We start from the raw sequence: 83,572 nt of genomic DNA, 5'->3' as shown, positions 1-83,572 counted from the left end.
CTGGCGGACGCGCCCTTGCCGGATCACGGCCTGTGACGCCTGGGACCCAACGAGCTGCGCCCGCCAGCCATCAGGCGACCGCCCGACCTACATCGCAATACACAGGGACCCAGGGGACTGGGCTAGGCGAATGACAGCGCACCATCGCGGTCGCCAACGCAGTGCGGTCGCCCCTGGGTCCCGGGTCTGCGGCGCTTTGCGCCTTCGCCCGGGATGACGATTTGAAGGCTGCTTCGGGAGTGGCGCCGTTTCGGCACGGCTCGTCCCGAAGTTGTCCCCAAAGGTGCGACATCCGGGGCACAGTCGGGTTTAATTGACGCAACGGCGCGCAACGCTCTGGCGGCGAAGCGGCTTGATCTCCATGTGGGGGCTCGAAGGACCCCCATGGACAACTTGCTTCAATCCGTCGCCGCTTTCGTCACCGAGCACCAGAGCTGGGCGGGCTTGATCCTTGGGGCCCTTACCTTCGCCGAATCCCTGGTGCTGATCGGCGCCTTCGTGCCCGCGACGGCGCTGATGCTGCTGGCCGGCACCCTGATCGGCGGCGGCGTGCTCGATCCCTTCGAGGTCCTGGCCTGGTGCACCATCGGCGCGGTGCTGGGCGATGCGGTGTCCTACGCCCTGGGGCGTCGCCTGGGTCCGCGCGTGCTGCGCATCCCGGCCTTCCGCGATCATCGCCGCACCATCGCCCGCACCCGTCTGTTCAACCGCCGCTTCGGCGTCGCCTCGATCTTCATCGGCCGCTTCTTCGGGCCGCTGCGGGCCTTCGTGCCGATCATGGCCGGCATCCTGCAGATGAAGTGGTGGACCTTCCAGACCGCCAACGTGCTGTCGGCCGTGGTCTGGATCGCCAGCCTGCTGGCTCCTGGCTATCTGGCCGCCCGCAGCCTGTCCGGAGTCAGCCTGGAGCTGGGCCTGGCCATCGCCGCCGGCGTCGCCCTGACCGTGCTCGGCGCCTTCCTTGGTCTGCGCTTCGCCGCCTCGCGCCGCAGCATCGCCGCCGCCAAGGCCAAGGCCGCTTCGGCCGCGGCCGAGAGCATCGCGCCGATCGTCGAGCTGAAGCCCAAGCGCGCCTGAGGCGTCCTCAGGCCGCAGCCCCCTGGGCCACCCAGCGGCCGACCAGGCGTCCCCCGCGATCGTGAATCCGCACTTCCATGGGCTCGGCCGCATCCGCGGCCAGCTTGCGCGCGCGCCGTTCGGCCTCGCCGCCGCCGGCGAAATGCAGCACCTCGCCTGTGGCGTGAACCCGCACGCACCAGCCCCCTTCACACGGGACGACATCGACGACCCCTGGCATGTCGTACCCCTTCGTACGCTGAACTCGGGCTGCCAAACGCCGCCCTCGGCAAAGGGTTCACCACGCCGTTCACCGTCTTTGAGACGAAGTGTTGCGAGGGGCTGGCGTTTTGTCTGAGTTTTCATAAAATGACACAAAATATCAAAATGTGGGATTAGCGTTTCGGCGCGTCCCAGGGAGAAAACGATGGCTCATTCCCTGACGCGCGGCGTCTCGCGCCTGGCCCTGGCGGCCGTTCTTGGCCTCTGCGCCCTGCCGGCCGTCGCCGCCGATCGGGTGACGACGCCGCTTGCCGAAGGCTGGACCTTCTTCCAGGGCGATCCCGAGGGCGCCGAGACGGCCGCCTTCGACGACAGCGGCTGGGCCAAGGTGTCGGTGCCGCACGACTGGGCCATCAGTGGTCCGTTCGACATCAAGGCCCGCGCCGGCGGGGCGGGCGGCTTCCTGCCCACCGGCATCGGCTGGTACCGCAAGGCCCTCGACGTCAAGCCGCCCGCGCCGGGGCGCCGGGTCTATGTCGAGCTCGACGGTGTGATGGAGCGCAGCGGCGTCTGGATCAACGGCCACCACCTGGGCCATCGCCCCAGCGGCTACGTGGCCCTGCGCTACGACATCACCGACTTCATCAAGGCCGATGGGCGCAACGTCCTGGCCGTACGGGCCGACACCGAACACGCCCCGTCCTCGCGCTGGTATGCCGGCTCGGGCGTCTACGGCAAGGTCCGCCTGATCGAGAGCGCGGCCCAGCACGTGGAGCAGGGCGGGGCCTTCGTCAGCGTCACGAAGATCGCCGAGGGCAAGGCCACGGCCGACATCGCCGTCGACGTGGTCAATGACGCCAACACGGCCGCCAAGGCTGGCCTGGAGGTCGTGCTGCGCGACCCGTCCGGCAAGGAGGTCGCCCGTGGCGCCGCGCCCGCCGTCGCCATCGATCCGGGCCGCACCGAGACGCTCAAGCTCTCGCTCGACATCGCCTCGCCCAAGCGCTGGGATCTCGAGACGCCCGACCTCTACCGCGCCGAGATCCGCGTGGTCGGAGAGGGCGGGGCGGGTCTCGACGTCGAGACCGTGCCCTTCGGCGTGCGCGAGGCCGCCTTCAAGGCCGACAGCGGCTTCTGGCTGAACGGCAAGAACATCAAGCTCAAGGGCGTGGCCCTGCACATGGACGGCGGCGCGGTCGGCGCGGCCGTGCCCATGGACGTCTGGCGCCAGCGCCTGGCGGCGCTGAAGGCCCAGGGCGTCAACGCCATCCGCACCGCCCACAACCCGCCGTCGCCCGACTTCCTGGATCTCTGCGACCAGATGGGCTTCGTGGTCATGGACGAGCTGTTCGACCAGTGGAACGTCTCCAAGACGCCCGGTGACTACCACCTGTTCTTCAGCGACTGGCACAAGCGCGACGCCCGCGACATGGTCCGCCGCGACCGCAACCACCCCAGTATCGTGATCTGGAGCGCCGGCAACGAGATCCACGACACCGCCTATCCGGTCCAGGCCAAGGCGGCGCTGACCAGCCTGCTGAACGTCATGCACGCCACCGACCCGACCCGGCCGGTGACCATGGGCCTGTTCCGTCCCAACGTGACCGGCGACTACCAGAATGGCTTCGCCGACATGCTCGACGTGGTCGGCCAGAACTATCGCGAGAACGAGCTGATCGCGGCCCACAAGCAAAACCCTGCCCGGATCATCGTCGGGACCGAGAACAGCAAGACCCGCACCTCGTGGGTCGCCGTGCGCGACTACCCGGCCTATGCCGGCATGTTCCTGTGGACCGGCGTCGACTACCTGGGCGAGGCCGACCGCAGCGGCTGGCCCAATATCGACAACCCCGCCGGCATCGTCGACCGCACCGGCGCGCTGAAGATCATCGGCATGCAGCGGGCCTCGTGGTGGGCCGAACAGCCGGTGCTGCACGTCGTGCGCAACGCCCTGCCGGCCGCGCCGCCGCCGTCCTCGGACGGGGCCGGTCCCGCGCCGGCCCTGCCGACCATGGTCGCCGTCGCCACCCCGCCGCCCAAGATCGCCATCTTCGACGACTGGACCCCGCAGGACCTGTCGCCCCACGAAGAGACCATCGAGGTCTATTCCAACTGCGCCAGCGTCGACGTCGCTCTCAATGGCCGCTGGCTGGGCGCCAAGCCGCTGCCGGCCGACGCCTCGCCGCGCCAGTGGACCGTCACCTTCGCTCCCGGCGAGGTGAAGGCCGCCTGCCGCGATCCGGGCGTCAAGCTCGAAGACACGCTGCGCACCGCCGGCAAGTCGGCCCGCATCGAGCTGACCGCCGAGACCGACAAGGTCGGCAAGGGCTTCGACGACCTGGCCTTCGTCCGCGCCCGGGTGGTCGACGCCAAGGGCGTGGTCGTGCCTTCGGCGAGCGACGCCATCACCTTCCAGGTCTCCGGCGCGGGGGCCTTCGTGGCCGCCGACAACGCCGCCCCCACCGACCACACCGCCTTCGCCTCGCCGACCCGCAAGGCCTGGCAGGGCAAGGCCGTGGCCCTTGTGCGCGGGGCGGGCGAGGGGGCCTCGCTGACCGTCACGGCCTCCGCGCCGGGTCTCGCGGCCGGCAAGGTCTCGCTAAAGGCGGTTCAATGAACATGTTCTGCGACAAAGCGTCACTTTTCGCAGGAAGGGGCTTGAAAACCCAGCTGGTAGCGCTAACTACAACCCCGTGAGGCGCGAGCGCCTCTGCCCTTCCTGGGCGTTTCCTCCCTAATGAACTAAGCCCGGCGGGTAACCGCCGGGCTTCTTTTTTGCTCATTTCTCGCCGGGTCTATTTCTCGATGGTGAGGCGGAAGACCATCTTGTTCTGGTAGGTCTGGCCGGGATCCAGCCGCACCGGCGCGAACTGCGGCTTGTTGGGCGCATCGGGGAAGTGCTGCGGCTCCAGCGCGATGCCGTCGCCCTGGCGATAGATCTTGCCGCTCTTGCCGATCGTGGTGCCGTCGATGAAGTTGCCGGCGTAGAACTGGATGCCCGGCTGCTCGGTCAGGATCTCCAGCACCCGGCCGCTCTTGGGATCGGCCAGCCGCGCACCCAGGCGCAGAGCGCCGCCCGACTTGCCCGTCAGCACGTAGTTGTGGTCGTAGCCGCGCCCGGCGACGATCTGCGGATCACTGGCGTCGCGGATCTGGTCGCCTACGGCCTTGGGCTTGCGGAAGTCGAACACGGTGCCGGCCACCGGCGTCGTCTCGCCGGTCGGGATCAGCTCGCCGTCGACGGGGCTGTAGCCGTCGGCCGGGATGGTCAGCACATTGCCCATGGCGCCGTCGGCCGAGCCCTCGCCGGCGACGTTGAACAGGGCGTGGTTGGTGATGTTGACGATGGTCGGCTTGTCGGTCGTCGCGCCGTAGGTCACCGTCAGCTGGTTCTGCTCGTCCAGCGCATAGGTCGCCGTGGCCGTCAGCGTGCCGGGATAGCCTTCCTCACCGTCCGGGCTGACGTGCTTGAAGGTCACCGAGGCCACCGGGCCGGCCTTGGCCTCGACCACCGTCCAGACCACCTTGTCGAAGCCTTTGACGCCGCCGTGCAGCGCGGCCACGCCGTTGTTGTTCAGCGCCAGCTGGTAGGTCTTGCCGTCCAGGGTGAAGCGGCCCTTGCCGATGCGGTTGGCGAAGCGGCCGACCGAGCCGCCGAAATAGTTGGCCGCCTTCACGTATTCGGCCGCGTCCTTGTAGCCGAGCACGATGTCGGCCTTCCTGCCGGCGCGGTCGGGAGCGACCAGGGCCTGCAAGGTCGCGCCATAGGTGATGACGGTGGCGCTGACGCCCTTGGCATTCGTCAGGGTTATGGCTTCGACGGCCTGGCCGTCCGGCGTCTGGCCGAACGATTTGCGGCTGATTTCGGCGCTATGGGCGACCATGGGAGCGGCCGCGGCGGCGGCGAACAGGGCAAGGCTCGGCAGGGCGTGGCGCCAGGTCTTCATCGGGTTTCCTCTCAGGCGGGCCGTTCGCGCTCTCTGTCGGCGTTGACGGCCAATAGGCCGCCATATACTCAGACAAAAAATCGCCGCGCAACGTCAAGACGTCGGCGGCTCCACACGGGAGACCCGGGAATGCCCGCACCGATCACCAGCTCCGCCGGGGAAGGCGGCAGCATCCTCGCGGATCCGCGCGCCCAACGCTCGGCCCTGACGCTGCTGGCCAGCCTCTTCTTCATGTGGGGCTTCATCACGGTCATCAACAACACCCTGCTGCCGCACCTGCGCTCGGTGTTCGACCTCAGCTACACCCAGACGACCCTGATCGAGTCGGTGTGGTTCCTCGCCTACTTCTTCGCCTCGATCCCGTCGGCCAAGCTGATCGAGGCCATCGGCTACAAGAAGTCGATGGTCACCGGCCTCCTGATCATGGCCGCCGGCGCGCTGCTGATGATCCCGGCCGCGCGGATCCCGTCGTACGGCGTGGTGCTCACGGCGCTGTTCATCATCGCCTCGGGCATCACCCTGCTTCAGGTCGCCGCCAACCCCTATGTGGCCGTGGTCGGCCCGCCGGAGACGGCTTCCTCGCGCCTCAACCTGGTGCAGGCCTTCAACTCGATGGGCACCACCCTGGCGCCGCTGTTCGGCGGCTATCTGATCCTCAGCCGCAGCGCCTCGGGCAACGCCGAAGCCGGCCAGGTCATGACTCAGGCCGAACGCCTGGCCGACGCCCAGTCGGTGCAACTGCCCTACTTCATCGTCGCCGTCGTGCTGGTGATCCTGGCCGTGGTCATCGGCCGCTACAAACTGCCGGACCTGGGCGGTTCGAGCCGTCGCGCCGCCGCCGAGGACCGCAAGAAGCACTCGCTGCTCAAGCACCGCAATCTGGTGCTCGGCATCCCGGCCATCTTCATTTATCTGATCGCCGAGATCGGCGTCTCCAACCTGTTCATCAACTTCGTCTCCGATCCCAAGATCGGCAACCTGACCCACGCCCAGGCGTCCAACTACCTGTTCCTGCTGTGGGGCGGCATGATGGTCGGCCGCTTCATCGGCAGCTTCTGGATGCGCAAGGTCGATCCGGGCAAGGTGCTGGCCATCTTCTCCAGCCTGGCCTTCGTGGTGATGGTCATCACCGTCTTCGCCAGCGGCCCGGTGGCCATGTGGAGCCTGATCGCCGTGGGCCTGTTCCACTCGATCATGTTCCCGACCATCTTCACCCTGGGCATCAAGGGCCTGGGCGCCCTGACCGAGGAAGGTTCGGGCCTGCTGGTCATGGCCATCGCCGGCGGCGCGCTGGTGGTGGTGCAGGGCATCCTGGCCGACCACTTCGGCCTGCAGATCTCGTTCCTGCTCACCGCCGTCTGCGAACTCTACGTGCTGTTCTACGCCCTGTGGGGCAGCCGGACGAGCGTCGAGGAAGAGCCCGTGGCCCTCGAGAGCCAGTCGGCCCCGGCCGAGTGATCAGGGAGGGGAGCGGTCCGCCGCTCCCCGCCTATTCCGCAAAAGAGAAGGCCTCGCACCGCAGGGTGCGAGGCCTTCTTGCTTTGCGTGGTCCTCGTCCCCCCCGGGTCGCGCCGCTGGCGCGGCCCGCCCGAGGGCAGGCGTCGACAGGCTCAGGATGAGGACCATTGTCGGCGCAGTAGAAAACCTCACCCTGAGCTTGTCGAAGGGCGAGGTTTTCGCATCCCGGAAATCAGAGCGCCTTCACCGCCACGGTGACCTGCGCCGGAGCCGCGTCCTGGGCCAGCGGATTGCGCACCGGCAGGGTGAACGGCGCGGCCTCGATCTCGAACACGTCGCCGACCTGCGTCTGGAAGCCTTCCGAGAACGACAGGGTGGCCGTGCCGAAGAAGTGCACGTGCACGTCGCCCGGGCGGCGGAACAGCGCGTACTTGAAGTGGTGGTGCTCCAGGTTGGCGATGGTGTGGGACATGTTGGCCTCGCCCGACAGGAAGGGCTTTTCCCACACGGTCTCGCCCCCGCGCACGATGCGGCTGGCGCCGCGCACGTCGGCCGGCAGCTCGCCGCTCAGCAGCTCCGGGCCGAGCGCCGCCTGGCGCAGCTTCGAGTGCGCCAGCCACAGATAGTTGCCGCGCTCGATCACGTGGTCGGAGAACTCGTTGGCCAGGCAGAAGCCCAGGCGGTGGGGCGTGCCGTCCGGGCCGATCAGGTAGACGCCGGCGATCTCGGGCTCCTCGCCGCCGTCCTTGGCGAACGAGGGCGAGGTCAGGGGCTGGCCGGGGCCGACCAGCTGCCCGCCGTCGCCCTTGTAGAACCACTCGGGCTGCACGCCCTCCTGGCCGGCGGCGGGCTTGCCGCCCTCGACGCCCATCAGGAACATCCGCATGGAGTCGGTGAGCTGTTCGCCTGACTGGGCCGCCTTGTGCATCTTGTCGCGACCTTCGGCCGAGCCCAGGTGCGTCAGGCCGGTGCCGGTCATGATCAGGTGGGCCGGGTCGACATGGTCGATCGGCGCCAGCACCCGGCCTTCGGTCAGGGCGGCGGCGACGTCGATGGCCTCGCCCAGCGGCTGGGCGGCGTCGGCCAGGCTGACGCCCTTGTCGATGGCCAGCTGGCCCAGCGCGTACAGGGTGTCGGCGGATCCGACCTTGCGGGCCGCGCCGGTCTCGTCCACCGCCGCCAGGGCGCGGGCGCCGTCGGGCGTCTTCAGTTGAACGAACCGCAGGGGCATGGGTGGATCCTCTCGTCTATAATTAGTCAGACAAATAGCGATCGGCGCGGGCCTGTCAAACCCGGATCGCGAGGAGAGACGGCGTCTTCGGCGGGCAGGGCGGGGCGGTCTCCAGAACCTTGTGATCCCTTCTATCGCCTGATTTATCATACTTTTAAGCGCGGCCTGGACGACGTCTTGCGGCTCGCCGGACGGTGAATTTCCTTGTCGTCAGACAATTAGTCTCGCTAGAGTCGGCGCGTGAACCGGCGGCGAGGCCGCGCGGCGATTTGTGGAGGCGGCGTGGTCAAGGGCAAGGGTAGCGGCGCGGACGGCGAGTTCGAGCGCGAGGAAGGCTTTTCCGGCCGCATCCACGGGTCGATCGCGCGTACGCTCGGCATCGCCATCGTCTCGGGCCAGTACGCGCCTGGCGACGTGCTCAACAACGAGATCGACGCCAGCGAGAAGCTGCATGTGTCGCGCAGCGCCTACCGCGAGGCCATCCGCATCCTGGCCGCCAAGGGGCTGGTCGAAAGCCGTCCAAAGGCAGGCACCCGCGTCAGCCCGCGCTCGCGCTGGAGCCTGCTCGACCCCGAGGTCCTGGCCTGGTTCTTCGAGGCCGAGCCCAGCGAGGCGTTCCTGACCAGCCTGCACGAACTGCGAATGATCGTCGAACCCTCGGCCGCCGCCCTGGCCGCCGAGCGCCGCAACGACGAGCAGCTCGAGCGGATGCGCGCGGCGCTGATCCAGATGCAGCAGCACACCCTGGCCACCGAGGCTGGCCGGGCGGCCGACCGCGATTTCCACGACACCGTGCTGGAAGCCACCGACAACGAACCGCTGCGCACCCTGTCCAGCAGCATCGGGGCGGCCGTGCGCTGGACCACGATCTTCAAGCAGCGCGACCGCGAACTGGCCCGCGATCCGATCCCCGACCATTGGAAGGTCTTCGACGCCATCGCCGCCAGCCGCCCCGACCAGGCCCGCCAGGCCATGGAACGCCTCGTTGGCCTCGCCCAGGACGACACCCGCGCGGCGATCGCGCGCCGCAGCGGCGGAGCGACCTGAAAAGATCCTCCCCCTCCGGGCGAGGTGTCGCCATAGGCGACGGGGGCGCGGCCTTCCAAGTCTTCTCCCTCTAGGGAGAAGGATCAGGAGGGGCTTACGGGGATAGAGCCCCGTCCATCCCCGGCGTCCGCCGAAAACTCCTGAACCAATCCAACAGCTTATAACTTTCTCACGCGCCTGCATCAGACGCGTTCAAACCCGCCGTACAGTCTACCCGTCTCGCCGCACCGAAGGGGCGCACGGCCAGCGACCATGCGGCGGCGGGATGCAGTCGAGCGGGAAAGAGTCCGGTCGGGAAAACCGGACGCTCGGGGACCTGGCGCTGGCCAGGCCCGCCCGCCGTCGGCTTCGTCGGGGACAAACGGGCGAGACGCTCCTACCCAGGACATCCCCGCCCCGCGGCGCGCCTTCCGGGAAACCGGCGGGCGCGTTCCGGCAAGGCGTCAACAGCGCCGCCGGCCGGAGGCTGATGGAAAACGGCGGCGCGGAGCGCCCGGCTTCGTCGAAACGGTAACTTGCTCAAAACAGCTTCCGGGCGTCGCCCGGGCGCCCCGCATCCCTTCGATCAACTCGCAGCCAAGGCGCGAGGCCGCAAACCCGCGCCCCAAGATCCTCCCCCTCCGGGGGAGGTGTCCGCGAAGCGGACGGAGGGGGGCCGTTCTCAGCTGCCGCTGCGCCGGAAACTCATCCCCCCACCAATCGCTACGCGATCGCCTCCCCCACAGGGGGAGGTTCCTTGAACCTCGGTTGCCGCTCTCAATCATCCGACAAACGGGCCGCCCACCATCGCTCTCCATGTCTTTATATTGCTCGACCCTGCCGCTCGGGCAGCTCGATTGACGCTCCTTGCCCGCAAGTATACTCAGACAAATAACAAGGGGCCTCCGTCGCGTCGTTTGCGCCGGAATGCGCGCCTGTCCGAGCCGGCGTCGCGCGCACGGCGAGCCAAGGGAGAAACGACGTGAATTCCAAGATGCTGAAGCACGCCCTGATGGGCGGCGTCGCCGCGGCCCTGCTGATGGCTGGCGGCGCGGTCGCCCAGACCAAGGTCAGCGGGACCCTGCGCGCCGACCAGCCCGGCGCCGTCATCCAGCCGGAAGTCTACGGCCAGTTCGCCGAGCACCTGGGCAGGGGCATCTACGAAGGCGTCTGGGTCGGCGAGGACAGCAAGATCCCCAACATCAAGGGCTACCGCAAGGACGTGGTCGACGCCCTGAAGGCCCTGAAGGTGCCGGTCGTGCGCTGGCCGGGCGGCTGCTTCGCCGACGACTATCACTGGCGCGAGGGGATCGGCCCGCGCGACAAGCGTCCCGTCAAGGTCAACGTCATGTGGGGCGGCGTCGAGGAGCCCAACACCTTCGGCACCCACGAGTTCATGGACTTCGCCGAGCTGATCGGCGCCAAGACCTATGTCGCCGGCAATGTCGGCACCGGCACCCCGCAGGAGATGTCGGAGTGGGTCGAGTACCTGACCTCGCCGACCAATTCCTCGATCGCCAACATGCGCCGCGCCAACGGCCGCGATAAGCCTTGGAAGGTCGACTATTTCGGCGTCGGCAACGAGAACTGGGGCTGCGGCGGCCAGATGACGGCCGAGCACTACACCAACCTCTATCGCAACTTCGCCGAGTTCGTCCGCGCCCCGCGCGGCAACCGCCCGGTGAAGGTGGCCGCCGGTCCCAACGCCGAGGACTACAACTGGACCGAGGTCCTGATGAAGGGCGCGGCCAAGAACATGAACGCGCTCAGCCTGCACTACTACGTCATCCCGACCGGCAACTGGACCAAGAAGGGTTCGGCCACCGTGTTCGACGAGCAGGGCTGGGGCGACACCATGGTCCAGGCCCTGAAGATGGAAGAGCTGGTCATCAAGCACAGCGCGGTGATGGACAAGTACGACCCCGAGAAGAAGGTCGGCCTTTATGTCGACGAATGGGGCGTCTGGTACGATGTCGAGCCGGGCACCGAGCCGGGCTTCCTCTACCAGCAGAACACCATGCGCGACGCCGTGGTGGCCGCAGCGACCCTGAACATCTTCCACAAGCACGCCGACCGGGTGCGCCTGGCCGCCATCGCCCAGATGGTCAACGTGCTGCAGGCGATGATCCTGACCGACAAGGACAAGATGGTCCTGACGCCCACCTACTGGGTGTTCGACCTCTATAAGCCCTTCCAGGGCGCGACCCTGCTGCCGGTCGAGATCGACACCCCGCAGTACGTGGTCGGCAAGTCGTCGGTTCCGGCCGTGACCGCCTCGGCGGGCAAGGGGACCGACGGCGCCGTGCACGTGGCGCTGGTCAATCTCGACCCCAACAAGTCGGCGACGGTCACCGTCAAGCTCTCGGGCTCGACCGCCAAGACCGCCAAGGGCCGGGTGCTGACGGGTCCTGAAATGGCCTCGCGCAACACCTTCGAGAAGCCCGACGCGGTCAGGCCGGCCGAGTTCAAGGGCGCGACCATCAAGGGCGACACCCTGACGGCCACCCTGCCGGCCAAGTCGGTGGTGGTGCTGGACCTGAACTAAACCCCCTCTCCCAAAGCGAGAGGGAGGGGCCCAGGCGAAGCCTGGGAGGGTGAGGGGTTAGGAACGGTCGCCGTTCCTGGCCCCTTCGCCTTTTTAAGGCAGGTTCGTCGGACCGCGCGGCTCGGCCGGCTGGGCCGGAGCGGCCGGGACCACCTGAGCCGGAACCACCGGCGCCGGCGCTGTCGGATCGGCCGGCGCCTCGCCCTCGACCGGCGCGGCTTCGGGCGGCAGCGGCAGGCCGTCCGGACCCAGGATCGGTTCGGCCAGAGTGGCGTCCTCGGCGGCGCTCAGCGCGTCGTCCTCGGGTGGCTTGGGCGCGCCGCCGGTGGCCGACAGGGCGAAGGCCTTCCAGATCTTGGCCGGCAGGCCGCCGCCGACCACGCCGTTCATGGCGCTGTTGTCGTCGTTGCCGACCCAGACGCCGATGACGAGGTCGCCGACATAGCCGACGAAGATCGCGTCGCGATAACCCTGCGTCGTGCCGGTCTTGCCGAAGGCGCCGGGAATGGCGGCCTCGACGCCGGTGCCGCGATGCACGGCCGAGCGCAGCAGGTCGCGCATGCCGGCCAGTTCGCTCTTCGACAGGGCGCGGGCCTTCTTCGGGGCCTTCCAGTCGGCCAGGCCATGCGGCGTCACCGGGGTCTCGCCGGCGGCGATGGCGGCGTAGGCGCCGGTCAGCTGCACCAGGCTCATCGGGCCGGTGCCGAGCGCCAGGGTCAGGTCGTCGGGGATGGGCTCGGTGACGCCCAGGTCGCGGGCGGTGTCGACGATGGCCTTGCGGCCGACCTGCTGGGCCAGGCGCACGGCCGCCACGTTGGACGAGCCGGCGAAGGCGGTGATCAGCGGCACTTCGCGGCCGGCGTACTTGCCCTCGTGGTTCTTCGGGCTCCATCCGCGGACGTCCACGGGCGCGTCGAGGATCGGCGAGGTCGGGGTCATGCCCTGGCGGATGGCGGCCAGATAGACGAACAGCTTGAAGGCGCTGCCCGGCTGGCGGCCGGCGTCGGCGCGATTGAACTGGCTCGTCTTGTAGTCGCGGCCGCCGACCATGGCCACGACGCTGCCGTCGGTGCGCATTGCCACCAGCGCGCCCTGAGTGACGTTCAGCACCTTGCCGTCGCGGGCGATGGCGTCGTTGAGGATCTTCTCGGCCTTGGCCTGCAACTTGGCGTCCAGCGTCGTCTTGACGATGGTCTCGCCGTAGCGGGCGTCATAGGCGGCGCGGGCCTGGGGGAACACCCAGTCGGCGAAATACGAGCCGGTCGGCAGCTTTTCGCGCTCGGGGATCGGATGCATGTCGCGCTTGGCGCGGTCGGCCTGGGCCTGCGTGATCACTTCGGTCTCGACCATGGCGCCCAGCACCACGTCCATGCGCTCGCGGGCGCCTTCGAAGTTCTCGGTGGGGGCCAGGCGCGAGGGGGCCTTGACCATGCCGGCCAGCATGGCGGCCTGGCCGACGGACAGCTTCTCGGGCGTGGTGTCGAAATAGTGCCGGGCGGCGGCGCGCAGGCCGAAGGCGCCTTCGCCGAAATAGACCGCCGACAGATACCGCGACAGGATCTCTTCCTTCGAGAGCCGGGCTTCCAGCCACAGGGCGATCAGGGCTTCCTGGGCCTTGCGGCGAAGATTGCGGTCGCTGCTCAGGAAGGCGTTCTTGGCCAGTTGCTGGGTGATGGTCGACCCGCCCTCGGAGACGCCGCCGGCCTTGGCGTTGGCGCCCAGCGCCCGGGCGATGGCCTTGGGGTCGATGCCCATGTGCGAATAGAAGCGGCGGTCCTCGATGGCGATGAAGGCGCCGGGCACATAGGCCGGCAGCTTGGCGACCTCGATCGGGGCCTCCTTGTACGAGCCGCGGCGGGCGATCGGCGAGCCGTCCGAGGCCAGCAGCACCATGGTCGGATTGTTGGCCGGCTCCAGCGCCCGGCCCAGCGGCAGAGACCACAGGAGCCAGGTGATGACCGCCACGATGGCCAGCACCACGACGCCGGCGCCGATCTGCCAGGGACGCTGCTTCCAGATCGGAACCCGCCTGGGCTTCACCGGCTCGTCGGCCGTGCTCGCCGGCGTCTCGGGCGCGGCCTCGACCACGGCGTCCGGGGCCTTGTCTTCGGCGTCGTCGGGACCGGTTTGCGGAGCGGCGGGATCGGACATGCGCGATGGGACTCGAAAAGGACGCCGAGGGAGGCGAGGCGCGTCAATACCACAGGCGAAGCGACCGCCCAGCCCACAAGCTCTATTTGGGGAAACGCCGGTTCAGGCCGGAGCGCTCCGCCGCTTTTCCAGCAGGAGCAGGGTCAGGGCCGCCAGGAAGCCGAACGCCAGCAGCAGGGCCGACAGCTGGTGGGCCTTGTCCCATTCCAGGCTTTCGACCAGACGATAGATCTCGATCGACAGCACCTGGGTCTCGCCAGGAATGCCGCCGCCCAGCATCATCACCACGCCGAACTCGCCGATGGTGTGGGCGAAGGCCAGCAGGGCGGCGACCGCGTAGCCGGGCAGGGCCAGCGGCAGGGCGACACGGGCGAAGATGTCGGCCTTGCCCGCGCCCAGGGTCGCGGCGACCTCCAGCGGCTCGTCGCCGATGGCCAGGAAGGCGTTGCGCAGCGGCTGCACGGCGAAGGGCAGGGAATAGACCAGAGAGCCGATCACCAGGCCCTCGAAGGTGAAGGCCAGGGTGCGGATCCCCAGCGGCCTGAAGAGCGCCATCAGCGGGCTTTCCGGACCAAGCGCGATCAGCAGGTAGAAGCCCAGCACCGTCGGCGGCAGCACGATCGGCAGGGCGACCAGCGCGCCGACGACCGGCTTGATGGGCGAGCGCCCCCGCGCCAGCCACCAGGCCAGCGGCGTGGCCAGCAGCAGCAGCAGGACGGTGGTCACCGTCGCCAGCTTCAGGGTCAGCCAGACGGCCTCGACCATGGCGGTCAGCGCACCTCGTAGCCGTAGCGGCGGATGATCGCCTTGGCTTCGCGGCCCTTCAGGAAGGCCAGGAACGCCTTGGCCGCGTCGCTGTTCGAGCCCGTCTTCAGCAGCACGGCCTGCTGGTCGATGGGCGTGTGATAGGTCTTGGGCACGACCCAGCGCGAGCCGCCCTTGTCGTCGACGACCTGCGACAGGGCCACGAATCCCAGCTCGGCGGCGCCGGTCTGGACGTACTGGTAGGTCTGGGTGATCGACGAGCCGGTGACGATCCGGGGCTTGAGGCCGTCATAGAGCTTCAGTTTGGTCAGGGTCTCGACCGCCGCCAGGCCGTAGGGGGCCGCCTTGGGATCGGCGATCGACAGCTTCTCGAATTTGCCCTTGGCCAGCACCGCGCCCTGGCCGTCGACCAGGCCCGGCGTCTTGCTCCAGAGGACGAGCCGCCCGGTGGCGTAGGTGAAGCGCGTGCCGGGCGCGGCCAGGCCGTCGGCCTCGGCCTTCTGCGGTCGCTCGACGTCGGCCGACAGGAAGACCTCGTAGGGCGCGCCATTGGCGATCTGGGCGTAGAACTGGCCCGACGAGCCGAAGCTCAAAGTCGCCTTGTGTCCCGTGGCTTTCTCGAACTGGGCGGCGATGGCCTTGGCCGGCTCGGTGAAGTTGGCGGCCACGGCCACCTTGGTCTCGCCCGCGAGGGCGGCGCCGGCGACCATCGACAGCGCCGCGGCGAAGGCGGCGGTGATCAGGGGGCGGTGGGCGAAGGACATCGGCGGCTCGTATCAGACGGATATGTATGGCGAGTACATAACGAGCTTTGGGGTGCTGTCAGGCTGTTTTTTCGAGCGCCCGCGGGCGACAAGCGATCGAACGGAGTCGGAAGGAACATCGATGAGCGGAGCGGGCGATCTCAGCGCCAGCCTGATCCTGCGGCGCGGCGCCTTGGCCCGCGTGAGCCTTGAACGCATCGCCCTGGTCGAGGCCGTGGCCGAGCTCGGCTCGATCAGCGCCGCCGCCAAGCGCCTGGACCTGTCCTACAAAGGCGCCTGGGACGCCGTGCAGGCGCTGAACAATCTGTTCGATGCGCCGCTGATCGCCGCCGGGGCCGGTGGGCGCTCGGGAGGCGGCGCGCAGGTCACGCCGCGCGGCCATGCGGTCGTGCGGGCCTTCCGCGACATGGAGCGCGAGGTTGGCGCAGCGCTGGCGCGGCTGGAGGCCGGCCTGGCGTCCGAGGTCGGCGAGGACCTGTTCTGGAGCCTTGGCCTGCGCACCAGCGCCCGCAACGCCTTGCGCGGGACGGTCGTCGCCCTGACGCCCTCGGGCGTGACGGTCGAGGCGCGACTGGCCATCGGCGGCGGGGTGGAGATCACCTCGGTCATCACCCGCCGCAGCGCCGACGAGTTGGGCTTGGTCGTCGGCGGGCCAGTCGTGGCGCTGATAAAGTCCAGCTTCGTGCGGCTGGCCGTGCAGGCGCCGACGGGCGGCGGCGGCAACCTGCTGATGGGGCAGGTTCTCGACCGGGAAGACGGTGAGACCGCCAGCGAGGTCGTGGTTGGCCTGGCCGAGGGCAAGACCCTGGTCGCGACGGTCGCGAGCGCGGTCGCCGCGGGCTTGGCGCCCGGCGTGTCGGTGCATGCCGTGATCGCTCCGTCCGACGTTATCCTGGCGGTCGACTAGCGGGCGCCGCGCTAGGTCGCAGGGCCTTGGGCGCGTACGTGCTCTAGCAATATGCAGCGGCGCCCGCGGATTGAGCGGAACCGTGTTCGAGCGTGACCATGGCCGCAAAAACGCTCCCCCGGGGCGTCCATGGTCCTTAGGGCGTTGGGCATGCGCGTTCTCGTCATTGATCCGGATCCGGCCCGGGCCGCCCTGGTGGCGGAAGGGCTCGAGGGTGTGCATCCGCTGGAGGTGCGCCGGTCGGCCCGCTTCAACGAGCGCGAGGCGGTGGAGTTCGCCCCCGACGTCGTGGTCATCGCCGCCGAGAGCCCCGATCGCGACACGCTGGAAAGCCTGCGCGAGGCCAGCCAGTCCAATCCGCGCCCCGTCGTGATGTTCGTCGACCGCTCCGAGCCGGGCCTGGCCGAGCAGGCCGTCCGCGCCGGCGTCGCGGCCTATGTGGTCGACGGCCTGGCGCCGGCCCGCGTCCGTCCGATCCTCGACGTGGCCATGAGCCGCTTCGCCTTGACCCAGCAGCTTCGCGGGGACCTCGCCAAGGTGAAGGCCGACCTGGAAGCCCGCAAGACGGTCGAGCGGGCCAAGGGGCTTCTGATGAAGGAGCGCGGCCTCGACGAGGACGGCGCCTATCGCCTGCTGCGCAAGCTGGCCATGGATCGGGGCAAGCCGATCGGGGCGGTGGCCGCCGACCTGCTGGCCTTTGCGGGGGTATTGAAGGGAGACGCCTCGTGAGCGGCCTGGCCGATCTGAAGCTGGGCTTCATTCCGCTGACCGATTGCGCGCCTCTGGTCGTCGCCAAGTCTCTCGGCTTCTTTGCCGAAGAGGGTCTCGACGTGTCGCTGAGCCGCGAGGCCTCGTGGGCGACGATCCGCGACAAGGTCGCCGTGGGAGCGCTCGACGGCGCCCACATGCTGGCGCCGATGGCCCTGGCGGCCGCGGCTGGGGCTTCAGGGGGGCTGACGCTGGACGTCGGCCCGTCGCTGATCGCGCCCATGGCCCTGAATCGTAACGGCAGCGCCATCACGGTTTCCAAGTCGCTGGCCGACGCGATGCGCGCGGCCGATCCGCAGGCCATGGCCGAGCAGCCCGTCTCGGCGCGGGCCCTGGCCAAGGTGATCGCCGAAAGGGCGGGGCAGGGGGCGGCGCCGCTGACCTTCGCCGTCGTCTTCTCATATTCGATGCACAATTACGAACTGCGCTACTGGCTGGCGCAGGCGGGTGTCGATCCCGACAAGGACGTGCGCCTGGTGGTCACGCCGCCGCCGCGCATGGTCGAGCAGATGCGCGCGGGCGAGATCGACGGCTTCTGCGTCGGCGCGCCGTGGAACGCCGTGGCCGAGCGCGAGGGGCTGGGCGAGATCGTCATCACCGCCTCGACCTTCTGGCCGGGCGGTCCCGACAAGGTGTTCGGCGTCACCGAGGCCTGGGCTCACCATTATCCCGACGAGTTGCGCGCGGCGCTGCGGGCGCTGATCCGCGCCTCGGCCTGGGCCGACGATGCGGGGAACCGTGAAGACCTGATCGCCTTGCTGGCGCGGCCCGAGCATGTGGGCGTCGCGCCCGAGGCCCTGGCCCGCGCCCTGACCGACGAAATCGTCTTCCATCGCAACGCAGCCGGCGTGCCCCGCCGCGAGCACGCCCTGTGGTTCCTGTCGCAGATGGTGCGCTGGGGCCAGGTTTCAGCCGGCGCGGACCTAGAGGCGGCCGCCGACGCCGTCTATCGCCCGGACATGTTCCGCGCCGCCGCCCTGTCGGCCGGGCCTATGCTCGATCCGGCCCAGGTCTTCCCCGACGCCCCGGGCGAATTGGCGCCGCTGTTTGCGGGTCCTGCCTTTGATTCCGAGCGGGCCGGGCCCTACGCCGCTGCGTTTTCGATCGGTCGTGCGCGCGCCTGACCGGCTTTCGAGCCGCGTCACGGCTTCGCATCTGCACAATTGAAGGGCGCCGATGACGCCTTTTTGCTGAGCAGCCATGCGCAGGAGGCGTTGCTGGGCGCCTAGCCCCTTACAGCCCGTGACATCCGTCCCCGGACCGATGTTCAGTGGGCTCAAGCCTTCGGACAACGGCGTCCGTGGCTGCCAGAGACGACCGCTCGGATGCGGTCACCCGACGAGGCGACGACGCCTCGCTCTCGCAGACACGCAACACTCCGAGGCGCATCATGATCTCTCGTGACTTCCTCAAGGCCGGCCATACGCCGACCCTGTTCGCCGCGTTCCTCTATTTCGACCTGTCATTCATGGTCTGGGTGATCCTGGGCCCGCTGGGCGTGGCCATCGCCAAGGACTTCGGTCTCGACCCCGCCCAGAAGGGCCTGATGGTCGCCATCCCGGTCCTCGCCGGCGCGCTGCTGCGGCTGGTCAACGGCATCCTGGTCGATCGCATCGGCCCCAAGAAGACCGGCATGATCGGCCAGTTGATCGTATTGACGGGCCTGGCCGTGGCCTGGACCCTGGGGGTCCACAACTACCATCAGGTCCTGGCGCTGGGCGTGGTCCTGGGCGTGGCCGGCGCCTCGTTCGCCGTCGCCCTGCCGCTGGCCTCGCGCTGGTATCCGCAGGAGCACCAGGGCTTGGCTCTGGGCATCGCCGGGGCCGGCAACTCTGGCACGGCCCTGGCCGCCCTGTTCGCGCCGATGCTGGCCAAGGCCTTCGGCTGGCAGAACGTCATCGGCCTGGCCGCCATCCCTCTCGCAGTGGCGTTCGCCGTCTACATGCTGCTGGCCAAGGACGCCCCCGAGCAGCCCGCGCCCAAGAAGCTGGCCGAGTATCTCGACGTGCTGAAGGTTCCAGACGCCTGGTGGCTGATGCTGCTCTACGGCGTCACTTTCGGCGGCTTCGTCGGCCTGGCCTCGTCGCTGACCATCTACTTCAACGCCGAATACGGGCTGGATCCGGTGATCGCCGGCTTCTTCACCGCCGCCTGCGTCTTTGCCGGTTCGTTCATCCGCCCGGTCGGCGGCGCCCTGGCGGACCGCCACGGCGGCGTGCGCACCCTCAGCGTCGTCTACGCGCTGGCGGCGCTGGGCCTGGGCGTCGCCAGCTTCAAGCTGCCGACGGCCTGGTTCGCCCTGGGGGCCCTGATGTTCTCGATGCTGGCCCTGGGCGCTGGCAACGGCGCGGTGTTCCAGCTGGCGCCCCAGCGGTTCCGCAAGGAGATCGGCGTCATGACCGGCCTGATCGGCATGACCGGCGGCATCGGCGGCTTCTACCTGGCCTCGACCCTCGGCCTCGCCAAGAAGCTGACCGGTGACTACCAGATCGGCTTCCTGGGTTTCGCGGCCCTGGCGCTGTTCGCCCTGCTGGCCCTCCACGGACTGAAGGCCCGCTGGCGCGCCGTCTGGCCGACCCTGCACGGCGACGCCGCCCCCGTCCGCGTCTGACCTCCCATCCTCCGCAACGAGCTAGAACCATGACCAAGGAAAAGCTGGTCGTCATCGGCAACGGCATGGCCGGTTGCCGGGCGGTCGAGGAAATCCTCAAGCGCGATCCCGAGCGCTACGAGATCGCCATCTTCGGCGCCGAGCCGCGGGTGAACTACAACCGCATCATGCTTTCGCCGGTCCTGGCGGGCGAGAAGACCTTCGACGACATCGTCATCAACGACGAGGCCTGGTACCGCGACAACGGCATCACCCTGCACGCCGGCCGCTGGGTCACCGGGGTCGACCTGGAGGGCCGCAAGGTGATCGCCGAGGGCGGCCTCGAGGTCGCCTACGACAAGCTGATCCTGGCCACCGGCTCGGATCCGTTCCGCCTGCCGCTGCCGGGCGCCGACCTGTCCGGCGTGGTCACCTTCCGCGACCTCGACGACGTCGACGCGATGATCGCCGCCTCGGCCAAGCCTGGCGCCCGCGCCGTGGTGATCGGCGGCGGCTTGCTGGGCCTTGAGGCCGCCTACGGCCTGGCCCGCCGCGGCATGGGCGCAACCGTCGTCCATCTGATGGACGTGCTGATGGAGCGCCAGCTGGACGAGAGCGCTGGCTACCTGCTGCGCGAGGCCCTGCTGGAGCGCGGCGTCGAGACCGTGCTCGGCGCCCACTCCGAAGCCATCGTCGGCGAGGACGGCAAGGTCACCGGTCTGAAGCTGAAGGACGGCCGCATCCTGCCTTGCGACATCCTGGTGATGGCTGTCGGTATCCGCCCGAACGCCACCTTGGCCAAGGCCTCTGGCCTACAGGTCAACCGCGGCATCATCGTCGACGACGCCATGCGCACCTCCGATCCGGCGGTGTTCTCGGTCGGCGAATGCGTCGAGCACCGCGGCAACTGCTACGGCCTGGTCGCTCCCATCTGGGACATGTGCCGGGCTCTTGCCGAGGAACTGACCGACGGCGAGGGCGCCTATCAGGGCTCGGTGCTGTCGACCCGCCTGAAGGTCTCCGGCGTCGACGTCTTCTCGGCCGGCAAGTTCGCCGGCGGCGAGGGCTGCGAGGACATCGTGTTCCGTGACGCCGCTCGCGGCGTCTACAAGCGCGTGGTCATCGAGGACGGCCGGGTCGCCGGCGCGGTCCTGTTCGGCGATGCGGCCGACGGCGGCTGGTACTTCGACCTGATGAAGGCCGGGACCGATGTCGCCGAGATCCGCGACACCATCATCTTCGGCCAGGCGATCACGGAGGGGCTGTCCGGCCTGGACCCTAGCGCGGCCGTTGCGGCCATGCCCGACACGCAGGAGATCTGCGGCTGCAACGGCGTCTGCAAGGGTGCGATCACCTCGGCCATCACCGCCCAGGGCCTGACCACGCTGGACGACGTGCGGGCCGTCACCAAGGCCTCGGCCTCGTGCGGCTCGTGCACGCCGCTGGTCGAACAGGTCATCAAGGCCACGCTCGGCGACGGCTTCAAGGTCCAGACCGGGCCCAAGCCGATGTGCAAGTGCACCTCGCACCCGCACGGCGCGGTCCGCGAGACGATCCTGGCCCAGGACCTGAAGTCCATGCCGGCGGTCATGCAGGCCATGGAATGGACCACGCCCGACGGCTGCGCCTCGTGCCGTCCGGCCCTGAACTACTACCTGCTGTGCGCCTGGCCGGGCGTGTATGTCGACGACAGCCAGTCGCGCTTCATCAACGAGCGCGTCCACGCCAACATCCAGAAGGACGGCACCTATTCGGTCGTTCCGCGCATGTGGGGCGGCATGACCACGCCCGACGAGCTGCGCGCCATCGCCGACGTGGCCGACAAGTACGCCATCCCAGCAGTGAAGGTGACCGGCGGCCAACGCATCGACCTGCTGGGCGTGCAGAAGGATGACCTGCCGGCCGTGTGGGCCGACCTCAACGCTGCGGGCATGGTCAGCGGCCATGCCTACGCCAAGGGCCTGCGCACGGTGAAGACCTGCGTGGGTTCGGAATGGTGCCGGTTCGGCACCCAGGACTCCACGGGCCTGGGCATCAAGCTCGAGAAGTTCATGTGGGGCTCGTGGGCGCCGGCCAAGGTCAAGCTGGCCGTGTCGGGTTGCCCCCGCAACTGCGCGGAATCGACCTGCAAGGACATCGGCGTGATCTGCGTCGACAGCGGCTACGAGATCCATGTCGGCGGCGCCGCCGGCCTGCACATCCAGGGCACGCAGCTGCTGGCCAAGGTCGCCACCGAAGAGGAGGCGATCCAGCTTATCTCGGCGGTCATGCAGATGTACCGCGAGGGCGGCTGGTACCTGGAGCGGATCTACAAGTGGATGGCCCGCATCGGCTTGGAGACGATCCACGCGGCCACCGTCGAGGACCTCGACAACCGCGCGGCGCTCTTCGCCCGCTTCGTGAAATCGCAGGAAACCGCCCAGATCGACCCGTGGGCCGAACGCGCCAGCAAGGGCGTCGAGGCCGGCGAATTCAAGCCGATGGCGACGCTTCCGATGGGGATGGCTGCGGAATGACGATCCAGACTTTCGACATCGATCCGGCCTGGCACGACGTCGGCGCCGTCACCGACATTCCCGAGCGCGGATCGCGGCGGGTGGCGACGGCGCAGGGCGACGTGGCGGTGTTCCGCACCGGCGACGGCCAGGTCTTCGCCCTGGTCGACCGCTGCCCGCACAAGCACGGTCCGCTCAGCCAGGGCATCGTCCACGGCCACGGCGTGACCTGCCCGTTGCACAGCTGGGTCATCGACCTGAAGACCGGCCAGCCCACCGGCGCCGACGCCGGCAAGGGCTGCACGCCAGTGGTGCCGGTGCGGGTGCAGGACGGCCGCGTCCTGATGGCCCAGCCGGTGATGGCGGGCTGACGTCATGGCCGACGGTTCCGGCGCCATCGCGACGACGGTCAGGACCACCTGCCCCTATTGCGGCGTCGGTTGCGGCGTCTCGGGCGCGGCGGGCGGGAGCCAAATGGGCGGGGAAAGGACGCTGGCGGTGTCCGGCGACCCGGCCCACCCGGCCAACAAGGGCCGGCTGTGCTCCAAGGGCTCGGCCCTTGGAGCCACGGTCGGCCTGCAAGGTCGTCTGTTGGAACCCTCGATCAACGGCCGCGTCGCGAGCTGGGGCGAGGCGACCGCACTGGTGGCCAAGCGTTTTCGCGACACCATCGCCCGTCACGGTCGCGACAGCGTCGCCTTCTACGTCTCGGGCCAACTGCTGACCGAGGACTACTACGTCGCCAACAAGCTGATGAAGGGCTTCATCGGCTCGGGCAACATCGACACCAACAGTCGTCTTTGCATGGCCTCGGCCGTCGCCGCCCACAAGCAGGCCTTCGGCGCCGACCTGGTGCCGGGCTGCTACGAGGATCTCGACGAGGCCGACCTCGTGGTCTTCGCCGGCCACAACGCCGCCTGGACCCATCCGATCCTGTTCCGTCGCCTGGAGGCCGCCAAGGCCCGCGGCCAGAAGCACGTGGTCATCGACCCCCGCCGCACCGACACGGCCGAAGGCGCTGACCTGCACCTGGCCGTCGCGCCGCAATCCGACGTTCGGCTATGGAACGGCCTGCTGGCCGAGATGGACCGCAGGGGTCTGCTCGATCTCGACTATGTCGCCGAGCATGTGAACGGGATCGACGCCGTGCGCGAAGCGCTGGCGCAGGACGACCAGTCACTCGCCGCCGTCGCCGCCGACTGCGGGATCGCGGTCGAAGACCTGCTGGCCTTCTACGACCTGTTCGCCGCTAACCCGAAGACCGTCAGCCTGTTCTCGATGGGCTCCAACCAGTCGGCCCAGGGCGTCGCCAAGGGGCTGGCGATCCTTAACGTCCACCTGGCCACGGGCCGGATCGGCAAGCCGGGAAGCTGCCCGTTCTCGATCACCGGCCAGCCCAACGCCATGGGCGGCCGCGAGACCGGCGGCATGGCCAACACCCTGGCCGGTCACATGGACTTCGCGCCCGAGGACCGCGACCGCGTCGCCCGCTTCTGGGGCGCGCCGCACACCGCCCGCGCGCCGGGCCTCAAGGCCGTCGAGATGTTCGAGGCGGTGCGTGCGGGCAAGATCAAGGCGATCTGGGTGATGGCCACCAACCCGGCCGTCAGCCTGCCCGACGCCGGCGCGGTGCGCGAGGCGCTGGAGGCTTGCCCCTTCGTCGTCGTTTCCGACTGCGTCGAGACCGACACCACGGCCTACGCCCATGTGAAGCTGCCGGCCCTGGCCTGGGCCGAGAAGGACGGTACGGTCACCAACTCCGAGCGTCGCATCTCGCGCCAGCGGGCGCTGTTTCCGGCCCCTGGCCAGGCCCGCGCCGACTGGCGGATCATGGCCGACGTAGCCCAGGGCATGGGCTTCGACGGTTTCGGCTGGGCCTCGCAGGCCTCGATCTTCCGCGAATGGGCGCGCCTGACGGCATACGAGAACCAAGGTTCGCGCCTGCTCGACCTTTCGGGGCTCTCGAGCATGACGCCCCACGATTACGCCGCCATGACGCCGATCCAGTGGCCGGTCCGCGCCGACGGCCAGGGCACGCCGCGACTGTTCGTCGACGGCCGCTTCCAGACGCCGGACGGCCGCGGTCGCATGGTTCCGGTCCGCCCCAAGGGCCCGGCCGACGCCGTCAGCGACGCCTTCCCGATGTCGCTGAACACCGGCCGCATCCGCGACCAGTGGCACACCATGACCCGCACGGGCTTGGCCCCTGACCTCTGCCGGCACGCGCCCGAGCCCTTCGTCGAGATCCATCCGCGCGACGCCAAGGCCGTCGGGATCAAGGACGGCGCCCTGACCCGCGTCTCGACCGCGCGCGGCGAGGCCGTCGCCCTGGCCCGGGTCACCGACCGCCAGCGCGTAGGCGGCCTTTTCATGCCCATGCACTGGACCGACGCGTTTGCGCCATCTGGCAAGTCGAACCATCTGATCGCGCCGAACCTCGATCCCGTTTCCGGCCAGCCGGAGTTCAAGCACACCCCGGCCCGGGCGCGGCCCTATCGCGAGACCTGGAAGGGCTTCTTCCTGAGCCGCGAGACCATCGCCGCGCCGGCTAATCTGGACTTGGTCTGGCGGCGCATCCCGCAGGACGCCGCCCAGCTGCACGAGTTCGCCGGTCGTGGCGACGCTTCCGAGCGCGAGGCCCTGCGCAAGCGCCTGACCAAGGGGCTGACCGGCGAGACCACGGTCTTCGAGGACGCCGGCGCCGGCTCGCGCCGCGAGGCCTGGATCGAGAACGGCAAGCTGGTCGCGGTGCTGTTCCAGACCGCCGCCGGCCGCCTGCCGCCGCGCGACTGGCTGGCCGACCTGTTCGCGCTCGACCAACTGACCGCCGAGGCCCGCTCGGCCCTGCTGATCGGCCGCCCGCCCGGCGCGCCGGTCGACAGGGGGCCGATGGTCTGCGCCTGCCTGAAGGTGGGCGCCAAGGCCGTCGACGCCGCCATCGCCGCCGGCGCGGTCACTGCCGACGCGGTCGGCGCGGTCACCGGCGCCGGAACCAACTGCGGCTCGTGCCGTCCGGAGATCGCCCGGATGATCGCCGCCGCCGCTTCCCTCAAGGCCAAGGAGACCGCCGATGCGTGACGCTGCTCTCGGAGACGTGCTGCTGGTCGGCGCCGGTCCTGGCCCGGTCGACCTGATGACCCTGCGCGCCGCCCGGGCGGTGGAGAGCGCGCAGGCGTTGCTCTATGACGCCCTGGTCTCGGACGAGGCGATCGCCCTGGCCCCCGCCGGCTGCGTGCGCATCCTGACCGGCAAGCGCTCGGGCCGACCCAGCATGAAGCAGGAGGCGATCAACCGCCTGATGCTGCGCCTGGCCCGTCGCGGCCTGCGCGTCGTGCGGCTGAAGGGCGGCGATCCGTCGGTGTTCGGCCGGGTAGGCGAGGAGGCCGAGTTCCTGCGCGCCCATGGCGGGTCGGTCGAGGTCGTGCCCGGCGTCACCGCCGCCAGCGCGGCGGCCGCCCAGTTCAATTTCCCGCTGACCCATCGCGGCGAGGCCCGGCGGGTGATCTTCACCACGGCCCGAGTCGGCAGCGGCGACGTCATAGAGGACTGGGCCGCCGCGTCGGATCCCGAGGCCACGGTCGCCGTCTATATGGGCGGCGAGGCCGCCGCCGAGCTTGGTCGCCGCCTGATCGCCGCCGGTCGCGCGCCGAGCACGCCGGCCCTGGTCGTCGAGCGGGCGGGAGACCCGGCCGCGTCGCTGCGGACCGGTCGCCTAGACGCGCTGCCGCGCCTGCTGGCGGACGGAACCGGCGGTCCGGTCCTCATCGTCATCGGCGCCGTGGCCCGCCGGGCCCAGGACCTGCGCTGGACGCCGGAGCTGGCGCAGATCGAGGACGCGGCCCGGAGAGCTTGAGCCGTCAGGCCGTGGCCATCGCCGCCGCGCTGTCCTCTTCTTCTCGCAGCCGAAGCTGTGGGCCGGCCGGCCGGCCGTAGGCCTCCCGCAGCAGACGCGAGGGTGACAGCTCGCACGGCGCCACCAGCAGGCCGCGCTTGCGCAGCGCCAGGCCCCAGCGCGCGCTGCCGGTCAGCACCGAGGCCGCCGGGGCGATCAGCAGGCCGATGGCCGCCGGCAGGATCCAGATCCCCAGCGAGGGGCCGGCCAGGGCCGCGCAGGTCAGCAGCAGGAGGCCGGCGACGATCTCGGGCGTGTGGCGCTTGAGGGCCTCGCGCCAAAGCGTGCCCTCGGCCTCGCGTCGCTGGGCGGCCCAGCCGGAGTCTCGGCCGGCCAGGATGTCGACCAGGCAGCGCGCGTGGCCGAACAGGATGGCCGGCGCGGTCAGGGTCGAATGCAGCGTCTCCACGGCCACCGAGACCAGCAGCGGGCCGACCCCGCCGAAGCCGCCGGCCTTGCCCTCCTTGCAGGTCAGGATCACCGCCAGCAGCTTGGGTGCGAACAGGAAGCCCAGCGACACGGCGAAGGCGGCCGCCGCCCCCTCGACCAAGAAGAGTTCGGCCCGCGCGCCGCCCAGGACAGGGAAGGCGGCCAGCATGGCGCTGAGCACCACCAGCAGCAGCCACACCGGCGCCAGCGCATAGGCCAGGGCGCCGCGCAGCAGGTGCAGGCGGCTGACAGGGTGCAGGCCCTTCACGCCCAGTATGCCCAGGTGTTGAAGGTTGCCCTGGCTCCAGCGGCGGTCGCGAACCAGCATGTCCGACATGGTGGGCGGGGCCTCCTCATGCACGTCGTCCAGCGAGGGGGCCATGCGCACGGCCCAGCCGCCGCGCCGCATCAGGGCGGCCTCGACGAAGTCGTGGCTGAGGATGGCGCCGCCGAACGGGGCCTTGCCCGGCAGGTGGGGCAGGCCGCAGCACTCGGCGAAGGCGCGCGTGCGGATCATGGCGTTGTGGCCGAAATAGTTGGCCTCGGCGCCGCTCCACCAGGCCAGGGCCCAGGTGGCGAGCGGGCCGTAGACCCAGCTGGCGAACTGCTCGGCGCGGCCGAACAGGGTGGTGCGGCCGACGATCGTGGTGCCGGCCTGCAGGACGCCCAGGACCGGATCGGTCTCCATCGCACCGGCCATGCGGCGCAGCGAGCGGGCGCTGATCAGGCTGTCGGCGTCGAGCACCGCCATGCATTCGTAGGCGCCGCCGAACCGGCGCACCCATTCGGCCAGGTTGCCGGTCTTGCGGTCGGTGTTGTGCACGCGGCGGCGATAATAGAGGCGGGTGGGCGAGGGGCCCGAACGGGCGGCGATCACCGCCAGGCGCTCGGCCTCGGCGATGTCGGGATCGCGCGTGTCGCTCAGCACGAAGATGTCGAAGGTCGACGACAGCCGCTCGCGATCGAGATCGGCGCGCATGGCCTCGATGCGGGCGAAGACGGCGGCGACGTCCTCGTTGTAGATCGGCGCCAGCAGGGCGACCTTCTTGCGCAGGTGCGGCGGCGGATCGTCTAACCGCCGTTCCCAGGTGTCGGGGTTGAGGGCCAGCTGGAAACCGCCTAGGGCGGCGGCGCAGGAAAAGCCGGTCCAGGCCAGCAGCACGGCCACCAGCAGGGCGTCGATCCATTCCAGCAGCGTCACGCCGCCGGCCGTGAAGGCGTCCAGCATGGTCGTCAGGCCGAAGGCGAAGGCCAGGATCGTGAAGGCGCCTAGGCCAAGACGCCGTCGCTGCCGCGAGCGGGCCAGCCGGCGCCAGCCCACATCGGGGGCGGACAGTTCGCGGACGGGCATGTCCATCGCGGACTCGGCGGGGAGCCAGGCGGCCGGCGGCGCCTTATCGGGAACGTTGCAAGGCGGAAGCCGGTCGGCGAGGCGTATGTCCATCAAGGGTCCTTTCGCGCGAAGAACCCTCACGACGACAATCAGTTGCGATGCGAAGGAAATATAACCACGGTCAAGTTTCAGGGACGCGTGGTCGCGCTACGTACTGCTGAATAACTTCGCATATTTAGGCCTTTAGGCATAATCTGGCCTTGCTCGCGGCCAGGATGTGGCGTTCTGTTGCGGTGCGGAAACGATCCGTGTTCCGCACCGCAATGCGCGGCTCGCGCGTCAGGCCGCCGCCAGGGCCCGGAAGCCGCGTTCCAGGTCGGCGGTCAGGTCGATCGGATCCTCCAGCCCGATATGCAGGCGCAGCAGCGGACCTTCGAAGTTCACCGGCGTCGAGCGGCTTTTCAGCTGCGGGTCGCAGTTGATCGCCAGGCTTTCGAAGCCGCCCCAGGAGAAGCCGAGGCCAAACAGCGTCAGGGCGTCGAGGAACGCGTGCACCGAGCGCTGGGTGGTCGGCTTCAACACCACGCCGAACAGGCCGCAGGCGCCGGAGAAGTCGCGCTTCCAGATCGCGTGGCCAGGATCGTCGGGCAGGGCGGGGTGCAGCACGCGAGCCACCTCGGGCCGCTGTTCCAGCCAGCGGGCCACGGCCAGGCCGTTCTGCTCGTGGCGGGGCATGCGCGTGGCCAGGGTCCTCAGGCCGCGCAGCATGGTGTAGGCGTCGTCGGGCGAGACCGACCAGCCCACGTCCCACATGGCGTTGCCCAGGTCGTCGCCGATCACTGGATCCATGGTCGTGGCGCTGCCCATGAAGCAGTCCGAATGGCCGCCGACATATTTGGTCAGGGCCTGCACGCTGATGGTCACGCCGTGGGCCAGCGGCTTGAAGAGCAGGCCCGCCCCCCAGGTGTTGTCGATCAGGGTGAGGATGCCCCGCGCCTTGGCGGCCGCGGCGATGGCCGGCACGTCCTGCATCTCGAAGGTCAGCGAGCCGGGCGCCTCCAGCAGGATCAGCCGGGTGTTGGGCTGGGCCAGGGCGATCAGGGCGTCGGCGTCGAGGGCCGGATCGTAATAGCGGGTGGTGACGCCGAAGCGGGTGAGAAAGCGGTCGCAGAACCGGCGGGTGGGCTTGTAGGCGCTGTCGACCACCAGCACGTCGTCGCCGGCCTTCAGCACGGCCATCATCGCCCCGGTGATCGCCGCGAGGCCGGAAGGGTAGAGGGTCACGTCCGGCGAGCCTTCCAGCTCGGCCAGGGCCGCCTGCAGGGCGGCGGGCGAGGACAGGCCCGTGATGCCGTAGGTCAGCTGGCTGTCGTCGTACAGCGAGGCGGCGTTGGGCATCAGCACGGTCGAGCCGCGCTGGATCGGCGGATTGACGGTGCGCGCCAGCGACGGGGCCTGCAGGCCCGAGCGGATCAGGCGGGTCTTTTCGTCCATGGCGGCGGGACTCGTAAGCACGGGAAGGAACCCGTCGTTTAAGGGCGCGGGCGGCCGGGGTTCAAGCGTTCGATCAACGTCCTGGCGAGCGACGCGGGGAATCGGCGATCTAGAGGCGGACGCCTGGCTGGGGCCGGCGTCGTATCGGGGGCCGAGATGAGAGTTGTGGTTTCGCTTCTGGCGCTGTCGGCGTCGATGCTTTGCGCCGCCGCCGCGCGGGCCGAGGATCCGCCGCCCACGCCGCCGCCGGCGCAAGTCGCAGCCCTGGCCGGCTGCTGGAAGGGCGAGGGGATGGTCATGGGCAAGCCCGTGACCGTCGCCCTGTCGGCCAGGCCGATCGTGGGCGGTGCGATGATGCTGGTCGAGGCCGACAGCGCGGCCAAGGCCGATCCCGCCGACACCTATGCCGCCCATCTCCTGTTTGGCGGCCGCACGACCAAGGCCGGCGAGCCGGCCGCGATCGTGGGCCTGTGGGCCGACAGCTTCGGCGGCGACGGCGCCTCGCACGGCGCGGGCAAGGTCGCGCCGAACGGCTTCGAGGTCAGCTACCCCTATGGCGACGCCGCCTTCGTCAATCGCTGGGCGCGGGCAGGGGAGCATCTGAGCTGGTCCATCGTCATGCGCGGGGCGGGCGGCAAGGAGCAGGAGTTTGCGAGTTACGAGCTGGTGCGGGCGGGGTGTCCGTAAGGTCCCGCAAAGGGCGGTCCTCAAGATGCTCCCCCTGAAGGGGGAGCTGTCGCGTAGCGACTGAGGGGGAGGTGACTTCTCACGTCGGCGCTCGGCTCAGACTCATCAGGGACTTCCCCCTCCGGCCCTCCGGGCCACCTCCCCCTTCAGGGGGAGGGTCTGGATCGCCGCCCCCCCCCCCCACAGGGGGAGGTTCCAGTCGCCTTCAGGCCTGGCCAGGCGCGGCGCCGATCCCGCCCAGCACGCGCTGGGCCTGCTGGATCAGCGCCTGCCGGCGTTCGGCGGCCTCTGCGTGCTGGCGTTCCACCTCGGCGAGGTCGGCGGCGCAGTGGGGGCAGGTTTCCTCGTGGGGCCAGACGTACTGGTCGCAGGAGCGGCAGACCTTGAGCCTGGGCGGCAGGGCGCCGCCGGCGGCTGTGCGTTCGCGATGGGCCACATGGACCGCGGTCGGATCGCGGACGGGCAGGGGAACGGTCTGGGCGCCGGGTATGGCCTCGCGCACCAGGGCGAACTCGCCGATGGCGAAGCTGGCGGCCGGGGCGTCCTTGACCTTGGTGACGCGTTCGCGCCAGCCGTGGCGGGCCAGGTCGAGCACACGATGGTGGCAGTAGGGATTGTTGCCGCGCTTGCCCAGCAGCGACTCCGAGGTCCAGGTGCAGCCGGCCCGGCAGACGTCGGCATAGTAGCAGGTGCGGCAGTAGTCGTAGAGCTCCTCGACGTCGCGCACGCGCCCGAAGGCGATCTTCTCGCTGTAGCGCCAGATGTCGGCGATGCTCATCTCGCGCACGTTTCCGGCGGCGTAGAGCGAGGTGGCCAGCGACGGGCAGCCCTTGATCGTGCCGTCGGCCTCGATGCCGATGCCGCCCTGGCCAGCCGCGCAGCCGTTCCAGTGGTCAGCCTCGTCGCCCAGGCCCCGCCACATCCGCTCATAGGGGCCGAAATAGCCGACATTGTTGCCGACGATCATCAGCAGGCCGCGTTCCTGGCCCTCGCGCTAGAGCCGGGCCAGCAGCGGCATGACGTCGAGCAGCTGGTAGGGCTGGAGCAGGAGGTCGGGATTGTCGACGGCGTTGCCCATCGCCACGGTCAGCTGGATCTGCCAGTGGGTGGCGCCGGCCTCTATGATCCGCTCCATCAACTCGGGCAGGTGGGCGGCGGTCTCGGCGCCGATCTGGGTGTTGACCGAGACGGCCATGCCCCGGGCCTTGGCCCGCTTGAGGGCGCTGATCGCCTGGTCGTAGGAGCCCGGCACCCCGCGCACGCGATCGTGCAGGTCGGGCAGGCCGTCGATCGACACGCCGATGCCTTGCAGGCCGGCCTCGGCCGCCTCGTCCAGGCGCTTGTCGGTCAGGTTGCGGGCGCCGGTCTGGACGGCGGTGCGGATGCCGTGGGCGCGGCTGCGGCGGATCAGCTCGATCCAGTCGCGGCGCAGATAGGCCTCGCCGCCGATCAGGGTCAGCTCTCGCGTGCCCAGGGCGGCCAAGTGGTCGATCAGCTCCAACGCTTCGGTCGGGTTCAGTTCGTCCGGCCGAGGCCGGCCGGCGCGCGAGCCGCAGTGCTGGCACTTGAGATTGCAGGCGAGGGTGACCTCCCAGACCACGTGGACAGGGGTCAGCTGCTCGTAGTCCTCGTCCGTGCGGAAGCGGACGGACTTGCCCTCGGGCGTCACGCGCTCGGGCCTGATCGCCGTTTCGGCGGCGGAGGGCAGGGTGTCGGTCATGCGCGCGTTTCCCCGAACGCGGGGCGTAGGCGGCGCTCCCCGGGAGGAAAGCGCCGCCTACGTCCGGCTAGCTCTTGCGGCCTTCCAGCTTGGCGATCTCGACCTTGAGCAGCGCCAGCAGGGTGGGGATGTCGCCGTACTCGTCCAGGTGGGCCTGGGCGGCGGCTTCGGCTTCCTTCAGGCGCGAGAGATCGCCCGAGGCGATGGCGTCGGTCACGGCGACGCCGTAGGGCTTGATGTTCATGTCCGATCAGCCCCCGAGCTTGGCGATTTCGAGCTTCAGGGCGGCCAGCAGCGTCGGGATGTCGCCGTACTGCTGGATGTGGGCCTCGGCTTCGGCGGCCAGCTTCTTCAGCTGGTCCAGGTCGCCGGAGGCGACGGCGTCGGTGATGGTGACGGCATAGAGCGGTCGGAACGACGACATGGCGTTTTCTCCCCACGGGCGCGCCGACAGCTCCGCCGGTCGCGCGGTTGCATGCTCGGCGCGGGTGGCGCGCCGAAGGTCGTTAAGCTGACGGGCACTGGCGGGGAGCGATGCGCGGCTTGGCCACGCTTCATGGCGGCGAAAGGCCGACCCCCAGCACGTCGAGGGTCGGCCACACGGAGCGCCTTGTCAATTCAGGATTGTATTCGAAAATCGCGTAACTTTGGGTGTTTTTACACAGCCGGACCGGTCGCGACCGGCGCGTCGTCGCGGCCGCCCCACTCGGTCCACGAGCCGTCGTAGACCGCCGCACGCGGCTTGCCGAGGCGGTGCAGGGCCAGCGACACGACCGAGGCGGTGATGCCCGAGCCGCAGGTCGTGGCGATCGGCTTTTCGATGTCGACCCCGGCCTCGGCGAAGACGGTCTTCAGCTGGTCGGCGGGCAGCATGGCGCCGTCGGGACCCAGCAGGGCCGAAAGCGGGATGTTGCGAGAGCCGGGGATGTGGCCGCTGGCGAGACCGGCGCGGGGCTCGGGGACCTCGCCGTTGAAGCGGCCGGCGGCGCGGGCGTCGATCACCTGCTCGCGGCCGGTTTCAAGGTTCTTCTTCATCTGCTCGAAGCTGCGGACGAGATCGGCCTGCAGGCGCGGGGTGAAGTGGCGCTCCTGCGGGGCGGCGGGACCGTCCTCGAGCGGGCGGCCCTCGGCGATCCACTTGGGCAGGCCGCCGTCCAGCACCACCACGTCCTCATGGCCCATGACGCGGAAGTTCCACCACACGCGGGCGGCCGGCAGGATGCTGGTGCTGTCGTAGACGACGATGCGCGAGCCGTCGCCGAGGCCCAGCTTGCGGACCCGCGAAGCGAACTTGACGCCGCTTGCCAGCATGTGGGGCAGGGGCGAAGTCTCGTCGGAGATCTCGTCGATGTCGAAGAACACCGCGCCAGGGATGTGGCCGGCCTCGAACTCGGCCTTCGGGTCGCGCGGCGTGCCGGGCATGAACCACGAGGCGTCGACGATGCGCACGTCCGGGGCGTCGAGATGGTCGGCCAGCCAGGCGGTCGAGACGAGGGGATCGGCGTGGGTCATGGCTGGCCTCTTGCGGGTATGCGGACTGAGGGCGGCAACTTCACGTGCGCCGCCGCCCCGCGCAAGCCGCTGTGCATGGTCCCCGCCCTTCGACAAGCTCAGGGTGAGGTCCAGATCGCAGGCCGTTCAGTCGGAAACCTCACCCTGAGCCTGTCGAAGGGCGGGGTTTTCGTCAGAGCCAGGGCGGCGTCGGCAGGCCCTTCTCGGCCAGGAAGGCGGGATTGAAGAGCTTGCTCTGGTAGCGCGAGCCGTGGTCGCAGAGGATGGTCACGATGGTGTGGCCGGGGCCCAGGTCCTTGGCCAGGCGCACGGCGCCGGCGACGTTGATCCCCGTGGAGCCGCCCAGGCACAGGCCCTCGTGCTGCACCAGGTCGAAGATCTGCTGCATCATCTCCTCGTCGGAGACGCGGTAGGGATGGTCGATGGCCAGGCCTTCGAGGTTGGCGGTGATCCGGCCCTGGCCGATGCCCTCGCTGATCGAATTGCCCTCGGCCTTCAGTTCGCCGGCGGCGTACCAGTTATAGAGCGATGCGCCGCCCGGGTCGGCCAGGCCGATCTTCACGTCCGGCTTGCGTTCGCGCAGGGCCTGGGCCACGCCGGCCAGGGTGCCGCCCGAGCCGACCGCGCAGATGAAGCCGTCGACCTTGCCGCCGGTCTGTTCCCAGATCTCCGGGCCGGTCGTGTCGTAGTGGGCCTGGCGGTTGGCGACGTTGTCGAACTGGTTGGCCCAGATCGCGCCGTTGGGCTCGGTCTTGGCCAGCTCCTCGGCCAGGCGGCCGGAATAGCGGACGTAGTTGTCGGGGTTGGAGTAGGGGACGGCGTCGACCTCGACCAGCTCAGCGCCGAGCAGGCGGATGGCGTCCTTCTTTTCCTGGCTCTGGGTGCGCGGGATGACGATGGTGGTCTTGTAGCCCAGCGCCGAGGCGACCATGGCCAGGCCGATGCCGGTGTTGCCGGCGGTGCCCTCGACCACGCGGCCGCCCGGACGCAGCAGGCCTTTGGCTTCCGCGTCGCGGATGATGCTGAGCGCGGCGCGGTCCTTGACCGACTGGCCGGGGTTCATGAACTCGGCCTTGCCCAGGATCTCGCAGCCGGTGGCCTCGCTGGCCCGATTGAGGCGGATCAGCGGGGTGTCGCCGATGGCGTCGAGAACGTTGGCGGTGACGGGCATGGTCGAAAATCTGGGGCTTCGCGCGAAAAGGCGCCGTTGGAGGCAACGGTAGATCGCGATGCGGCCGCCCGGATCAATCCAGTTTTCCTGAAAGCGGCGGCCAACGGGTCAGGTTCAGTGGGCTGTGGGCTCGGTCTGGATCACGTTGAGCAGGGCCAGGCCGCCGGCCGCGGCGGTGGCCGCGCACCAGGCGCCGCACAGGCCGTCGATGCCTACCAGGCTGTTCTCGACCGCGTCGGCCATGATGCCCTCGGCGACCAGGGACGAGGGCTCGCCCAGCAACTGGTTGTCGTGCAGCTCGCGGCACCAGGCGCCGACCGCCTCGACCGGCGTCTCGGCGTCGAACTGCGAGAGGTAGGTGCCGCCGTGATAGTCGAGGACCAGGGTGAAGAGCGACACGCTTGATCCTCCTCTAGCTGCGCGCCAGGCCAAGCTGGACGACGTTGGTGCGCTCGGTGCGGAAGCCGGCCTCGCAGTAGCTGAGATAGAAGTGCCACAGCCGGCGGAAGCGCTCGTCGAAGCCCAGCGGGCGAATCTGCTCCCAGGCCGCCTCGAACCGCTTGGCCCACTCGGCCAGGGTGTCGGCATAGTCCTGGCCGAAGCGCCGCACGCCGTCCCAGGACAGGCCCGCCTTGTCGGTCTCCTGGCGCAGCCGCGTCTCGCTGGGCAGCATGCCGCCCGGGAAGATGTAGCGCTGGATGAAATCGGTGTGCCGGCGATAGCGGTCGAACAGGTCGTCCTTGATGGTGATGATCTGCAAGCCGGCGCGGCCGCCGGGCGTCAGCACGTCGTGGATCTTGCCGAAATAGGTGGGCCAGTACTCCTCGCCGACGGCCTCGAACATCTCGATCGAGGCCACGCCGTCGAACTGGCCCTGCACGTCGCGATAATCGATCAGCCGGATGTCGGCCTTCTCGGCCAGGCCCTGGTCGAACAGCCGCTTCCTGGCGAAGTCGTGCTGGGCGGGCGAGATGGTGATGCCGGTGACCTTGGCCCCGACCTCCCTGGCCGCGTATTCGGCGAAACCGCCCCAGCCGCAGCCGATCTCCAGCACGTGCTTGCCGGGCGCAAGGCCGATGGACTGGGCCAGGGCCTCGTACTTGCGGGTCTGGGCGGCGTCGAGCGAGGCGTCGGGGCCCTTGTCGTAGAGGGCCGACGAATAGGTCATCGTCCGGTCCAGCCACTGGGAATAGAAGGCGTTGCCCAGGTCGTAGTGGGCGTGGATGTTGCGCTTGGAGCCGCTGCGGTCGTTGCGGTTCATCCAGTGGAAGATGACGTTGATCAGGTGCATGACGGGGTTGCCCCGCACCAGCGCCGCCAGCTTGTCGAAGTTCAGCGCGAAGGCGGTCAGCACCGCCGACAGGTCGGGCGTGTCCCACTCGCCGGCCATGTAGCCCTCGGCGAAACCGATGTCGCCCGAGGCGAAGGCCCGGCGGATGAAGCGGTAATCATGGACGCGGACCACGGCGTCGGGGCCGGGGGTCTTGCCATCGATGCGCAGGGGCTTGCCCGAAGGCAGGACGAAGGTCAGGGATCCAATCGCCCAGTTCTCGACGGCGATGCGCAGCGCCGTGCGGAAGGCCGGCGGCGCGGCCCGGAGATCTTCGTCTCGCCAGGAGGCGGGCAAGGTGTCGGTCATCAGCGCTCCCAATCCCTTGAATGGGACAAGTAAGACCCCCGAAAGCCGAACTGTAAATGGGGCTGCTGGACACCGTTCGCCAGGAGATCAATCCTCGCCCGCGTCGCCGCGTAGTTGGCGATAGGCCTCCAGCGCCGCGGCCCGGGCGCGGGGATGATCGACGATCGGCTTGCCGTAGACGGCCCTGGCGCCGGCGCTCAAGCGCTCGGGCGCGATCCACGGCTGGTGGATAACATCGGCCGGCAGGTTGGCCAGCTCGGGGATCCACTGTTTGACGTAAGTCCCCTTGGCATCGAACTTTTCACCCTGGCCGATCGGGTTGAAGATCCGGAAATAGGGCGAGGCGTCGGCGCCGCTGCCGGCCACCCACTGCCAGTTGCCGACATTGTTGGCGAGGTCGGCGTCGACCAGGGTGTCCCAGAACCAGGCCTCGCCCTCGCGCCAGTCGACCAAGAGGTGCTTGATCAGGAACGAGGCGGTGATCATCCGTACGCGGTTGTGCATGAAGCCCGTGGCCCACAGCTCGCGCATGCCCGCATCGACCAGCGGATAGCCGGTGCGGCCTTCGGTCCAGGCCTCGAAGCCGCGCGGGTTCTTCGACCAGGGGAAGGCGTCGAACTCGGGCCGGAAGTTCTTCGTTGGCAGATCGGGCCAATGGAACAGGATCGAGTGGTTGAACTCGCGCCAGCCGACCTCGGAGAGGAACTTCTCGATCTCGCCGTGCGGCGCGTCGCCGGCCTCGGCGGCGTCGCGGACGGCGGCCCAGACCTGGCGCGGTCCGATCTCGCCGAAATGCAGGTGGGGGGAGAGGCGCGAGGTGGCCTCCAGGGCCGGCACGTCGCGGCCCTCGCCGTAGCCGTCGACGCGGCCGGACAGGAAGTCGTCCAGTCGCGCCAGCGCGCCGACCTCGCCGGGCGTCCAGATGGAGAAGCCCTTCGACCAGTCGGGCTTCTTGGGATGCAGGGACCAGCCATCCAGCGCGTCGCTGTGGGGCCAGTGCTCGGGCGCCTCCAGCCGCTTGGGCGCGGCCTCCGCATCGACATGGGTCAGATGCGCGCGGGCCGCCCGCCAATAGGGGGTGAAGACCTTGTAGGGTTGCTTGGAGCCATTGGCGATCGTCCAGGGCTCGTTCAGCAGGCCGGCGACGCAGCTCTCGACGACGACGCCGTCGGCCTTCAGCGCGGCCTTGATCTGCGCGTCGCGCTCGATGGCGGCGGGCTCATAGAGGCGGTTCCAGGCGACGCCAGCGGCGCCGGCATGGACCATCACGTCTTTCAGCACTTCCTGGGCGGGACCGCGTCGCAGGACCAGCTTGGAGCCGACGGCCTTGAGGCTTTCGGACAGCGCCCTTAGCGACTTGTCGAGCCACCACAGCGAGGCCGCGCCCATCGGCCGCACGCCGCTGGTTTCGTCGAGGATATAGAGCGGGATCACCGGCCGGCCCGTGTCGGCGGCGGCCTTCAGCGCCGGATTGTCGGCCAGGCGCAAGTCGTTGCGCAGCCACACGATGACGGGTCCGGGGACGCCTGGATCGATCCGCACTTGCACCTTTCCGCCGTTGGGGCCACCTGTGGGGCCAATTCGGCGCCACCTTGTTCGCCCCTCTCTAACTCGGAAGTCCCGCCTTGAGTCAGCCCGTCGCTCCCAACGCCGTCGTCGAAGTGAAGACGGAGACCGGCAAGGCCGTCCGCATCGGCAACGCCGAACGCCTGACTTTCATCGCCGGTCCGTGCCAGATGGAGAGCCGCCAGCACGCGCTGGAGACGGCGCATGCGCTGAAGGAGATCGGCGAGCGCCTGGGCGTCGGCCTGATCTACAAGACCAGCTACGACAAGGCCAATCGCACCTCGGCCACGGCCGCGCGCGGCATCGGCCTCTATGACAGCCTGCCGATCTTCCAGGAGATCCGCGAGGTCACCGGCCTGCCGACTCTGACCGACGTGCACGAGATCAGCCACTGCGATCCCGTCGCCGAGGCCGTCGACGTGATCCAGATCCCGGCCTTCCTGTGCCGCCAGACCGACTTGCTGCTGGCCGCCGCCAAGACCGGTCGGGCGATCAACATCAAGAAGGGCCAGTTCCTGGCCCCGTGGGACATGAAGAACGTTATCGCCAAGGTGACCGGCGCGGGCAATCCCAATGTCATGGCCTGCGAGCGCGGCGCCTCGTTCGGCTACAACACGCTCGTTTCCGACATGCGGTCCTTGCCGATCATGAAGGAGATCGGCTGCCCGGTGGTGTTCGACGCCACCCACAGCGTGCAGCAGCCGGGCGGGCAGGGCACGTCCTCGGGCGGCCAGCGCGAGTTCGTGCCGGTGCTGGCGCGCGCCGCCGTCTCGATCGGCGTGGCCATGGTGTTCATGGAAACCCACCCCGACCCCGACCACGCTCCTTCGGACGGCCCCAACATGGTGCCGCTGAGCCAGTTCGAAGGCCTGGTGGCCGAGCTGCTCGAATTCGACGCCCTGGCCAAGCGCAAGCGGGCGGCTTGATCCTCCTGAAGAGCGGCGGCTTGCCCAGCCGCCGCTCTGTGCCATAACCCGCCCATGTCCAGACGCATCGTTCTCGTCACCGGCGGCGCCGGGTTCATCGGTTCCAATATCGTGGCCAAGCTCTGCGAGGATCCGGCGCTCGACGTCGTGGTCTGCGACTGGCTGGGCCAGGCGGCCGAGGGCAAGTGGCGCAACATCGCCAAGCATCCGATCGCCGACTTCGTCGCTCCCGAGCAGCTGTTCGACTGGCTGGCCGAGCGCGGCGCCGAGGTCGAGCTGGTCATCCACATGGGCGCGATCTCCTCGACCACCGAGCCCGACGCCGACCTGATCGTGCAGTCCAACTTCGTGCTGTCGCGCGACATCTGGCGCTGGTGCGCGAAGAACAACACCCGCCTGATCTACGCCTCGTCGGCCGCCACCTATGGCGACGGAACCCAGGGCTTTGACGGCAAGGACGACATCGACACCCTGATGGGCCTGCGCCCGCTGAACGCCTATGGCTGGTCCAAGGCGCTGTTTGACGTCTTCGCCGTGCGCGAGGCCGCACGCGGCCATGCGCCGCCGCAGTGGGCCGGCCTGAAGTTCTTCAACGTCTACGGCCCCAACGAGGACCACAAGGGCGGCATGAAGTCGGTGGTCTGCCAGATCTGGCCGAAGATCCAGGCGGGCGAGGGCGTGCGGCTGTTCAAGTCGCACCACCCCGACTACGAGGACGGCGGCCAGCTGCGGGACTTCGTCTATGTGCGCGACGTGGCCGACGTGATCGCCTGGCTGGCCAAGAGCCCGCATGTGAGCGGCGTCTACAATCTGGGTTCGGGCAAGGCCCGCTCGTTCAAGGACCTGGCCGAGGCCACCTTCGCCGCCATCGCCCGCGAGCCCGACATCACCTATTTCGACATGCCCGAAGTGCTGCAGGGAAAGTACCAGTACTTCACGCAGGCCGACATGAGCCGCCTGCGCGAAGCCGGCTACAACGCGCCGATGACCTCGCTGGAGGATGGTGTCGCCGACTATGTGGCCGGGTTCCTGAACACCGACGATCCCTATCGCTGACGCGCGCTTCGGTTGACCAAGGGGCACGCTTGCGGACCCCTGCTGTGCGCGTAACCTGAACCCTGATAAGTCGCCGGAACGGGCGTCGGTCAGGGAGTGGAACATGGTCGGCATCGCCGCCTGGGGCGCCTATGCGCCGCGTCTTCGCCTAAGCCGCAAGGCCGTCGTCGCCGCCAACGCCTGGGTCGCGCCCGGCCTGGCGGGCAAGGCCAAGGGCGAACGCTCGATGGCCAACTGGGACGAGGACGCCCTGACCATGGCCGTCGAGGCCGCCCGCGACGTGCTGGGCGTCGAGGACGAGGGCCGCGCGGCGATCGAGGCTGCGATCTTCGCCTCGACGACCGCGCCCTTCGCCGATCGCCAGAACGCCGGGATCCTGGCGGCCGCCCTGACGCTGGGCGCCTCGATCGCCTCGGCCGACATCACCGGCTCACAGCGCTGCGGCCTCACCGCGCTGGGCCAGGCGCTGGAAGCGGCGGCTTGCGGAAAGCGGGTGCTGGTGGCCGCTGGCGAGCATCGGCGGGCCCGCGCGGCCTCGCCGCAGGAGCTGGATTTCGGCGACGCGGCGGCGGCCTTCGTCGTCTCGCCCGACGGAGGCGCGGCGACATTCCTTGGACGCGGCACGGTGACCGACGACTTCGTCGACCACTTCCGCGGCTCCGAGGCCGAGTTCGACTACGCCTGGGAAGAGCGCTGGATCCGCGACGAGGGGATCGTCAAGCTGGTCCCGCCGGCCGTTCGAGACGCGCTGGAGGCGGCGGGCGTGACCGCTGCCGAGGTTGACCATTTCTGCTTTCCGTCGGTGTTTCCGGGCATGGGGGCGAGCCTGGCCAAGACGCTTGGCATTCGGCCCGAGGCTGTGCGCGACACGCTGGGCGCGCAGTTGGGGGAGGCCGGCTGCGCCCACGGTCCGCTGCTGCTGGCCCACGCCCTCGAGGAGGCCGCGCCGGGCCAAGTGGTGGTGGTCGCGCAGTTCGGCCAAGGCGCCGAGGCGCTGGTCTTCCGCGTCGGCGGCGAGATCGGCGCCGCCCGCCCCGCCCGTGGCGTCACCGGATCGCTCGCAGACCGGCAGGAAGAGACCAACTACCTGAAGTTCCTGGTCTTCAACGACCTTGTCGACTGGGACCGGGGCATGCGGGCCGAGAAGGACAACAAGACGGCCCTGACCACCCTCTATCGCAACCGCGACCAGATCCTGGGCCTGGTCGGCGGCCGCTGCCGCGAGACCGGCGTGGTGCAGTTCCCCCGCACCCGCATTTCGGTGGCGCCCAACAACCCGGCCGTCGACACCCAGGAGCCATATCGCTTCGCCGAGCGCGCCGCCCGGGTGCTGACCTACTCGGCCGACTACCTGACCTTCTCGATGAGCCCGCCCAATCACTACGGCATGATCGTCTTCGAGGGCGGCGGTCGGATCATGCTCGACATCACCGATGTCGCGCCCGGCGAGGTCGAGACCGGCCTGCCGGTGAAGATGGTCTTCCGGATCAAGGACCGCGACGAGAAGCGTGGGTTCGTCCGCTACTTCTGGAAAGCCGCCCCAGACCGATCGGCCGTGGCGGCGACCTCGGTCCAGGCTGCGGAGTAGGGCGGTGTCAGAGCGCGCGCCTGACGTCGGTGGCGGCGAAATCCTCGCCCTTGAACAGCAGGGGCAGGTCGCGCGCCTTGGCCAGGGCGTAGGCGAAGCAGTCGCCGAAGTTCAGGCCGTGGCGGCTGGCGCCGTATTCGGCGAAGGCCTGCTGCGCGAGTGTCAGTTGCGGCTCGTCGAACGGCTCCATGCTGACCTCGAATTCAGCGACAAAGCGCCTGATGTTCTCGACCTCGGCTTCGCCCTTTCGCCGAAGGCAGACGATCTGCAGTTCGAGACGGGTGGCTGTCGACATCAGAAGAGCCTCCGCGTCGGCGACGGCCTTCATGAACGCACCGGCCTCGGGCTCGTCCCAGAGGATGGCCAGAACTGCGGACGTATCGAGGACGATCACTTCGGAATACCGTCTTCGTCGTACAGCATCTCTTCAGGCGTTCTTGGATCGAGGATCGGGAGCGCGGCCGAACGTTTCTGCAACTCGGCCATCAAGGCCAGCTTTTCCTCGCGTGTCTTGGCTTGCAGCGCGGGCGGCATGCGATCGAGCTCGGCTCGCACGGCGTGGGCGAACACGTCGCTCAGGCTGACGCCCTTACGGTCCGCCAGCTCCTGCGCCATGCGCAGCGTTTCCTCGTCGTGGATCACCATGCCCATGGCCGCGACGTTACACCTGATCAATACGCCCGAGAAGGCGAGCTAGGGAGAGACCCCGATGGCCAGCGGTATCCGCGACAAGGTCGCCATCCTCGGCATGGGTTGTTCGAAGTTCGGCGAGCGCTGGGACGCCGGACCCGACGACCTGATGGTCGAGGCCTATGTCGAGGCCATGGGCGACGCCGGCATCGAGGCCAGCCAGCTGGACGCGGCGTGGTTTTCGACCCACATCGACGAGATCGGCACGGGCAAGGGCGGCACGCCGCTGTCGATCGCCCTGCGCCTGCCCAACATCGCCGTAACGAGGGTGGAGAACTTCTGCGCCTCGGGTTCGGAAGCCTTCCGGGGCGCGGTCTACGCGGTGGCCGCCGGCGCGGCCGACATCGCCCTGGCGGTGGGCGTCGAGAAGCTGAAGGACACCGGCTATGGCGGCCTGCCGTTCGGCGCGCCCGGCACGCTGGCGCCGCAGGTCATGCCCAACGGCTCTGCGCCCGGCAATTTCGCGCAGCTGGCCAGCGCCTACCGCGCCAAGCACGGGGTCTCCAAGGAGGACCTCAAGCGGGCCATCGCCCACGTCTCGGTCAAGAGCCACGCCAACGGCGCCAAGAACCCCAAGGCCCACCTGCGCAAACCCATCACCGAGGAGCAGGCGCTGAAGGCTCCGATCATCGCCGAGCCGCTGGGGCTGTTCGACTGCTGCGGGGTGTCGGACGGCGCGGCCGCGGCCATCGTCACCACGCCCGAGATCGCCCGCGCGCTGGGCAAGCATGACCTGGTCACGGTCAAGGCGCTGCAGCTGTCGGTCTCGAACGGCTACGAGAGCCAATACAACGGTTGGGACGGCAGCCACTTTCACACCGCTCGCATCGCCGCCGGCAAGGCCTACAAGGAGGCCGGCATCGAGCGCCCGCGCGAGCAGATCTCGATGATGGAAGTGCATGACTGCTTCTCGGTGACCGAACTGGTCACCATGGAGGACCTGTTCATTTCGGCCGAGGGTCGCGGCTGGCGCGATGTGCTGGACGGCTTCTACGACGCCGACGGCGCGGTGCCGTGCCAGATCGACGGCGGCCTGAAGTGCTTTGGCCATCCGATCGGCGCTTCGGGCCTGCGCATGCTCTACGAGATGTACCTGCAACTTCAGGGCAGGGCGGGCGAGCGCCAATTGCGCGACCCTGTCCTGGGCATGACCCACAACCTCGGCGGCGCGCCGGCCAGCAATGTCTGCTCGGTGGCCATCATCGGGCGGGAAGGGGCGTAGTGCGACGCGGCGACCTGGTGTAGTCGAGAGGCATGTCGGGACGCTTCAAGGGCTTCAAGCGCTGGATCTTCGCGGGATGCGTCCTCGTGCTGGGGATCGTCCTGACGGCGGCGTTCTACTGGCGCTATGACATCCTGCGCACGACGCTGGACCCGAAAGTTCCGTTCCAGACCTACGACCCGCCGCCGGCGCCCAACTACGCCGACCCGGCCGCCTGGGCGCTGCTGCCGCGAGGCGCGACCGGCATGGACCGCGCCGCCGACGTGTTCTTCGTCCACCCCACCACCTTCGACGGCGGGCGGGACTGGAACGCGCCCTTCGACCAGCCCAAGGCCGATCGCTATCTCAACCGCGTCGTGCTGCCCAACTACGCCGCGCCGTTCTCGCGGGTGGGGCGGATCTTCGCGCCGCACTATCGCCAGGCCAGCCTCTACACCTTCCTGACCCTGCGCGACGACGCCCGCGAGGCGCGCCGGTTCGCCTATGGCGATGTGCGCGACGCCTTCCGGGCCTGGCGCGACCACTATGACCAGGGACGGCCGCTGGTGCTGGTCGGGGTGGAGCAGGGCGGCAGCCTGCTGGCGCGCCTGGCGGCCGAGGAGATCGCGCCGGACCCCGCGCTGAAGGCGCGTCTGGCGGGCGTCTACCTGATCGAGACCGCCGTGCCGGCCGATGAATACGGTCCGGCCGCGACCATTCCCGCCTGCGCGCGTCGTGACGAGGCCGGCTGCGTCGTGGCCTGGGCCTCGCTGACCGACGGCGACTTCCAGAAGGCCCAGGAATGGCTGGGCCGCTCGCTGACCTGGAGGGGGGGCGACCAGTTGGAGAACCTCAACGGCCGCAAGCCGCTGTGCGTCAATCCGCTGCTCGGCGCCCAGACCGACGAGCGGGCACCGGCCCGGCTCAATCTGGGTTCGGTCAACGCCACGGGTCTGGAGTGGGGCGCGCGCCCGGCCTTCCTCAAGCGCCAGGTCTGGGCCCAGTGCGAGAACGGACTGCTGCACACCGGACGTCCCAAGTCGGCCTCGCTGCGCGACACGGGCTCGTGGACCGACCGCCGCAAGGTCGACGGATTCAATCTGTTCTGGGCCGATATCGAGGCGGACGCCGCCGCGCGGGTGGCGGCGCTGGGCAAGCAAGAGCCCCCGGTGATCAGGACGCCGGCGCCTTAGTGCTCCGCCATTGAGTGAGAAGAGGTCCAGACGGCCCGCGCCGCGGTGCAGCAGCGCATGATTTTACCGTCCAACCTCAAGCCAAGTCGCCGATCGTACCCTTTCCCGCCATCGTCCAGCTTGTTTTCCTGCAGCTTTGCCACCACGGCGCGACTTGTCGCCGCTGGAAGGCGAGCGCGCTTGAACCGCGTCGCAAAAGGTCCACATAAATAACGACCATCCGCCCAGTCCCGGGCGGACGGACTGTACGACTCAGGCGCATCGTCTGAAGTGACGGCAGTCCGCATGGCGAGGCGCGAGGTTCACGCGCCGGCCGGGAGTGAAAATATGTCTGAGATCCGTACGCTTCCTGTGTTGCCCCTGCGGGATATCGTTGTGTTCCCGCACATGGTGGTTCCGCTGTTCGTGGGCCGCGACAAGTCCGTGCGCGCCCTCGAGGAAGTGATGCGTGGCGACAAGCAGATCCTGCTCGTCACCCAGAAGAACAGCGCCGACGATGATCCGGCCCCCGGCGACATCTATGATGTCGGCGTGCTGGCCACCGTGCTTCAGCTGCTGAAACTGCCCGACGGCACCGTCAAGGTGCTGGTCGAGGGCAAGGGCCGCGCCGCGGTCGTGCGCTTCACCGACCAGGAAGCCTATTACGAGGCCCAGGTCGGCGAGGTCAGCGAGGACCAGGGCGCCGGCCCCGAGGCCGAGGCGCTCTCGCGCGCGGTCGTCGAGCAGTTCGAGAACTACGTCAAACTCAACAAGAAGGTGCCGCCCGAGGCCCTGGCCGCGATCCCGCAGATCGCCGAGCCGGGCAAGCTGGCCGACAGCATCGCCGCCCACCTGTCGGTGAAGATCGGCGACAAGCAGCACCTGCTGGAAATCTTCGACGTCACCAAGCGCCTGGAGAAGGTCTTCGCCCTCATGGAAGGCGAGATCTCGGTGCTGCAGGTCGAGAAGAAGATCCGCTCGCGCGTGAAGCGCCAGATGGAGAAGACCCAGCGCGAGTACTATCTGAACGAGCAGATGAAGGCGATCCAGCGCGAGTTGGGCGACCCCGACGACTCGCGCGACGAGCTGATTGAACTCGAAAAGCGCATCAAGAAGACCAAGCTTTCGAAGGAAGCCCGAGCCAAGGCCGAGGGCGAGCTGAAGAAGCTGCGCAACATGAGCCCGATGTCGGCCGAGAGCACGGTGGTCCGCAACTACCTGGACTGGCTGCTGTCGATCCCGTGGGGCAAGGCCAAGGGCAAGAAGATCGACCTCGCCGAGAGCGAGGACATCCTCGACGCCGACCACTACGGCCTGGAGAAGGTCAAGGAGCGGATCCTGGAATACCTGGCCGTGCAGGCCCGGACCAATTCGCTGAAGGGCCCGATCCTGTGCCTCGTCGGCCCTCCCGGCGTCGGCAAGACCTCGCTGGGCAAGTCGATCGCCAAGGCGACCGGCCGTGAGTTCGTGCGCATGAGCCTCGGCGGCGTGCGCGACGAGGCCGAGATCCGCGGCCACCGCCGCACCTACATCGGCTCGATGCCCGGCAAGGTCATCCAGTCGATGAAGAAGGCCAAGACCACCAACGCCTTCGTCCTGCTGGACGAGATCGACAAGATGGGCAGCGACTATCGCGGCGATCCCGCCTCGGCCCTGCTCGAAGTGCTCGATCCGTCGCAGAACTCGACCTTCGGCGACCACTACCTGGAGGTCGACTACGACCTGAGCCAGGTGATGTTCGTCACCACGGCCAACAGCCTGAACATGCCCCAGCCGCTGCTGGACCGCATGGAGATCATCCGCATCCCCGGCTACACCGAGGACGAGAAGCTGGAGATCGCCAAGCGCCACGTCCTGCCGAAGCTGGCCAAGGATCACGGCCTGAAGGACAGTGAGTTCATCGTTCCGGACGCGGCCATCCGCGACCTGATCCGCTACTACACCCGGGAAGCCGGCGTGCGGTCGCTGGAGCGGGAACTGGGCGCCCTGGCCCGCAAGACGGTGCGTGACCTGGCTCGCGAGAAGCTGACCAGCATCACCATCGACGACGCGCGCCTGGCCAAGTACGCCGGCGTCAAGAAGTACCGCTACGGCGAGACCGACGAAGTCGACCAGGTCGGCATCGTCACGGGCCTGGCCTGGACGGAGTTCGGCGGCGACATCCTGACCATCGAAGCCGTGAAGATGCCGGGCAAGGGCCGCATGACGGTCACCGGCAACCTCAAGGAGGTGATGAAGGAGTCGATCTCGGCAGCCAACAGCTATGTCCGCTCGCGCTCGGTGCAGTTCGGCATCAAGCCGCCGGTGTTCGAGAAGACTGACGTCCACATCCACGTGCCGGACGGCGCCACGCCCAAGGATGGTCCGTCGGCGGGTATCGCCATGGCGCTCGCCATGGTCTCGGTGCTGACGGGGATCCCGATCCGCAAGGACATCGCCATGACCGGCGAGATCACCCTGCGCGGCCGGGTCACGGCCATCGGCGGCCTGAAGGAGAAACTGCTGGCGGCCCTGCGTTCGGGCGTGAAGACCGTGCTGATCCCGCAGGAAAACGAGAAGGATCTCGTCGACGTGCCGGAAAGCGTGAAGTCGGGTCTCGAGATCATTCCGGTCTCGACGGTCGACGAAGTGCTCAAGCACGCCCTGGTCGGACCGCTGACTCCGGCCGAATGGAGCGAATCGGAGGAGCCGCTTTCGAGCCCCGCCAAGGCCGACGACGCCGGGGACGACGCAGTTCTTACGCACTGACAGTAACTTATTGTTGATAAGTAGGGCGGCGCGGGATCTTTCCGCGCCGCCTTCGTTTGACGGGGCTTGCGAAGCCCGCATACTTCCACGCGAGCGAAGCGGCGTAAGCTGTTGCAGCGCCGTCGCTTATTGGCTGGGAGACAAAAATGACCACGAAAGCCGAACTCGTCACGGCGATCGCCGAAAAGGCGGGCATCAACAAGAACCAGGCGAAGGACGCTCTGGAAGCTTTCATCGACACCGTCACCACTTCGCTGAAGTCGGGCTCGGACGTGCGTCTGGTGGGCTTCGGCACCTTCAAGGCCGTGACCCGCGCCGCTGGCACCGCGCGCAACCCGCGCACCGGCGAGACCGTCGAGCGTCCGGCCTCGAAGACCGCGCGCTTCCAGGTCGGCGAAGGCCTGAAGACCACCCTGAACGGCTGATCCCGTTTCGGATTTTGAGGGGCGGGGCGTTCGACGACGGCCCGCCCTTTTCTATGCGCGCTTCCCATGCCGCCCGACTGCGGCTAGAAGGCGCGACCCTGCGAAGGGGCGGTTAGCTCAGCGGTAGAGCGTCTCGTTTACACCGAGAGGGTCGGGGGTTCGATCCCCTCACCGCCCACCAGGATCTCCAGAGGCGCATGCTGACACTAGGCTGTCAGCGGCCCTTCGGCAGTCTCCCCGGCGTTCGACGCCACAAGGGAGATCGTCATGTCCGTCAAGGGAAGCTGCCACTGCGGCGCCATCCAGTTCGAGGTCGAGACCGCGCCGACCGAACTGACCGACTGCAACTGCTCGTTCTGTTCCAAGCGCGGCAATCTGGTCGCCTACTACCAGCCGTCCAGCTTCAAGCTGCTGACCGCGCGCGACCGGGTCTCGACCTATCAGTGGGGCGCGTACATGGGCGCGCACCATCATTGTTCGATCTGCGGCTGCGGCGCCTTCAGCCAGTTTCCCGACTTTAGCAGCGGCGAAGCCGACTACGAGAACCCGCGCGTCAGCATCAATGTGCGGCTGCTGGAGAATTTCGACCTGGCGCCGCTGCCTGTGGTTCATCTCAACGGGCGGGATGATTGGTGAGGGGCGAAGAACGTGCCGCCGTTTTGCGTCGTCATCCCGGAAAGCGCGTAGCGCTTATCCAGGACCCAGGGGCCGGCGCACTGCGTTGCTCGTGGGTCCCGGCCGCTTCGCTACAGCCGGGATGACGATTTAGAGCAAGCTCTCCAGCGCCTGGCCCGCACAGCGGCCCTCGGCGTCGGAAGCGATCTTCGCGCCCAGCGCCCTGGCCGCCTCGGCATAGGCCGGATCGTCCAGCAACCGCGTCAGCGCTTCACCGATCTTTTCGGGCGGGGCGTCCGGCGACAGGGTGATCGCCGCGCCGCGATGGGCGGCGCGCATGGCGTTGTCGTTCTGGTCGCGGCCCATGGGCAGGCACACCAGCGGAACCCCGGCCATCAACGGGCGCAAGGTCGAGCCGTGGCCGGCGTGGGTGACGAAGGCGGCGGCCTGGTTCAGGACTGCGCCGTGCGGCGCGCTGCGGACGATCGCGATGTGAGGCGGCGCCTCGAATTCGGCAGGGTCCAGCGTCGGTCCGGTCGTGACCAGGGCGCGGACGGGCAGGGCGGATAGGGCGGCGATGACGTTGCGCAGCGTCTTTTCCTGCGCCTGGTAGAGGCTGGAGAACGACACAACGACCAGCGGCGCGTCGCCTTCCGGCAGCGGGGCCGGCTCCACCCAGGCCGGATCGGCGAGATAGGGGCCGACATACGCGAACGGGGCGGGCAGCGGATCGGGCGCGAAATCGAAGGCGGGGCTGGTGGCCAGCAGGATCGCGTCGGCGGCCTCGAACTGGGCGAAAAGATCGTCTAGCGGCGCAAGATCGTGCGCGGCGCGGGCCGCGTTCAGCGCGGGCAGGCCGGACTGGAAGAGGCCGCGCGCCATCTGGGCGACCACGGCGTGCATGGCCTTCTCCTGGTCGTCGGCCGCCGGCGCCATCCCGGCCCCGAACGGCGGCGCGCCGGCCAGGTTGGGCAGCGACCAGATGTTGGCCGACAGCAGGGCGAGCTTGGTCCCGCGCGCCTGGGCCGCGACCATCACGCCCAGCAGCAGTTCCTGGGTGACGATGACTTTGGCCGGGAAAGCGTCCAAGGCCTCGAGCACGTCATGGGCGTAGGCGCCGGCAGGACCGGTCATGACCCGTTCGAGCAGGCGCTCGATCACCGCCATGGGGTTGTCGGCCTCGAAGTCGCGCAGGCGGTCGTCGTCGCGGGACTTGCCGGTCTGGAACGGCGCGGTCGTCCAGGCGCGGAAGGGAACGCCGAGGGCGGCGGCGTCGCCGGCGTTGGCCGGATCGCTGATCGCCAGCACGTCGTGGCCACGCGCGATCATGTCGGCGGCGGCCATCAGGAGCGGCTGCACGTGGCCGCCGCCTTCCCAGGTGGTGAACAGAAAACGCGCCATGTCGGATACCCCCGTTTGGCTCCTCCTACGACGCGGGAGCCGTTCAATCCAGGCGAACCGAAATATGGTTTTTGCGCCGGTGCGCGACGCGACGTAGGGTGGCGTTACGCGGCTGGACAACGGTCCAGCTTCGGAGGAACCTCCCGGCGCTCGGGCACCTTATCGCTTGGCGGCCGCGCAAGACGGCTCCCTCTGCAGTAGCGAGGTACGGCGTGATCGATCTTCTGCTGACTCCCCCGCCGAGCCCCGAGGCCGGCGCGCCGCAGGACCAGATTCGATCAAGCCCGCGGCGGCCCGCCCGTCTCATCGATACGACGATGCTCTATGCCCCGCGCAGCGGCGGCGTGCGCCGCTATCTGAACGCCAAGCGCGCCTGGCTGGCGCAGAATCGGCCCGGCGTGCGCCACACCCTGGTGGTCCCGGGGCCGCGCGACGCCCATGACGGCCATGGCCGCGTGTCGATCTACGCCGCGCCGCTGCCGTTCGGCGACGGCTATCGCTGGCCGATCGGCAAGACCAGCTGGATGGAACGCCTGATCCGCCAGCGGCCCGACGTCATCGAGGCCGGCGATCCCTACACGCCGGGCCTGGCCGCGCTGAAGGCCGGCGACGCCCTGGGCGTGCCGGTCGTCGGCTTTTGCCACACCGATCTTGGCGCCCTGGCGGCGCTGCACATCGGCGAATGGGCCGAAAAGCCCGTCCAGAAGCGCTGGGCGGCGATCTATCGCCAGTTCGACCAGGCCGTGGCGCCCAGCCACTTCATCGCCGGACGCCTGATCGAGGCGGGGGTTCGCGACGCCATCGGCCTGCCGCTGGGCGTCGACGTCGACACCTTCCACCCGGCGCGCGGCGACCGGGCGGCGCTGCGCAAGCGACTGGGCCTGACCGATCGTCACCGAATCCTCGTCTTCGCCGGTCGTCCGGCGCGGGAAAAGAAGCTCGACGTGCTGGTCGACGCCGTCGAGCGGCTGGGCGAGCCCTATGTGCTGCTGCTGATCGGGGCCGGCGCTGGCGCGCGGGCCAGCGATCGGGTGATTTCGATGGACTATCAGCGCGATCCCGAGGCGCTGGCCGCGATTCTGGCCGGCTGCGACGCCTTCGTCCACGCCAACGACAACGAGCCGTTCGGCCTGATCGTGCTGGAGGCCATGGCCTGCGGCCTGCCGGTGGTGGGGGTGGCGGCCGGCGGCGTGGCCGAAAGCGTCGATGATGACGTCGGGATTCTGGCCCAGGCGTCGGAAGGCGGGGTGTTCGCAGAGGCGATCGAGGCCCTGTTCGCCCGCGACCTGGTCGCCTTGGGGCAGGCTGCGCGGCTGAGGGCCGAGACCCGCCACGGCTGGACGCCGGTGTTCGAGCGCCTGACGGAAATCTACGGCCGGCTGAGCGGCGCGCGGGCCTTTCTTGGCGAAGCGGCCGCGGCGGCCGCCTCGCACTAGATAGAAAGAGAAGGCCTCAGGCCGCCTTGCGCAGATCGTCGCGCAAGGTCGCCAGGATCTCGTAGCTGCGCAGGCGCGCGGCGTGGTCGTGAATCTGCGAGGCGGCCATCACCTCGTCGGCGCCGGTGGCCTCGATAACCGCCCGCAGCTTGGCCGCCACGGTCGTGGGCGAACCGATCGCTGAATAGCGGAAGGTGTTGTTCACGCCGGCCAGCTCGGCGGGCGAGGCGATGGCGGTGATGTCGTCGACCGGCGGCGGCAGCAGGCCGGGGTTGCCGCGGCGCAGGGCCAGGAACTGCTGCTGGGTCGAGGTGTGCAGGCGCTGGGCCTCCTCGTCGGTGTCGGCCGCGCAGACCCCGATGCAGATCATGAAGTAGGGCTTTTCGAGCTGGGCCGACGGGCGGAAGCCGCGGCGATAGACCTCGACGGCCTGCATCAGCTGTTCCGGTGCGAAGTGGGCGGCGAAGGCGTAGGGCAGGCCAAGCGCCGCGGCCAGCTGCGCGCCATAGGTGCTGGAACCCAGCAGCCACAGGGGCACGTCCTGGCCTTCGCCGGGAATCGCGCGCACCGCCTGGTCTTCCGTGGCCGGCTTGAACCAGTGCTGCAGCTCCACGACGTCCTCGGCGAAGCGGTCCACCGAGCCGGCATAGCGGCGCAGAGCGCGGATCGTGGCCTGGTCGGTGCCCGGCGCGCGGCCCAGGCCCAGGTCGATTCTGCCTGGATGCAGCGCCGCGAGCGTGCCGAAAGCCTCGGCGATCATCAGCGGCGCGTGGTTCGGCAGCATGATGCCGCCCGATCCGACTCGAATTTTCTGGGTTCCGGCGGCGACGTGACCGATCACCACGGTTGTGGCGGCGCTGGCGATACCGGGCATGTTGTGGTGCTCGGCCAGCCAATACCTGTGGAAACCTAGCGACTCGGCATGTCGCGCCAGGTCCAAAGTATTGGCGAGCGCTTTACTGACCGTTGTTCCTTGAGGAACCGGCGACAGATCGAGGACGGAAAAAGGGATATCAACGGACTGGGTCATGCCCGCTACATCGGGATGCGACCGGTCGGTAACAACCGTCTGGCGACACAATTTGTCGCAGTCGTTCCAGCGGACGCGCGCGCAAACGGCAGCGCTCGGCGCTTAAACGGGCAACTTAAAAAATGGGGGAGGGGAAAGTGGCGCGAATGACGGGGCTCGAACCCGCGACCTCCGGCGTGACAGGCCGGCGCTCTAACCAACTGAGCTACATCCGCGTCGCGTAAGGTCGCTAAACCCTACGAAGCGCTCGCTTTTTACCTCGGATCGCTACCTTCCAGAAGAAGGTGGCGCGAATGACGGGGCTCGAACCCGCGACCTCCGGCGTGACAGGCCGGCGCTCTAACCAACTGAGCTACATCCGCATTTGCTGTCCGCCGAGGCGGAAGTGCGACCCGCCGTGCGGCGAGGGGCGTCTGATATGTCGGGCCGAGACTCGTGTCAACGGCGATGTCGCAGAACCTGTGGATGGCTTGTAGTTGCGATCGTTTCTCAATGTGCCCCAGGCGTTTGAAGCGTGGGAAATGCTGGGCTACAACGCGGCCGATTCAAGCCAAGGGCTGTCATGACCGCCTTCCTTCTCCAGTATCTGCCGATCGTGATCTTCATCGGGATCGCGGCCGTTATCGGCATCGTCTTCATGTTGGCCGCCGCCGTGCTCGCGCCCAAGGCGCCGGACCCGGAAAAGCTGTCCGCGTACGAATGCGGCTTCAACGCCTTCGACGATGCGCGCATGAAGTTCGACGTCCGGTTCTACCTGGTGTCGATCCTCTTCATCATCTTCGACCTCGAAGTGGCGTTCCTGTTTCCGTGGGCCGTCACGCTGCTGAAGTTGCCGCACGACGTCGCCGCCTACGCCTTCTGGTCCATGCTGGCCTTCCTGGGCGTTCTGACCGTCGGCTTTATCTACGAATGGAAGAAGGGCGCCCTCGAATGGGAGTGATCGTTCCCGCCAACAGCTCGCCCGTCGCTCCGGCCGGCGCCGCTGGCCGCTCGACCGTGCAAGGCTATGACCCCAAGCTGCACGACGCCTTCTTTGACGGCGTCTCCCAGCAGCTGGCCGACAAGGGCTTCATCACGGCCGCCGCCGACGACCTCATCACCTGGGCCCGCACCGGCTCGCTGATGTGGATGACGTTCGGCCTGGCCTGCTGCGCCGTCGAGATGATGCACTCGGCCATGCCGCGCTACGACCTGGAGCGCTACGGCTTCGCCCCGCGCGCCAGCCCGCGTCAGTCGGACGTGATGATCGTCGCCGGCACCCTGACCAACAAGATGGCTCCGGCTCTGCGCAAGGTCTACGACCAGATGCCCGAGCCCCGCTACGTCATCTCGATGGGCAGCTGCGCCAACGGCGGCGGCTACTACTATTACAGCTACAGCGTCGTGCGCGGCTGCGACCGCGTCGTGCCGATCGACATCTACGTGCCGGGCTGCCCGCCCACGGCCGAAGCGCTCGTCTACGGCGTGCTGCAGCTCCAGAAGAAGATCCGTCGCACGGGGACCATCGAGCGATGAGCCAAGACCTCGAAGCCCTCGGCCAGGCGATCGTCGCCAACTCGGCCGGCGCGATCTCGTCGTATCACGTGGCGTTCGGCGAGCTGAACGTGCTGGGTTCGACCAACCGCGTGGTCGAACTGTTGACCTACCTGCGCGATCACCCCGACTACCGCTTCCACCAGCTGGTGGACCTGACGGCGGTCGACTACCCCGAGCGCGCCGCGCGCTTCGACGTGGTCTACCACCTGCTGTCGATGGTGAAGAACGTCCGCATCCGCGTGAAGGTGCAGACCGACGAAGACACCCCGGTCCCGAGCGCCACGCCGGTGTTCCCGGTCGCCGACTGGTTCGAGCGCGAAGTGTTCGACATGTACGGCGTGTTCTTCGAAGGCCACCCCGACCTGCGCCGCATCCTCACGGACTACGGTTTCCACGGCCACCCGCTGCGGAAAGACTTCCCGATGACCGGTTATGTCGAGGTCCGCTACGACGACGAGCTCAAGCGCGTCGTCTACGAACCCGTGAAGATCACCGAGTACCGCGCATTCGACTTCCTCTCTCCGTGGGAGGGCGCCAAGTACGCTCTGCCGGGCGACGAGAAGGCGGAGAAGGCTTAAGTCATGACTGGCACGAACGCTCCCGCCGCGGCGACCGACTTCTTCCGCGACGAACCGACCGTTCCGGCGATCCCGGAAACCCCGGTCCGCAAGTTCAACATCAACTTCGGCCCCCAGCACCCGGCCGCGCACGGCGTGCTGCGCCTGGTGCTGGAGCTCGACGGTGAAATCGTCGAACGCGTCGATCCGCACATCGGCCTGCTGCACCGCGGCACCGAGAAGCTGATGGAAGCGCGCACCTACCTGCAGAACATCCCGTACTTCGACCGCCTCGACTACGTGGCGCCGATGAACCAGGAACACGCCTTCTGCATGGCGATCGAAAAGCTGCTGGGCGTGGAAGTGCCCAAGCGCGGCCAGATCGTCCGCGTGCTGTTCTGCGAAATCGGCCGCATCCTGAACCACCTGCTGAACGTGACGACCCAGGCCATGGACGTCGGCGCCTTGACGCCGCCGCTCTGGGGCTTCGAAGAGCGCGAAAAGCTGATGATCTTCTACGAGCGCGCCTGCGGCGCTCGTCTGCACGCCAACTACTTCCGTCCGGGCGGCGTCCACCAGGACCTGACCCCCGAACTGATCGACGACATCGAGAGCTGGGCGAAAGCCTTCCCGAAGGTGTGCGACGACATCGAGGGCCTGATCACCGACAACCGCATCTTCAAGCAGCGCAACGTCGACATCGGCGTCGTGAGCAAGGAAGACGCCTGGGCCTGGGGCTTCTCGGGCGTGATGGTGCGCGGTTCGGGCATTGCCTGGGACCTGCGCCGCAACCAGCCGTACGAGAACTACAACGAGTTCGAGTTCGACATCCCGCTGGGCAAAAACGGCGACTGCTACGATCGCTATCTCTGCCGCATGCAGGAAATGCGCGAGAGCACCAAGATCATCCTGCAGGCCGTGGCCATGCTGCGCGCCACGCCGGGCCCGGTGCTGAGCGAGGACAACAAGGTCAGCCCGCCCCGTCGCGCCGAGATGAAGCGCTCGATGGAAGCCCTGATCCACCACTTCAAGCTCTACACCGAGGGCTTCAAGACGCCGGAAGGCGAGGTCTACGCGGCCGTCGAAGCCCCCAAGGGTGAGTTCGGCGTCTACGTCGTCAGCAACGGCACCAACAAGCCGTACCGCTGCAAGATCAAGGCCCCGGGCTTCTCGCACCTGGCCGCCATGGACTGGATGAACCGCGGCCACCAGCTGGCCGACGTTTCGGCCATCCTGGGCTCGCTCGACATCGTGTTCGGCGAGGTCGACCGATGAGCCTCGAGACCATCGCCCAGGCCCAGCTCGACGCCTACAACGCCCAGGATCTGGACGCCCACTGCGCCCACTTCTCGGACGATGTGGTCGTCGCCGGCCTGAACGGCGAGGTGGCGCGTACGGGCATCGAGGCCTATCGCGCCTTCTACGCCAAGACCTTCGCCGAGTTCCCCAGGAACAACGCCAAGCTGCTGAACCGCATCGTGGTCGGCTCGAACGTGATCGATCACGAGCACGTCGACCGCGGCAACGGCGACGAACCCTTCCAGGTCGCCGCCATCTACACCTTCAAGGGCGACAAGATCGTCCGCGTGGATTTCGCCCGATGAGCGTCCGTCGTCTCGCCAAGGAACAGCCCGAGAGCTTCGCTTTCTCGAAGGAAAGCCAGGCCAAGGCCGACTGGTGGAAAGCCAAGTACCCCGCCGCCCGCAAGCAGTCGGCGGTCATTCCGATGCTGTGGCTGGCCCAGAAGCAAGAAGGCTGGGTGCAAGAGCCCGCGATCCAGGAGATTGCGCGCCAGCTTGAGATGCCGGTCATCCGCGTTCTCGAAGTGGCGACCTTCTACGTGATGTTCCAGCTGGCTCCGGTGGGTAAGACCGCCTTCGTCCAGCTGTGCGGCACCACGCCGTGCCAGCTGCGCGGCGCGCTCGACCTGCGCTCGGTGCTGGAGAAGAAGATCGGTCCGGCTCACAGCGTGTCGGCCGACGGCAAGTTCAGCTGGGAAGAGGTCGAGTGCCTCGGCGCCTGCTGCAACGCCCCGATGGCCGCCATCAACGACTACTACTATGAAGACCTGACGCCGGAGAGCCTGGCGCAGATCCTCGACGACTTCGCCGCGGGCAAGGCCCCGCAGCCGGGCAGCTACGAAGGCCGCAAGTCCTCGGAGCCCAAGGACAAGATCCAGACCCTGACCGATCCGAAGCTGTACGACGGCTCGGCGGCCAAGAAGATCAAGATCCCGAACCTGCCCGAGGCGCCCAAGAAGACCAAGGCGGAGCCCGCCGCCTGATGACCGACGTGGCCGTCCAACAGAAGAAGCGCTTCACGACGATGATCGCCATCGACGTCGTGTGCTTCCTGCTGGCCGGCGCGGCGATCGTCGGCCACGTGGCCTTCGGCGTGGGCTGGCTGCTGCCGGTCTTCGTCCTGGCGATCGTGGCGGGGCTTGGAGCCCAGATCTGGTTCGTGGTCGGGTGGCTGAAGGCCACGAGGCCGCAGGATCCGCAAGCGGGGAGGGCGCCATGAGCGACGACCTCGCCGACAAGCGGCGGGCCTATGTGGCCACGATCCGGAGCCTGTACCGCAAGGAGCGGGCCTTCGGGTTCCTGGCCAGCCTGGCCGGGGTGCTGCTGCTGATCTGGGGCCGGGAGGTCCCCGGCGCGCCAGCCTGGGCTACGCCCACAGGTCTTTTGGTGATCGGCGCCGGTTGGCTGCTTTTCGCCTATGTCATCGTCCGGCGGACGCGCTATGTCCGCACCCATCCATTCGATCCGCAAAGCTAGAGTCATGGTCGGTATCCTCGAAGACAAGGATCGCATCTTCACCAACCTTTACGGGCTCCAGGACTGGGGTCTGGAAGGTGCGAAGGCGCGCGGTTGCTGGAACGGCACCAAGGATATTCTGGACGCCGGGCGCGACTGGATCATCGAGAACATGAAGAACTCCGGTCTGCGAGGCCGTGGGGGTGCTGGTTTCTCGACCGGTCTGAAGTGGTCCTTCATGCCCAAGGAAGTGAAGGAAGGTCGTCCGCACTACCTCGTCGTCAACGCCGACGAGTCCGAGCCGGGCACCTGCAAGGACCGGGAGATCATGCGGCATGACCCGCACCTCCTGATCGAGGGTTGCCTGATCGCCTCGCGCGCCATGCTGGCCCACGCCTGCTACATCTACATCCGCGGCGAGTACGTCTTCGAGCGCGAGCGCCTGGAAGCGGCGATCAAGCAGGCCTACGAGGCCAAGCTGGTCGGCAAGGACAACATTCACGGCTGGGACTTCGACATCTACGTCCACCACGGTGCCGGCGCGTACATCTGTGGTGAAGAGACCGCCCTGCTGGAAAGCCTGGAAGGCAAGAAGGGCCAGCCGCGCCTGAAGCCGCCGTTCCCGGCCGGCGCCGGTCTCTACGGCATGCCGACCACGGTCAACAACGTCGAGAGCATCGCGGTGGCCGGCACGATCCTGCGCCGCGGCGCGTCGTGGTTCGCCGGCTTCGGCCGTCAGAACAATGCCGGCACCAAGCTGTTCTGCGTCTCGGGCCACGTGAACCTGCCCTGCAACGTCGAAGAAGCCATGAGCATCCCCTTCCGTCAGCTGATGGAAGACCACTGCGGCGGCATCCGCGGCGGCTGGGGCAACCTGAAGGCCGTCATCCCGGGCGGTTCGTCGGTTCCGATGATCCCCGCCGAGCAGTGCGAAGACCTGCCGATGGACTTCGACGCCCTGCGTAACCTGAAGTCGGGCCTGGGCACCGCCGCCGTCATCGTCATGGACAAGTCCACCGACCTGGTCCGCGCCATCGCCCGCCTGTCGTACTTCTACAAGCACGAGAGCTGCGGCCAGTGCACGCCGTGCCGCGAAGGCACCGGCTGGATGTGGCGCGTCATGGAGCGCATGGCCACCGGCGAAGCCGATCCGAAGGAAATCGACACCCTTCTGGACGTCACGACCCAGGTCGAGGGTCACACCATCTGCGCCCTGGGCGACGCGGCCGCTTGGCCGATCCAGGGCCTGTTCCGTCACTTCCGCCACGAGGTGGAGGACCGGATCGCATCCTATCGTAGCGGTCGCCTGCACGTGCAGGGCGCCAAGCTGATCGCGGCGGAGTAACGAGAATGGCAATCGCCAAGGTCAACGGCGTCGAGGTCGAGTTCGAACCCGGCATGACGGTTCTGCAGGTCGCGGAACTGGCTGGGGAAGAGATCCCGCGCTTCTGCTATCACGAGCGTCTGAGCATCGCCGGCAACTGCCGCATGTGCCTGGTCGAGGTTAAGCCCGGTCCGCCGAAGCCGCAGGCTTCGTGCGCCCTGCCGGCCGCCGAGGGCCAGGAGATCTTCACCAACACCCCGATGGTCAAGAAGGCCCGCGAAGGTGTGATGGAGTTCCTGCTCATCAACCACCCGCTGGACTGCCCGATCTGCGATCAGGGCGGCGAGTGCGACCTTCAGGACCAGGCCGTCGGCTACGGCCGTGACGACAGCCGCTACGACGAGAACAAGCGCGCGGTCGAAGAGAAGGCCATGGGCCCGCTCATCAAGACCGTGATGACGCGCTGCATCCAGTGCACCCGCTGCGTACGCTTCATCACCGAAGTCGCCGGCTCGCCGGAAATCGGCCTGATCTCGCGCGGCGAAGACGTTGAAATCACGACCTACCTGGGCGCCGCGGTGACCTCGGAACTGTCGGCCAACGTCATCGACCTGTGCCCAGTCGGCGCCCTGACCTCCAAGCCGTACGCCTTCGAAGCCCGTCCGTGGGAACTGAAGAAGACCGAAAGCATCGACGTGATGGACGCGCTTGGCTCGTCGATCCGCGTCGACGGCCGCGCCAACGCCGTGCTGCGCGTGCTGCCGCGCATCAACGAGGAGGTCAACGAAGAGTGGATCTCCGACAAGACCCGCTACGCCGTCGACGGCCTGCAGCGCCAGCGCCTCGACCGTCCGTACGTCCGCGTCGACGGCAAGCTGAAGCCGGCCAGCTGGGCTGAAGCCTTCGCCGCCGTCGCCGCCAAGATCAAGGCGACCGCCCCTGAGCGCATTGGCGTCATCGCCGGCGACCTGCAGGACGCCGAAAGCCTGAAGGCGACCAAAGACCTCTTCACCGCCCTGGGCGTGAAGAACCTCGACGCCCGCCAGGACGGCGTCGCCCTGGGCGCCGGCCCGCGCGAGAGCTGGCTGTTCAACTCGACCATCGCCGGCATCGAAGACGCCGACGTCGTCCTGTTCGTCGGCAGCAACCCGCGCCTCGAGGCTCCGGTCCTCAACGCCCGCTTCCGCAAGCAGTGGATCGCCGGCAAGACCCGCTTCGGCGTCATCGGCGAGCAAGCCGACCTGACCTTCGACTACGACTACCTCGGCGCCGGCGCCAAGACCCTGTCGGGCCTGGCCAAGGCCAAGAACGACTTCGTCGCCGCCTTCAAGGCCGCCGAGCGTCCCGCGATCATCATCGGCCAGGGCGCCATCGCCCGCGCCGACGGCGCGGCGATCCTCAAGGCCGCCGCCGACCTCGCCAAGACCTTCAAGGTCGTCCGCGAAGGCTGGAACGGCTGGAACGTGCTGCACACCGCCGCCGCCCGCGTGGCCGGCCTCGACCTGGGCTTCGTCCCGGCCGAGGGTGGCCTGGCCGCCGGCGACATGCTGAAGCCGGGCGCGCTGGACGTGCTGTTCCTGCTGGGCGCCGACGAGTGCGAAAGCGCCGCCAGCGACGCCTTCAAGATCTATCTCGGCACCCACGGCGACGCCGGCGCCCACAAGGCCGACGTCATCCTGCCGGGCGCCGCCTATACCGAAAAGAACGGCCTGTACGTCAACACCGAAGGCCGCGTCCAAATGGGCAAGCGCGCCGTGTTCCCGAAGGGCGAGGCCAAGGAAGACTGGTCGATCCTGCGGGCGCTGTCGGAAACCCTGGGCCACAAGCTGCCGTACGACAGCCTGGATCAACTGCGCGCCAAGCTGTTCGCCGATCACCCGACCTTCGGCCAGATCGACTTCGCCCCGGGCTCGGTTCCGACCGTGTTCGACCTCGCCGCCGTCGGCGGGGAAGGGGAGGCGACCGAGGCTCCGTTCGAGAGCCCGGTGAAGGCCTTCCACCTGACCAATCCCATCGCGCGCGCCAGCGTGACCATGGCCGAGTGCGCGGCCAACGTCTCGGCCGCCTCCAAGATCGCCGCGGAGTAAGCCGTGAACGAGATCAATCCGCTTCTCTGGTTCGGCCTCACGCTCGGCGGCATCCTGCTGGTCGTGATCTGGGTCCTGCTGAGCCTGGCCTTCCTGCTGCTGGCCGACCGCAAGATCTGGGCCGGCGTCCAGATGCGCAAGGGCCCCAACGTCGTTGGTCCCTTCGGCCTGCTTCAGTCGTTCGCCGACTTCGGCAAGTTCGTGCTGAAGGAAATCGTCATCCCGGCCGGCGCCGACAAGGCCATCTTCCTGCTGGCCCCGCTGATCAGCCTGGTCCTAGGCTTCATCGGCTGGGCCGTGGTGCCGTTCGCGCCTGGCTGGGTCGTCTCCAACCTGAACGTCGGCATTCTCTACCTGCTGGCGATGAGCTCGCTGGGCGTCTACGGCATCATCATGGGCGGCTGGGCTTCGAACTCGAAGTACCCGTTCCTGGGCGCGCTGCGCTCGGCGGCGCAGATGGTGTCGTACGAAGTGTCGATCGGCCTGATCATCATCACGGTGATCCTGCTGGCCGGCTCGATGAACCTGTCGACGATCGTCGAGGCTCAGTCGGGCTGGATCTGGAACTGGAACGTCTTCGGCGGCGGCCTCAAGAACATCGTCCTGCTGCCGGTCATGGTGATCGCCATGGGCATGTTCTACATCTCGGCCCTGGCCGAGACGAACCGCCCTCCGTTCGACCTGCCGGAAGCTGAATCCGAACTCGTGGCCGGCTACCAGGTCGAGTATTCCTCGACCCCGTACCTGCTGTTCATGGTCGCCGAATATTCGAACATCGTTCTGATGTGCGCCATGATCAACGTGCTGTTCTTCGGCGGCTGGAACCCCGGCTTCCCGACGGACTTCATGGCGACCTGGCCGACGTTCGCGGCCAACCTGCTGCTGGCCTTGGTGTTCTACGCCAAGATCTGCTTCTGGTTCTTCATGTTCGCCATGGCCAAGGCCATCGTGCCCCGCTACCGCTACGACCAACTGATGCGCCTGGGCTGGAAGGTCTTCCTGCCGATGTCGCTGGTCCTGGTCGTCCTGGTCGCGGCCTGGCGCGTCTTCTCGCCGGTGGCGGGATGAGGCGTCCGCTCGTCCTGGCCCTGACGGGGCTGGTCCTGATGTCGACGGGCGCCTGCGCGTCCGTCGCCGAGGACCGCTCCTATTCGCTGGGGCGAGGGATCGTGAACTACGACGAGCTGCGTCGGGCCGGCGACAAGTGCCAGGCCGAAGGCGGATCGTTGCAAGCCAAGATGGACGGGGGAGATCCCGCCCAGCTTTCGAACTACACCTGCGTCATTCCGAAGGTTAAGCGGCCATGATGAGTCGTATCACCCAAGCCGTCAAAGGCGTCGCCCTGCTGGACTTCGCAGGCGCCTTCGGCCTGGCCATGAAGTATCTGGTCGCGCCGAAGAAGACCGTGATCTATCCGAACGAGCGCGGCCCGCAGTCGCCTCGTTTCCGCGGCGAGCACGCCCTGCGTCGCTATCCCAACGGGGAAGAGCGCTGCATCGCCTGCAAGCTGTGCGAGGCCATCTGCCCGGCCCAGGCGATCACCATCGAGGCCGAACCGCGCGAGGACGGCAGCCGCCGCACGACCCGGTACGACATCGACATGGTCAAGTGCATCTACTGCGGCCTGTGCCAGGAGGCCTGCCCGGTGGACGCCATCGTCGAAGGCCCGAACATCGAGTTCGCGGTCGAGACGCGTGAAGAGCTCTACTACGACAAGGAAAAGCTGCTCGACAACGGTGACCGTTGGGAACGGCTGATCGCGAAGAATCTGGAGTTGGACGCTCCGTACCGCTAAACGGTCGGCGCGAATCCGAGTTGGCGGCGTGTGCTTCGCACGTCGCTGTTATTTGAACTTATCAGGGGAGCACCTGGGCCAATGGCCTTGCAGGCGATAGCTTTCTACTTGCTGGCGTTCGTGACCATTGCGGCGGGTCTTCTCGTCGTGTCGGCCAAGAACCCCGTGCACTCGGTGCTCTTCCTGATCACCGCCTTCTTCTCGGCCGCAGGCCTCTTCGTCCTCCTGGGCGCGGAGTTCCTCGCGATGCTGCTGATCGTCGTCTATGTGGGCGCGGTCGCGGTGCTGTTCCTCTTCGTCGTCATGATGCTCGACATCGACTTCGAAGCGCTTCGGGACGGCTTCGCCCAGTACCTGCCCATCGGCGGTCTGGTCGGCGGCGTCCTGACGATCGAGATGATCATGGTCGCCGTCAGCGTGGCCACCAACGGCGCGGCCGCCAAGAACGCCGCTCCGCTGGCGTCGCCGGGCGGTGTCAGCAACACCGAGGCCATCGGCCGGGTGCTCTACACCGACTACATCTTCTTCTTCCAGGCGGCGGGCCTGGTGCTGCTGGTCGCGATGATCGGCGCCATCGTCCTGACCCTGCGTCACAAGCCGGGCGTCAAGCGCCAGGACATCGGCAAGCAGGTCGCCCGCACGCCCAAGACCGGAATGGAACTCGTGCAGATCAAGCCGGGCGAGGGGATCAGCGAATGATCGGCCTTCCGCATTACCTCATCGTCGCCGCCATCCTGCTGACGATCGGCGTCTTCGGGATCTTCGTGAACCGCAAGAACATCATCGTCATCCTGATGTCGATCGAGCTGATCCTGCTGGCGGTGAACATCAACCTGGTCGCCTTCTCGGCCTACCTGCACAACGTGGTGGGCCAGATCTTCGCGATGTTCGTGCTGACCGTGGCGGCCGCCGAGGCCGCCGTCGGCCTCGCCATCCTGGTGACCTTCTTCCGGAACCGCGGCGACATCGCGGTCGACGACGCCAGCATGATGAAGGGCTGACCCAGTGCAATCGCTCGTCACCATTCTCGTCTTCGCCCCGCTGCTGGGCGCGATCATCGCAGGCCTGTTCGGCCGGCGGATCGGCAACGTCGCTTCGCAAGCCGTCACCACGGGCCTGCTGATCCTGGCCTGCGCGCTGTCGTGGGTCACCTTCAGCCAGTGGACCTGGGGCCACATGGAGGCCTTCACGGTCTCGCTGCTGCCCTTCATTCACGTGGGCGACTTCATCGCCAACTGGTCGATCCGCATCGACGCCCTGTCGGCGACCATGCTGATCGTGGTCACGACCGTCTCGGCGCTCGTGCACATCTATTCATGGGGCTACATGGCCGAGGACGACAGCAAGCCGCGCTTCTTCGCGTACCTGTCGCTCTTCACCTTCGCCATGCTGTCGCTGGTCACCGCCGCCGACTTCATGCAGCTGTTCTTCGGCTGGGAAGGCGTGGGTCTGGCCTCGTACCTGCTGATCGGCTTCTGGTTCAAGAAGCCGTCGGCCAGCGCGGCCGCCATCAAGGCCTTCGTCGTCAACCGCGTCGGCGACTTCGGCTTCGCGCTGGGCATCATGACGGTCTACTGGGCGTTCGGCACGATCAACTTCGCCGAGCTGTTCCCGATGATCCAGGCGGGCGCCGCCCGCAGCTGGCAGTTCGCCGGTCATAGCTGGCCGCTGGTCGACATCGCCTGCTTCCTGCTGTTCATCGGCGCGATGGGCAAGTCGGCCCAGTTCTTCCTGCACACCTGGCTTCCGGACGCCATGGAAGGCCCGACCCCGGTGTCGGCCCTGATCCACGCGGCCACGATGGTGACCGCCGGCGTTTACATGCTGTGCCTGCTGTCGCCGATGTTCGAATACGCCCCCGTGGCCAAGAACATCGTCACGGTCGTCGGCGCGGTGACGGCGCTGTTCGCCGCCACGGTCGGCCTGACCCAGAACGACATCAAGCGCGTGATCGCCTACTCGACCTGTTCGCAGCTGGGCTACATGTTCTTCGCGGCCGGCGTGGGCGCCTACCAGGCGGCCATGTTCCACCTGTTCACGCACGCCTTCTTCAAGGCCCTGCTGTTCCTGGGCGCCGGTTCGGTGATCCACGGCATGCACCACGAACAGGACATGCGCCGCTACGGCGCCCTGGCCAAGATGCTGCCGGTGACCTTCATCGCCATGACGATCGGCACGATCGCCATCACGGGCCTCGGCTTCCCGCCGCTGCACCTGGGCTTCGCCGGCTTCTACTCGAAGGACACCATCATCGAAGCCGCGTTCGCCGCGGGCGGCCACAACCAGATCGCCATGTTCGCATGGGTGATCGGCGTGCTGGTCGCGGGTCTGACCTCGTTCTACTCGTGGCGCCTGGCCTTCTTCACCTTCAACGGCAAGGCCCGGTGGGGTCATGACGACCATGGCCATGATGCGCACGCCGCTCACGGCCATGACGATCACGCGCACGCCGCCCATGGTCACGATGACCATGCCCATGGCGCGCACGACGATCACGGTCACGACGACCATGGCCACGGCCACGATCACAAGCCGCACGAGAGCCCCTGGGTGATGCTGCTGCCGCTGGTCGTGCTGTCGATCGGCGCGGTCGCCGCCGGCTTCGTCTTCACCGGCTACTTCGTGGGTCACCACGAGGCCGAATTCTGGCGCGGCGCGATCTACAACGCCCCGACCAACCACGTGCTGCACGAAGCGCACAACGTGGCCGACTGGGTGAAGTGGAGCCCGCTGATCGCCTCGCTGATCGGCCTGGCCGTCGCCGTCTACGTCTACATCCTGAAGGGTGACGAGCGGCTGGGTCTCAAGCTCGCCGAGCGCAAGGGCCCGCTGTACGTGTTCTTCTACAACAAGTGGTTCTTCGACGAGCTGTACGACGCCACCTTCGTGCGCGCCGCCAAGTTCCTCGGCGACCTCTTCTGGAAGGGCGGGGACCAGAAGATCATCGATCGCCTGGGTCCCGACGGCGTCAGCGCCGTCTCCTACGCCGTCGGCCGCAAGACGGGCAAAGCCCAGACCGGCTACGTCTACCACTACGCTTTCGTCATGCTGCTCGGCGTCGCCGGCCTGCTGACGTTCGCCCTTTACGCATTCCGTTGAGGACGGATCGATGACTGGTCTGCTCAGCCTTACGACCTTCGCTCCGCTCGTCGGCGTGGCCCTGATCCTGGCGGCTCGCGCCGCCAAGGGCCCGGGCGCCGCCACCGACACCCTGGCCAAGTGGATCGCGCTCGCGACCACGCTGGTGACCTTCGCCCTGGCGCTGGTGCTGACGCTCCAGTTCGACGCCAAGAACCCGGGCTTCCAGTTCGTGGAAGACTTCGCCTGGTTCGCCGGCCTGCATTACCGCATGGGCATCGACGGCATCTCGGTGCTGCTGGTCCTGCTCACCGCCTTCCTGCTGCCGATCTGTATCGTGGCCAGCTGGAAGTCGGTCGAGAAGCGCGTGGTCGAGTACCTGATTGCCTTCCTGGTCCTCGAGACCCTGGTAATCGGCGTGTTCTGCGCGCTGGACCTGGTGCTGTTCTACCTCTTCTTCGAAGGGGGCCTGGTGCCGATGTTCCTGATCATCGGCATCTGGGGCGGCAAGCGCCGGATTTACGCGGCCTACAAGTTCTTCCTCTACACGCTGCTCGGCTCGGTGCTGATGCTGGCGGCTATCCTGGCCATGATCTCGATCGCCGGCACCTCGTCGATCCCCGAGCTCATGACCTACAAGTTCGCGCCGTGGCTCCAGACCTGGCTGTGGCTGGCCTTCTTCGCCTCGTTCGCGGTGAAGATGCCGATGTGGCCGGTGCACACCTGGCTGCCTGACGCCCACGTGGAAGCCCCGACGGCGGGTTCGGTCATCCTGGCCGGCATCCTGCTGAAGATGGGCGGCTACGGCTTCATGCGCTTCAGCATCCCGATGTTCCCGAACGCCTCGGAGATGTTCCAGCCGCTGGTGTTCGCGATGTCGGGCATCGCCATCGTCTACACCTCGCTGGTCGCCTTCCGTCAGACCGACATCAAGAAGCTGATCGCCTATTCGTCGGTCGCCCACATGGGCTTCGTGACCATGGGCATCTTCTCGGGCAACGCCGCCGGCGAGCAGGGCGCCCTGTTCCAGATGATCAGCCACGGGGTGATCTCCGGCGCGCTCTTCCTCTGCGTCGGCGTCGTCTACGACCGCATGCACACCCGCGAGATCGCCTTCTACGGCGGCCTGACCAACCGCATGCCGCACTACGCCTTCGTGTTCCTGCTGTTCACGATGGGCAATGTCGGCCTGCCGGGCACCTCGGGCTTCGTCGGCGAAATCCTGACGATGACCGGCGTCTACCAGGCCTCGACCTGGACGGCGATCGTGTCGGCCACCGGCGTGATCCTGTCGGCGATGTACGCCCTGACGCTGTACCGTCGCGTCATGTACGGCGAGATCGTCAACCCGGAACTGAAGACGATCACCGACCTCGACGCGCGCGAGATCCTGCTCTTCGTGCCGCTGATCATCATGACCTTGGTGCTCGGCATCTATCCTAATCTTGTGTTCAACCTGACCGCGTCGTCCGTCGACGGGCTCGTCGGCGCCTGGCGCGCCGCCGTGGGCGGGTGAGGGATCCCATGACGTTCTCCGCCAACATCTCCCTCGTCCTTCCGGAACTGGTCCTGGGCGTCTCGGCCCTGGTCCTGCTGGTCTGGGGCGCCTTCTCCAAGAAGACCACGCCGGTCTTCACGGGCGCTTCGGTCCTGGCGCTGCTGGCCGCCGCCGTCCTGGCGGCGATCGGTCCGCACGGCCACGCCTTCAACGGCGTCTACTCGGCCGACGCCGCGGCGAGCTACGCCAAGGTCGCGATCTTCCTGTTCAGCGCCGTGGCCGTCGTGCTCGGCGACCGCTGGCTCGCCGCCCGCGGCGACCAGAAGTTCGAATTCCCGGTCCTGGTGGTGCTGTCGGCCGTCGGCATGGGCGTCACCGCCTCGGCCGGCGACCTGATCAGCCTCTATATCGGCGTCGAGCTGCAATCGCTGGCCCTGTACGTCCTGGCCGCCTTCCGCCGCGACGACGCCAAGGCCTCGGAAGCGGGCCTGAAGTACTTCGTGCTGGGCGCGCTGTCGTCGGGCATCCTGCTGTACGGCGCCTCGCTGATCTACGGCTTCGCCGGCTCGACCCGCTTCGCCGACATCGCCGCCGCCTCGCACGGCGCTCACGGCCTTGGCCTGCTGTTCGGCCTGATCTTCGTGATCTGCGGCCTGGCGTTCAAGGTTTCGGCCGCGCCGTTCCACATGTGGACCCCGGATGTCTACGAAGGCGCCCCGACCCCGGTCGTCGGTTTCTTCGCCGCCGCGCCGAAGCTGGCCGCCATGATGATGTTCGCCCGCGTGCTGGGCGACGCCTTCCCCGACGCCGTGTCGCAATGGCGCCAGGTGCTGATCATCGCGGCCCTGCTGTCGGTGTTCGTCGGCGCCTTCGCCGGCCTGGCCCAGACCAACCTCAAGCGCCTGTGGGCCTATTCCTCGATCGCCAACGTCGGCTACGCCCTGCTGGGCGTCGCCACCGGCGGCGAGGTCGGCCTGCACTCGATGCTGGTCTTCATGGTGCTCTACATGGTGGACGTCACCGGCTTCTTCGCCTGCCTGCAGGCGCTGAGCCGTGACGGCAAGCCGATGGAGACCATCGAGGACATGGCCGGTCTGGTGAAAGAACGTCCCGGCGTCGCCCTGGCCATGACCGCGTTCTCGCTGTCGGCCCTCGGCCTGCCGCCGTTCTCGGGCTTCTGGGCCAAGTTCTACGTCTTCAAGGCCGCCATGGGCTCGGGCGACGTGCCGCTTCAGTGGGCCGCCGTGCTCGGCCTGGTGGGCAGCGTCGTGGCCGCGTTCTACTACCTGCGCCTGATCAAGGCGATGTGGTTCGACGCGCCCGCGGGTTCGGTGGACAAGCCGCAACCGACCGCTCGCGCGATCGGCTTCGCCGCGGCCCTGTTCTCGTTCCCGATCGTCCTGGCCGCCCTGGTCTGGCTCGACCCCGCCGCCAAGGCGGCGGCGGCCGCCTTCGGCCACCTCTGACGTGACGGGCGGCCCCCCGTTCGACAACGGGGCGGGCAAGGGGCCGCCCGTCGTCGTTCTCGACGAGATCGACTCGACCAACGCCGAGGTCCGCCGCCGCGCAGAAGCGGGGCGGACAGAGTCCGTCTGGATCGTCGGCCTGCGGCAGACCGCGGGCCGAGGCCGCCGGGGCCGCGCCTGGGAAACCGGCGACGGCAATCTGGCCGCCACCCTTCTACTGACCCTAGACAAGCCGCCCGCCGAAGCCGCCCAGGTCTCGTTCGTCGCCGCCCTGGCGGTTGCCGACCTGCTGGCCGCCTATGTTCCCGAGCGCCTGGTCAGCCTGAAATGGCCCAACGACCCGATGGTCGGCGGCCTCAAGATCAGCGGCATCCTCATCGAGTCCGGCAAGTCGCCGGATGGCGGCCTGTGGCTGGCCGTGGGCATTGGGGTGAACCTGGCCCGTAAGCCGATCGACAGCGAGCGCCCGACCACGGCCCTGCCGACCTGGCGGGCCGAGCCGCCGCCGTCGCCGGTCGAGGCGATCGGGGTGCTGGCCGCCTCGTTCGACCGCTGGCTCGACGTCTGGCTGCGCCTGGGCTTTCCCGCCATCGCCGACGCCTGGACCGCCAAGGCTCTCGGAATGGGCGAACCCTGCATCGCCCGGCTCGGCAACGAGACGGTCGAGGGCATAGCCGAGGGCCTCGACGGCGACGGGGCCTTGCGCCTTCGTCTCGCTGACGGCCAACTGCGCCGGATCACCGCCGGCGACGTCTTCTTCGGAGCTTCGTGATGCTGCTGGCAATCGAACAGGGCAACACCAACACCATGTTCGCCATCCACGACGGCCAGTCGTGGATCGCCCAGTGGCGGGCCGCCACCGAGAGCACCCGCACCGCCGACGAGTACGTCGTCTGGCTGTCGCAGCTGATGTCGATGCAAGGGCTGGGCTTCCGTTCGCTGGACGCCTGCATCATCTCCAGCGTCGTGCCCCAGTCGCTGTTCAACCTGCGTAACCTGTCGCGTCGCTACCTGAACGTCGAGCCGCTGGTGATCGGCGAGAACGCCCGTCTGGGCGTCGACATCCGCATCGACAAGCCGTCCGAGGCCGGCGCCGACCGCCTCGTCAACGCCGTGGGCGCCAGCATGGTCTACAGGGGCCCGCTGATCGTCATCGACAGCGGCACGGCCACCACCTTCGACGTCGTGGCCGCCGACGGGGCCTTCGAGGGCGGCATCATCGCCCCCGGCATCAACCTTTCCATGCAGGCCCTGCACGAAGCGGCCGCCAAGCTGCCCCGCATCGCCATCCAGCGTCCCGGCAAGATCGTGGGCACCGACACGGTCGGCGCCATGCAGTCGGGCGTGTTCTGGGGCTACATCTCACTCATCGAAGGGCTCGTCTCGCGCATCAAGGAAGAGCGCGGCGAGGACCTGACCGTGGTCGCCACCGGCGGCGTCGCCTCGCTGTTCGAGGGCGCCACCGACAGCATCGACCACTTCGATCCCGATCTGACCATCCGTGGTCTCCTCGAAATTCACCGCCGCAATACCCACCTAGAGACCGAATGAAAAAGCAAACCAACGACGAACTCGTCTTCCTGCCGCTGGGCGGGTCGAACGAGATCGGCATGAACTTCAACCTGTACGGCTTCGGGCCCGCCGACGATCGCAAATGGATCGTCGTCGACCTTGGCGTCACCTTCGGCGACCAGACGACGCCGGGCGTCGAGATCATCCTGCCCGACCCCGAGTACATCGTGCCCTATGCGGACGACATTCTCGGCATCGTCCTGACCCACGCGCACGAAGACCACCTGGGCGCCGTCGCCTGGCTGTGGCCGCAGCTGAAGGCGCCGGTCTACGCCACGCCCTTCACCGCCTTCCTGCTGCGCGAGAAGCTGCGTGACGCCAACCTGCTGGACGAGGTCGAGGTTCACGAAGTGCCGCTGAGCGGCAGCTTCGACCTCGGCCCGTTCCACCTGGAAATGGTCACGCTGACCCACTCGATCCCCGAGCCGAACGGCCTGGCGATCAAGACCCCGTTGGGCACCGTGCTGCACACCGGCGACTGGAAGATCGATCCCGATCCCCAGCTGGGCGCGGCCACCGACGTCGACGCCTTGCGCCGCCTGGGCGACGAGGGCGTGCTGGCCATGGTCTGCGACAGCACCAACGTCTTCGTCGAGGGCGAGTCCGGCTCGGAGGCCGACGTCCGCGTCGAGATGAACAAGCTGATCGCTGGCCTGACCGGCAAGATCGCCGTGGCCTGCTTCGCCTCGAACGTGGCGCGCATGGACACCGTGATCCGCGCCGCCCAGGCCGCCGGCCGCAAGGTCTGCCTGGCCGGCCGTTCGATGCACCGCATGGCCGCCGCCGCCCGTTCGGTCGGGCTGCTCGACGGCCTGGACCCGTTCGTCACCGACGACCAGGCCAAGCATATGCCCGAGAACGAGATCCTCTATCTCTGCACCGGCAGCCAGGGCGAGGCGAGGGCGGCCCTGGCCCGCATCGCCGAGGGCAATCACCCGCACGTCAAGCTTTCGCAGGGCGATCACGTGGTGTTCAGCTCGCGGGTGATCCCGGGCAACGAGATCCCGATCCGCAACCTGCAGAACAAGCTGGCCGATCGCGGCGTGCGCTTGCACACCGAGCGCGACACCCCCGGCATCCACGTCAGCGGCCACCCGTGCCGCGACGAGCTGAAGCAGATGTACCAATGGGCCAGGCCGCAGATCGCCGTGCCGACCCACGGCGAGCGCCGCCACCTGCTCGAGCACGCCGCCTTCGCAAAGGACCTTCAGGTCCCGCACGCCGTCCCGCCCCGCAACGGCGACATGGTGCGGCTGGCGCCGGGTCATCCGGAGATCATCGACGAGGTGCCGGCCGGCCGCCTGTACGTCGACGGCGGCGTCGTGACGCCCGAGAACGGCGAGGCCCTGCGCGAACGTCGCCACGCGGCGTTCAACGGCGTGCTGGCCGTGTCGATCGTGCTGGACGGCCGCAACAAGATCGTCTCGGGCCCGCAGGTCCGGGGCCTGGGCCTGGCCGGCGACGAGGAGTATCCGCTCGACGAGGCCCTGGACGACCTGGCGGAAGAGGCCGAAGAGGCCTTCAAGCGCCTGTCGGGCGACGACCGCGAGATCGACGAAACCATCGAGAACGCCATCTCGCGCGCGGTGAAGAAGGCCGCCTTCCGCATCTGGGAACGCAAGCCGGTCGTGGAGACGACCGTCCTGCGCCTCTGACGCCCGCATGAGCATCGACGACCAGCCCCCGACCGAGCCTCCCGAAACGCCTTCGCGGCGCGAGGGGATCTTCGGCCAGGGGCCGGCCGTCATCTGGTTCGAGGCCTGGCCGGTCCTGGTGACCCTGGGCCTGATCTGGATCGTCTTCGCCGCCCAGCTGGCCAGCGCGCCGCTGGGGCTGGAGGAGCAGATGCTCAGCTACGGCGCCTTCCACCCCGGCAACTTCCGGGACGGCCTGTGGTGGACGCCGCTGACCTCGATGTTCCTGCACGCCGGCTGGCTGCACGTGGTGATGAACTCCGCCGCCCTGGTCGCCCTGGGGCCGGGGCTGGCCCAGCGGCTGGGTCGCGACGCGCTCGGCGGCCTGCTGTTCGGCGGTCTCTACGTGGGCTGCGGCCTGGCCGGCGTGGCGCTGGCGGGCCTCATGATGCCCGACGCCTGGCTGCTGGGCGCTTCGGGCGCCATCTGCGGCCTGTGGGGCGCGGGTGCGCGGCTGGTGGGGCCGGGCAGGGAAGAACTGCACCCGATCTTCTCCAAGGCCGTCGGCCGTTCGGCCCTGTCGTTCCTGGTGATGAACCTGATCGTCGTGGTCGCCGCCGGCGCCTATGGCCTGGCCAGCCAGCAGGGGCTGATCCTGGTCTCCTGGCAGGCGCATCTGGGCGGTTTCGTGCTCGGTCTGTTGCTGGTCGGCGTGCTGCCGGTGCGCTTCCACTGGCTGAAGGGTCTTCGCGGCGCTTGACTGCCGTGAGCGGAGGCGCGGTTAGTTGGTCTCCAACTCCGCACCAGCCCCGGGACAGGAACCATGATCGGCAGGCTCAACCACATCGGCGTCGCCACGCCCTCCATCGACGAGTCGGTGAAGATGTACCGCGAGCTGCTGGGCGCCACCTCGGTCACCGAGAAGTGGGCCATGCCGGAGCAGGGCGTCTGGGTCTGCTTCGTCAACCTGCCCAACAGCCAGATCGAGCTGATCGAGCCCTACGGCGAGAAGTCCCCGATCCACGCCTTCCTGGCCAAGAACCCAAAGGGCGGCCAGCATCACGTCTGCTTCGAGGTGGAGAACATCTACGAGGCCCGCGACGCTCTGGTCGCCAAGGGCGCGACCGTGCTAGGCGAGCCGAGGATCGGCGCCCATGGAACGCTGATCATCTTCGTTCACCCCAAGGACATGGGCGGCATGCTCGTGGAATTGATGGAAAGCCCCAAGGACGCGCATCACTGATGGGACCGATCACCAGCGTCGCGATCTTCCTGACCATCTGGTGGACGGTGCTGTTCGCCGTGCTGCCGCTGGGCGTGCGCAGCTATCACGAGATGGGAATCGAGCCGCCGCCGGGCGCCGATCCCGGCGCGCCGGTGAACCCGAACCTGAAGCGCAAGTTCTTCACCACCACCTGGATCACGGCTGTGCTGTTTTCGATTCTGTGGCTGGTGGTGAAGTTCCAGCTGGTGAGCCTGCCGGACCTGCCCTCGACCTATTGAAAACTTTTGCAGCGGCCGCGCCGGCGCCCAAGCCTTGTGCGACCTGCGATCTCCTGCCCGTCAAACGCCCATGTCTTGGGCGAAACGCGCGGAGCTTGAACGTCAGCGGCAATCGCATGCCCCAACAGCCGTTCGACGGTCGTAGATTGTCATGACGAGGCCGGGTTCGGCCTTGCTCTGTGGCGTCTTCCCCGACGATGAACTTGAACGGCCGCGCGATTGAACCGCGCGGCCTTCTTTTCGTTATGGCTCCGCTCGGGGCGTCGGGCCGGAGAGAGCGCGGGCGTTGCCCAACTCTTTCGACAGTCAGGCGCCCTCGACGCTCAAAACGTCATCTTTTCGCCGCGCGCGTTGCCAAGCTGAACGGCGAGCGGCTATCTCAACGCCTCGAATACTCCCGGAGACGTCTCGTCCATGCGCCTGTCGCGCTACTTCCTGCCCGTCCTGAAAGAAGCTCCCTCCGACGCCCAGATCGTGTCGCATCAGCTGATGCTGCGCGCGGGCATGATCCGCCAGGAGGCCGCCGGCATCTATGCCTGGCTGCCACTGGGCCTGCGGGTGCTCAACAAGGTCGAGCAGATCGTCCGTGAGGAAATGGATCGCGCCGGCGCCGTCGAGCTCCTGATGCCGACCCTGCAACTGGCCGACCTGTGGCGCGAGTCGGGCCGCTACGACGCCTACGGCCCGGAGATGCTGCGCATCACCGACCGCCACGAGCGCGAGCTGCTGTACGGGCCCACCAACGAGGAAATGGTCACCGAGATCTTCCGCGCCTCGGTGCGCAGCTACAAGGACCTGCCCAAGAACCTCTACCACGTGCAGTGGAAGTTCCGCGACGAGCGCCGTCCGCGCTTCGGCGTGATGCGCGGCCGCGAGTTCCTGATGAAGGACGCCTACAGCTTCGACCTCGACGCCGAGGGCGCGCGCAAGTCGTACAACCGCATGTTCGTGGCCTATCTGAACCTCTACGCCCGCATGGGCCTGAAGGCCGTGCCGATGCGCGCCGACACCGGCCCGATCGGCGGTGATCTCTCCCACGAGTTCATCGTGCTGGCCGAGACGGGCGAAAGCGCCGTCTTCTGCCACAAGGACCTGGTCGAGATGGATCCGCCCGGCGCCGACGTCGACTGGTACGGCGACCTGCAGCCGCTGGTCGACCAGCGCACGGCCCTCTACGCCGCCACCGAGGAAATGCACGACGAAGCCGCCTTCGATGCGATCCCCGAGGGCGACCGCCTGTCGGCCCGCGGCATCGAGGTCGGCCACATCTTCTCGTTCGGCACGAAGTATTCCGAGCCGATGAAGGCCTACGTCATGGGCCCCGATGGCAAGGAAACGCCCGCGCAGATGGGCAGCTACGGCGTCGGCGTCTCGCGCCTGCTGGGCGCGATCATCGAGGCCAGCCACGACGAGGGCGGCATCATCTGGCCGGAAAGCGTCGCGCCGTTCCACGTCGGCATCGTCAACATGCGCCAGGGCGACGCGGCTTGCGACGCGGCCTGCGACAGCGCCTACAAGGCCTTGCAGGCCGCCGGCGTCGACGTGCTCTATGACGACACCGACGCCCGCGGCGGCGCCAAGTTCGCCACCATGGACCTGATCGGCCTGCCCTGGCAGCTGATCGTCGGGCCCAAGGGCGTGGCCGAAGGCGTGGTCGAGCTGAAGAACCGCAAGACCGGCGAGCGCGTCTCCGAGCCGCTCGACGCCGTCCTGGCCCGCCTGACTGGCAAGGCCGCCTGATGGCGTTCGGCGCGGGGCCCTTCGGGATCTGGGAACGGACGGTCGCCTGGCGTTACCTGCGCACCAAGCGCAAGAACGGCGGCGTCGCCCTGATCTCGGTGATCTCGTTCAGCGCGGTGATGCTGGCGGTGTTCGCCCTCATCACCGTGATGAGCGTCATGAACGGCTTCCGCGCCGAGCTGCTCGGCCGGCTGCTGGGCTTCAACGGCCACATCTATGCCCAGGGGCCGCTGGTCAACGGCCCTGACCGCGAGGGCGTCATCGCCCGCATCAAGGCCAGTCCCGGCGTGGTCCAGGCCGCGCCCCTGGTCGAGGCCCAGGCCATGGTGATCGGTCCCAACCAGGTGACCGGCGCCATCGTGCGGGGCGTGAACCCCGCCGACCTGCGCGGCATGACCCTGATCTCCAAGAACATCAAGCAGGGCTCGCTCGACGGCTACGGCGAGGGCGAGTACGGCGGCGACATGGTGCTGATCGGCGACCGCATGGCCCGCAACCTGGGTCTGTCGGTCGGCGACCCGATCACGCTGATTTCGCCTTCAGGCCCGGCCACGGCCTTCGGGACCTCCACGCGTGAGAAGGACTATGTCGTCGGCGGCGTCTTCAGCGTCGGCATGAGCCAGTTCGACGAGAGCTACGTGATGATGCCGCTGACCCAGGCGCAGCTGTTCTTCGGGCGTGACACGGCCATCGACTATGTCGAGGTCAAGCTGACCGACCCCGACAACGCCAAGCAGGCCAAGGCCGCCATCGAGCAGGCCGTCGGCCCCGGCGCCTTCATCACCGACTGGATGGACAAGAACAGCAGCTACTTCAACGCGCTGCAGGTCGAGCGCAAGGTCATGCGGCTGATCCTGTTCTTCATCGTCGCCATCGCCACCCTGAACATCATCTCCGGCCTCGTCATGCTGGTGAAGAACAAGGGCCGCGACATCGCCATCCTGCGCACCATGGGCGCGAGCCAGTCGTCGATCCTGCGCATCTTCATCATGGCCGGCGCCTCGATCGGCCTGGCCGGCACCTTGACGGGCCTGCTGCTGGGCGTGCTGTTTTGCGCCAACATCTCGGCCATCCAGAACTTCGTCGAATGGGCCACCGGCACGGCGGTGTTCAGCGCCGACATCTATTTCCTGGCCCACATCCCGGCCAAGATCGACTGGGTCGAGGTGGGCGGCGTCGTCTCGATCTCCACCCTGATGAGCGTGCTGGCGACCCTGCCGCCGGCGCTGCGGGCCTCGCGCCTCGATCCGGTTGAGGCCCTTCGCTATGAGTAGCCCCGTCCTGTCGCTGCGCGGCGTCGAGCGCACCTACGTCACCGAGGCCGGCAAGCTGACCGTGCTGCGCGGCGCCGATCTCGACGTCTATCCGGGCGAGGTCGTGGGCCTCATCGGGCCGTCGGGCTCGGGCAAGTCGTCGCTGCTGCACGCGGCCGGCCTGCTGGAGCGCCCCGACGCCGGCATCATCGCCGTCGACGGCAAGGACTGCTCCAAGCTTTCCGAGCGCCAGCGCACCAAGGTGCGGCTGTCGACGGTGGGCTTCGTCTACCAGTTCCACCACCTGCTGCCGGAGTTCACCGCGGCCGAGAACGTGGAGCTGCCGCAGATGATCGCCGGCCGTCGTCGGGCCGAGGCGCGTGAGCGTGCGGTCGGCCTGCTGGGGCAACTGGGTCTTGCGGCGCGCGTCGACCACCAGCCGGGCCAGATGTCTGGCGGCGAGCAGCAGCGCGTGGCCATCGCCCGTGCGCTGGCCAATTCGCCCAAGCTCCTGCTGGCCGACGAGCCGACCGGCAACCTCGATCCGGCGACCTCGGCCGCCACCTTCCAGGCGCTCTACGACCTGGCGCGCGGGCAGGGCGTCGCCGCCCTGATCGCCACTCACAACATGGAACTGGCCCGCTACATGGACCGGGTCTTCGCCCTGCGCGACGGCCACCTGGAGCCGCAGACGTTATAGGCAGGGGCGAAAACCTCGCCCTTCGACAAGCTCAGGGGTGAGGTTCTCTGGTGCGCGGCCTTGCCCTGTTCCTCATCCTGAGCCTGTCGAAGGACGAGGAACACGCACCAGCTTGAATTCAGAGCAGCGCCTGCTGTATCGCGGCGAAGAACCCGGCCTGGTCGATCTTCTTGATGACCCGGGCGTTGGGCTCGCGGCGCTTCAGCGCCGGGTCGGCGATCTCGATGTCCGGCAGGATCGAGTGCGACACGCTCAGATAGCCGCGGGTCAGCTCGCCCATGGTCTCCACGTCGATCACGCAGCGCTCGGCTTCCAGCACCAGGCTTTCGTCGAGCATGGCCGCGCAGGTCAGGGCGTCTGGGTGCAGGCTGCCGTCCAGGCCTTCGGTGTCGCGGGCGAAGGCCAGCGAGGCCTCGTTGACCTTGGTGAAGAACGTCGCGCGCGGCGTGCCCAGGGCGTCGAGCTGCGCCAGTTGCGCCGTCGTCAGCAGGCCGTCGCGCAGGGTTTCGGTCCAGGTCACGACGTGCAGGTCGAAGCCGGCGTTGACGACAATCTTGGCCGCCTCTGGATCAACATAGAAATTGTATTCGGCCGCCGGCGTGACGTTGCCCACGCCGTTGTCGGTGCCGCCCATGACCCACAGGGCCTTGGCGGCCTTCGCGATCGCCGGCTCGCGCAGCACGGCCAGGGCGATGTTGGTCAGCGGCGCCTGGGCCAGCAGGGTGATCTCGCCGGGCGCTTCCATCACCCGTCGCACGATCTCGTCGGCCGCGTGGCCGGAGGAGGGGCGCTGGGCGGTCTTGGGAAAACCCGCGTCGCTCATGCCGTCCTCGCCGAACACGTAGGCGGCGTCCAACGGGATGCGGCTGAAGGGCTTGCCTGCGCCCAGATAGACCGGAATCCCGGCCGCCTCGCAGGCTTCCAGCGTCACCAGGGCGTTCTCTGCGTGCTGTTCGAAGCCGACATTGCCGTGGCTGATTGTGATGGCTTCCACGCTGACGCCCGGGCGGCGCAGGGCGAGCATCAGGGAGAAGACGTCGTCTCCGGCGGTGTCGGTGTCGATGATCAGGCGCATGGCGGGCTTCTGCCGCGTTCCGCGCGGGAAGGCCAGAGCCGCCCGGTTGATCCGCGGCGATCGGCCCCGCGCGACAAAAAAGCTCACAACTTGCCTGTGGACTATTGCGATGAGAACGAAAGGGGAATACAGAACAAAAAGGCAACTAGCCAACGAGCTGTGGAGGGATGTTATGGTCCGGATCGCGCGTGAGTCTTTGGCGCTTGTATCTGTCGCCGGCTTCGTCTGGATGATGTGTTCGGTCGCCCAGTTGGTGACCTGAGTCGAATAGCAGCGAGGGTCTGGTCATGTCGGGTGTGGAAGGTCAGGGTTTCGTCCACCTCCGCGTCCGGTCGGCCTATTCGCTGCTGGAAGGGGCCATCAAGGCCGACAAGATCCCGGGCATGGCCGCCGCCGGCGGCATGCCCGCCGCCGGGATCACCGACCGGGCCAACCTGTTCGGCGCTCTGGAGTTTTCCGTCTACTCCAAGGACAACGGCGTCCAGCCGATCATCGGTTGCGCCCTGCCGGTCAAGGGCATCGGCGCCAAGCCGTCCGAGCGCTGGTCTCGCGAGCCCACCATCACCCTGCTGGTGCAGAACGAGCGAGGCTACCTGAACCTGTCGGAGCTGTCGTCGCTCGCCTATCTGGAAAGCGGCGAGCTGGCCGAGCCGGTCGTGCCGTGGGCCAAGGTGGTCGAATACTCCGAAGGCCTGATCCTGCTGTCGGGCGGAACCGACGGCCCCGTCGACAACCTGTTCGCCGCCGGCAAGACGGCCGAGGGCAATGCTGCCCTGGCCGAGATGCAGAAGGTGTTCGGCGACCGCTTCTATGTCGAGCTCCAGCGCCACGGCCTGCCGCAGCAGGCGGCCGCCGAGCCCGGCCTGGTGGACTGGGCCTACGACCACGACGCGCCGCTGGTGGCGACCAATGACTGCTACTACGCCAAGCCCAATCTCTATGACGCCCACGATGCGTTGCTGTGCATCGCCGACGGTTCGTTCGTCGGCCAGGACGAACGTCGCCGGGTGACGCCCGAGCACTGGTTCAAGCCGGCCGAGGACATGCGCAAGCTGTTCGCCGATCTTCCGGAAGCCTGCGACAACACCCTCGACATCGCCCGCCGCTGCGCCTTCATGGTCAAGAAGCGCGACCCCATCCTGCCCAGCTTCCCCACCGGCGACGGCCGCAACGAAGCCGAGGAGCTGGCGCACCAGGCTCGCGAAGGCCTCCGCATGCGCCTCGAGGGGCTGACGCTGGCGATGGAGGAGCACGTGTACTGGGAGCGGCTCGACTTCGAGCTCGGCATCATCGTCAAGATGGGCTTCCCCGGCTACTTCCTGATCGTTTCCGACTTCATCAAGTGGGGCAAGGATCACGGCATTCCGGTCGGTCCGGGGCGGGGTTCGGGCGCCGGTTCGCTGGTCGCCTGGGTGCTGACCATCACCGACCTCGACCCGCTGCGCTTTGGCCTGCTGTTCGAGCGCTTCCTCAATCCCGAGCGGGTCTCCATGCCCGACTTCGACGTCGACTTCTGCCAGGAGCGACGCGAAGAGGTGATCGCCTACGTGCAGGACAAGTACGGCCGCGACCGCGTGGCCCAGATCATCACCTTCGGTTCGTTGCAGGCCCGCGCCGTGCTGCGCGACGTTGGTCGGGTGATGCAGCTGCCGCTGGGCCTGGTCGACCGTCTCTGCAAGATGGTGCCCAACAATCCGGCCGCGCCGGTGACGTTGGCCCAGGCCATCGACATCGAGCCGCGCCTGAAGCAGGCCAAGAACGAGGACGCCAACGTCTCCAACTGCCTGGACGTGGCCCTGCAGCTGGAAGGCCTGTTCCGCAACGCCTCGACCCACGCCGCCGGCGTGGTGATCGGCGACCGGCCGCTGACCCAGCTGACCCCGCTCTACAAGGATCCGCGCTCGGACTTCCCCGCCACCCAGTTCAACATGAAGTGGGTCGAGAGCGCGGGCCTGGTGAAGTTCGACTTCCTGGGCCTGAAGACCCTGACCGTGCTGGATCGCGCGGTGAAGCACCTGCGCAAGCGCGGCATGGAGGTGGATCTTGGCCGCCTGCCGTTCGACGACGCCAAGAGCTACGAACTGCTCGCCTCGGGCCAGACGGTCGGCGTGTTCCAGCTGGAAAGCCAGGGCATGCGCGACACCCTGCGCAAGATGCGCTGCGGCTCGATTGAGGAGATCACCGCGCTGATCTCGCTCTATCGCCCGGGCCCGATGGACAACATCGACACCTTCGTCGACTGCAAGTTCGGCCGAAAGCCCGTCGACACCCTGCACCCGTCGCTGGAAGGCGTGCTGCGCGAGACCTACGGGGTCATCGTCTACCAGGAGCAGGTGATGCAGATCGCCCAGATCCTGGCCGGCTACAGCCTGGGCGAGGCCGACCTGCTGCGTCGCGCCATGGGTAAGAAGAAGAAGGAGGAGATGGATCTCCAGAAGATCCGTTTCGTCTCCGGCGCCAAGGAAAAGGGCGTGCCCGAGGAACAGTCGGGTTCGATCTTCGAACTGGTGGCCAAGTTCGCCGGCTACGGCTTCAACAAGAGCCACGCGGCCGCCTACGCCCTGATCGCTTACCAGACGGCCTGGCTGAAGGCCAACACGCCGGTCGAGTTCCTCGCCGCGTCGATGAGCCTGGATATCTCCAACACCGACAAGCTGGCGGTCTTCCACCAGGACGCGCGCCGCTTCAGCATCACGGTGCGGGCGCCTGACGTGAACCGGTCGGGCGCCGACTTCGAGGTCGAGAACGGCGAGGTGCTCTACGCGCTGGGCGCGGTGCGCAACGTCGGCCTGGAAGCCATGAAGCACCTCGTCGCCGTGCGCGACGAGGGCGGGCCTTTCCGCGACATCTTCGACTTCGTCGAGCGGGTGGATCCCAAGCAGGTCAACAAGCGGGCCATCGAAAACCTGGCGCGGGCAGGGGCCTTCGACTCGTTCAACAAGAACCGCGCCCAGGTGTTCGCCAACGCCGACGTGCTGATCGCCCACGGCCAGAGCGTCGCGGCCGACCGCCAGGGCGGCCAGCACGCCCTGTTCGGCGGCGACGCGGCCGCCAGTCGCCCGCGCCTGAAGAAGGTCGAGCCCTGGACGCAGGTCGACCTGCTGGACGAGGAACTGTCGGCCGTCGGCTTCTACCTGACCGGCCACCCGCTGGAGGACATGGTCGGCATGCTGCGCCGCCGGCGCACCGTGATGCTGACCGAGGCCATGGCCCAGGCCGAGGCGGGCGCCGAAGCCCTGCGCATGTGCGGCATCGTCCGTCGTCGCCAGGAGCGCGCCTCCCAGAGCGGCGAGCGTTTCGCCTTCGTGTCGCTGTCGGATCCGTCCGGCGAGTACGAAGTGCTGTTCCCGCCGGAATCGCTGCGCAAGTGCCGCGACGTGCTCGAGCCGGGCAAGGGCGTGGTCATCAAGGTCCGCTCCAAGGCCCGCGACGGCGAGGTGCGCTTCTTTGGCGACGACGCCGAGGCGATCGAGAAGGCCATCGAGAACGTGGTGGCCGGCCTGCGCGTGCACCTGTCGCCGGCGGCCACCGAGATCGAGGCCCTCAAACGGCGCATCGAGCCCGCCATGACCCAGAAGGGCGGCGAGATCAGCTTCGTCGCCGCCTTGGGCGGCGGCCGGGAGATCGAGTTGAAACTGCCGGGACGCTACACGCTGGACGCCTCGCTGCGCGGGGCGCTGAAGACGGCGCCAGGCGTGGCCCTGCTGGAGGACATCTAGATCGGGCCCCGAGGCGGCGGCCAGGTCCGGTCGCCGCGTTCTGCTAGGGAAGGGGCGAGGCAAGCGGGAAGGAGCCGCGCGCGCGAGGCCATGGTCTCGGCTTTGGGCTCTGGCCTCCCGAGCCGGGGCCCTGGCGCGACACCGGCCGATGGAGTGGAGCGGGGAGCCGTGCTAGGCGATCCGCGCGGCGGCGGGGACTTCTGTCCATCAGCGCCCGCCCCGCGAGCGCATGGCCGCCCGAACGTTTTGTCACCCGACCGCATGGCGCCGCGGCGTTCGTGCGAGCGTTGAAGCATCAAGGCGCGCTGGGGCAGGGCGCCGGCGGTTCTGGGAGGAAGCCATGAGCAAGCACACTGGCGGCTGCCAATGCGGCAAGGTCCGTTTCGAGGTCGAGGCCGACCTGTCGCAGACCATCACCTGCAACTGTTCGCGATGCGGCAAGCTGGGCTCGGTCCTGGCCTTCGCGCCGATCGACGACTTCACCCTGCTGTCGGGCGAGGACGCCCTGACCGAGTACCGGTTCAACACCGGCAAGATCCAGCACCTGTTCTGCGCCGATTGCGGCATCGAATCCTTCGCCCGCGGCGAGGCGCCGAACGGCGCGAAGATGGCGGCGATCAATGTCCGCTGTGTCGACGGCGTCGATGTCTTCGGGCTTGAGCCGCAGCAGGTCGACGGCAAGTCGTTCTGAACGCGACAAGGCCCGGGCGGCTGTCGAGCCCCTGAAGCCAACAAGGTCGCGATGCCGGTCGTGGGGTGGACGGCAGACTGGATTTGGAGTGCGCCTGCTGTCCATCCAAGCGCTCTGCAGAGCGCCATGGCCGGCCGCCGTCTTTCGGGGCGGCTGCCGTTTTGCTGAGGGGCTGTCTGCCAGGGCTCCGAAGACAGGGGGCGGGTGAAGAGCGGCGTGGTAAGCGTGCGAAGATGACTTGTCTCCGTGTTCCGGGCTGCGCGCGCAGAGCTCGCTTCGGCCAAGCGCGCCGGCGTCCGAAACTAGAGGCGGGGCCGGGTTGAAGGCCGTGAAGGCCTCGTCCCTGAGCGCATTGCGACTTGCCGGCCGTTCGCGTGAATAGCGCCTCCGGTGTCGATCAGGGCTTGGATCTGCGCCAGGTCCCGGCCCTGGTGCATCCTACGGCGATGGCGAGGTCGCGGAGAACCAAGTTGGCGCGACTTGCAAGCGAGTACCGGGGATCTACTGCGAAACAACAGCGCTTCCGGGCCATCGATAGGACGCTGGCGTCTAGGTCTGATCCACCTTCAACAATTCGGGCTGTTTTGCCCCGGGCTTCCCCCCACGTCGTCGGGGCCAGGCAGTGCTAGGCCCTGCAGTGCATGACGAGGGGGGGGGGCGCTAGGATCCTGGCCTTCGTGTGGGGGGAGCAGATTTTGCGGGGCGCCTCGAGAGAATGCCGCTTCGCCCTAGCGCGCCGTGAACCTCACCAGGGCCGGGGTCGCCGGGACGCCGGCTTCGGAGGCGAAGTTGCGGTGGCGCGCGCTGTTGAAGCCGACCTCGTAGCCGCGTCCGGCCTCCACCGTGCACAGGAGGGTGAAGCTGCGGCGGTCGAGCGACTGCGTGGGCGTAGGGGCGCAGTCTGGATAGGCAGCGGGGTCTCGGGCGATGAACGACCAGCCGGCCTGCATCGGCTGGTCGAAGGTCACGGTCAGGGCGAGGCGGCCGGCCCGCACGACGGCGCCGGGCGCGGGCGAGACCGCCACGACGCGCGGGGCAGAGGGCCTGGCGCCAGGCACCGCGGGCGCACCGGGGGGCGTGGTCGGGGCGGGGTGATGGACGACGGTGAGGGCGGCGAGGGCGCCGATCGTGGCGGCGAGCGCGATCATGGTCGTGGCTCCGGCTAGGGCGGGCCAGGCGGCCCGCGGGGTGAAGTCGCGCCGTCGTCTCTGGACCGGTCCGACGAGCGGGGCGACCCCGATTTTCCTGTCCCGATTTTCCTGGGGCGTGGCCGGCGGGGCTTCCCCCGGCGCTTCGGCGGCCACGATGCGAGCCAGTTGCCGGCTGCTGCCGACGCCGGTCTTGCGCCGCGCCTCGCGCAGTCGCTCATTGACCGAGCCTTCGCTGACTCCCAGTTCGACCGCCGCGGTCTTGGCCGTGTGGCCTCGGGCCAGCAGCAGCAGGGCGCGGCGTTCGACGTCGGACAGGCGCGAGAGATCGGGCATCGGGATCCACAGGTACGCGCCATGGGGGCGGTTGGGGATTGAACTCAACCTTGTCGGCCGCCGCTAAGCAATCGGCGTGGGATGGTTTCGAGGCGGCGTTCTCGATCCGCCTCAGCCTTGCACGCGCGCCGTTTCGCCGGGCCGTTGCATCGCCATCCCAGTCCGGGGGCTTACAGTCGCTTCAACCAGACCCGAGGTCTGAGTCGGATCGACATCAATCGACGGCCGTCTTTCCAGTCCGCCCTTCCCGCGAAGGCGGGGACTAAAAAGGCTAGGTTCGTCTCCTGAAATGCAGCTTGGATCCCCGCCTTCGTGTTGTGTCCCGAGAGCTTGGCGGGATGGTTTGGGTGTAGCCTCCGGTTTGGCCTGGCTGGAGGAACAGCGATGCTCGTGAAGCTGCATGGCAATGCGACGACGACGCCGAAGGTGCGTGCCTACATCCAGGCGA

Annotated in this window: 76 protein-coding genes and 3 tRNA genes; 54 read left to right on the top strand and 25 right to left on the bottom strand. The window is 68.2% G+C overall.

Features of this window, described 5'->3' with window-relative positions; all coding sequences use genetic code 11:
- Positions 1-384: 384 nt before the first annotated feature.
- Complete coding sequence (locus SGCZBJ_RS21050) at positions 385-1,077, top strand: DedA family protein (protein ID WP_101719888.1); 693 nt, start codon at positions 385-387, stop codon at positions 1,075-1,077.
- A 7-nt stretch (positions 1,078-1,084) separates the two neighbouring features.
- Here the strand turns inward: SGCZBJ_RS21050 and SGCZBJ_RS25295 are convergent, their stop codons facing one another.
- On the bottom strand, positions 1,085-1,297 hold the full coding sequence (locus SGCZBJ_RS25295) for a DUF2188 domain-containing protein (protein ID WP_117590390.1): 213 nt from the start codon (positions 1,295-1,297) through the stop codon (positions 1,085-1,087).
- Between the two features lie 186 nt (positions 1,298-1,483).
- On the opposite strand from SGCZBJ_RS25295, the gene SGCZBJ_RS21045 reads away from it, so the two are divergent.
- Positions 1,484-3,895 carry a glycoside hydrolase family 2 TIM barrel-domain containing protein gene (locus tag SGCZBJ_RS21045; protein ID WP_101719887.1) on the top strand — a complete coding sequence of 804 codons (2,412 nt, stop codon included), beginning with the start codon at positions 1,484-1,486 and terminating at the stop codon, positions 3,893-3,895.
- A gap of 178 nt (positions 3,896-4,073) precedes the next feature.
- Here the strand turns inward: SGCZBJ_RS21045 and SGCZBJ_RS21040 are convergent, their stop codons facing one another.
- Positions 4,074-5,162: an aldose epimerase family protein gene (locus SGCZBJ_RS21040; RefSeq protein WP_101719892.1), complete on the bottom strand. Its 1,089-nt coding sequence runs from the start codon at positions 5,160-5,162 to the stop codon at positions 4,074-4,076.
- A 192-nt stretch (positions 5,163-5,354) separates the two neighbouring features.
- Between SGCZBJ_RS21040 and SGCZBJ_RS21035 the strand changes: the two genes are divergently transcribed.
- Positions 5,355-6,683 (top strand): sugar MFS transporter, encoded by a 1,329-nt coding sequence (locus SGCZBJ_RS21035; RefSeq protein WP_101719886.1) that lies wholly within the window; start codon positions 5,355-5,357, stop codon positions 6,681-6,683.
- Between the two features lie 232 nt (positions 6,684-6,915).
- On the opposite strand, the gene araD1 is transcribed toward SGCZBJ_RS21035, so the two are convergent.
- Positions 6,916-7,914, bottom strand: coding sequence for an AraD1 family protein (araD1, locus tag SGCZBJ_RS21030; protein ID WP_101719885.1), 999 nt, complete (start codon positions 7,912-7,914; stop codon positions 6,916-6,918).
- Positions 7,915-8,196: 282 nt separating this feature from the next.
- Between araD1 and SGCZBJ_RS21025 the strand changes: the two genes are divergently transcribed.
- Both SGCZBJ_RS21025 and SGCZBJ_RS21020 read left to right on the top strand, forming a co-directional pair.
- Positions 8,197-8,961: a FadR/GntR family transcriptional regulator gene (locus SGCZBJ_RS21025; RefSeq protein ID WP_101719884.1), complete on the top strand. Its 765-nt coding sequence runs from the start codon at positions 8,197-8,199 to the stop codon at positions 8,959-8,961.
- Positions 8,962-9,934: 973 nt separating this feature from the next.
- Entirely contained in the window at positions 9,935-11,485 is a 1,551-nt protein-coding gene (locus SGCZBJ_RS21020) for an alpha-N-arabinofuranosidase (RefSeq protein WP_101719891.1), read from the top strand.
- Between the two features lie 93 nt (positions 11,486-11,578).
- Here SGCZBJ_RS21020 and SGCZBJ_RS21015 read toward each other — a convergent pair whose 3' ends face one another.
- The 3 genes from SGCZBJ_RS21015 to modA all read right to left on the bottom strand — a co-directional run bounded on the left by SGCZBJ_RS21015 (position 11,579) and on the right by modA (position 15,165).
- Entirely contained in the window at positions 11,579-13,636 is a 2,058-nt protein-coding gene (locus SGCZBJ_RS21015) for a transglycosylase domain-containing protein (RefSeq protein ID WP_101719883.1), read from the bottom strand.
- A 102-nt stretch (positions 13,637-13,738) separates the two neighbouring features.
- Positions 13,739-14,401: a molybdate ABC transporter permease subunit gene (modB, locus tag SGCZBJ_RS21010; RefSeq protein ID WP_101719882.1), complete on the bottom strand. Its 663-nt coding sequence runs from the start codon at positions 14,399-14,401 to the stop codon at positions 13,739-13,741.
- A gap of 5 nt (positions 14,402-14,406) precedes the next feature.
- Positions 14,407-15,165, bottom strand: a complete 759-nt coding sequence (gene modA, locus SGCZBJ_RS21005; RefSeq protein ID WP_101719881.1) for a molybdate ABC transporter substrate-binding protein — start codon at positions 15,163-15,165, stop codon at positions 14,407-14,409.
- Positions 15,166-15,286: 121 nt separating this feature from the next.
- Here modA and SGCZBJ_RS21000 point away from each other — a divergent pair, with 121 nt between their 5' ends.
- The 8 genes from SGCZBJ_RS21000 to cobA all read left to right on the top strand — a co-directional run bounded on the left by SGCZBJ_RS21000 (position 15,287) and on the right by cobA (position 25,778).
- Positions 15,287-16,072 carry a TOBE domain-containing protein gene (locus tag SGCZBJ_RS21000; protein WP_101719880.1) on the top strand — a complete coding sequence of 262 codons (786 nt, stop codon included), beginning with the start codon at positions 15,287-15,289 and terminating at the stop codon, positions 16,070-16,072.
- A 150-nt stretch (positions 16,073-16,222) separates the two neighbouring features.
- Complete coding sequence (locus SGCZBJ_RS20995) at positions 16,223-16,801, top strand: ANTAR domain-containing response regulator (RefSeq protein ID WP_101719890.1); 579 nt, start codon at positions 16,223-16,225, stop codon at positions 16,799-16,801.
- Positions 16,798-17,964, top strand: a complete 1,167-nt coding sequence (locus SGCZBJ_RS20990) for a CmpA/NrtA family ABC transporter substrate-binding protein (RefSeq protein WP_101719879.1) — start codon at positions 16,798-16,800, stop codon at positions 17,962-17,964. The genes SGCZBJ_RS20995 and SGCZBJ_RS20990 overlap by 4 nt, the downstream gene beginning before the upstream one ends.
- A 266-nt stretch (positions 17,965-18,230) precedes the next feature.
- Positions 18,231-19,451: a nitrate/nitrite transporter gene (locus SGCZBJ_RS20985; RefSeq protein ID WP_101719878.1), complete on the top strand. Its 1,221-nt coding sequence runs from the start codon at positions 18,231-18,233 to the stop codon at positions 19,449-19,451.
- Between the two features lie 29 nt (positions 19,452-19,480).
- Positions 19,481-21,946, top strand: a complete 2,466-nt coding sequence (gene nirB, locus SGCZBJ_RS20980) for a nitrite reductase large subunit NirB (RefSeq protein ID WP_101719877.1) — start codon at positions 19,481-19,483, stop codon at positions 21,944-21,946.
- Complete coding sequence (gene nirD, locus SGCZBJ_RS20975) at positions 21,943-22,296, top strand: nitrite reductase small subunit NirD (RefSeq protein ID WP_101719876.1); 354 nt, start codon at positions 21,943-21,945, stop codon at positions 22,294-22,296. Before nirB ends, nirD begins: the two co-directional genes overlap by 4 nt.
- Before the next feature lie 4 nt (positions 22,297-22,300).
- A complete protein-coding gene (locus SGCZBJ_RS20970; protein WP_101719875.1) occupies positions 22,301-25,003 on the top strand; it encodes a nitrate reductase in 2,703 nt (900 codons plus the stop codon).
- Positions 24,996-25,778 (top strand): uroporphyrinogen-III C-methyltransferase, encoded by a 783-nt coding sequence (gene cobA, locus SGCZBJ_RS20965; protein WP_101719874.1) that lies wholly within the window; start codon positions 24,996-24,998, stop codon positions 25,776-25,778. Before SGCZBJ_RS20970 ends, cobA begins: the two co-directional genes overlap by 8 nt.
- Positions 25,779-25,782: 4 nt before the next feature.
- Here cobA and mdoH read toward each other — a convergent pair whose 3' ends face one another.
- The gene (gene mdoH, locus SGCZBJ_RS20960; RefSeq protein WP_101719873.1) at positions 25,783-27,690 is read right to left on the bottom strand and encodes a glucans biosynthesis glucosyltransferase MdoH; all 1,908 of its coding nucleotides are present in this window, start codon (positions 27,688-27,690) and stop codon (positions 25,783-25,785) included.
- A gap of 228 nt (positions 27,691-27,918) precedes the next feature.
- Complete coding sequence (metC, locus tag SGCZBJ_RS20955; RefSeq protein ID WP_101719872.1) at positions 27,919-29,073, bottom strand: cystathionine beta-lyase; 1,155 nt, start codon at positions 29,071-29,073, stop codon at positions 27,919-27,921.
- 156 nt (positions 29,074-29,229) lie between these two features.
- On the opposite strand from metC, the gene SGCZBJ_RS20950 reads away from it, so the two are divergent.
- Entirely contained in the window at positions 29,230-29,760 is a 531-nt protein-coding gene (locus tag SGCZBJ_RS20950; RefSeq protein WP_101719871.1) for a hypothetical protein, read from the top strand.
- A gap of 205 nt (positions 29,761-29,965) precedes the next feature.
- Here SGCZBJ_RS20950 and SGCZBJ_RS25910 read toward each other — a convergent pair whose 3' ends face one another.
- From SGCZBJ_RS25910 to SGCZBJ_RS20910, 9 genes are all read right to left on the bottom strand, one after another.
- A complete protein-coding gene (locus tag SGCZBJ_RS25910) occupies positions 29,966-30,727 on the bottom strand; it encodes an SPASM domain-containing protein (protein WP_205685445.1) in 762 nt (253 codons plus the stop codon).
- A gap of 27 nt (positions 30,728-30,754) precedes the next feature.
- Entirely contained in the window at positions 30,755-31,480 is a 726-nt protein-coding gene (locus SGCZBJ_RS25905; RefSeq protein WP_205685444.1) for a radical SAM protein, read from the bottom strand.
- Between the two features lie 67 nt (positions 31,481-31,547).
- Positions 31,548-31,724 carry a DUF1843 domain-containing protein gene (locus SGCZBJ_RS20940; protein WP_101719870.1) on the bottom strand — a complete coding sequence of 59 codons (177 nt, stop codon included), beginning with the start codon at positions 31,722-31,724 and terminating at the stop codon, positions 31,548-31,550.
- 6 nt (positions 31,725-31,730) lie between these two features.
- A complete protein-coding gene (locus SGCZBJ_RS20935) occupies positions 31,731-31,904 on the bottom strand; it encodes a DUF1843 domain-containing protein (RefSeq protein WP_101719869.1) in 174 nt (57 codons plus the stop codon).
- Positions 31,905-32,137: 233 nt separating this feature from the next.
- On the bottom strand, positions 32,138-32,992 hold the full coding sequence (gene sseA / locus SGCZBJ_RS20930) for a 3-mercaptopyruvate sulfurtransferase (protein ID WP_101719868.1): 855 nt from the start codon (positions 32,990-32,992) through the stop codon (positions 32,138-32,140).
- Positions 32,993-33,164: 172 nt separating this feature from the next.
- Positions 33,165-34,163, bottom strand: coding sequence for a cysteine synthase A (locus tag SGCZBJ_RS20925; RefSeq protein ID WP_101719867.1), 999 nt, complete (start codon positions 34,161-34,163; stop codon positions 33,165-33,167).
- Positions 34,164-34,277: 114 nt separating this feature from the next.
- Entirely contained in the window at positions 34,278-34,562 is a 285-nt protein-coding gene (locus SGCZBJ_RS20920; protein ID WP_058348305.1) for a hypothetical protein, read from the bottom strand.
- Between the two features lie 13 nt (positions 34,563-34,575).
- The gene (locus tag SGCZBJ_RS20915; RefSeq protein ID WP_101719866.1) at positions 34,576-35,802 is read right to left on the bottom strand and encodes an SAM-dependent methyltransferase; all 1,227 of its coding nucleotides are present in this window, start codon (positions 35,800-35,802) and stop codon (positions 34,576-34,578) included.
- Positions 35,803-35,889: 87 nt separating this feature from the next.
- A complete protein-coding gene (locus SGCZBJ_RS20910) occupies positions 35,890-37,350 on the bottom strand; it encodes a cryptochrome/photolyase family protein (RefSeq protein ID WP_420808183.1) in 1,461 nt (486 codons plus the stop codon).
- Between the two features lie 77 nt (positions 37,351-37,427).
- Here SGCZBJ_RS20910 and kdsA point away from each other — a divergent pair, with 77 nt between their 5' ends.
- From kdsA to SGCZBJ_RS20895, 3 genes are all read left to right on the top strand, one after another.
- Positions 37,428-38,294: a 3-deoxy-8-phosphooctulonate synthase gene (kdsA, locus tag SGCZBJ_RS20905; protein WP_101719864.1), complete on the top strand. Its 867-nt coding sequence runs from the start codon at positions 37,428-37,430 to the stop codon at positions 38,292-38,294.
- Positions 38,295-38,348: 54 nt separating this feature from the next.
- Entirely contained in the window at positions 38,349-39,350 is a 1,002-nt protein-coding gene (gene rfaD, locus SGCZBJ_RS20900) for an ADP-glyceromanno-heptose 6-epimerase (RefSeq protein ID WP_101719863.1), read from the top strand.
- 103 nt (positions 39,351-39,453) lie between these two features.
- Positions 39,454-40,938, top strand: a complete 1,485-nt coding sequence (locus SGCZBJ_RS20895; protein ID WP_101719862.1) for an OB-fold domain-containing protein — start codon at positions 39,454-39,456, stop codon at positions 40,936-40,938.
- Positions 40,939-40,945: 7 nt separating this feature from the next.
- Here SGCZBJ_RS20895 and SGCZBJ_RS20890 read toward each other — a convergent pair whose 3' ends face one another.
- Entirely contained in the window at positions 40,946-41,332 is a 387-nt protein-coding gene (locus SGCZBJ_RS20890; protein ID WP_205685442.1) for a type II toxin-antitoxin system VapC family toxin, read from the bottom strand.
- A complete protein-coding gene (locus tag SGCZBJ_RS20885; protein WP_165799397.1) occupies positions 41,329-41,583 on the bottom strand; it encodes a type II toxin-antitoxin system VapB family antitoxin in 255 nt (84 codons plus the stop codon). Before SGCZBJ_RS20885 ends, SGCZBJ_RS20890 begins: the two co-directional genes overlap by 4 nt.
- 64 nt (positions 41,584-41,647) lie before the next feature.
- Between SGCZBJ_RS20885 and SGCZBJ_RS20880 the strand changes: the two genes are divergently transcribed.
- The 6 genes from SGCZBJ_RS20880 to SGCZBJ_RS20855 all read left to right on the top strand — a co-directional run bounded on the left by SGCZBJ_RS20880 (position 41,648) and on the right by SGCZBJ_RS20855 (position 47,810).
- Complete coding sequence (locus SGCZBJ_RS20880) at positions 41,648-42,850, top strand: acetyl-CoA acetyltransferase (RefSeq protein WP_101719860.1); 1,203 nt, start codon at positions 41,648-41,650, stop codon at positions 42,848-42,850.
- 32 nt (positions 42,851-42,882) lie between these two features.
- Entirely contained in the window at positions 42,883-44,022 is a 1,140-nt protein-coding gene (locus tag SGCZBJ_RS20875; RefSeq protein ID WP_101719859.1) for a DUF3089 domain-containing protein, read from the top strand.
- 327 nt (positions 44,023-44,349) lie between these two features.
- Positions 44,350-46,749: an endopeptidase La gene (gene lon / locus SGCZBJ_RS20870; protein ID WP_101719858.1), complete on the top strand. Its 2,400-nt coding sequence runs from the start codon at positions 44,350-44,352 to the stop codon at positions 46,747-46,749.
- A gap of 146 nt (positions 46,750-46,895) precedes the next feature.
- Positions 46,896-47,174, top strand: coding sequence for an HU family DNA-binding protein (locus SGCZBJ_RS20865; RefSeq protein ID WP_058346343.1), 279 nt, complete (start codon positions 46,896-46,898; stop codon positions 47,172-47,174).
- A 106-nt stretch (positions 47,175-47,280) separates the two neighbouring features.
- A tRNA-Val gene (locus SGCZBJ_RS20860) sits at positions 47,281-47,355 on the top strand.
- A gap of 86 nt (positions 47,356-47,441) precedes the next feature.
- Positions 47,442-47,810 (top strand): GFA family protein, encoded by a 369-nt coding sequence (locus tag SGCZBJ_RS20855; protein ID WP_101719857.1) that lies wholly within the window; start codon positions 47,442-47,444, stop codon positions 47,808-47,810.
- A gap of 129 nt (positions 47,811-47,939) precedes the next feature.
- Here SGCZBJ_RS20855 and SGCZBJ_RS20850 read toward each other — a convergent pair whose 3' ends face one another.
- Positions 47,940-49,190: a nucleotide disphospho-sugar-binding domain-containing protein gene (locus SGCZBJ_RS20850; protein ID WP_101719856.1), complete on the bottom strand. Its 1,251-nt coding sequence runs from the start codon at positions 49,188-49,190 to the stop codon at positions 47,940-47,942.
- 224 nt (positions 49,191-49,414) lie between these two features.
- Between SGCZBJ_RS20850 and SGCZBJ_RS20845 the strand changes: the two genes are divergently transcribed.
- Positions 49,415-50,626: a glycosyltransferase family 4 protein gene (locus tag SGCZBJ_RS20845; protein ID WP_420808184.1), complete on the top strand. Its 1,212-nt coding sequence runs from the start codon at positions 49,415-49,417 to the stop codon at positions 50,624-50,626.
- Positions 50,627-50,642: 16 nt separating this feature from the next.
- Here the strand turns inward: SGCZBJ_RS20845 and SGCZBJ_RS20840 are convergent, their stop codons facing one another.
- The 3 genes from SGCZBJ_RS20840 to SGCZBJ_RS20830 all read right to left on the bottom strand — a co-directional run bounded on the left by SGCZBJ_RS20840 (position 50,643) and on the right by SGCZBJ_RS20830 (position 52,018).
- Positions 50,643-51,656 carry an LLM class flavin-dependent oxidoreductase gene (locus SGCZBJ_RS20840; RefSeq protein WP_101719854.1) on the bottom strand — a complete coding sequence of 338 codons (1,014 nt, stop codon included), beginning with the start codon at positions 51,654-51,656 and terminating at the stop codon, positions 50,643-50,645.
- 138 nt (positions 51,657-51,794) lie between these two features.
- Positions 51,795-51,871: transfer RNA gene (locus SGCZBJ_RS20835), tRNA-Asp, on the bottom strand.
- A 70-nt stretch (positions 51,872-51,941) separates the two neighbouring features.
- Positions 51,942-52,018: transfer RNA gene (locus SGCZBJ_RS20830), tRNA-Asp, on the bottom strand.
- 200 nt (positions 52,019-52,218) lie between these two features.
- Here SGCZBJ_RS20830 and SGCZBJ_RS20825 point away from each other — a divergent pair.
- The 27 genes from SGCZBJ_RS20825 to SGCZBJ_RS20695 all read left to right on the top strand — a co-directional run bounded on the left by SGCZBJ_RS20825 (position 52,219) and on the right by SGCZBJ_RS20695 (position 76,155).
- The gene (locus SGCZBJ_RS20825; RefSeq protein WP_101719853.1) at positions 52,219-52,596 is read left to right on the top strand and encodes an NADH-quinone oxidoreductase subunit A; all 378 of its coding nucleotides are present in this window, start codon (positions 52,219-52,221) and stop codon (positions 52,594-52,596) included.
- The gene (locus tag SGCZBJ_RS20820) at positions 52,566-53,171 is read left to right on the top strand and encodes a NuoB/complex I 20 kDa subunit family protein (RefSeq protein ID WP_101719852.1); all 606 of its coding nucleotides are present in this window, start codon (positions 52,566-52,568) and stop codon (positions 53,169-53,171) included. Before SGCZBJ_RS20825 ends, SGCZBJ_RS20820 begins: the two co-directional genes overlap by 31 nt.
- Entirely contained in the window at positions 53,168-53,770 is a 603-nt protein-coding gene (locus tag SGCZBJ_RS20815) for an NADH-quinone oxidoreductase subunit C (protein ID WP_101719851.1), read from the top strand. Before SGCZBJ_RS20820 ends, SGCZBJ_RS20815 begins: the two co-directional genes overlap by 4 nt.
- 3 nt (positions 53,771-53,773) lie before the next feature.
- Positions 53,774-55,024: an NADH-quinone oxidoreductase subunit D gene (locus SGCZBJ_RS20810; RefSeq protein WP_101719850.1), complete on the top strand. Its 1,251-nt coding sequence runs from the start codon at positions 53,774-53,776 to the stop codon at positions 55,022-55,024.
- A complete protein-coding gene (locus SGCZBJ_RS20805) occupies positions 55,021-55,353 on the top strand; it encodes a nuclear transport factor 2 family protein (RefSeq protein ID WP_101719849.1) in 333 nt (110 codons plus the stop codon). Before SGCZBJ_RS20810 ends, SGCZBJ_RS20805 begins: the two co-directional genes overlap by 4 nt.
- Positions 55,350-56,033: an NADH-quinone oxidoreductase subunit NuoE gene (gene nuoE, locus SGCZBJ_RS20800; RefSeq protein ID WP_101719848.1), complete on the top strand. Its 684-nt coding sequence runs from the start codon at positions 55,350-55,352 to the stop codon at positions 56,031-56,033. The genes SGCZBJ_RS20805 and nuoE overlap by 4 nt, the downstream gene beginning before the upstream one ends.
- Positions 56,033-56,269, top strand: coding sequence for a hypothetical protein (locus tag SGCZBJ_RS20795; protein WP_101719847.1), 237 nt, complete (start codon positions 56,033-56,035; stop codon positions 56,267-56,269). Before nuoE ends, SGCZBJ_RS20795 begins: the two co-directional genes overlap by 1 nt.
- Positions 56,266-56,526 (top strand): hypothetical protein, encoded by a 261-nt coding sequence (locus tag SGCZBJ_RS20790; protein ID WP_101719846.1) that lies wholly within the window; start codon positions 56,266-56,268, stop codon positions 56,524-56,526. The genes SGCZBJ_RS20795 and SGCZBJ_RS20790 overlap by 4 nt, the downstream gene beginning before the upstream one ends.
- Before the next feature lie 4 nt (positions 56,527-56,530).
- Entirely contained in the window at positions 56,531-57,850 is a 1,320-nt protein-coding gene (gene nuoF, locus SGCZBJ_RS20785; protein WP_101719845.1) for an NADH-quinone oxidoreductase subunit NuoF, read from the top strand.
- A 5-nt stretch (positions 57,851-57,855) separates the two neighbouring features.
- Positions 57,856-59,916 (top strand): NADH-quinone oxidoreductase subunit NuoG, encoded by a 2,061-nt coding sequence (gene nuoG, locus SGCZBJ_RS20780; protein ID WP_101719844.1) that lies wholly within the window; start codon positions 57,856-57,858, stop codon positions 59,914-59,916.
- Between the two features lie 3 nt (positions 59,917-59,919).
- Positions 59,920-60,984: an NADH-quinone oxidoreductase subunit NuoH gene (gene nuoH / locus SGCZBJ_RS20775; RefSeq protein ID WP_101719843.1), complete on the top strand. Its 1,065-nt coding sequence runs from the start codon at positions 59,920-59,922 to the stop codon at positions 60,982-60,984.
- Complete coding sequence (locus SGCZBJ_RS20770; protein ID WP_101712986.1) at positions 60,981-61,223, top strand: hypothetical protein; 243 nt, start codon at positions 60,981-60,983, stop codon at positions 61,221-61,223. The genes nuoH and SGCZBJ_RS20770 overlap by 4 nt, the downstream gene beginning before the upstream one ends.
- Positions 61,220-61,711, top strand: a complete 492-nt coding sequence (gene nuoI / locus SGCZBJ_RS20765) for an NADH-quinone oxidoreductase subunit NuoI (protein ID WP_058346359.1) — start codon at positions 61,220-61,222, stop codon at positions 61,709-61,711. Before SGCZBJ_RS20770 ends, nuoI begins: the two co-directional genes overlap by 4 nt.
- Before the next feature lie 81 nt (positions 61,712-61,792).
- Positions 61,793-62,410 carry an NADH-quinone oxidoreductase subunit J gene (locus SGCZBJ_RS20760; RefSeq protein WP_101719842.1) on the top strand — a complete coding sequence of 206 codons (618 nt, stop codon included), beginning with the start codon at positions 61,793-61,795 and terminating at the stop codon, positions 62,408-62,410.
- Positions 62,407-62,712 carry an NADH-quinone oxidoreductase subunit NuoK gene (gene nuoK, locus SGCZBJ_RS20755; protein ID WP_101719841.1) on the top strand — a complete coding sequence of 102 codons (306 nt, stop codon included), beginning with the start codon at positions 62,407-62,409 and terminating at the stop codon, positions 62,710-62,712. Before SGCZBJ_RS20760 ends, nuoK begins: the two co-directional genes overlap by 4 nt.
- A 4-nt stretch (positions 62,713-62,716) precedes the next feature.
- Positions 62,717-64,810, top strand: a complete 2,094-nt coding sequence (nuoL, locus tag SGCZBJ_RS20750) for an NADH-quinone oxidoreductase subunit L (RefSeq protein WP_101719840.1) — start codon at positions 62,717-62,719, stop codon at positions 64,808-64,810.
- Positions 64,811-64,820: 10 nt separating this feature from the next.
- Positions 64,821-66,305: an NADH-quinone oxidoreductase subunit M gene (locus SGCZBJ_RS20745; RefSeq protein ID WP_101719839.1), complete on the top strand. Its 1,485-nt coding sequence runs from the start codon at positions 64,821-64,823 to the stop codon at positions 66,303-66,305.
- A gap of 8 nt (positions 66,306-66,313) precedes the next feature.
- Positions 66,314-67,753 (top strand): NADH-quinone oxidoreductase subunit NuoN, encoded by a 1,440-nt coding sequence (gene nuoN, locus SGCZBJ_RS20740; RefSeq protein ID WP_101719838.1) that lies wholly within the window; start codon positions 66,314-66,316, stop codon positions 67,751-67,753.
- Position 67,754: 1 nt separating this feature from the next.
- Positions 67,755-68,525, top strand: a complete 771-nt coding sequence (locus tag SGCZBJ_RS20735; protein WP_101719837.1) for a biotin--[acetyl-CoA-carboxylase] ligase — start codon at positions 67,755-67,757, stop codon at positions 68,523-68,525.
- Positions 68,522-69,304 carry a type III pantothenate kinase gene (locus SGCZBJ_RS20730; RefSeq protein WP_101719836.1) on the top strand — a complete coding sequence of 261 codons (783 nt, stop codon included), beginning with the start codon at positions 68,522-68,524 and terminating at the stop codon, positions 69,302-69,304. The genes SGCZBJ_RS20735 and SGCZBJ_RS20730 overlap by 4 nt, the downstream gene beginning before the upstream one ends.
- Positions 69,301-70,980, top strand: a complete 1,680-nt coding sequence (locus SGCZBJ_RS20725; RefSeq protein WP_101719835.1) for a ribonuclease J — start codon at positions 69,301-69,303, stop codon at positions 70,978-70,980. The genes SGCZBJ_RS20730 and SGCZBJ_RS20725 overlap by 4 nt, the downstream gene beginning before the upstream one ends.
- Positions 70,981-70,987: 7 nt before the next feature.
- On the top strand, positions 70,988-71,719 hold the full coding sequence (locus SGCZBJ_RS20720; RefSeq protein WP_101719834.1) for a rhomboid family intramembrane serine protease: 732 nt from the start codon (positions 70,988-70,990) through the stop codon (positions 71,717-71,719).
- 63 nt (positions 71,720-71,782) lie between these two features.
- Positions 71,783-72,202 (top strand): methylmalonyl-CoA epimerase, encoded by a 420-nt coding sequence (gene mce, locus SGCZBJ_RS20715; RefSeq protein ID WP_101719833.1) that lies wholly within the window; start codon positions 71,783-71,785, stop codon positions 72,200-72,202.
- Complete coding sequence (locus tag SGCZBJ_RS20710; RefSeq protein WP_101719832.1) at positions 72,202-72,462, top strand: DUF1467 family protein; 261 nt, start codon at positions 72,202-72,204, stop codon at positions 72,460-72,462. Before mce ends, SGCZBJ_RS20710 begins: the two co-directional genes overlap by 1 nt.
- A 414-nt stretch (positions 72,463-72,876) precedes the next feature.
- Positions 72,877-74,202, top strand: a complete 1,326-nt coding sequence (gene proS / locus SGCZBJ_RS20705) for a proline--tRNA ligase (protein WP_101719831.1) — start codon at positions 72,877-72,879, stop codon at positions 74,200-74,202.
- The gene (locus tag SGCZBJ_RS20700; RefSeq protein WP_101719830.1) at positions 74,202-75,476 is read left to right on the top strand and encodes a lipoprotein-releasing ABC transporter permease subunit; all 1,275 of its coding nucleotides are present in this window, start codon (positions 74,202-74,204) and stop codon (positions 75,474-75,476) included. Before proS ends, SGCZBJ_RS20700 begins: the two co-directional genes overlap by 1 nt.
- Positions 75,469-76,155 carry an ABC transporter ATP-binding protein gene (locus SGCZBJ_RS20695; protein WP_101719829.1) on the top strand — a complete coding sequence of 229 codons (687 nt, stop codon included), beginning with the start codon at positions 75,469-75,471 and terminating at the stop codon, positions 76,153-76,155. Before SGCZBJ_RS20700 ends, SGCZBJ_RS20695 begins: the two co-directional genes overlap by 8 nt.
- Before the next feature lie 118 nt (positions 76,156-76,273).
- On the opposite strand, the gene SGCZBJ_RS20690 is transcribed toward SGCZBJ_RS20695, so the two are convergent.
- Positions 76,274-77,230, bottom strand: a complete 957-nt coding sequence (locus tag SGCZBJ_RS20690) for a nucleoside hydrolase (RefSeq protein ID WP_101719828.1) — start codon at positions 77,228-77,230, stop codon at positions 76,274-76,276.
- On the opposite strand from SGCZBJ_RS20690, the gene sidA reads away from it, so the two are divergent.
- From sidA to SGCZBJ_RS20675, 3 genes are all read left to right on the top strand, one after another.
- The gene (gene sidA, locus SGCZBJ_RS26415) at positions 77,139-77,492 is read left to right on the top strand and encodes a cell division inhibitor SidA (protein WP_338065466.1); all 354 of its coding nucleotides are present in this window, start codon (positions 77,139-77,141) and stop codon (positions 77,490-77,492) included. The two genes, SGCZBJ_RS20690 and sidA, sit on opposite strands and share 92 nt — an antisense overlap.
- Positions 77,493-77,517: 25 nt before the next feature.
- Positions 77,518-80,949 carry a DNA polymerase III subunit alpha gene (dnaE, locus tag SGCZBJ_RS20680; protein WP_101719826.1) on the top strand — a complete coding sequence of 1,144 codons (3,432 nt, stop codon included), beginning with the start codon at positions 77,518-77,520 and terminating at the stop codon, positions 80,947-80,949.
- A 340-nt stretch (positions 80,950-81,289) separates the two neighbouring features.
- Positions 81,290-81,640 carry a GFA family protein gene (locus SGCZBJ_RS20675; RefSeq protein WP_101719825.1) on the top strand — a complete coding sequence of 117 codons (351 nt, stop codon included), beginning with the start codon at positions 81,290-81,292 and terminating at the stop codon, positions 81,638-81,640.
- Positions 81,641-82,368: 728 nt separating this feature from the next.
- On the opposite strand, the gene SGCZBJ_RS25780 is transcribed toward SGCZBJ_RS20675, so the two are convergent.
- Entirely contained in the window at positions 82,369-83,124 is a 756-nt protein-coding gene (locus tag SGCZBJ_RS25780) for a LuxR C-terminal-related transcriptional regulator (protein ID WP_205685440.1), read from the bottom strand.
- Between the last annotated feature and the right edge of the window lie 448 nt (positions 83,125-83,572).

The sequence above is a fragment of the Caulobacter zeae genome (genome assembly GCF_002858925.1).
GTDB classification, from domain to species: domain Bacteria; phylum Pseudomonadota; class Alphaproteobacteria; order Caulobacterales; family Caulobacteraceae; genus Caulobacter; species Caulobacter zeae.
The sequence above is the reverse complement of the archived record's forward strand: the minus strand, read 5'-3'. Positions and strand labels throughout refer to the sequence as shown.

What these genes read in the sequence shown, in the direction of transcription:
- nuoF (WP_101719845.1), top strand. Translation starts at nt 56,531, where the DNA reads ATGGTCGGTATCCTCGAAGACAAGGATCGCATCTTCACCAACCTTTAC.
- SGCZBJ_RS20895 (WP_101719862.1), top strand. Translation starts at nt 39,454, where the DNA reads ATGGTCGGCATCGCCGCCTGGGGCGCCTATGCGCCGCGTCTTCGCCTA.
- nuoK (WP_101719841.1), top strand. Translation starts at nt 62,407, where the DNA reads ATGATCGGCCTTCCGCATTACCTCATCGTCGCCGCCATCCTGCTGACG.
- SGCZBJ_RS20815 (WP_101719851.1), top strand. Translation starts at nt 53,168, where the DNA reads ATGAGCCAAGACCTCGAAGCCCTCGGCCAGGCGATCGTCGCCAACTCG.
- metC (WP_101719872.1), bottom strand. Translation starts at nt 29,073, where the DNA reads ATGGACGAAAAGACCCGCCTGATCCGCTCGGGCCTGCAGGCCCCGTCG.
- SGCZBJ_RS20875 (WP_101719859.1), top strand. Translation starts at nt 42,883, where the DNA reads ATGTCGGGACGCTTCAAGGGCTTCAAGCGCTGGATCTTCGCGGGATGC.
- SGCZBJ_RS20700 (WP_101719830.1), top strand. Translation starts at nt 74,202, where the DNA reads ATGGCGTTCGGCGCGGGGCCCTTCGGGATCTGGGAACGGACGGTCGCC.
- SGCZBJ_RS20710 (WP_101719832.1), top strand. Translation starts at nt 72,202, where the DNA reads ATGGGACCGATCACCAGCGTCGCGATCTTCCTGACCATCTGGTGGACG.
- SGCZBJ_RS25910 (WP_205685445.1), bottom strand. Translation starts at nt 30,727, where the DNA reads ATGATCGTCGGCAACAATGTCGGCTATTTCGGCCCCTATGAGCGGATG.
- nirB (WP_101719877.1), top strand. Translation starts at nt 19,481, where the DNA reads ATGACCAAGGAAAAGCTGGTCGTCATCGGCAACGGCATGGCCGGTTGC.
- SGCZBJ_RS20995 (WP_101719890.1), top strand. Translation starts at nt 16,223, where the DNA reads ATGCGCGTTCTCGTCATTGATCCGGATCCGGCCCGGGCCGCCCTGGTG.
- SGCZBJ_RS20885 (WP_165799397.1), bottom strand. Translation starts at nt 41,583, where the DNA reads ATGGTGATCCACGACGAGGAAACGCTGCGCATGGCGCAGGAGCTGGCG.
- SGCZBJ_RS20925 (WP_101719867.1), bottom strand. Translation starts at nt 34,163, where the DNA reads ATGCCCGTCACCGCCAACGTTCTCGACGCCATCGGCGACACCCCGCTG.
- SGCZBJ_RS20770 (WP_101712986.1), top strand. Translation starts at nt 60,981, where the DNA reads ATGAGGCGTCCGCTCGTCCTGGCCCTGACGGGGCTGGTCCTGATGTCG.
- SGCZBJ_RS20970 (WP_101719875.1), top strand. Translation starts at nt 22,301, where the DNA reads ATGGCCGACGGTTCCGGCGCCATCGCGACGACGGTCAGGACCACCTGC.
- SGCZBJ_RS20915 (WP_101719866.1), bottom strand. Translation starts at nt 35,802, where the DNA reads ATGACCGACACCTTGCCCGCCTCCTGGCGAGACGAAGATCTCCGGGCC.
- SGCZBJ_RS20855 (WP_101719857.1), top strand. Translation starts at nt 47,442, where the DNA reads ATGTCCGTCAAGGGAAGCTGCCACTGCGGCGCCATCCAGTTCGAGGTC.
- SGCZBJ_RS25780 (WP_205685440.1), bottom strand. Translation starts at nt 83,124, where the DNA reads ATGCCCGATCTCTCGCGCCTGTCCGACGTCGAACGCCGCGCCCTGCTG.
- SGCZBJ_RS20695 (WP_101719829.1), top strand. Translation starts at nt 75,469, where the DNA reads ATGAGTAGCCCCGTCCTGTCGCTGCGCGGCGTCGAGCGCACCTACGTC.
- rfaD (WP_101719863.1), top strand. Translation starts at nt 38,349, where the DNA reads ATGTCCAGACGCATCGTTCTCGTCACCGGCGGCGCCGGGTTCATCGGT.
- SGCZBJ_RS20950 (WP_101719871.1), top strand. Translation starts at nt 29,230, where the DNA reads ATGAGAGTTGTGGTTTCGCTTCTGGCGCTGTCGGCGTCGATGCTTTGC.
- SGCZBJ_RS21020 (WP_101719891.1), top strand. Translation starts at nt 9,935, where the DNA reads ATGCTGAAGCACGCCCTGATGGGCGGCGTCGCCGCGGCCCTGCTGATG.
- SGCZBJ_RS20690 (WP_101719828.1), bottom strand. Translation starts at nt 77,230, where the DNA reads ATGCGCCTGATCATCGACACCGACACCGCCGGAGACGACGTCTTCTCC.
- mdoH (WP_101719873.1), bottom strand. Translation starts at nt 27,690, where the DNA reads ATGGACATACGCCTCGCCGACCGGCTTCCGCCTTGCAACGTTCCCGAT.
- SGCZBJ_RS20760 (WP_101719842.1), top strand. Translation starts at nt 61,793, where the DNA reads ATGGCCTTGCAGGCGATAGCTTTCTACTTGCTGGCGTTCGTGACCATT.
- sseA (WP_101719868.1), bottom strand. Translation starts at nt 32,992, where the DNA reads ATGACCCACGCCGATCCCCTCGTCTCGACCGCCTGGCTGGCCGACCAT.
- nirD (WP_101719876.1), top strand. Translation starts at nt 21,943, where the DNA reads ATGACGATCCAGACTTTCGACATCGATCCGGCCTGGCACGACGTCGGC.
- nuoG (WP_101719844.1), top strand. Translation starts at nt 57,856, where the DNA reads ATGGCAATCGCCAAGGTCAACGGCGTCGAGGTCGAGTTCGAACCCGGC.
- SGCZBJ_RS20745 (WP_101719839.1), top strand. Translation starts at nt 64,821, where the DNA reads ATGACTGGTCTGCTCAGCCTTACGACCTTCGCTCCGCTCGTCGGCGTG.
- SGCZBJ_RS21015 (WP_101719883.1), bottom strand. Translation starts at nt 13,636, where the DNA reads ATGTCCGATCCCGCCGCTCCGCAAACCGGTCCCGACGACGCCGAAGAC.
- sidA (WP_338065466.1), top strand. Translation starts at nt 77,139, where the DNA reads ATGGCTTCCACGCTGACGCCCGGGCGGCGCAGGGCGAGCATCAGGGAG.
- SGCZBJ_RS20850 (WP_101719856.1), bottom strand. Translation starts at nt 49,190, where the DNA reads ATGGCGCGTTTTCTGTTCACCACCTGGGAAGGCGGCGGCCACGTGCAG.
- SGCZBJ_RS20720 (WP_101719834.1), top strand. Translation starts at nt 70,988, where the DNA reads ATGAGCATCGACGACCAGCCCCCGACCGAGCCTCCCGAAACGCCTTCG.
- araD1 (WP_101719885.1), bottom strand. Translation starts at nt 7,914, where the DNA reads ATGCCCCTGCGGTTCGTTCAACTGAAGACGCCCGACGGCGCCCGCGCC.
- SGCZBJ_RS20795 (WP_101719847.1), top strand. Translation starts at nt 56,033, where the DNA reads ATGACCGACGTGGCCGTCCAACAGAAGAAGCGCTTCACGACGATGATC.
- modA (WP_101719881.1), bottom strand. Translation starts at nt 15,165, where the DNA reads ATGTCCTTCGCCCACCGCCCCCTGATCACCGCCGCCTTCGCCGCGGCG.
- proS (WP_101719831.1), top strand. Translation starts at nt 72,877, where the DNA reads ATGCGCCTGTCGCGCTACTTCCTGCCCGTCCTGAAAGAAGCTCCCTCC.
- nuoN (WP_101719838.1), top strand. Translation starts at nt 66,314, where the DNA reads ATGACGTTCTCCGCCAACATCTCCCTCGTCCTTCCGGAACTGGTCCTG.
- SGCZBJ_RS20865 (WP_058346343.1), top strand. Translation starts at nt 46,896, where the DNA reads ATGACCACGAAAGCCGAACTCGTCACGGCGATCGCCGAAAAGGCGGGC.
- mce (WP_101719833.1), top strand. Translation starts at nt 71,783, where the DNA reads ATGATCGGCAGGCTCAACCACATCGGCGTCGCCACGCCCTCCATCGAC.
- SGCZBJ_RS21035 (WP_101719886.1), top strand. Translation starts at nt 5,355, where the DNA reads ATGCCCGCACCGATCACCAGCTCCGCCGGGGAAGGCGGCAGCATCCTC.
- SGCZBJ_RS20805 (WP_101719849.1), top strand. Translation starts at nt 55,021, where the DNA reads ATGAGCCTCGAGACCATCGCCCAGGCCCAGCTCGACGCCTACAACGCC.
- nuoI (WP_058346359.1), top strand. Translation starts at nt 61,220, where the DNA reads ATGATGAGTCGTATCACCCAAGCCGTCAAAGGCGTCGCCCTGCTGGAC.
- SGCZBJ_RS21045 (WP_101719887.1), top strand. Translation starts at nt 1,484, where the DNA reads ATGGCTCATTCCCTGACGCGCGGCGTCTCGCGCCTGGCCCTGGCGGCC.
- lon (WP_101719858.1), top strand. Translation starts at nt 44,350, where the DNA reads ATGTCTGAGATCCGTACGCTTCCTGTGTTGCCCCTGCGGGATATCGTT.
- nuoE (WP_101719848.1), top strand. Translation starts at nt 55,350, where the DNA reads ATGAGCGTCCGTCGTCTCGCCAAGGAACAGCCCGAGAGCTTCGCTTTC.
- SGCZBJ_RS20790 (WP_101719846.1), top strand. Translation starts at nt 56,266, where the DNA reads ATGAGCGACGACCTCGCCGACAAGCGGCGGGCCTATGTGGCCACGATC.
- SGCZBJ_RS20935 (WP_101719869.1), bottom strand. Translation starts at nt 31,904, where the DNA reads ATGTCGTCGTTCCGACCGCTCTATGCCGTCACCATCACCGACGCCGTC.
- cobA (WP_101719874.1), top strand. Translation starts at nt 24,996, where the DNA reads ATGCGTGACGCTGCTCTCGGAGACGTGCTGCTGGTCGGCGCCGGTCCT.
- SGCZBJ_RS20810 (WP_101719850.1), top strand. Translation starts at nt 53,774, where the DNA reads ATGACTGGCACGAACGCTCCCGCCGCGGCGACCGACTTCTTCCGCGAC.
- SGCZBJ_RS20880 (WP_101719860.1), top strand. Translation starts at nt 41,648, where the DNA reads ATGGCCAGCGGTATCCGCGACAAGGTCGCCATCCTCGGCATGGGTTGT.
- SGCZBJ_RS20675 (WP_101719825.1), top strand. Translation starts at nt 81,290, where the DNA reads ATGAGCAAGCACACTGGCGGCTGCCAATGCGGCAAGGTCCGTTTCGAG.
- SGCZBJ_RS20940 (WP_101719870.1), bottom strand. Translation starts at nt 31,724, where the DNA reads ATGAACATCAAGCCCTACGGCGTCGCCGTGACCGACGCCATCGCCTCG.
- SGCZBJ_RS21040 (WP_101719892.1), bottom strand. Translation starts at nt 5,162, where the DNA reads ATGGTCGCCCATAGCGCCGAAATCAGCCGCAAATCGTTCGGCCAGACG.
- SGCZBJ_RS20825 (WP_101719853.1), top strand. Translation starts at nt 52,219, where the DNA reads ATGACCGCCTTCCTTCTCCAGTATCTGCCGATCGTGATCTTCATCGGG.
- SGCZBJ_RS25295 (WP_117590390.1), bottom strand. Translation starts at nt 1,297, where the DNA reads ATGCCAGGGGTCGTCGATGTCGTCCCGTGTGAAGGGGGCTGGTGCGTG.
- dnaE (WP_101719826.1), top strand. Translation starts at nt 77,518, where the DNA reads ATGTCGGGTGTGGAAGGTCAGGGTTTCGTCCACCTCCGCGTCCGGTCG.
- SGCZBJ_RS21050 (WP_101719888.1), top strand. Translation starts at nt 385, where the DNA reads ATGGACAACTTGCTTCAATCCGTCGCCGCTTTCGTCACCGAGCACCAG.
- modB (WP_101719882.1), bottom strand. Translation starts at nt 14,401, where the DNA reads ATGGTCGAGGCCGTCTGGCTGACCCTGAAGCTGGCGACGGTGACCACC.
- SGCZBJ_RS20985 (WP_101719878.1), top strand. Translation starts at nt 18,231, where the DNA reads ATGATCTCTCGTGACTTCCTCAAGGCCGGCCATACGCCGACCCTGTTC.
- SGCZBJ_RS20725 (WP_101719835.1), top strand. Translation starts at nt 69,301, where the DNA reads ATGAAAAAGCAAACCAACGACGAACTCGTCTTCCTGCCGCTGGGCGGG.
- SGCZBJ_RS20840 (WP_101719854.1), bottom strand. Translation starts at nt 51,656, where the DNA reads ATGACCCAGTCCGTTGATATCCCTTTTTCCGTCCTCGATCTGTCGCCG.
- SGCZBJ_RS25905 (WP_205685444.1), bottom strand. Translation starts at nt 31,480, where the DNA reads ATGACCGACACCCTGCCCTCCGCCGCCGAAACGGCGATCAGGCCCGAG.
- SGCZBJ_RS21000 (WP_101719880.1), top strand. Translation starts at nt 15,287, where the DNA reads ATGAGCGGAGCGGGCGATCTCAGCGCCAGCCTGATCCTGCGGCGCGGC.
- SGCZBJ_RS20820 (WP_101719852.1), top strand. Translation starts at nt 52,566, where the DNA reads ATGGAAGAAGGGCGCCCTCGAATGGGAGTGATCGTTCCCGCCAACAGC.